84 protein-coding genes, 2 tRNA genes and 2 pseudogenes (1 of these 88 running past the window's edge) are annotated in these 115,343 nt (G+C 72.6%); 39 read left to right on the top strand and 49 right to left on the bottom strand.

Translation table 11 applies throughout. The features are described 5' to 3' along the window. A protein-coding gene (locus ACWC94_RS18995; RefSeq protein WP_450797788.1) for a bifunctional 3'-5' exonuclease/DNA polymerase crosses the window boundary here: on the top strand, positions 1–313 show its end. Its footprint begins 1,388 nt before the window's first position; 313 of the gene's 1,701 nt are visible here — the last part of the coding sequence; its start codon lies off the left edge, out of view; the stop codon is at positions 311–313. Between the two features lie 55 nt (positions 314–368). Here the strand turns inward: ACWC94_RS18995 and ACWC94_RS18990 are convergent, their stop codons facing one another. The 13 genes from ACWC94_RS18990 to bldG all read right to left on the bottom strand — a co-directional run bounded on the left by ACWC94_RS18990 (position 369) and on the right by bldG (position 22,509). Beyond that, positions 369–3,878, bottom strand: a complete 3,510-nt coding sequence (locus ACWC94_RS18990) for a BTAD domain-containing putative transcriptional regulator (RefSeq protein WP_450797787.1) — start codon at positions 3,876–3,878, stop codon at positions 369–371. A gap of 483 nt (positions 3,879–4,361) precedes the next feature. Continuing rightward, complete coding sequence (locus tag ACWC94_RS18985; protein ID WP_450797786.1) at positions 4,362–5,255, bottom strand: glycosyltransferase family 2 protein; 894 nt, start codon at positions 5,253–5,255, stop codon at positions 4,362–4,364. A 359-nt stretch (positions 5,256–5,614) separates the two neighbouring features. After that, a tRNA-Thr gene (locus ACWC94_RS18980) sits at positions 5,615–5,688 on the bottom strand. 108 nt (positions 5,689–5,796) lie between these two features. Next, positions 5,797–7,401, bottom strand: coding sequence for an alpha/beta hydrolase (locus ACWC94_RS18975; RefSeq protein WP_450797785.1), 1,605 nt, complete (start codon positions 7,399–7,401; stop codon positions 5,797–5,799). 237 nt (positions 7,402–7,638) lie between these two features. Next, a complete protein-coding gene (locus tag ACWC94_RS18970; protein ID WP_450797784.1) occupies positions 7,639–8,844 on the bottom strand; it encodes a DNA polymerase III subunit delta' in 1,206 nt (401 codons plus the stop codon). A 158-nt stretch (positions 8,845–9,002) separates the two neighbouring features. After that, complete coding sequence (tmk, locus tag ACWC94_RS18965; protein ID WP_450797783.1) at positions 9,003–12,329, bottom strand: dTMP kinase; 3,327 nt, start codon at positions 12,327–12,329, stop codon at positions 9,003–9,005. Positions 12,330–12,675: 346 nt separating this feature from the next. Next, entirely contained in the window at positions 12,676–15,507 is a 2,832-nt protein-coding gene (gene topA, locus ACWC94_RS18960) for a type I DNA topoisomerase (protein WP_450797782.1), read from the bottom strand. Positions 15,508–15,775: 268 nt separating this feature from the next. Next, a complete protein-coding gene (locus ACWC94_RS18955) occupies positions 15,776–15,973 on the bottom strand; it encodes a hypothetical protein (protein WP_450797781.1) in 198 nt (65 codons plus the stop codon). A gap of 488 nt (positions 15,974–16,461) precedes the next feature. Continuing rightward, a complete protein-coding gene (locus tag ACWC94_RS18950) occupies positions 16,462–17,982 on the bottom strand; it encodes a DUF7059 domain-containing protein (protein ID WP_450797780.1) in 1,521 nt (506 codons plus the stop codon). Between the two features lie 28 nt (positions 17,983–18,010). Beyond that, positions 18,011–18,631 (bottom strand): small secreted protein, encoded by a 621-nt coding sequence (locus tag ACWC94_RS18945; protein WP_450797779.1) that lies wholly within the window; start codon positions 18,629–18,631, stop codon positions 18,011–18,013. Between the two features lie 258 nt (positions 18,632–18,889). Further along, positions 18,890–21,292, bottom strand: coding sequence for a sodium-translocating pyrophosphatase (locus ACWC94_RS18940; RefSeq protein ID WP_450797778.1), 2,403 nt, complete (start codon positions 21,290–21,292; stop codon positions 18,890–18,892). Between the two features lie 283 nt (positions 21,293–21,575). Next, on the bottom strand, positions 21,576–22,007 hold the full coding sequence (locus ACWC94_RS18935) for an ATP-binding protein (protein ID WP_450797777.1): 432 nt from the start codon (positions 22,005–22,007) through the stop codon (positions 21,576–21,578). A 160-nt stretch (positions 22,008–22,167) separates the two neighbouring features. Further along, the gene (bldG, locus tag ACWC94_RS18930) at positions 22,168–22,509 is read right to left on the bottom strand and encodes an anti-sigma factor antagonist BldG (RefSeq protein WP_009189842.1); all 342 of its coding nucleotides are present in this window, start codon (positions 22,507–22,509) and stop codon (positions 22,168–22,170) included. A gap of 81 nt (positions 22,510–22,590) precedes the next feature. Here bldG and ACWC94_RS18925 point away from each other — a divergent pair, with 81 nt between their 5' ends. Beyond that, positions 22,591–25,140, top strand: coding sequence for a DEAD/DEAH box helicase (locus ACWC94_RS18925; protein ID WP_450797776.1), 2,550 nt, complete (start codon positions 22,591–22,593; stop codon positions 25,138–25,140). An 82-nt stretch (positions 25,141–25,222) separates the two neighbouring features. Here ACWC94_RS18925 and ACWC94_RS18920 read toward each other — a convergent pair. From ACWC94_RS18920 to ssd, 7 genes and pseudogenes are all read right to left on the bottom strand, one after another. After that, positions 25,223–25,456 (bottom strand): annotated as a pseudogene (locus ACWC94_RS18920) (Rv3654c family TadE-like protein); the annotation flags it as partial. Between the two features lie 95 nt (positions 25,457–25,551). Beyond that, positions 25,552–25,890: a TadE family type IV pilus minor pilin gene (locus tag ACWC94_RS18915; protein WP_450797775.1), complete on the bottom strand. Its 339-nt coding sequence runs from the start codon at positions 25,888–25,890 to the stop codon at positions 25,552–25,554. 22 nt (positions 25,891–25,912) lie between these two features. Next, on the bottom strand, positions 25,913–26,113 hold the full coding sequence (locus ACWC94_RS18910) for a DUF4244 domain-containing protein (RefSeq protein ID WP_450797774.1): 201 nt from the start codon (positions 26,111–26,113) through the stop codon (positions 25,913–25,915). Positions 26,114–26,183: 70 nt separating this feature from the next. After that, positions 26,184–26,963: a type II secretion system F family protein gene (locus tag ACWC94_RS18905; protein ID WP_450797773.1), complete on the bottom strand. Its 780-nt coding sequence runs from the start codon at positions 26,961–26,963 to the stop codon at positions 26,184–26,186. A gap of 180 nt (positions 26,964–27,143) precedes the next feature. After that, positions 27,144–27,989 carry a type II secretion system F family protein gene (locus tag ACWC94_RS18900; protein ID WP_450797892.1) on the bottom strand — a complete coding sequence of 282 codons (846 nt, stop codon included), beginning with the start codon at positions 27,987–27,989 and terminating at the stop codon, positions 27,144–27,146. A 23-nt stretch (positions 27,990–28,012) separates the two neighbouring features. Then, on the bottom strand, positions 28,013–29,212 hold the full coding sequence (locus tag ACWC94_RS18895; RefSeq protein WP_450797772.1) for a TadA family conjugal transfer-associated ATPase: 1,200 nt from the start codon (positions 29,210–29,212) through the stop codon (positions 28,013–28,015). After that, positions 29,209–30,315: a septum site-determining protein Ssd gene (gene ssd, locus ACWC94_RS18890; RefSeq protein WP_450797771.1), complete on the bottom strand. Its 1,107-nt coding sequence runs from the start codon at positions 30,313–30,315 to the stop codon at positions 29,209–29,211. The genes ACWC94_RS18895 and ssd overlap by 4 nt, the downstream gene beginning before the upstream one ends. A 593-nt stretch (positions 30,316–30,908) precedes the next feature. Between ssd and ACWC94_RS18885 the strand changes: the two genes are divergently transcribed. Further along, positions 30,909–31,739, top strand: coding sequence for an HAD family hydrolase (locus ACWC94_RS18885; RefSeq protein ID WP_450797770.1), 831 nt, complete (start codon positions 30,909–30,911; stop codon positions 31,737–31,739). A 463-nt stretch (positions 31,740–32,202) separates the two neighbouring features. Here ACWC94_RS18885 and ACWC94_RS18880 read toward each other — a convergent pair whose 3' ends face one another. Continuing rightward, positions 32,203–33,027: an oxidoreductase gene (locus ACWC94_RS18880; RefSeq protein WP_450797769.1), complete on the bottom strand. Its 825-nt coding sequence runs from the start codon at positions 33,025–33,027 to the stop codon at positions 32,203–32,205. Positions 33,028–33,128: 101 nt separating this feature from the next. Here ACWC94_RS18880 and ACWC94_RS18875 point away from each other — a divergent pair, with 101 nt between their 5' ends. Continuing rightward, positions 33,129–34,109: an ATP-binding protein gene (locus tag ACWC94_RS18875; RefSeq protein WP_450797768.1), complete on the top strand. Its 981-nt coding sequence runs from the start codon at positions 33,129–33,131 to the stop codon at positions 34,107–34,109. 3 nt (positions 34,110–34,112) lie between these two features. On the opposite strand, the gene ACWC94_RS18870 is transcribed toward ACWC94_RS18875, so the two are convergent. Beyond that, positions 34,113–35,378, bottom strand: coding sequence for a hypothetical protein (locus ACWC94_RS18870; RefSeq protein ID WP_450797767.1), 1,266 nt, complete (start codon positions 35,376–35,378; stop codon positions 34,113–34,115). Between the two features lie 280 nt (positions 35,379–35,658). Between ACWC94_RS18870 and ACWC94_RS18865 the strand changes: the two genes are divergently transcribed. The 6 genes from ACWC94_RS18865 to ACWC94_RS18840 all read left to right on the top strand — a co-directional run bounded on the left by ACWC94_RS18865 (position 35,659) and on the right by ACWC94_RS18840 (position 43,623). Further along, positions 35,659–38,001, top strand: coding sequence for a SulP family inorganic anion transporter (locus ACWC94_RS18865; protein WP_450797766.1), 2,343 nt, complete (start codon positions 35,659–35,661; stop codon positions 37,999–38,001). A gap of 128 nt (positions 38,002–38,129) precedes the next feature. After that, the gene (gene acs / locus ACWC94_RS18860; protein ID WP_450797765.1) at positions 38,130–40,085 is read left to right on the top strand and encodes an acetate--CoA ligase; all 1,956 of its coding nucleotides are present in this window, start codon (positions 38,130–38,132) and stop codon (positions 40,083–40,085) included. Positions 40,086–40,263: 178 nt separating this feature from the next. Then, a complete protein-coding gene (gene nhaA / locus ACWC94_RS18855; protein WP_450797764.1) occupies positions 40,264–41,706 on the top strand; it encodes a Na+/H+ antiporter NhaA in 1,443 nt (480 codons plus the stop codon). Between the two features lie 126 nt (positions 41,707–41,832). Continuing rightward, positions 41,833–42,321, top strand: a complete 489-nt coding sequence (locus ACWC94_RS18850) for a phage holin family protein (RefSeq protein ID WP_450797763.1) — start codon at positions 41,833–41,835, stop codon at positions 42,319–42,321. Next, on the top strand, positions 42,318–43,250 hold the full coding sequence (locus tag ACWC94_RS18845; RefSeq protein WP_450797762.1) for an alpha/beta fold hydrolase: 933 nt from the start codon (positions 42,318–42,320) through the stop codon (positions 43,248–43,250). Before ACWC94_RS18850 ends, ACWC94_RS18845 begins: the two co-directional genes overlap by 4 nt. 193 nt (positions 43,251–43,443) lie before the next feature. After that, positions 43,444–43,623, top strand: coding sequence for a hypothetical protein (locus tag ACWC94_RS18840; RefSeq protein WP_351243917.1), 180 nt, complete (start codon positions 43,444–43,446; stop codon positions 43,621–43,623). A gap of 28 nt (positions 43,624–43,651) precedes the next feature. On the opposite strand, the gene ACWC94_RS18835 is transcribed toward ACWC94_RS18840, so the two are convergent. The 3 genes from ACWC94_RS18835 to nth all read right to left on the bottom strand — a co-directional run bounded on the left by ACWC94_RS18835 (position 43,652) and on the right by nth (position 46,683). Beyond that, a complete protein-coding gene (locus ACWC94_RS18835) occupies positions 43,652–44,851 on the bottom strand; it encodes a MarP family serine protease (RefSeq protein WP_450797761.1) in 1,200 nt (399 codons plus the stop codon). A gap of 95 nt (positions 44,852–44,946) precedes the next feature. Beyond that, on the bottom strand, positions 44,947–45,672 hold the full coding sequence (locus ACWC94_RS18830; protein WP_450797760.1) for an NUDIX hydrolase: 726 nt from the start codon (positions 45,670–45,672) through the stop codon (positions 44,947–44,949). Positions 45,673–45,726: 54 nt separating this feature from the next. Further along, positions 45,727–46,683, bottom strand: a complete 957-nt coding sequence (nth, locus tag ACWC94_RS18825) for an endonuclease III (protein WP_450797759.1) — start codon at positions 46,681–46,683, stop codon at positions 45,727–45,729. A gap of 276 nt (positions 46,684–46,959) precedes the next feature. Between nth and ACWC94_RS18820 the strand changes: the two genes are divergently transcribed. From ACWC94_RS18820 to ACWC94_RS18810, 3 genes are all read left to right on the top strand, one after another. After that, positions 46,960–47,634 (top strand): Crp/Fnr family transcriptional regulator, encoded by a 675-nt coding sequence (locus ACWC94_RS18820; RefSeq protein WP_023547771.1) that lies wholly within the window; start codon positions 46,960–46,962, stop codon positions 47,632–47,634. Positions 47,635–47,882: 248 nt separating this feature from the next. Continuing rightward, positions 47,883–48,782 (top strand): RNA polymerase sigma-70 factor, encoded by a 900-nt coding sequence (locus ACWC94_RS18815; protein WP_450797758.1) that lies wholly within the window; start codon positions 47,883–47,885, stop codon positions 48,780–48,782. 14 nt (positions 48,783–48,796) lie between these two features. Next, on the top strand, positions 48,797–49,240 hold the full coding sequence (locus tag ACWC94_RS18810) for an SRPBCC family protein (RefSeq protein ID WP_450797757.1): 444 nt from the start codon (positions 48,797–48,799) through the stop codon (positions 49,238–49,240). Here ACWC94_RS18810 and ACWC94_RS18805 read toward each other — a convergent pair. The 4 genes from ACWC94_RS18805 to ACWC94_RS18790 form a co-directional block, all read right to left on the bottom strand. Further along, positions 49,237–50,067 carry an MBL fold metallo-hydrolase gene (locus ACWC94_RS18805; protein ID WP_450797756.1) on the bottom strand — a complete coding sequence of 277 codons (831 nt, stop codon included), beginning with the start codon at positions 50,065–50,067 and terminating at the stop codon, positions 49,237–49,239. The two genes, ACWC94_RS18810 and ACWC94_RS18805, sit on opposite strands and share 4 nt — an antisense overlap. Beyond that, positions 50,064–51,017 carry an NUDIX hydrolase gene (locus ACWC94_RS18800; RefSeq protein ID WP_450797754.1) on the bottom strand — a complete coding sequence of 318 codons (954 nt, stop codon included), beginning with the start codon at positions 51,015–51,017 and terminating at the stop codon, positions 50,064–50,066. The genes ACWC94_RS18805 and ACWC94_RS18800 overlap by 4 nt, the downstream gene beginning before the upstream one ends. A gap of 67 nt (positions 51,018–51,084) precedes the next feature. Then, a complete protein-coding gene (locus ACWC94_RS18795) occupies positions 51,085–51,549 on the bottom strand; it encodes a RidA family protein (RefSeq protein ID WP_450797752.1) in 465 nt (154 codons plus the stop codon). Continuing rightward, the gene (locus tag ACWC94_RS18790) at positions 51,546–51,707 is read right to left on the bottom strand and encodes a DUF4177 domain-containing protein (RefSeq protein ID WP_003975360.1); all 162 of its coding nucleotides are present in this window, start codon (positions 51,705–51,707) and stop codon (positions 51,546–51,548) included. The genes ACWC94_RS18795 and ACWC94_RS18790 overlap by 4 nt, the downstream gene beginning before the upstream one ends. Before the next feature lie 152 nt (positions 51,708–51,859). Here ACWC94_RS18790 and ACWC94_RS18785 point away from each other — a divergent pair, with 152 nt between their 5' ends. Both ACWC94_RS18785 and ACWC94_RS18780 read left to right on the top strand, forming a co-directional pair. Next, a complete protein-coding gene (locus tag ACWC94_RS18785; RefSeq protein ID WP_450797750.1) occupies positions 51,860–52,837 on the top strand; it encodes an ArsA family ATPase in 978 nt (325 codons plus the stop codon). Then, positions 52,834–54,192, top strand: a complete 1,359-nt coding sequence (locus ACWC94_RS18780) for an ArsA family ATPase (RefSeq protein ID WP_450797748.1) — start codon at positions 52,834–52,836, stop codon at positions 54,190–54,192. The genes ACWC94_RS18785 and ACWC94_RS18780 overlap by 4 nt, the downstream gene beginning before the upstream one ends. Before the next feature lie 436 nt (positions 54,193–54,628). On the opposite strand, the gene wblA is transcribed toward ACWC94_RS18780, so the two are convergent. Further along, positions 54,629–54,967, bottom strand: coding sequence for a transcriptional regulator WblA (gene wblA / locus ACWC94_RS18775; protein ID WP_362111877.1), 339 nt, complete (start codon positions 54,965–54,967; stop codon positions 54,629–54,631). Between the two features lie 495 nt (positions 54,968–55,462). On the opposite strand from wblA, the gene ACWC94_RS18770 reads away from it, so the two are divergent. Next, on the top strand, positions 55,463–57,769 hold the full coding sequence (locus ACWC94_RS18770; RefSeq protein ID WP_450797745.1) for a transglycosylase domain-containing protein: 2,307 nt from the start codon (positions 55,463–55,465) through the stop codon (positions 57,767–57,769). A 77-nt stretch (positions 57,770–57,846) separates the two neighbouring features. On the opposite strand, the gene ACWC94_RS18765 is transcribed toward ACWC94_RS18770, so the two are convergent. Next, the gene (locus tag ACWC94_RS18765; RefSeq protein WP_450797743.1) at positions 57,847–58,314 is read right to left on the bottom strand and encodes a GatB/YqeY domain-containing protein; all 468 of its coding nucleotides are present in this window, start codon (positions 58,312–58,314) and stop codon (positions 57,847–57,849) included. A gap of 142 nt (positions 58,315–58,456) precedes the next feature. Here ACWC94_RS18765 and ACWC94_RS18760 point away from each other — a divergent pair, with 142 nt between their 5' ends. The 3 genes from ACWC94_RS18760 to ACWC94_RS18750 all read left to right on the top strand — a co-directional run bounded on the left by ACWC94_RS18760 (position 58,457) and on the right by ACWC94_RS18750 (position 60,511). Continuing rightward, positions 58,457–59,383 carry a metallophosphoesterase gene (locus tag ACWC94_RS18760; protein WP_450797741.1) on the top strand — a complete coding sequence of 309 codons (927 nt, stop codon included), beginning with the start codon at positions 58,457–58,459 and terminating at the stop codon, positions 59,381–59,383. Between the two features lie 230 nt (positions 59,384–59,613). Next, positions 59,614–60,372 carry a Pr6Pr family membrane protein gene (locus tag ACWC94_RS18755; RefSeq protein WP_450797739.1) on the top strand — a complete coding sequence of 253 codons (759 nt, stop codon included), beginning with the start codon at positions 59,614–59,616 and terminating at the stop codon, positions 60,370–60,372. A gap of 65 nt (positions 60,373–60,437) precedes the next feature. Then, positions 60,438–60,511: transfer RNA gene (locus ACWC94_RS18750), tRNA-Pro, on the top strand. A 251-nt stretch (positions 60,512–60,762) separates the two neighbouring features. Here the strand turns inward: ACWC94_RS18750 and ACWC94_RS18745 are convergent. Beyond that, positions 60,763–61,191 carry a hypothetical protein gene (locus tag ACWC94_RS18745; protein ID WP_450797737.1) on the bottom strand — a complete coding sequence of 143 codons (429 nt, stop codon included), beginning with the start codon at positions 61,189–61,191 and terminating at the stop codon, positions 60,763–60,765. A gap of 283 nt (positions 61,192–61,474) precedes the next feature. Here ACWC94_RS18745 and ACWC94_RS18740 point away from each other — a divergent pair, with 283 nt between their 5' ends. Next, the gene (locus tag ACWC94_RS18740; protein ID WP_450797735.1) at positions 61,475–61,813 is read left to right on the top strand and encodes a hypothetical protein; all 339 of its coding nucleotides are present in this window, start codon (positions 61,475–61,477) and stop codon (positions 61,811–61,813) included. Between the two features lie 53 nt (positions 61,814–61,866). Here the strand turns inward: ACWC94_RS18740 and ACWC94_RS18735 are convergent, their stop codons facing one another. The 4 genes from ACWC94_RS18735 to ACWC94_RS18720 all read right to left on the bottom strand — a co-directional run bounded on the left by ACWC94_RS18735 (position 61,867) and on the right by ACWC94_RS18720 (position 64,452). After that, on the bottom strand, positions 61,867–62,262 hold the full coding sequence (locus ACWC94_RS18735; RefSeq protein WP_450797733.1) for a hypothetical protein: 396 nt from the start codon (positions 62,260–62,262) through the stop codon (positions 61,867–61,869). An 89-nt stretch (positions 62,263–62,351) separates the two neighbouring features. After that, complete coding sequence (locus tag ACWC94_RS18730; RefSeq protein WP_450797732.1) at positions 62,352–62,873, bottom strand: hypothetical protein; 522 nt, start codon at positions 62,871–62,873, stop codon at positions 62,352–62,354. A 343-nt stretch (positions 62,874–63,216) separates the two neighbouring features. After that, positions 63,217–64,017 carry a DUF817 domain-containing protein gene (locus tag ACWC94_RS18725; RefSeq protein WP_450797730.1) on the bottom strand — a complete coding sequence of 267 codons (801 nt, stop codon included), beginning with the start codon at positions 64,015–64,017 and terminating at the stop codon, positions 63,217–63,219. Between the two features lie 132 nt (positions 64,018–64,149). Then, a complete protein-coding gene (locus ACWC94_RS18720; RefSeq protein ID WP_450797728.1) occupies positions 64,150–64,452 on the bottom strand; it encodes a type II toxin-antitoxin system Phd/YefM family antitoxin in 303 nt (100 codons plus the stop codon). Between the two features lie 74 nt (positions 64,453–64,526). On the opposite strand from ACWC94_RS18720, the gene ACWC94_RS18715 reads away from it, so the two are divergent. The 11 genes from ACWC94_RS18715 (at position 64,527) to ACWC94_RS18665 (ending at position 86,101) form a co-directional block, all read left to right on the top strand. After that, positions 64,527–65,351 carry a thioesterase domain-containing protein gene (locus tag ACWC94_RS18715; protein WP_450797726.1) on the top strand — a complete coding sequence of 275 codons (825 nt, stop codon included), beginning with the start codon at positions 64,527–64,529 and terminating at the stop codon, positions 65,349–65,351. Positions 65,352–65,509: 158 nt separating this feature from the next. Then, a complete protein-coding gene (locus tag ACWC94_RS18710; RefSeq protein WP_450797724.1) occupies positions 65,510–66,157 on the top strand; it encodes an ATP-dependent Clp protease proteolytic subunit in 648 nt (215 codons plus the stop codon). A gap of 113 nt (positions 66,158–66,270) precedes the next feature. After that, positions 66,271–66,588, top strand: coding sequence for a hypothetical protein (locus tag ACWC94_RS18705; RefSeq protein WP_450797890.1), 318 nt, complete (start codon positions 66,271–66,273; stop codon positions 66,586–66,588). A gap of 240 nt (positions 66,589–66,828) precedes the next feature. Continuing rightward, positions 66,829–73,173, top strand: a complete 6,345-nt coding sequence (locus tag ACWC94_RS18700; RefSeq protein ID WP_450797722.1) for an SDR family NAD(P)-dependent oxidoreductase — start codon at positions 66,829–66,831, stop codon at positions 73,171–73,173. Then, positions 73,166–78,811 (top strand): SDR family NAD(P)-dependent oxidoreductase, encoded by a 5,646-nt coding sequence (locus ACWC94_RS18695; protein ID WP_450797720.1) that lies wholly within the window; start codon positions 73,166–73,168, stop codon positions 78,809–78,811. Before ACWC94_RS18700 ends, ACWC94_RS18695 begins: the two co-directional genes overlap by 8 nt. Continuing rightward, positions 78,808–82,044 (top strand): non-ribosomal peptide synthetase, encoded by a 3,237-nt coding sequence (locus ACWC94_RS18690; protein ID WP_450797718.1) that lies wholly within the window; start codon positions 78,808–78,810, stop codon positions 82,042–82,044. The genes ACWC94_RS18695 and ACWC94_RS18690 overlap by 4 nt, the downstream gene beginning before the upstream one ends. Beyond that, a complete protein-coding gene (locus tag ACWC94_RS18685) occupies positions 82,041–82,820 on the top strand; it encodes a thioesterase II family protein (protein WP_450797716.1) in 780 nt (259 codons plus the stop codon). The genes ACWC94_RS18690 and ACWC94_RS18685 overlap by 4 nt, the downstream gene beginning before the upstream one ends. A gap of 10 nt (positions 82,821–82,830) precedes the next feature. Continuing rightward, positions 82,831–83,067, top strand: coding sequence for an MbtH family protein (locus tag ACWC94_RS18680; RefSeq protein ID WP_450797714.1), 237 nt, complete (start codon positions 82,831–82,833; stop codon positions 83,065–83,067). Further along, positions 83,064–84,065: a class I SAM-dependent methyltransferase gene (locus ACWC94_RS18675; RefSeq protein ID WP_450797712.1), complete on the top strand. Its 1,002-nt coding sequence runs from the start codon at positions 83,064–83,066 to the stop codon at positions 84,063–84,065. The genes ACWC94_RS18680 and ACWC94_RS18675 overlap by 4 nt, the downstream gene beginning before the upstream one ends. Before the next feature lie 225 nt (positions 84,066–84,290). Beyond that, positions 84,291–85,274, top strand: coding sequence for an ATP-binding cassette domain-containing protein (locus ACWC94_RS18670; RefSeq protein ID WP_450797710.1), 984 nt, complete (start codon positions 84,291–84,293; stop codon positions 85,272–85,274). Beyond that, positions 85,271–86,101, top strand: coding sequence for an ABC transporter permease (locus tag ACWC94_RS18665; protein ID WP_450797708.1), 831 nt, complete (start codon positions 85,271–85,273; stop codon positions 86,099–86,101). The genes ACWC94_RS18670 and ACWC94_RS18665 overlap by 4 nt, the downstream gene beginning before the upstream one ends. A 35-nt stretch (positions 86,102–86,136) precedes the next feature. Here ACWC94_RS18665 and ACWC94_RS18660 read toward each other — a convergent pair whose 3' ends face one another. The 3 genes from ACWC94_RS18660 to ACWC94_RS18650 form a co-directional block, all read right to left on the bottom strand. Beyond that, entirely contained in the window at positions 86,137–89,283 is a 3,147-nt protein-coding gene (locus tag ACWC94_RS18660) for a BTAD domain-containing putative transcriptional regulator (RefSeq protein WP_450797706.1), read from the bottom strand. A gap of 119 nt (positions 89,284–89,402) precedes the next feature. Continuing rightward, a complete protein-coding gene (gene lysA, locus ACWC94_RS18655; protein ID WP_450797704.1) occupies positions 89,403–90,728 on the bottom strand; it encodes a diaminopimelate decarboxylase in 1,326 nt (441 codons plus the stop codon). Positions 90,729–90,741: 13 nt separating this feature from the next. Further along, on the bottom strand, positions 90,742–91,071 hold the full coding sequence (locus ACWC94_RS18650) for an SAV_915 family protein (protein ID WP_450797702.1): 330 nt from the start codon (positions 91,069–91,071) through the stop codon (positions 90,742–90,744). Positions 91,072–91,354: 283 nt separating this feature from the next. On the opposite strand from ACWC94_RS18650, the gene ACWC94_RS18645 reads away from it, so the two are divergent. Next, entirely contained in the window at positions 91,355–94,516 is a 3,162-nt protein-coding gene (locus tag ACWC94_RS18645; protein ID WP_450797700.1) for an ATP-binding protein, read from the top strand. Between the two features lie 11 nt (positions 94,517–94,527). Here the strand turns inward: ACWC94_RS18645 and ACWC94_RS18640 are convergent, their stop codons facing one another. After that, entirely contained in the window at positions 94,528–95,322 is a 795-nt protein-coding gene (locus ACWC94_RS18640) for an ABC transporter permease (RefSeq protein WP_450797698.1), read from the bottom strand. Beyond that, entirely contained in the window at positions 95,319–96,290 is a 972-nt protein-coding gene (locus ACWC94_RS18635) for an ATP-binding cassette domain-containing protein (protein ID WP_450797697.1), read from the bottom strand. The genes ACWC94_RS18640 and ACWC94_RS18635 overlap by 4 nt, the downstream gene beginning before the upstream one ends. A gap of 160 nt (positions 96,291–96,450) precedes the next feature. On the opposite strand from ACWC94_RS18635, the gene ACWC94_RS18630 reads away from it, so the two are divergent. Continuing rightward, positions 96,451–98,496, top strand: a complete 2,046-nt coding sequence (locus ACWC94_RS18630; protein ID WP_450797696.1) for an NAD(+) synthase — start codon at positions 96,451–96,453, stop codon at positions 98,494–98,496. Positions 98,497–98,503: 7 nt separating this feature from the next. Here ACWC94_RS18630 and ACWC94_RS18625 read toward each other — a convergent pair whose 3' ends face one another. The 3 genes from ACWC94_RS18625 to ACWC94_RS18615 all read right to left on the bottom strand — a co-directional run bounded on the left by ACWC94_RS18625 (position 98,504) and on the right by ACWC94_RS18615 (position 101,313). Further along, positions 98,504–99,520, bottom strand: a complete 1,017-nt coding sequence (locus ACWC94_RS18625) for a PH domain-containing protein (RefSeq protein ID WP_450797695.1) — start codon at positions 99,518–99,520, stop codon at positions 98,504–98,506. Positions 99,521–99,583: 63 nt separating this feature from the next. Beyond that, positions 99,584–100,297: a TIGR03943 family putative permease subunit gene (locus ACWC94_RS18620; protein WP_450797694.1), complete on the bottom strand. Its 714-nt coding sequence runs from the start codon at positions 100,295–100,297 to the stop codon at positions 99,584–99,586. After that, positions 100,294–101,313 carry a permease gene (locus ACWC94_RS18615; RefSeq protein ID WP_450797693.1) on the bottom strand — a complete coding sequence of 340 codons (1,020 nt, stop codon included), beginning with the start codon at positions 101,311–101,313 and terminating at the stop codon, positions 100,294–100,296. Before ACWC94_RS18615 ends, ACWC94_RS18620 begins: the two co-directional genes overlap by 4 nt. Before the next feature lie 160 nt (positions 101,314–101,473). Here ACWC94_RS18615 and ACWC94_RS18610 point away from each other — a divergent pair, with 160 nt between their 5' ends. Beyond that, positions 101,474–103,303, top strand: a complete 1,830-nt coding sequence (locus ACWC94_RS18610) for an NAD-binding protein (RefSeq protein ID WP_450797888.1) — start codon at positions 101,474–101,476, stop codon at positions 103,301–103,303. A gap of 37 nt (positions 103,304–103,340) precedes the next feature. Here the strand turns inward: ACWC94_RS18610 and ACWC94_RS18605 are convergent, their stop codons facing one another. Next, positions 103,341–105,158 (bottom strand): prolyl oligopeptidase family serine peptidase, encoded by a 1,818-nt coding sequence (locus ACWC94_RS18605; RefSeq protein ID WP_450797692.1) that lies wholly within the window; start codon positions 105,156–105,158, stop codon positions 103,341–103,343. A 173-nt stretch (positions 105,159–105,331) separates the two neighbouring features. On the opposite strand from ACWC94_RS18605, the gene ACWC94_RS18600 reads away from it, so the two are divergent. Continuing rightward, on the top strand, positions 105,332–106,111 hold the full coding sequence (locus tag ACWC94_RS18600) for a class I SAM-dependent methyltransferase (protein ID WP_450797886.1): 780 nt from the start codon (positions 105,332–105,334) through the stop codon (positions 106,109–106,111). A 43-nt stretch (positions 106,112–106,154) separates the two neighbouring features. After that, the gene (locus ACWC94_RS18595; RefSeq protein ID WP_450797691.1) at positions 106,155–106,943 is read left to right on the top strand and encodes an SURF1 family protein; all 789 of its coding nucleotides are present in this window, start codon (positions 106,155–106,157) and stop codon (positions 106,941–106,943) included. A 60-nt stretch (positions 106,944–107,003) separates the two neighbouring features. Here ACWC94_RS18595 and ACWC94_RS18590 read toward each other — a convergent pair whose 3' ends face one another. From ACWC94_RS18590 to ACWC94_RS18575, 4 genes are all read right to left on the bottom strand, one after another. After that, positions 107,004–108,125: a hypothetical protein gene (locus tag ACWC94_RS18590; protein ID WP_450797690.1), complete on the bottom strand. Its 1,122-nt coding sequence runs from the start codon at positions 108,123–108,125 to the stop codon at positions 107,004–107,006. A gap of 128 nt (positions 108,126–108,253) precedes the next feature. Further along, entirely contained in the window at positions 108,254–108,937 is a 684-nt protein-coding gene (locus ACWC94_RS18585; RefSeq protein ID WP_450797689.1) for a SigE family RNA polymerase sigma factor, read from the bottom strand. Between the two features lie 313 nt (positions 108,938–109,250). Then, positions 109,251–110,312, bottom strand: coding sequence for an aspartate-semialdehyde dehydrogenase (locus ACWC94_RS18580; RefSeq protein ID WP_450797688.1), 1,062 nt, complete (start codon positions 110,310–110,312; stop codon positions 109,251–109,253). 16 nt (positions 110,313–110,328) lie between these two features. Continuing rightward, positions 110,329–111,600: an aspartate kinase gene (locus tag ACWC94_RS18575; protein WP_450797687.1), complete on the bottom strand. Its 1,272-nt coding sequence runs from the start codon at positions 111,598–111,600 to the stop codon at positions 110,329–110,331. Between the two features lie 195 nt (positions 111,601–111,795). Here ACWC94_RS18575 and ACWC94_RS18570 point away from each other — a divergent pair, with 195 nt between their 5' ends. The 3 genes and pseudogenes from ACWC94_RS18570 to ACWC94_RS18560 form a co-directional block, all read left to right on the top strand. After that, positions 111,796–112,521 (top strand): sulfite exporter TauE/SafE family protein, encoded by a 726-nt coding sequence (locus ACWC94_RS18570; protein ID WP_450797686.1) that lies wholly within the window; start codon positions 111,796–111,798, stop codon positions 112,519–112,521. Between the two features lie 624 nt (positions 112,522–113,145). Further along, complete coding sequence (locus ACWC94_RS18565) at positions 113,146–115,077, top strand: HAMP domain-containing protein (RefSeq protein ID WP_450797685.1); 1,932 nt, start codon at positions 113,146–113,148, stop codon at positions 115,075–115,077. A 66-nt stretch (positions 115,078–115,143) separates the two neighbouring features. Then, a pseudogene (locus tag ACWC94_RS18560) lies at positions 115,144–115,343 on the top strand (poly-gamma-glutamate synthase PgsB); the annotation flags it as partial.

Here is a 115,343-nt window from a genome sequence, read left to right as displayed (position 1 = left end):
CCCGGGGTACGCCTCCACCAACGCCCGCGCGCGGGGCCGCTTCGCGCGGAACTTCGTCGTCCAGGGCAGCGCCGCCGACTGGGCCCTGCTGATGCTCGCCGCGCTCCGCAGGTCCTGCGCGGACCTCAAGGCCGAACTGGTCTTCTTCCAGCACGACGAGGTGATCGTGCACTGCCCCGCCGACGAGGCCGGCACGGTCGTGCGGGCCATCCGTGACGCCGCCGACCTCGCCGGCCGGCTGACCTTCGGCGAGACCCCGGTGCGGTTCCCGTTCACGACGGCGGTGGTGGAGTGCTATGCCGACGCCAAGTGAGCGCCGCCGCGGCGCGCTTCGGTCGCTCCGCGAGAGTTGTGCACCAGCTCTCCGGTCACTCGGCGAGAAGTTCTCGCAGCTCCGTCACGACCTCCTGCTCGTCCGTGCCGTCCAGGGCCGCGAGTGCCGCGTGCCAGGCGTCGTGCGCCTCCGGGCGACGCCCCCGCGCGCGCAGCAGCAGTCCCTGCTGGTGCCGGGCCAGGCCGCCCATGTAGCGGTCGGCGCGGGCGTCGGCCCGGCTGAGCAGTTCGGCGCACTCGTGGCCCGCCCGCTCGGTCTCCCCCAGCTGCCGCAGGGCGCGGACCAGGCCCAGCCGGGTCTGGGACTCGCCGTGCCAGTCGCCGTGGCCGCCGAGGATGCGCAGGCTCTCCTCGAAGTGCCCTGCGGCGGCCCCCGGTTCGCCCAGGGTGAGGTGGGCGTATCCGATGTTGCAGTGCGCCGAGTGCTGCACGATGACCGCGCCGATCGCGTCCCCGATCGCCAGCGAGCGCCGGTGCTGCTCGATGGCGCCGCGCGGGTCGGTGTGCTCGTAGAGGTTGCCGAGGTGGCTGTGGGTGACGGCCTCCCCGTAGGGGTCGTTCAGCTGCCGGGAGTACGCGAGGCTCTGCCGCAGCGCCTCCCCGGACTCCGTGAACCGCCCGAGCCCCTCCAGCAGCAGCCCTCGGTTGTTCAGGCAGCGCCGGATCCGGGAGGCCACACCGAGCCGCCGCCAGATCTCCAGGGACTGGTCGGTGAGGGCGAGGGCGTCCTTCTGCCGACCGGCCAGGAAGTGCAGGCCCGCCAGGTCGCCCAGCGCGTACGCCTCGGCCGCCGCGTCCCCGAGCCGCCGCGCCGCCCCGAGCGCGGCCCGCCCCAGCACCTCCATCTCGGCGACCCGTCCGCCACGCTGGACATACGGGAAGAGCAGCCGTGCCAGCACCGAGAGAGAGGCGGCACGGTCCGTGTCGGGCGTGTCCGCGTTCCGTGACACCAGGGCGACGACGTTCTCCAGCTCCACCTCACCCCAGGCGAAGGCCTGTTCGGCGGACTCGAAGGGCGCCAGCCCGGCCAGGTCCGTCGCGTGTTCCGGGGGCTGCGCGGAGGTCGGCCGACGCCGGTCGTCCTGGTCGAGCCCGGGCTCCGCGATCGCCTGCAGCAGCCGCTCGGCCACGGCGGCGTACCAGCGCAGGGCGGTCAGGTCCGGGGCGGGGACCGGGAGGGGGCCGGACGCGGCGGCTGCATCGGCCGGGCCGGCGGTGTCCCGGTGCGGGCCGAGGCCGTCGTGCCCCGACTCGGTGCCGGACGGGCCCCCGGGCACCCTCGTGCCGGTGTCTTTCCCCGGCCCCCTCCCCGTGTCCTTCCCCATGTCCTTCCCCGTCTCGGCCAGTTCGCGGGCGAAGTCGCGGACCAGGTCGTGCGGGGCGTAGCGGCCGTACGCCGTCTCCTCCAGCAGGGCGACGTCGACCAGGCGGTCGAGGGCGGCCTCGGCGCGGCGCTCGTCGGTGCCGGTGAGGCGGGCGATCAGCGGGGCGCCGTAGGTCGGCAGGTCGAGCGCGCCGATGTGGCGCAGGGTGAGGGCCGCGTCCCGGTCGGCCTCGCGCTCGGCGGCGGCGAGCGCGTCGTGGGCGACGGCCAGGGAGCGCCGGACGCTGAGGTCGTCGTACTCCAGGTGCCGCAACCGGCCGCCGGTCTCGGCGAGTTGCCCCGCCAGCGCGTCCGGGGTGAGGGCGCGACGCGCGGCGAGCCGGGCGGCGACGACGCGCAGCGCCAGGGGGAGCCGGCCGGTCAGCTCGACCAGTGCGTGACCGGCGTGCAGCCCCTCACGTCCGCTCACGGCACGGAGCAGCGCCGCGCTGTCCTCGCCGGTCAGCGGGGCGAGCGGGAAGCGCCGGGCGCCGTCGAGGGCGGTCAGCGGCGAGCGGCTGGTGACGATCACCGCACAGCCCGGCCCGGCCGGCAGCAGGGGCCGCACCTGGGCCGCGCTCGCCGCGTCGTCCAGTACCAGCAGGATGCGGGCCGGGGCGAGCAGCGAGCGGAGCAGGGCGGCTGCCGCGTCCGGGTGTTCGGGGATACCGCGGGGCTCGACGCCCAGGTCCCGGAGCAGCGCGGCGAGCGCCTGCGCGGAGGGGAGCGGGGTCATCCCTGGGGTGGCGCCGTGCAGGTTGACGTACAGCTGGCCGTCGGGGAACCGTTCCCGCAACCCATGCGCGACATCCAGGGCGAGCGCGCTCTTGCCGACGCCCGCCATGCCGCTGATCACGGCGATGGCGGGAGCCGGAGCGGGCGGCTCGGTGAGCGCGTGCCACAGCTCGCGCCGGATCTCGCAACGACCGGTGAAATGGGCCGGCGGGGGCGGCAGTTGTGCCGGTCGTGGGGTCTGCCGGACTTCCGGCGCAGCACCGGGGCGCGGAGTCGGCACCGCACCCTCCTGCTCGGCGTCGGCGCCCCTGTCACGGCCGTGCTGGGGTGGTTGACGGACATCGCTCGCCACGCCCGGCCGGCGGGCGTCAGAGTCCTCGTCCGCACGCCGCTGTCCCTCGTCGCTCCCCCGCAACACCTCGACATGCGCCTCGCGGACCGCCGGGCCGGGTTCGATGCCGAGTTCCTCGACCAGACGGGCGCGCAGGTCACGGTGGACGGCGAGCGCCTCGGCCTGGCGGCCGGTGCGGTGCAGGGCGAGCATGAGCTGACGGTGGTACGCCTCGCGCAGCGGATGCTCGGCGACCAGCGCCGCCAGCTCCGGGACGATGCCAGCCAACCGTGCTCCGCCGAAAGCGAGTTCGGCGTCGTAGCGCCACTCCAGCAGGAGCAGCCGGGCCTCCTCCAGGCGCTGCACCAGGGCGTAACCGCCGAGGTCGGCGGGGAGCCCGCTGAGCGGGGTGCCGCGCCAGAGCGCGAGTCCGGCCGTGCAGGCCCGTACGACGCCCGGCCAGTCCCGCCGGGTGTGCGCGGCCCGCGCCTCGACGACCCGGGCGTCGAAGACGTGCACGTCCAACTCGCCGTGGTCGACGCGCAGTAGGTATCCCGGCGGTACGGCCCTGAGCCGGTCGGGGTCGTCCAGGAGCCGGCGCAGCCGGGTCACGTGGTTGTGCAGGGACGCCTGCGCGGAGACCGGCGGCGCGCCGCCCCACAGGGCGTCCTTCAGCGACTCCACCGACACGACCCGGCCGGGCTCCAGCAGCAACGCGGCGAGCAGCACGCGCACTTTGGGGCTGCCGATGGCACGGACGAGGCTGTCGGGGGTGCCGGGGTCCGGCTGGTGGGGGGAGGGGATCCGGGTGCCGTCGGGGCCGGGCTCGGGGGAAGCGGTTTCACCGGGGGCGGTGTCTCCCGGGGTGCCGGGGGCACTGTCTCCCGGGGTGCCGGGGGCGCTGTCTCCCGGGGTGCCGGGGACGCCGCGGCCGGCAGACCCGTCGGGGCCGCGAGAGGCGTCGGGGCCGTCGGTGGGGGGCTTGCCGTGCGGGGTGCCGTCGGCGGCAGGACCCTCGGGACGGGCGCCGGGAGGTTCGGTCGAGATTCCGAATGGCGGTCGGTCGTACAGGACCGGCGGTCCCAGCAGTCCGAACCGCAGCCCGTACCGCCGCATCACGCCGCTCCACTGCCTTCCCGCGCGGTCGGGACCGACCGTGCTTCGCGGCGAGCGTACGCCCGCCGATCCTTGGCGGAAATCCACCCTGTCCACAACGGTTTCCCGCCACCTTCTGTCTGCCGGTCCGGCCCCGGATCGGCCTGTCCGACGGCCTGTTTCCGGAAACCGTCGGCAAGTTCCAGCCAACGGGTCCTTGACCTGCCGACGAACCGTTGGCCACATGTTAGCGATCCGTTGGCGAATCCTGATGTGATCATCACCATCGGATCTGGCCCGACGGCGCGCGCGTATGTCGCGTAACTCGGGGGAGTGTCGCCGCAGGCTGGATCCGGGGACGCAAGGGGCCCCGGTCGGCGGAGGTGAACGCCCGGGGCCCCGTCCCGTTCCCTTGCCCACGGCCCTTTCCCTTGCCCACGGCCCGTTCGCGCCGTTCGGTCCACCGGCGGTGCCCCACAGCCCGGTTCCCTGACGGGCCGCTCCTCACACCACCGGCGGGCGCCCCAGCCGGGTCAGTCGCCACACCGTCCGCCAGCGCATGGGGCGGCGCTCGCCGGCCGGCTCCCGCAGCCCTTCCGTGAAACCGGCGAACCACGCCTTCAGCCCGGCCGGAGAGCGGGTGCGGGCCAGGGTGAGCAGTGTCCACACGCCGAGGTGCACGGGAACCAGCGGCAACGGCAGCCGGCGCCGGACGAGCCAGACGCGGTTGCGGGCGTTGACGCGGTAGTAGATGGCGTGCCGGGCCGGTGAGGTCTTGGGGTGCTGGAGCAGCAGCTCGGGAGCGTAGAGGATCTTCCAGCCGGCGTCGGCGGCGCGCCAGGCGAGGTCGGTCTCCTCGTGCGCGAAGAAGAACTCGGCGGGCCAGTCCCCCGTCTCGGCCAGCATCTCCATGCGCAGGGCGTGCCCGCCGCCGAGGAAGCCGGTGACGTAACCGCCGCGCATCGGATCCGACTTGCCCACACGGGGCACGTGCCGCTGCTGGGTCTCGCCGTGCTCGTCGGCGATGCGGAAGCCGACGATGCCGAGGCGCGGGTCGGCGGCGTACAGGTCCCGTACGCGGCGCAGCACGTCGGCGTCGACGAGCAGCCCGTCGTCGTCCAGTTCCACGACGACATCGACGTCGCCGTACTCCCGCAGCCGCGCAAGGGCGACGTTCCGGCCGCCCGGACAGCCGAGGTTCTCCTCCACGTCGATGGTGGTGACCTCGCCGGGCAGGGACAGCCGGCGGGCGAACTCGGGCAGCCGGCAGCCGTTGCCGACGACGACGACGCGGGCGGGGGCGAGGTCCTGCTTGGCCACGGACTCCAGCAGGGCGTCGACCTCGGCGGGCCGGTTGCCCATGGTCACCACGGCGACGGCGATCCTCGGCTCCACCACGTCACTCACCCCATCCGGCCGACGGCGGCACCGCCCCCTGAGCGCGCGGTGCCCGCCGTTCACCAAGATGTTGCCTCAGCTCCGCGGGTTCACCTGACCCCGATTCACTTTGCGGCCCTTTTGCTCCACATTCCTTCGCACGTCCGCTCCACGGCCCAGGCTGACGAGCCCGGCGGCAGATTCCACTCCCCCGCTTCACTCGCTTCGGCGCTGTCCGGCTGGGCGAAGGCGAAGACGAGGACGAGCAGGCTGCACTCCGGCCTCGGAGCAGCGTCCATCCCGGCCACCCTGGCCGTCCCGGCACTCACCCAAGAACGCAAAAGGCCAGGTCACGGGTTATGTGACCTGGCCTTTACCGGAGCCGCTTTCGGGATTCGAACCCGAGACCTACGCATTACGAGTGCGTTGCTCTGGCCATCTGAGCTAAAGCGGCGTGCCAGCCGCACCTATGGTGCGATCAGCGACGTCGGTAAGTCTACACAGTTTCCAGGGGTGCTTCGTACCAGCCCCGGAGCGGGTGGCTCCGGGGCCGGCGGGAGGGTTACGAGCAGCGCTTTCCCACGGTCGGCGGGGTGCCGTGGAGCAGATAGGTGTTGATCGCCGTGTCGATGCAGGTGCTGCCGCGGCCGTAGGCGGTGTGGCCGTCGCCGACGTAGGTCAGGAGGCGGGCCGAGGACAGCTGGCGGGACAGGGACCGCGCCCAGCGGTACGGGGTCGCCGGGTCGCGGGTGGTGCCGACGACCACGATCGGCGCCGCGCCCCCGGCCCGGATGCGGTGCGGCTCACCCGTGGCCTTCACCGGCCAGTACGTGCAGTTCAGCGACGCCCAGGCCAGGCCGGCGCCGAAGACCGGGGACGCCTTCTCGAAGGCGGGCAGCGCCTTCTCCACCTGGTCGGGACCGGTGAAGGCGGGCGGCAGGTCCAGGCAGTTCACGGCGGCATTGGCCATCATCAGGTTGCTGTAGTGGCCGTCGGCGTCACGTTCGTAGTAGCTGTCGGAGAGCGCGAGCAGGCCCGCCCCGTCGTTCTCCTTCATCGCGGAGGTCAGCGCCTCGCGCAACTGCTCCCACGTGCCCTGGTCGTACATCGCCGCGATCACCCCGGTGGTGGCCAGCGCCTCGCCGAGCTTGCGGCCGTCCGCGTCGCCCGCCGGGACGGGATGCGCGTCGAGCTTGCGGAAGAACGCCCTGAGGTGGTCCCCCACCTGCGCGGGTGTCGCGCCCTTGCCGCCGAGCGGGCAGTCGGAGTGCCGTACGCAGTCCTTCGCGAACGCCTGGAACGCCGTCTCGAAGCCGGCCGTCTGCTCCAGGTTCAGCGTCCGGGCATCCAGGGAGGGGTCCATCGCGCCGTCCAGGACGACCCGGCCCACCCGGCCGGGAAACAGCCCGGCGTACGTCGCCCCGAGGAACGTGCCGTACGACGCCCCCACGTAGTTCAGCTTCGGATCGCCCAGGGCCGCGCGCAGGAGGTCCATGTCCCGCGCCGCCTCGACGGTGGAGACGTGCCGCAGCAGCCGGGCCGAACGGGCCCCGCAGCTCTCCGCGAACTTCCTGTCCGCCGTGACCAGCGCGTTCCGCTCCTGCTGGTCGTCGGGTGTCATGTCCGTCTGCGTGTACGCATCCATCTGGTGGCCGCCGAGGCACTCGACGGGCTCGCTGCGGGCGACGCCCCGCGGGTCCACCGCGACCATGTCGTAACGCGCGCGGACGTCGGCCGGATAGCCGATGCCCGCATAGCTCTGCAGGTAGCCGACCGCCGAGCCGCCCGGACCGCCCGGGTTGACCAGCAGCGAACCGATCGGCCTGCCCTTGCCGGTGGCCTTCTTCCGGGCGACGGCGAGTCGGACGTCACCCGAGCCGGGCCTGGCGTAGTCCAGCGGGGCCTTCATGGTCGCGCACTGGAAGCCGGAGACACCGCAGCCGCGCCAGTGCAGCTTCTGGCCGTAGTACGGAGACAGTGCCGACGGTGTCGCGTGCGGCAGCGCGGCCAGCACCGCCTCCGTCGTACCGCCGGCCGAGGTGGTCGAGCTCCCGGAGGAGCAGGCGGACACGAGCAGGGCGACGGCCGCCAGGAGGGTGGCCGTGAGACGCGCCGTCGTCCGGGTGCGGAGGCCCCGGGTCCGGCGGGGAGATGACCTGAGGTGCATCAAGCGAGCGTAACGCTGAGCGACGGATCGGGAGCGGCACGTGGGGATTATGGCTCGTACGGGGGACATACCCGCACCTCCGAGGTGTCAGAGCGGTGCCAGAGCGCGTCAGAGGTGGTCAGAGCGGTGTCAGGGGTCCGGCCTCGTCCGGTCGGGCGGGGTCGCCCGAAGCGCCACGGGCCCCGGTGCTGCGGTCGGCCCTCAGCTCTGGGGCGACCCGTCCGCCATGTGCGGGGGTCAGCCCGCGCGCAGTGCCATCGTCATCGCCTCCACCGCCAGCAGCGGAGCCACATTGCGGTCGAGGGCCTCGCGGCACGCGGCGATCGCCTCGATGCGGCGGAGCGTGGACTCCGGGGTGCTGCCGCGCGCCAGCCGCTCCAGGGCGTCCCCGGCGTCGGCGTTGGCGATCGCCACCCGGGAGCCGAGCTGGAGGGCGAGGACGTCGCGGTAGAAGGCGGTGAGATCCCCGAGGGCGACATCGAGGCTGTCGCGCTGCGTGCGGGTTCTGCGTCGCTTCTGCATGTCCTCCAGATCCTTCATCACCCCCGCCGTGCCACGCGGCAGCCGGCCCCCCTGGACCGCGCCGAGCGCCGCCTTCAGCTCCTCGGCCTCCTTGCCGTCCATCTCCTCGGCGAGTTGCTTGGCGTCCTCGGCGGCCGCGTCGACCAGTTCCTGGGCGGCCTTGAGGCAGGCGCCGACCTCGTCCAGACGCAGCGGCAGCTTGAGGACGGCCGCGCGGCGCTCACGGGCCGCCGCGTCGGTGGCGAGGCGCCGGGCCCGGTCGACATGCCCCTGGGTGGCGCGGGCGGCGGCCGCCGCGACCCCGGGATCGATGCCGTCACGCCGTACGAGCATGTCGGCGACCGCGTCCACGGACGGTGTGCGCAGGTTCAGGTGGCGGCAGCGGGACCGGATCGTCGGCAGGACGTCCTCGATGGAGGGGGCGCACAGCAGCCAGACCGTGCGCGGGGCGGGCTCCTCCACCGCCTTCAGGACGGCGTTGGCCGACTTCTCGTTCAGCCGCTCGGCGTCGTCGACCAGGATGATCTGCCAGCGGCCGTTGGCCGGGGAGGTGAACGACTTGCGGACCGTGTCACGCATGTCCTTCACGAGGATCTCGGAGCCCACGGCGGCCACCGTGGTGACGTCCGCGTGCGTGCCGAGCAGCGCGGTGTGGCAGCCGTCGCAGAATCCGCAGCCGGGGGAGCCGCCGAGGGCGCGGTCGGGGCTCACGCACTGCAGGGCCGCGGCGAAGGCCCTCGCCGTCTGGTTCCGGCCGGCTCCGGGCGGGCCCGTGAACAGCCAGGCGTGCGTCATCTTCGACGCCTCGGGCAGCGGCTCGTCGGCCGCGGCGGCCGTGACGAGGGCGTCGGCGTCCCGCGCGGCCGCGTCGAGCACCGCGCTCACCTTCTCCTGCCCGACGAGGTCGTCCCATACGGTCATGGGTCACGCCGCCCTTCCGTCACACTCCGCTTTCCTGCCCTCCATTGTGCGGGTGGGCACTGACAACGCGGACGGTGATCGGCGCGGTGTGGAAGGGCGGCGCCGACCGCTGTTCCGATCGGCACCGCCCCGAGCCCGTGGCCGCCGGGGGCCGCTCGTCAGCCGCGTCGGCCCCGGCCCCTGCGCCCCTGCTCCTCGTCACGTTCGCCGGGGTTCCGCTCGTCGTACGAGCCCAGCAGTTCGTCCGCCAGCGACGGCAGGTCGTCCAGCGGGGTCTCCTCGGCCCAGTCGGGCCGCGGCCGGCGGCGAGGGGAGCCGTCGGCGTCGATCTGGGGCATCTCGCGCGTACGGTCCTCGGAGCCGTCGGGACCCGCGGCGGGCCGCTCGTCGCGGAAGAAGCCGGACGGCACCCGGTCCACCGGTGCGTCCCCCCGCACGGGCGGCAGCACGGCCGTCTCGTCCGCCGCACCCGGGACCCGCGGCAGGACGGTCGTCTCGTCCGCCGCACCCTGCGCCACCGGCGGCAGCACCGTCGTCTCGTCCGCCGCGCCCGGGACCGCCGGCGGCTGCGGCAGCTCGGCCGTGACCTCCGCTTCGGAGCGGGGCTCGGCCGGACCGGCCGCGTCCCGCCGCCCGTCGGCCCGGCCCCGGCCGTCCCGTTCGTCCCGCACGGGACGCAGCACCGTCGTCTCCTCCGTGCCCGCCTCGCGCGTGACCGGCTCACCCGCTCCTCCCGCGGGGACCGCCGGCGTCGGGACCGTCTCCTCGGTGCCGCGCGTCCCCGGCGACACCGCCGGGGTGGGAACCGTCACCGCGTCGGAAGCCACGCCCGGCACGGTCGGCAGGGGTGTGCTGGACCGGCGGGCCGCCGTGTCGGCAGCCGCCGCTGCCTCGGCCGCCTGCCGACGGGCCTCCTCGGCACGCAGCAGCGCCTCCTCGGCCTTGCGCTGCTTCTCCAGGCGCCGCGCCTCCTCCTCGGCACGCAGCCGGGCCTCCTCCTCGGCCTGCTTGCGGCGCCGCTCCTCCTCGGCCCTGCGGCGAGCCTCCTCCTCGGCGCGGGCCTTCTCCTCGGCGAGCAGCCGCTGCCGCTCCTCCTCCGCGCGCCGGGCCGCTTCCGCCGCCCGCTGCCGGGCCTCCTCCGCCTGCCGTTCGGCCTCGCGGCGCTGCGCCTCCTCCAGCTCGCGGCGCTTGCGCTCCTCCTCCTCGGCGCGCAGCCGGGCCAGCTCCTCCTGGCGCTCGCGCTCCAGGCGCTCTTCCTCGGCCTTGCGCGCGGCCTCTTCCTCGGCCTTGCGGCGAGCCTCCTCCTCGGCCTTCTTCCGCGCCTCCTCCTGGGCCTTGATCTCGGCCTCGGACAGCGGCAGCACGGTGTCGAGCCGGTGCCGGATGACGGTGGTGACGGCCTCCGGCTCCTGGCCGGCGTCCACGACCAGGTAGCGGCCGGGGTCGGAGGCGGCCAGGGTGAGGAAACCGGACCTCACGCGCGCGTGGAACTCCGCCGGCTCCGACTCCAGCCGGTCCGGCGCCTCGGTGAACCGCTCGCGGGCGGCCTCCGGCGAGACGTCCAGCAGGACGGTCAGGTGCGGGACGAGCCCGTTGGTCGCCCAGCGGTTGATGCGGGCGATCTCGGTCGGGGACAGGTCACGCCCGGCGCCCTGGTAGGCGACGGAGGAGTCGATGTAGCGGTCGGAGATCACGACCGCGCCGCGCTCCAGGGCGGGGCGTACGACCGTGTCGACGTGCTCGGCGCGGTCGGCGGCGTACAGCAGCGCCTCCGCGCGGTGCGACAGACCCGCCGAGGACACGTCCAGCAGGATCGAGCGCAGCCGCTTGCCGACGGGCGTGGCCCCCGGCTCGCGGGTCAGCACGACCTCGTGGCCCTTGGCGCGGATCCACTCGGCCAGTGCCTCGGCCTGGGTGGACTTGCCGGCGCCGTCACCGCCCTCCAGGGCGATGAAGAACCCGTTCGCCGCCGGTGTCTCGACCGGGTCGTCGCCACCGAGCAGCGCGTCCTTGAGGTCCTGGCGCAGCGGGATGCCGGAGCGGTCGTCGACCTTGGCGAGCACCAGCGCCGCCACCGGCAGCAGCAGGGCGCCGACCAGCATCAGTGTGAAGGAGGCACCGCCGTGCGCGAAGACGAACCTGCCGTCCTCCATCCGGTGGCGGCCGATGAGCCCGGCGACCACCGGTGCGATCAGCGCGCCCAGCGCTATGAAGACCCGGACGACCGCGTGCAGGTGCTCGGTGACACGCGCCCGGCGGTAGTCCTCGGTCTCCTGGTCGAGCAGGGCGTGCCCGGTGTTCGCGGCCACGCCCGCGGTGACGCCGGCCAGCGTGACGATCAGCAGCACCGTGGTGACGTCGGGGACCAGCCCGGCGGCCAGCAGGGCGATACCGGTGAAGGCGATCGCGAGGGCGAGCAGCCGACGGCGCGAGAGCGAGGGCAGCAGCGCGGGGGCCGTACGGATGCCGACGGCGACACCGCCGGTCAGGCCCAGTACCAGCAGGCCGTACAGGACCGGGCCGCCGCCCAGGTCGGTGGCGTGCAGCACGCACACCGACACGGCCGCCGCGATGGCTCCGGCGACCGCGGCGCAGGCCGGGACGAGCAGCGGGATCACGCCCGTACGGCCCTTGTCGACACCGGTGCCGGTGCGCGGGCGGCGCAGGCCCTCCAGCGGGGACCGCGCGCGGGGGGTGCGCGTGTCGGGCAGCTCCAGGAAGGTCAGCACGGACAGGGAGGCGGCGAACAGGCCGGCCGCCACGTACGAGGCGAGGGCCGCGTGGTGCTGGTCGAACCAGGCCACGCCCGTGCCCAGCAGGTTGTTGAACAGGCCGGCGACGACCAGCGCGGCGGCGGCCAGCGGGACGGACAGGAAGCCGGTGCGCAGCGAGAGGCGGCGCAGGGCGTCCATGTGGTCCGGCAGCGGCCGTACGGTGGCGCCCTCCGGGGGCGGGCCGGGCAGCAGGGCCGGGGCCGCGCTCTCCCGGCACACCGTCCACAGGCGCTCGGCGACGCCGGTGACGAAGGCGGTGACCAGGACGACGGCCAGGGCGTTGTCCGGCGTCCAGTCGATCCACAGGGGGGCGACGATCAGCAGGGCGGCGCGCACACCGTCGGCGCCGACCATGGTCCAGCGACGGTCGAGCGGCCCCTCCTGGGCGGTGAGCGTGGTCAGCGGGCCGAGGAGGACCGCGCCGAACAGCAGCGCGGCGAGGACACGCGCGGCGAAGACCGTCGCCACTGCGAACGCCACGCCGCGGTATCCACCGCCGAACGCGCCCTGGGTGATCGCCGCCTGGAGCGTGAGGACGACCAGGACGAAGAGTGCCAGGCTGTCGCCGACACCGCTCACCAGCTGCGCGCTCCACAGGCGCCGCAGCTGCGGTCGGCGCAGCAGGGAACGGACGGCGCGCTCGCGGGAGTCCGCGACCAGGGCGTCGTCCGGGGCTGTGGTGGGGGCCGTTGGCTGCTCGGCTCGCGTCATGCGTTCAGCCTATCCGCAGCCACCGACACCACACCTCGCCTGTCCTGGCATGCGCACGCCCCGACACCAAAGTGATGCCGGAGCGTTCGCTGCGCGAAGCCGGGAGCCACCGACCACGGTCACTCCTGCGCGCCGGAGGCCGTGGCCGCCCACGCGGCAAGCCACGGGTCACCCGCGCCGAAGCCGCCGACCCCCGGAGCCGCCGCCCCCTGCGCCGGATGCCGACACTGCCGACAGGGAAGCCCCCCATACGGAAGCCACGGGCCCTCCGCGCCCGAAGCCACCAGCCCCCTATGCGGAAACCGCCGGCCCCTTCCGGAGCCGGCGGTTGCCCGTACCGGTGCTGTCAGTCCTCCGTGCCGGAAGCCGTCGCCTTCGAAGCCGTCGCCTTCTTGGCGGTCGTCTTCTTCGCGGTGGTCTTCTTCGCGGCCGCGGTCGTCTTCTTCGCCGCCGTCTTCTTGGCGGCGGTCTTCTTCGCCGGGGCCGTCTTCTTGGCTGCGGCCTTCTTCGCGGTCTTCTTGGCGGGCCCCTTCGCGCGCTTCTCGGCAAGCAGTTCGAAGCCGCGCTCAGGAGTGATCGTTTCGACGCTGTCACCCGAGCGAAGGGTCGCGTTGGTCTCCCCGTCGGTGACGTACGGGCCGAAGCGGCCGTCCTTGACCACGACCGGCTTGCCGGAGACCGGGTCCTCGCCCAGCTCCTTCAGCGGCGGCTTGGCGGCCGCGCGACCCCGCTGCTTGGGCTGGGCGTAGATCGCCAGCGCCTCTTCCAGCGTGATCGTGAAGAGCTGCTCCTCGGACTGCAGCGAACGCGAGTCCGTGCCCTTCTTCAGGTACGGGCCGTAGCGGCCGTTCTGCGCGGTGATCTCCTGACCCTCGGCGTCCGTGCCGACGACGCGCGGCAGCGACATCAGCTTCAGCGCGTCCTCCAGCGTCACCGTGTCGAGCGACATCGACTTGAAGAGCGAGGCCGTACGCGGCTTGACCGCGTTCTTGCCAGTCTTCGGGGTGCCCTCGGGGAGGATCTCCGTGACGTACGGGCCGTAGCGGCCGGCCTTGGCGACGATCTGGTGACCCGTCTGCGGGTCCGTCCCCAGCTCGAAGTCGCCGCTCGGCTTGGCCAGCAGTTCCTCGGCCAGCTCGACGCTCAGCTCGTCCGGCGCCAGGTCGTCGGGGATGTCGGCGCGCTGGTGCTGCTCGGTGTCCTTCTCGCCCCGCTCGATGTACGGGCCGTAGCGGCCGACGCGGAGGACGATGTCGTTGCCCACCGGGAACGACGACACCTCGCGCGCGTCGATCGCGCCCAGGTCGGTCACCAGCTCCTTGAGGCCGCCGAGGTGGTCCCCGTCGCCGTTGCCGGCGTCGGCCGCGCCACCCGTGACCGTGCCTTCGCCGAAGTAGAAGCGCTTCAGCCACGGCACGGCCTTCGCCTCGCCGGCCGCGATGCGGTCGAGGTCGTCCTCCATCTTGGCGGTGAAGTCGTAGTCGACGAGCCGCCCGAAGTGCTTCTCCAGGAGGTTGACGACGGCGAAGGACAGGAAGGACGGGACGAGGGCCGTGCCCTTCTTGAAGACGTAGCCGCGGTCGAGGATCGTCCCGATGATCGACGCGTACGTCGACGGGCGGCCGATCTCGCGCTCTTCCAGCTCCTTGACGAGCGAGGCCTCGGTGTAACGGGCCGGGGGCTTGGTGGCGTGCCCGTCGACCGTGATCTCCTCGGCGCTGAGGGCGTCACCCTCGTTGACCTGCGGCAGCCGGCGCTCGCGGTCGTCCAGCTCGGCGTTCGGGTCGTCGGCGCCCTCCACGTAGGCCTTCAGGAAGCCGTGGAAGGTGATCGTCTTGCCGGAGGCACTGAACTCGACGTCCCGGCCGTCGGCGGCGGCGCCGCCGATCTTCACGGTGACGGAGTTACCCGTGGCGTCCTTCATCTGGGAGGCGACGGTCCGCTTCCAGATCAGCTCGTAGAGCTTGAACTGGTCACCGGTCAGGCCGGTCTCGGCGGGCGTGCGGAAACGATCACCCGAGGGGCGGATCGCCTCGTGCGCCTCCTGCGCGTTCTTGACCTTCGCCGCGTACGTGCGCGGCTGCGGGGGCAGGTAGTCGGCGCCGTACAGCTGCGTGACCTGGGCGCGGGCCGCCGCGATCGCCGTGTCGCTCAGCGTCGTGGAGTCCGTACGCATGTACGTGATGTAGCCGTTCTCGTACAGCTTCTGCGCGACCTGCATGGTGGCCTTCGCGCCGAAGCCGAGCTTGCGGCTGGCCTCCTGCTGCAGCGTCGTCGTACGGAACGGGGCGTACGGCGAGCGGCGGTACGGCTTGGACTCGACGGAGCGCACGGAGAAGCGGGTGTTCTCCAGGGCGGCGGCGAGGGCGCGGGCCGTCGCCTCGTCGAGGTGGAGGGTGTTCGCGCTCTTGAGCTGCCCCAGGGAGTCGAAGTCGCGGCCCTGCGCGACCCGCCTGCCGTCGACGGTCTGCAGGCGGGCGACCAGCGACGACGGGTCCGACGGATCTCCCGCGCGGCCGGTCGCGAAGGTGCCCGTCAGGTCCCAGTACTCAGCGGAACGGAAAGCGATGCGCTCGCGTTCCCGCTCGACCACGAGACGGGTCGCGACGGACTGCACGCGGCCGGCCGACAGCCGGGGCATGACCTTCTTCCACAGGACCGGCGAGACCTCGTAGCCGTAGAGGCGGTCGAGGATGCGGCGGGTCTCCTGGGCGTCGACCAGCTTCTGGTTGAGCTGGCGCGGGTTGGCGACGGCCTCGCGGATCGCGTCCTTGGTGATCTCGTGGAAGACCATCCGCTTGACGGGGATCTTCGGCTTGAGGACCTCCTGGAGGTGCCAGGCGATCGCCTCGCCCTCCCGGTCCTCATCGGTGGCGAGGAAGAGCTCGTCGGAATCCTTCAGAAGGTCCTTGAGCTTCTTGACCTGCGCCTTCTTGTCGGCGTTGATCACATAGATCGGCTGGAAGTCATGGTCGACGTCCACACCGAGGCGGCGCACCTCGCCGGTGTACTTCTCGGGCACCTCGGCGGCGCCGTTGGGGAGGTCGCGGATGTGCCCGACGCTCGCTTCGACGACGTAGCCGGGGCCGAGGTAGCCCTTGATCGTCTTCGCCTTGGCAGGCGACTCGACGATGACGAGTCGGCGGCCGCCCTGTGCGGTCTCGCTGGTCGGGGACAACTTCGCTCTTCTCTCCGGTCGACGCTGTGGCCTCCCCAGGCCTTGGTCCCGGGGTCGCGGCGTGCTTCTGGCTCATGTGATGCTGCGGAGTGTGACGGTACATCCCGCCCCCGTGTCAAACGGGAAAAGCCCACAACGGCCACTCGAACGGTAACCCGACTACCGCCATTCCTGCCGCCCGGAGTACCGGGTACCCCGCTGAGGCATGTCCGGAGCGTGACGCTCCCCTTACTCCTGCGGCGCTCTCGGTACCGGGTACCCACCGACGTCAGAGGCGGATCAGGCAGTACACACCGAGGGCCAGCGCGACCGTCCCGGCCACGCTCGCGAGGGCGGCCGATGCGATCTGGTTCACACCGTGGGCCACCGGCTCGCGGCGCCTGAGGCGCGTGCCGGTCCAGGCCAGCAGGGCACCGCCGAACAGGGCGAACACCATGCCCGTGAAGATCGCCGGCCCGTTCTCCATCCCCCGCCCACCTCTTCCGTGCCGTCCGACTCCGCCCAGCGCCGGAGACTGGCACGCACGGGAGAAGAACGGGCGACACCGGGGTGAACGGAGGATCAACGCGATGCCGAACGCATGCTCGAACGCCACCGCCCCGGGCGGGCCCTCCGTATTTTTCCGGCCGTTTTCCCGGTACCGGCACGTCCCGGCCCTCTGCACCCGGTCCGCTCCGGCCCGTGCCACCGGCATACGACGATGATCCGGACGCCGCCCCCAAGGCGTCCCGGAACACCTACGACCACCCGGGCACCCGCCCTACCTCAGCCGCACCAGCCACCGTGGCCCCAGCGCACCAAGCCGGTCACCCGGCCCGCCGTCCGCCGAACCGGCCCGCCTCGCCCACCGCGCGCCCAGCCGCCCACCGAGCCGGTCGCCGCGGCCCGCCGGTGCGGCCCGGCCGCGCCCGCCCGGCTCGGTCAGTTCGCCGACTCGGCCAGTTCGCCGCTTTGTCAGTTCGCCGGTTCGAGGAAGCCCTGTTCCACCAGGAGCCGGATCTGCGCGGGCGTCCGGTCGCGGAGTACCACCGGGTCCTCGTCCATGAGCTGGGCGATGGCGTCCAGGATGCGGCCCGCGCTCAGCGTGCCGTCGCACACGCCCGCGAACCCCGCGCCGATCGTGTCCACCTTCGTGGCCCGGCGCATGCCGCGGTGCTGGCGCAGCACCACGTGCTCCGGGTCCTCGGCGCCGGGCATCCCGACCTGCTCCTGGACCACTTCGGCAGCGAGCTTGAAGTGGCCGGCGAGCAGCGCCGCGTCGTCGTGCTCCCGGAGGTAGTCGAGTCGCTCGAAGTGCGCCCGGATCGTGTCCCCGAGGGGCTGCTCGACCGGGTGCGGCCACTCCTCCACGGTGATCGAGGGCTCCGCCGCCCCCGTCCTGCGCAGGGTGATCCACCCGAAGCCGACCGCCTTGACCTTGCGTGCCTCGAACTCGTCGAGCCAGGCGTCGTAGCGTGCCTGGTACTCCGCCGGGTCCCCGCGGTGGTCCCCGGAGTCCCTCAGCCACAGCTCGGCGTACTGCGTGACGTCCTGTGCCTCGCGCTGCACGATCCAGGCATCGCACCCGCGCGGCACCCACGACCTGAGTCTGTCCTGCCAGTCCTCCCCCGCGACGTGCTGCCAGTTGGCCAGGAACTGCGCGAACCCGCCCTCGTTCAGCCGTTCCCCCGCCTGCTGAACGAGCGAGCGGCACAGATCGTCCCCGCCCATGCCGCCGTCCCGGTACGTGAGGCGGGCACCGGGCGAGATCACGAAGGGCGGGTTGGAGACGATCAGGTCGAACGTCTCGTCGTCCCGGACCGGCTCGAAGAGCGAGCCCTCGCGCAGGTCGGCGGCGGGCGCGCCGGAGAGCGCGAGCGTGAGCGCGGTGATGTGCAGCGCGCGCGGGTTGAGGTCGGTCGCCGTCACGCGCGTGGCGTGCCGGGCGGCGTGCAGCGCCTGGATCCCGGAGCCGGTGCCCAGGTCCAGGGCGGAGGCGACGGGCGTGCGGACCGTGATGCCGGCGAGCGTCGTGGAGGCACCGCCGACGCCCAGCACGACGCCTTCCTCCCGCTGCCCGATGCCACCCGCCCCGCCCACCGCACAGCCGAGGTCGGAGACGATGAACCAGTCCTCGCCGCCGGGGCCGCCGTACGGCCGTACGTCCACGGTGGCGGCCACCTCGTCGGCGCCCACGCGCCTGAGCCACCCGGCCTCCAGGGCCTCCTCGGCCGGCAGAACGGCCGCCACGCGCGCGTGGGGCACCGGTTGCTGGAGCAGGAAGAGCCGTACGAGCGTCTCCAGCGGCGTGTCGCCGCGGGTCGCCCTCAGGGCGGGCACGGTCTCACTGCGCGCCAGCGCCGCGTACGCGGGAGCGCCGAGCAGGTCGAGCAGCCCGTCGGCGGTGAAGGAGGCGCCGAGCAGGGCGTCCCGCAGCCGGGCGGCGACATCGAGTCGGTCGGTGGAGGGCAGGGGGGAGGAGGTGGCGTTGGTCACGCCACCATTGTGGCCCGTGGCGGGCGGCTCAGCCGTTGGCCGGCGACGGTGAGGCGGAGGTCTTCGTGCAGCCGGACTGCTTGGTCACCGCCTGGTTGACGTCGCCCTTCTCCAGGTTCTGCAGGGCGGTGATGGCGCCGTCGTACTGCGCCGCCACGGCCTTCATCCGCTCCGAGAGGTCGCCCAGACCGGAGGCGAACTTCGTCTGGTCCTTGGTGTCGAGCCCGTCCACCCGCTTCTTCAGATCGGCATACGCCGCGGACAGGGCCGTGAGCTTCTTGACGGCGTCCTGCTGCTTCGCCGCGCCGCCGTCGACGCCGGGAGGCGCCCCCGCGCCGGAAAGGCTGGCCGCGCGCGCCTTGAAGCCGTCGGCCAGGTCCTGGAAGGCCTGGGAGTCGGTCTTCTGGACGTCCTTGGGCGGACCGTCCTTGGCGACCTTCGCCAGCGCGTCGAAGGCCCCCGAGATCTTCGCCTGCTGCGCCGGCAGCGGGTCGCACACCGTCTTGGCCCAGGCCACGAGCTTGGGGTCGGGCCCCTTGTCACCGCCGCCACCACCGCTGCTGCTGCATCCCGACAGCGCCGCTACCAGTACCGAACCGCCGGACAGTGCGGCCACGAGCTTCTTGTTCACCGGATTGGCCCCTTCCATGGCTCTCGGCCCACGGACCCTACACGGCGGACGCACACCCTCCGCACCCCGAACGCCCTCCGAGGCGCCCTTTGTGACTCTTTGCACCATGCGAGAGAAGGCTCACCACGTGGGCGAGCCCACAGCCGCCCGCCCCAGCCCCGCCCATATCTCCGCCGGCGGACGTGTCCGCCGGAATGCGAACGGCGGGCGGCACGTCAGCACGCGCCGCCCGCCCGCCCGTTGAACAGGGCTTCTCGATCAGAACCAGGAGTACCGCTACGAAACCACCGCCGTGTTCGGTGAGTTGGCGACCCGTTCGACGCTGTCCTCGTCACCGACGGCGATTCCGCGCCGCTTGGAGACGTACACGGCGACGACGATCACCAGGAGCGCGAGGATCGCGACCCCGATCCGTACGCCCAGGTTCTTGTCGTTGCCGTAGGAGAACTTGATCACCGCCGGCGCGATGAGCAGCGAGACCAGGTTCATGACCTTCAGCAGCGGGTTGATCGCCGGTCCCGCGGTGTCCTTGAAGGGGTCGCCGACCGTGTCACCGATCACCGTGGCCGCGTGGGCCTCGCTGCCCTTGCCGCCGTGATGACCGTCCTCCACCAGCTTCTTGGCGTTGTCCCAGGCGCCCCCGGAGTTGGCGAGGAACACCGCCATCAGCGTGCCCGAGCCGATCGCGCCGGCGAGGTAGGAGCCCAGCGAGCCGACGCCCAGAGTGAATCCGATGAAGATCGGCGCCATCACGGCGAGCAGACCGGGCGTGGCCAGTTCCCTGAGGGCGTCCTTGGTGCAGATGTCGACGACCTTGCCGTACTCGGGCTTCTCGGTGAAGTCCATGATCCCGGGCTTCTCACGGAACTGCCGCCGCACCTCGAACACCACCGAACCCGCCGACCGCGAGACGGCGTTGATGGCGAGTCCGGAGAAGAGGAAGACGACCGCGGCGCCCGCGATGAGGCCGACGAGGTTGCTGGGCTGCGAGATGTCCAGGGACAGGCTCAACGGCGAGCCCGGTCCGGTGAGTTTCACCCCGACGTCCTGCACATTGGTGGTGATCGCGTCGCGGTACGACCCGAACAGCGCCGACGCGGCGAGGACCGCGGTGGCGATGGCGATGCCCTTGGTGATGGCCTTGGTCGTGTTGCCGACCGCGTCCAGGTTGGTGAGCACCTGCGCGCCCGCGCCCTCGACGTCGCCGGACATCTCGGCGATGCCCTGGGCGTTGTCGGAGACCGGCCCGAAGGTGTCCATGGCGACGATCACGCCGACCGTGGTGAGCAGGCCGGTGCCGGCCAGCGCGACCGCGAACAGCGCGAGCATGATCGACGTACCGCCGAGCAGGAACGCCCCGTACACACCGAGCCCGATGAGCAGCGCGGTGTAGACGGCCGATTCCAGGCCGACCGAGATGCCGGACAGGACGACGGTGGCCGGGCCGGTGAGGGAGGTCTTGCCGATGTCCCGCACCGGGCGGCGGGTGGTCTCGGTGAAGTAGCCGGTCAGCTGCTGGATGACGGCGGCGAGCAGGATGCCGATCGCCACCGCGACGAGGGCGAGGATCCGCGGGTCGCCGTCCTTGGCCTTGATCGTCGCCTCCGTGACCCCGTCGAGGCCGGAGTACTTCGACGGCAGGTAGACGAACACCGCGACCGCGACCAGCACGAGGGAGATCACGGCGGAGATGAAGAAGCCGCGGTTGATCGCGGTCATGCCGCTGCGGTCGGTCCGGCGGGGCGCGACCGCGAAGATTCCGATCATCGCCGTGATGACGCCGATGGCGGGCACGAGCAGCGGGAACGCCAGCCCGGAGTCGCCGAAGGCGGCCTTGCCGAGGATCAGCGCGGCCACCAGGGTCACGGCGTACGACTCGAAGAGGTCGGCCGCCATGCCCGCGCAGTCGCCGACGTTGTCGCCCACGTTGTCGGCGATGGTCGCGGCATTGCGCGGGTCGTCCTCCGGAATGCCCTGCTCCACCTTGCCGACCAGGTCGGCGCCGACGTCGGCGGCCTTGGTGAAGATGCCGCCGCCCACCCGCATGAACATGGCGATCAGGGCGGCGCCGAGGCCGAAGCCCTCCAGCACCTTCGGCGCGTTGGCCGCGTACACCAGCACCACGCAGGAGGCGCCCAGCAGGCCAAGCCCCACCGTGAACATGCCGACGACGCCGCCCGTGCGAAATGCGATCTTCATCGCGGTGTGCGAGACAGTAGTGAGATCCTTTTCCGGTTCTCCGGGTGCCGGTGTGGCCTCCCGGGCCGCCGCGGCGACCCGCACATTGCTGCGCACGGCCAGCCACATGCCGATATAGCCGGTGGCCGCCGAGAACGCCGCACCGATCAGGAAGAACACCGACCGTCCGGCACGCTGATTCCAGTCGTCCGCGGGCAGCAGCATGAGCAGGAAGAAGACGACGACAGCGAATGCGCCGAGCGTGCGCAGCTGCCGGGCGAGATACGCCTTCGCTCCTTCCTGGACCGCCTCGGCGATCCGCTTCATGCTGTCGGTGCCCTCGCCCGCGGCCAGTACCTGGCGCACCAGGATCCCGGCGACGACCAGCGCGGCCAGGGCGACCGCCGCGATGACGGCCACGATGATCCGGTTGTCGTGGGTCAGAACCGCTGCTGCGAGGGAAGTGGGGTGATCCGACTGAGGGATGGAAAGCCCCGCCATTCGTCCTCCTTGACGCTTGGGCTGAGCTCAAGATGTGGACGGATTCTAGGTACCCCGGAGTGATCTCAACAGAGCGCGGTAAACGGAATTAGCCTCCACCGGCTCATCAGTAAATGATCGCGATCCCGCCACACCACCCGAATGGAGTAACGCCCCCAAGGCATTCATGACCCGATCGCGAATGATCGTGAATTCCTTCACTAAATCGGGGGGCGCCTCATCATTGCTGGAAAACGCCGAGGGCCCTGCTCGGCAGGGCCCTCGGGAAGTGGTGCGGCGGCGCTCAGAGGAGTGCCGCGGCCGGCGGTGTGGTCGGCCAGGTCATACGGATCAGGCCGCCGTCCTGCCCGGTGGTGACCTCCACGTCGTCGACGAGGCCGCTGATGACCGCGAGGCCCATCTCGTCCTCCTCGATCTCCGCCTCGGAGTCCTGTGCGGCGCCGGGCGTGTCGCCCGGCGTGGCGTGCGGCGCCTCGTCGCCGACCTCGATGGAGAACTGTTTCTCCTCTTCGATCAGCGCCACCTTCACGGGTGCGCTGATGCCAACGCTCTGGTGGAGGCCGACGGCACGGGAGCAGGCCTCGCCGACGGCGAGCCGGACCTCGTCGAGGACTGCCTCGTCCACTCCGGCCCTGCGTGCCACCGCGGCCGCCACCAGCCGGGCGGTCCGGACGTGCTCGGGCAGCGCGCTGAAGCGGAGTTCGACGATGGCCATGCATCCCCCTCGCGACTACGGGCGTGCGGTCGGGGGCGGGGCTGCCGAGAGCCCGCACCCCCTGGTGTGTTTCTGTGCCCGGGCCGCTTCATCGGCCCGGACGGGACCGCCCGACGTCCGGACCCCCGTCGGGAGCCCGGCGCCGGTGACGGACCCAGGGTCAGTCGGTGGCCGCCACCGCTTCATCGACCGAGGTGTGGATCGGGAACACCTTGGTGAGGCCGGTGATGCGGAAGATCTTGAGAATGCGCTCCTGGTTGCAGACCAGGCGCAGCGAGCCCTCGTGGGCGCGCACCCGCTTCAGGCCGCCGACCAGCACGCCGAGCCCGGTGGAGTCGAGGAAGTCCACGCCCTCCATGTCCACGACGAGGTGGAAATTCCCGTCGTTCACCAGCTCGACCAACTGCTCGCGCAGCTTGGGCGCGGTGTATACATCGATTTCGCCACCGACCTCGACGACCGTACGATCGCCGACGGTACGGGTCGACAGGGACAGGTCCACGGATCCTCCAGCACCTTGCTATCGAGCGGTCGCCCCTCGGGCACCTCGGCTTGCGGCCCCCGGGACGCATCGCCAGCCGCGATGGCATTCAATCACTTACCGGCAGGCGTGCACGACGCCTTGGCTCCATTGTCCGTCACGCCAGTGACACACTCGGTGCCGATGGCCAAGAATCACCGATCCGATCGATCCCCGGCGGACCCGGCGTCCCGCCCGTCTCCGGGCGTGGTCCTGGACCGGCTCGCCTCGGGGCCGAGCCGGTCTGCGCGCATCACTCATACGGAGCACTTGCCCCCGCGCGCGGGTCGCCATGCCGTCTGGCCTGACCGGATTCGGTCCGAGGTGATCGCGGCCGTCCAGGCGTGCGGCATCGAGCACCCGTGGGCGCACCAGGCGCTGGCCGCCGAGCACGCCCTGGACGGCGATTCGGTGGTGGTCGCCACCGGTACCGCCTCCGGCAAGTCCCTCGCGTACCTGGTGCCCGTCCTGTCCGCCCTCCTGGACGGCTCCGAGGCTCCGAACGGCCGCGGGACCACCGCCCTGTACCTGGCTCCCACCAAGGCGCTCGCGGCGGATCAGTGCCGGTCGGTGAAGGAACTTTCACAACCTCTGGGCACCGCCGTGCGCCCGGCCGTGTACGACGGCGACACCCCGTTCGAGGAACGGGAGTGGATCCGCCAGTACGCCAACTACGTCCTGACCAACCCCGACATGCTGCACCGCGGGATACTTCCCTCCCACCCGCGCTGGTCCTCCTTCCTGAAATCGCTCAGGTACGTCGTCATCGACGAGTGCCACACCTACCGGGGCGTCTTCGGCTCGCACGTGGCCCAGGTGCTGCGCCGGCTGCGCCGCCTGTGCGCCCGCTACGGCGCCGCACCCGTGTTCCTGCTGGCCTCGGCGACCGCCGCCGAGCCCGCCGTCGCGGCCCGCCGGCTGACCGGGCTGCCGGTGGTCGAGGTCGCCGACGACGCCTCCCCGCGCGGCGAGCTCGTCTTCGCCCTCTGGGAGCCCCCGCTCACCGAACTGCACGGCGAGAAGGGCGCACCCGTACGGCGTACCGCCACCGCCGAGACCGCCGATCTGCTGACCGACCTGACCGTGCAGGGAGTGCGCTCGGTCGCCTTCGTACGGTCCCGGCGCGGCGCCGAACTGATCTCGGTGATCGCCCAGGAGAAACTCGCCGAGGTCGACCGCTCCCTGGTCCGGCGTGTCGCGGCCTACCGCGGCGGATACCTCCCCGAGGAGCGCCGCGCCCTGGAACGCGCCCTGCACTCCGGCGAACTCCTCGGGCTGGCCGCCACCACGGCCCTGGAGCTGGGCGTGGACGTCTCCGGCCTGGACGCGGTGGTGATCGCCGGCTACCCCGGCACGCGCGCGTCCCTGTGGCAGCAGGCGGGCCGCGCGGGCCGCTCCGGACAGGGCGCGCTCGCCGTGCTGGTGGCGCGCGACGACCCGCTGGACACCTTCCTGGTCCACCACCCCGAGGCCCTGTTCGACCAGCCGGTGGAATCGACCGTCCTCGACCCGGACAACCCCTACGTCCTCGCCCCGCACCTGTGCGCCGCCGCCGCGGAACTCCCGCTGACGGAGGAGGACCTGGACCTCTTCGGCCCCGCCTGCGCGGACGTGCTGCCGCAGCTGGAGGCCGCGAAGCTGCTCCGCCGGCGGACGAAGGCCTGGCACTGGACGCGCCGGGAGCGGGCCGCCGACCTGACCGACATCCGCGGCGCGGGCGGGCGCCCGGTGCAGGTCGTCGAGTCCGGCACGGGCCGGCTGCTCGGCACGGTCGACGCGGGCGCCGCGCACTCCACGGTCCACGAGGGAGCGGTCCACCTGCACCAGGGCCGCACCTATCTGGTGCGTCAGCTGGACCTGGAGGACTCGGTGGCCCTGGTCGAGCAGGCCGATCCGCCGTACTCCACGGTCGCCCGCGACACGACGTCGATCTCCATCCTGGAGACGGACACCGAGATCCCGTGGGGCGCCGGCCGCCTGTGCTACGGCTCGGTCGAGGTCACCAACCAGGTGGTCTCCTACCTGCGCCGGCGCCTGATCACCGGTGAAGTGCTGGGCGAGACGAAACTCGACCTCCCTCCCCGTACGCTGCGCACCCGCGCGGTGTGGTGGACCGTCACCGACGACCAGCTGGACGAGGCCCGGATCATCCCGGAGATCCTCGGCGGCTCCCTGCACGCCGCCGAGCACGCCTCGATCGGCATGCTGCCCCTGTTCGCGACCTGCGACCGCTGGGACATCGGCGGTGTCTCGATCCCGCTCCACCCCGACACGCTCCTGCCGACGGTCTTCGTCTACGACGGTCACCCCGGCGGAGCGGGCTTCGCCGAGCGCGCCTTCCACACCGCCCGTGCCTGGCTCACCGCCACCCGGGAGGCGATCGCCTCCTGCGAGTGCGAGGCCGGCTGCCCCTCCTGCATCCAGTCCCCCAAGTGCGGCAACGGCAACGACCCGTTGCACAAAAGGGGGGCGGTTCGGCTTCTCACGGTGCTGCTGCGGGGAGCGCCTGAGGAGAAGACGGAGGAGGAGGGCCGGGTGTCTCCCGAGGGCTCTGAGAGCCCTGAGAGCCCGGGGAGCCTGGACGGGACTCCGGGACGGGTGCCTCGCCGTTGAGGGTGTCCGGCGCCGGTCCCGCGGGCCCGGCTCTGGCCCTGACCTCCGCCGCGAACGGCCCTCTTCCCGCGGCCGCCGTCACGTCCGAGGTCTCGCCGACGATCGCGCACCGCACCAGCCGCACCCCTTGGGCCGCGGCCGCCTTCTCGGCCCGCGCGCAGGCCGCCGCCCCGCCCTCGGTCCAGTGGGCCGCCGCCGCGAGGGCCGCCAGATCCGCGCCGCCGGCCGCCCGGTGCCGGACCACGACGGCCTGTTCGAGTGCGAGCACGGCGCCGAACACCGCGCACAGCACGGCGATCGCCCCCAGGCTCCACACGGTGGCGGACCCCCGGTCGCAGCTCCGCCGGTCCCGCGCCGCACCTCTCCCCACCGCGTCTCTCCTCGTCACACCTCCCTTCACCGCACCGCGCCTCACGGTCCCTCCTCCCCGGCCCCCGCGACGTCCTCGGCCGGCGCGACGGCCACCTCCCGCACCTCGAACGGCAGCCCGCTCAGCACCGGCGGCCTGGCCACCACCGTCACCCGGACCTGGTCCCCCTCGCGCCCGACCGACACCCGCGCCCCGCGCGGCGCCGCCTGCCGGGTCACGGTCTCCACCGCGTCCGCCGGATCCTGACGTGCGGCGGCCCGGGCACCCACGCGGGCGGCGTCCACGCACTGGATCTGTGCGGCCACCACGAGCAGCCCCCAGACCAACGCCATCGTGAACGCCACCAGTACGCAGAGCACCACGGCCGCCTCCGCGGTCACGAACCCCCGGTCCGCGCCTCGCTCACATCCGCGCACTGAGGGCCTTCTTCACGATGTCCTGGAGCTCCGTCCGGACCTGGCCGCTGGTGACGACCTCGTAGAGCAGCAACGCGAACCCGACGGCCGCGATGATCCCCATCGCGTACTCGGACGTCACCATTCCGGCGTCCGCGCGGCACTTCCCCCGCAGCCGTACCGCCGCTTCCTTGATCTTCCTGTCCATTCCAACCCCCTTGAGTTCAGGTCCTGTGCGGTTCTGTGCGCCCGCTCGGGCGCGTTCGTCCTCGCCGGCCTCACCTGCCTCCCATCACCCCGCCCGCCAGGCCGATCACGACGGGCAGCACGCCGATCGCGATGAAGGCGGGCAGGAAGCACAGGCCCACCGGCGCGGAGATCAGTACGGCCGCGCGCCGGGCCCGGACCGTCGCGGTGCGGGCCCACTGTGCGCGGGCGTCGGAGGCGAGGCGGGCGGCCGGGCCGGCCGCCGGGAGCCCGGACTCGTCGGCTCGCCGCAGCAACCCGGCCAGGGCCCCGGCGCCGGGCAGCTCGGCCAGCCGCCGCCAGGCGTCCGCCGGTTCACCGCCGAGCCGTACCTCCGCCGCGCCTCTGGCCAGCGCCTCCCCGACGGGCCCGCCGAGCGCCTCCCCCACCGCCTGGGCGGCCACCACCGGGCCTGCGCCGGCCGCGATACAGGCGGCCAGCAGGTCGGCGGCGAGCGGGAGTTGGCGCGCGGCTGCGGCGGTGTCGACCGGCTCCGCCCGACCGGCCGCCGACCGGCGGCTACGCCATCTCCACAACGCGACGCCGGCCCCCAGCCCCAGCGCGGCCCCGGTCACACCACCGACCAGAACCCACGCCCCGCATGCCGCTCCGGCCGGCGGCAGCCACCGTCGCACCGCGCCCGCCGACGTGAACCGCCGCCCGGCGACCGGGATGTCCCGGCCCAGCAGCTCGGCCACCCGACGCCGCGCCCGACGCCGCCGCCGGACCAGATCCAACCGCCGAACCACCCAGCCGAGGGCCAGCGTCACGACCCCGGCCATCCCCAGCCTGTGGACAACTTCCCCGCTCATACCGCCCGCTCCCTCCTCGCATGCCGTACCGCACTCCCCACCGCACGCCGCACCCCCACACCCACACCCGTCGCCCGCTCATCGCCGGCCACTTCCGCAAACCGCCCCGCATGTGGTGTCCGCACGCCGCTCCCCGCTCGCCTCCGGCCACTTCCCACGCGCCCCGGCCCGCGCGCCCGCTCACACCGCCCCCGCTCCTCGTACGATCCACACGGACCACCACAGCCCGGCTGCCTCGAACGCCGATCCGGTCGCCAGGCAGCCGAGGCCGGCGCCGGTGTGCAGGAGCACGCGGAGCGGGTCCGCGCCCATGGCCGTGCCCAGGAGCAGGCCGAGGGCGGGCAGTACGGCGAGCAGCACGGCGGTCGCCCGGGCGCCCGCCACCTGTGCGCGCAGGTCGCCGCGTTGGTCCCGCTCGGCGCGCAGGGCCGCGTCCAGCCGGTCCAGGCCGGACGCGAGTCCCGCGCCCTGGTCCACGGCCACCCGCCAGCACGCGGCGAGCCCGAGCAGGCCCTCCGCGCCCGGCTGCCGGGCTGCGGCGGCGAGCGCGCCGGGCACGTCCCCGCCGAACCGCGCCGCCGCGACCACGGCCGCCTGCGCCTCGCCGAGCCCGCCGGAATCCCGCGCGGCCCGCAGCAGCGCCTCACCCGGCTGCCGTCCGGCACGCACTTCCCCGGCGAGGGCCCCGCACAGGGCGATCACCGTGTCCGCCCTCTGCTCCCGGACGCGCCGGGCCTGGCGGGCCAGCCGCACCCGGCGCAGCACCGGGACCCCGGCCGCCCCCGCGACGACCGGAATCAGCGAGGATCCCAGCAGCCCGAGCAGCAGACCCGCCGCGAGCGCCCACCACTCGGCGCCCAACCGGCCGCACATCCGCCGCAGTTCCGCGAGGGTCCGGTCCCAGGCGGGCGGGCCTGTCGCCACCACCCCGCCGCCCGCGAACAGCAGCCGCGCCCGCCGCATCCCGTAGTGCCGTCCGCCGAGCAGCCAGGCCAGCGCGCCGAGACAGACCAGCGCGGCCCCCATCGACGTCTCACCGATCACTTCCGTCACCTCTCTCCGTCGTCCCCGGGCTCGCCCGCCGCATCCAGCAGGTGCCGCAACCGCTCCCAGCCCCGCTCCCGCAAGAAGGCCCGCTCGCCCCACCGCAGCGCCGGCACCGTACGGACCAGCCCCGTGGCATCCCGCTCCAGCACGTGCACCTCGGCGATCCGGCGCCGCCCGGACCGGTCCCGTACGAGGTGCAGGACCACGGAGAGCGCGGCCGCCAACTGGCTGTGCAGCGCGGCCCGGTCCAGCCCCGCGGCCGTGGCCAGCGCCTCCAGGCGGGCCGGCACATCCGCTGCGGTGTTGGCGTGGATCGTGCAACAGCCGCCCTCGTGGCCCGTGTTGAGAGCCGCGAGCAGATGCACGACCTCCGGGCCGCGGACCTCTCCCACGACGAGCCGGTCGGGCCGCATCCGCAGCGCCTGCCGGACGAGGTCCTCCAGGGTGACCAGGCCCGCGCCCTCCTGGTTGGCGGGCCGGGTCTCCAGCCGGACGACATGCGGGTGGTCCGGCCGCAGCTCGGCCGAGTCCTCGGCGAGCACGATCCGCTCGCCCGCGCCGACCAGGCCCAGCAGGGCGCTGAGCAGGGTCGTCTTGCCGCTTCCGGTGCCGCCGCTGACCAGGAAGGACAGCCGGGCCGCCAGCAGCGCCCGCAGGATCCTCTCGCCGCCGGGTGGCACGGTGCGGGCCCCGACCAGTTCCTCCAGCGTGAAGGCCCGGGGCCGTACGACCCTGAGGGCCAGGCAGGTGCAGCCGACGGCGACCGGAGGCAGCACCGCGTGCAGCCGGGTCCCGTCGGGCAGCCGGGCGTCCGCCCACGGCCGGGCGTCGTCCAGCCTGCGTCCGGCCACGGCGGCCAGCCGCTGCGCGAGGCGTCGCACGGCCGCCGCGTCGGGGAAGGTCACCTCCGTCAGCTCCAGTCCGCCGCCGCGGTCGACCCACACCCGGTCCGGGGCGGACACGAGGACGTCGGTGACGTCCGGGTCGGCGAGCAGCGGCTCCAGGGGGCCGCTGCCGACGAGTTCGGACCTGAGCTGCCGGGCCGCGCCGAGGACCTCGGCGTCGCCGAGCACCCGGCCCTGTTCGCGCAGGGCCTGTGCCACGCGCGCGGGGGTGGGTTCGGCGCCGCTCTCGGCCAGCCGGCGGCGTACGCCGTCGAGCAGGGCGGTGCCGTCCGCCCGGTCGAGTCCGGGGAGGGTCATCGCGGGCCTCCCGCCTCGACCAGCGCCCGCTCCCAGAAGTTCACGCAGAAGCGGGCGAGCGGGCCGCGCGCGGTCGTGCCCGGCGGTTTCGTCCCGCCCCGCGGGTGCAGCAGTGGCGGTTCGACCGGGACCTCGCCGGCCAGCGGCAGGCCGAGCAGGCGGGCCACCTCCTGGTCGTCCAGGCCCGGTGCGTACGGCCCGCGCACCGCCACGCGCAGGTCGCGCACGACCATGCCGACGGCGGAGGCGACCCGCCCGGCGGCCGCGACCGCGCGCAGTTCGGCGGGGACGACGAGCAGGGCCATGTCGAGCTGGGCGAGGGCTTCGGCGACCCCGTCGTCGAGGCGGCGGGGCAGGTCCACCACGACCGTGCCGCCGCGCCGCCGGGCGGCGGCGAGCACCGCGCGCACCGCCTGCGGCGGGATGGCGACGCAGTCGCCGCGGTCCCAGCTCAGTACCCGAAGCGAGTGCAGTTCGGGCAGCGACTCCTCCAGGGCGCCGCCGCCGACCCGCCCGCGGGAGGCGGCGAAGGCGGGCCAGCGCAGTCCGTCGGTACTCTCGCCGCCGAGGAGTACGTCGAGTCCGCCGCCGAGCGGATCGGCGTCCACGAGGAGGGTGCGCAGGCCCTCGCGCGCGGAGGTGACGGCGAGCGCGCACGCGAGCGTGGAGGCGCCGGCCCCGCCCCGGCCGCCGATCACTCCGACGGTGAGGGCCGGGCGGCCGACTCCCTCGGCGACATCGGCGATCCGGTCGACCAGCCACTGCTCGCCGTCGGGCAGCATCAGGACGTGGTCGGCGCCGATCTCGACGGCGCGTTTCCATACGCCCGGGTCGTCCTGGTCACGGCCGACCAGGACGACTCCGCGCCGGCGTGCGGCCCCGCCGAGCCGGCGTGCGGCGTCGTCGCCGACGAGCACCAGCGGGGCCGTTTCCCAGCCGGCGCCGTGTTCGGGTACGCCGTGGTGGACCTCGGGTGTGGCGCCTGCGGCCGCGCACAGGCGCAGCAGGTCGTCCAGGATTTCGGCGTCCTCGGTGACGATGAGCGGCCGGCCCGGCCGGTCCCCGGTGCCGGGCGGCGGGTCGTGGGTGACGGCTGCGGTCACGCGTGTTCCCCCTTCGCTGCGTGGGCCGCGCAGCCCCTGCGGCCACGCGATTCCCAAAGGTGTGAAGAACCGGCAAGCGGCCCCCCATATGAGCGGCCGACAGAAACCGGCCATACGCGCTCCGGCAATCGGAACCGGCCATGAACTCGCCGTGGGCCGAGCGCGTGGGAATCACCGTGCAGCGATGCGGGAAAACAAGTGGATCTTGGTTGAAAACTGTGGACAACTCGGAGGCTGTGAATATCGCCATCACCCATACCGGTGACGTCCGTACTGATGCCCGTGCGACTTCCGCAGCGCAGCGCGATGATTACGGTGAGTGACGGATCACGGGCATGCTGAAGCGGCGGTCACGGCGGCTCGGCGCCGGGCCGCGGTTGCGCGGAAGGAGGGGGGAAGCGGGGAAAAAGCCGTCCGGACATGCGACGACCCCCGCCGGGGGGGAGAGCGGGGGTCGTCTCCACGGCCGACTCGGGGGGGGAGGAGCCGGACCGGGTTAGCACGGTCGCGAACGATCCGTGACTTCCATGGTGTACCCGAGAGCCCTCTCAGGCAAACCCACACGCCCACCTTACGCCGAATGGGCTGCACCTATGCTCTGGGACGTGGAAAACCACTCCTTGCCCCGCGCGGCAGCCTTCTTTGACCTGGACAAGACGGTCATTGCGAAGTCGAGCACGCTCACCTTCAGCAAGTCCTTCTACCAAGGCGGGCTGATCAACCGCAGGGCCGCGCTACGCACCGCATATGCCCAGTTCGTCTTCCTGGCCGGCGGCCTGGACCACGACCAGATGGAGCGCATGCGCGAGTATCTGTCCGCCATGTGCCGCGGCTGGAACGTGCAGCAGGTCCGGGAGATCGTCGCAGAGACCCTGCACGACCTCATCGACCCGATCATCTACGACGAGGCCGCCTCCCTCATCGAAGAACACCACACGGCCGGGCGAGACGTGGTGATCGTGTCGACCTCGGGCGCCGAGGTGGTGGAGCCCGTCGGCGAACTGCTCGGCGCGGACCGCGTGGTGGCGACGCGCATGGTCGTCGGCGACGACGGCTGCTTCACCGGGGAGGTGGAGTACTACGCCTACGGCCCGACCAAGGCCGAGGCGATCCGGGAACTGGCCGTGTCCGAGGGCTACGACCTCGACCGCTGCTACGCCTACAGCGACTCCGCGACCGATCTGCCGATGCTGCAGGCGGTCGGGCATCCGCACGCGGTGAACCCGGACCGCGCGCTGCGCCGCGAGGCACTCGCCCGGGGGTGGCCGGTCCTGGAGTTCCGCCGGCCGGTCCCGCTCAAGAAGCGGCTGCCCACGTTCTCCGTGCCGCCCCGCCCCGCACTGGTCGCGGTGGCGGCCGTGGGAGCGGCGGCCGCGACCGCGGGTCTCGTCTGGTACGCCAGCCGGCGCCGGAGCACGGCCTGAACCGGACCACCGCCGGATCCGGGGCACCGCCGGATCCGGGGCACCGCCGGATCCGGGGCACCGCCGGATCCGGGGCACCGCCGGATCCGGGGCACCGCCGGATCCGGACCATCACCCGAGCGGTGACCGTTTCACCCTCGTTTGAACCTGAAAGTAAAGAACAGCAGGCAGGGGTTCCGCTTCCTACCGGCTCGCGGTACAAAGGCCTTAGGCCCGCGAGACCAAAGGACATCCGAGAGGATCCCCTACCACTACGCACTTGGCCCCACGGACCCCGCACGGACACCGGGCACCCACGCGACGTCGACCCGTCGATTACGGGCCAGCCGCACCAGGTGTCGGGCAAAGTCCCCGACCTGATGGGCACATATCGAGGACGCTTGGTAACCCGGTGAGCGTGCCAGCGGCGGTACGAGCACTCGTACCGCCGCAACCCATGTCCGGGGCGGTTTCGGTAACCCTCTCAGGCCGCGCCGCGCTGCAGCGCCTCGCACACCGCCGTCGACTCGCGCGCCCCCAGCTCGACCGCCCTGCCGCAGTGCGCGATCCAGGCCGCCATGCCCTCCGGGGTACCGGAGACATAGCCGTCCAGCGCCGCCAGATAGGCGGCGCGGCCCAGTTCGGCGTGTCCGACCTCGGCCGGGCAGATCGCCTTCGGGTCCAGACCGCTGCCGACCAGGACGATCCGTTCGGCCGCGCGCGCGACCAGACCGTTGTGGGACGCGAAGGGCCGCAGCGCGAGCAGCTCGCCGTGCACCACGGCGGCGGTCACCAGCGCGGGCGCGGACGTCCCCGCGATGATCAGGTCCGCGAGCCCCTCCAACCGGCCGGAGACCTCCCGGGCGTCCGGCAGCGGCAGCTCGACGAGCGGCTCGTCCACCGTCTCACCGGCCTGGCGCGGCCTGCCGACCTCGTCGCCCTGGCTCGCCGCGGCCACCAGGTGCAGCCGGGCCAGCACCCGCAGGGGCGACTGCCGCCAGATGGACAGCAGCTGTCCGGCCTCCGCCGACAGCCTGAGGGCCGCTCCCATGACCAGCGCCTCGGCGTCGGTGCCGAAGTCGGTGCGCCGCCGCACCTCCTCCAGGGCCCAGTCGGCACCGGAGAGCGCCGCGGAGCCGCGGGCGGCGCGCAGGGCCGCCTCGGAGGTGATCTCGGTGCTGCGGCGCCGCATGATCCGGTGCCCGTAGACCCGGTCCACGGCCTTGCGCACGGACTCCACGGAGTCGGCCACACCGGGCAGCGAGCCCAGGGCCGCGAGCGGGTCGGCGTTCGCGCCTGTCGTACTCATGAGTACGACCCTACGCACCCCATCGGCCCACCCCTCGAAGGAGTGGTCTTCTTCACTTCCATCTGACACATACAGCTATCACCTGACTACTGTTGGTGAACATGAAAATTGCTTTCGTCGGGAAGGGCGGCAGTGGCAAGACCACGCTTTCCTCCCTCTTCATCCGCCACCTCGTGGCCGCCGGCGCCCCGGTGGTCGCCATCGACGCCGACATCAACCAGCACCTCGGGCCCGCGCTCGGCCTCGACGAGAGGGAGGCCGCCGCGCTGCCCGCGATGGGCGAACGGCTGCCGCTGATCAAGGACCACCTGCGCGGCACCAACCCGCGAATCCCCTCCGCCGCCACGATGATCAAGACGACTCCGCCCGGCGAGGGCTCGCGGCTGGTCCGGGTGCGGGAGCCGAACCCGGTCTACGACGCCTGCGCGCGCCCGGTGGAACTCGACGGCGGCGCCGTCCGTTTGATGGTCACCGGCCCCTTCACGGACGCCGACCTGGGGGTCGCCTGCTACCACTCCAAGACGGGAGCGGTGGAGCTGTTCCTGAACCACCTCGTCGACGGCCCCGACGAGTACGTCGTGGTCGACATGACGGCGGGTTCGGACTCCTTCGCCTCCGGCATGTTCACCCGCTTCGACATGACGTTCCTCGTCGCCGAGCCGACCCGGAAGGGGGTCTCCGTCTACCGCCAGTACAAGGAGTACGCCCGCGACTTCGGTGTCGCCCTGAAGGTCGTCGGCAACAAGATCCAGGAACCGGACGACATCGACTTCCTGCGCGCGGAGGTCGGGGACGACCTGCTCGTGACGGTCGGGCGCTCGGACTGGGTGCGCGCCATGGAGAAGGGCCGCCCACCGCGGTTCGACCTCCTGGAGGAGGCCAACGCCCAGGCCCTGCACACTCTGCGGGCCACCGCGGACGCCACGTACGAGCGGCGGGACTGGGAGCGCTACACCCGCCAGATGGTGCACTTCCACCTGAAGAACGCCGAGGCATGGGGCAACGAACGCACCGGGGTCGACCTGGCGGCGCAGGTCGACCCCGCCTTCGTACTGGGCGAGAGCGTGGCAACTCCCGCTTAGTGCCTACTGCTTGACCGCCGGCGCCCCGGGCACGCCCTTCGGCGCCGGGGCCGGGCGGCCGGAGAGGAAGGACGCCCAGCCCTGCCTGGGAGCCTCGCCCACCTTCAGGGTGCGCAGCTTCTCCAGGGTCTTCGGGTCCTGGGCGTCCAGCCAGTCGACCAGTTGACGGAAGGACACGCAGCGCACGTCGGGCTTGTTGCACACCTCCTTGACCGTGTCCTCGACGGCGCGCATGTAGGTGCCGCCGTTCCAGGACTCGAAGTGGTTGCCGATGATCAGCGGTGCGCGGTTGCCGTCGTAGGCCCGGTAGAAGCCCTTGATGAGACCGTCGCGCATCTGGTCGCCCCAGTAGTCGAACTTGTCCGGGTCGCCCTGGGTCTCGGTGCCGGACTGGTTGACCATGAAGTTGTAGTCCATGGTCAGCTGCTCATAGGTGTGCCCGGGGAAGGGCACCAGCTGCATGGACACGTCCCACAGCCCCTCCTTCTTCTTGGGCCAGACCTGGTCGTTGACCCCGCTGGAGTCGTAGCGGAAGCCCAACTGCCGGGCCGCCTCCATGAAGTTCTTCTGGCCCTCGAGGCAGGGGGTGCGGGCGCCGATCAGCTCCTTGTCGTAGTCGAAGGGCAGCGGCGCCGAGCTCCTCATGCCGCTGTTGGACTTCCAGGACTTCACGAACTGCTTGGCCTGGGCGATCTCGCTCTTCCACTCGTCCACCGACCAGGTGCCGACGCCGCCGTCGGGCCCGCAGAAGTGGCCGTTGAAGTGCGTGCCGATCTCGTTCCCTTCCAGCCAGGCCAGCCGCGCCTGCTTGGCGGTCTCCGCGATCCCCTTCTCGTCGTTGAAACCGATGTCGGAGCTGCCCGGCGAGTGCTGGGGCGGCTTGTACAGGTCACGCTTCTCCTCCGGCAGCATGTACACGCCGCTGAGGAAGAACGTCATGGTCGCGTGGTTCTCCTTGGCGACCTTACGGAAGTGCGAGAACAGCTTCTGGCTGTCCTCGCCCGCGCCGTCCCAGGAGAACACGACGAACTGCGGAGGCTTCTGACCGGACTTCAGGCGCTCGGGTCTCGGCAGATGCGGCTGTGCGCCGGTGTACGCGGTGGATCCGTCCCCGATCAGCCGGAGCACACTCCCGGGGGCCGCCGCCCCCTTCTGCGGGCCGGACGCCCCTTCCTTCGAACCGTTGGAGCCGGTCGTGCAACCGGCGAGCGACGAGGCACAGGCCGCGGCGACCACGGCGCCGACGGCGATCCTCTGGGTGGCGGCCATGTTCCGCCCACCTTCTTCCTTCTCTCAGACAAACGCTGACGAGGGCCGTTTTCTGGTGATGTGCCGGGCTTGTGCACGGCAGCGCCGCCAAGGTCGCACGAAAGCGAGAAGGAATTAGTACGACAAGCCGATCAAATGATTAGTTCACCCAGGCGTGTGATCCATCACCCCATTTGCCCCGAAAAGCTATGCCTTGTCTTTACTCTTCATTACGGTTCATTTACCGACGTGATCCATCCCGCCCAGTCCGCGACCCTGCCGCCCCGGAGGAGACGGGACCATGCCAGCCTGCGCACCCCCGCACACCCAGCCCCCGCACGCGTCGCACAGCCCGCCGCCCGGCCGCCGGCGCCGCCTGCCCCTGGCGGGCGCCGATCTGTCCGCGTCCCTCGCGGTCTTCCTGATCGCCCTGCCCCTGTCCCTCGGTATCGCCCTGGCCACCGGCGCTCCGCTCCAGGCCGGTCTCGTCGCCGCCGCCGTGGGCGGACTCGTCGCCGGCCGGCTCGGTGGCTGCCCGCTCCAGGTCAGCGGTCCCGCGGCCGGACTGACCGTGGTCACCGCCGACTTGATCCACCGCTACGGCTGGCGGACGACCTGCGGCATCACCGTCCTCGCCGGGCTCGCCCAGCTCGGTCTCGGCTGTCTGCGGGTGGCGCGCGGCGCGCTCGCGGTCAGTCCGGCCGTGGTGCACGGCATGCTCGCCGGCATCGGCATCACCATCGCCGTCGCCCAGCTGCACATCGTCCTCGGCGGCAGCCCGGACAGCTCCGTCCTCGCCAACCTGCTCGCCCTGCCCAACCAGTTGGCCCGTCTGCACCCGGCCGCCGTCTCGATGAGCGCGCTGACGCTCGCCCTGCTGCTGGCCTGGCCCCGCCTGCCCGGCCGCGCGGGCCGGTTGCTCCGGGGCGTGCCGGCCGCCCTCGTCGCCGTCGCCGGTGCCACCGTCACGGCGGCCCTGACCGGACTGGCCGTGCCCCGGGTCGACCTGCCGTCCTGGCGCAGCCACGCCCTGGCCGGACTGCCCGAGGGCCCGGCACCGGGTCTCACCGCGGCCGTGCTCACCACCACCCTGGTGTGCAGCGTGCAGTCGCTGCTCGGCGCGGTGGCCGTCGACAAGCTGGTCGCGGGCCGCCCCGGCCTCCTTCCTCCGGTCGGGCGCTCCGATCTGGACCGGGAGCTGCTGGGTCAGGGCGCCGCCAACATCGTCTCCGGGGCGCTCGGCGGACTGCCGGTCGCCGGCGTGGCCGTGCGCAGCACCGCCAACGTGAATGCGGGTGCCGTGAGCCGGAACTCCACGATGCTGCACGGCGTTCTCGTAGTAGTCGCCGCGCTGCTGATGGTCCCGGTCCTGGAGGAGATCCCGCTCGCCTCCCTCGCCGCCCTGGTCATGGCCGTCGGTATCCAGATGGTGTCCCTGCACCACATCCGCACGGTGACGCGCCACCGGGAAGTTCCGGTCTACGCCGCGACCACACTCGGTGTGGTCCTCCTCGGCGTCCTCCAGGGCGTGCTCCTCGGGATCGCCGTGGCGCTCGCCGTCGCCCTCAACCGCCTCACCCGCACCCGCATCACCCACGAAGAGAAGGAAGGAGTCCATCACGTACGTGTCCGAGGCCAGCTGACGTTCCTCGCGGTGCCCCGGCTGAGCCGAGCCCTGCATCTCGTGCCCCAGGGCGCCCACGCCGTCGTGGAGTTGGACGGGTCGTTCATGGACCACGCGGCGTACGAGTCACTGCAGGACTGGCGCAGCGCCCACACCGCGCGGGGCGGTACGGCCGAGCTGTCGGGCCGGCGCGGCGGAATCCGGACCGCCGGGCCCACCCCCGCAGCCGGGTGCCGGTGCCGGCCCTGGACGCCCTGGCGCAACCACCAGTCCTGCTTCCCGGAAGCCGTCGCCGCCCCGATGGTCAGGGAGGCGGGGCGGGAACTGGCCCGTGGGATCAGCTCGTTCCAGCGCAACACCGCGCCGCTGGTACGGGAAGAGCTGGCGCGGCTCGCCCGGGAGGGTCAGCAACCCGCGCAGCTCTTCCTCACCTGCGCCGATTCCCGGCTCGTCACGTCGATGATCACCGCCAGTGGTCCCGGCGATCTGTTCGTCGTCCGCAACGTCGGCAACCTGGTGCCGCCGCCGGGCGCGGAGCACGGCGACGACTCGGTGGCGGCCGCCGTCGAGTACGCGGTGGACGTGCTCGGCGTGCGCTCCATCACCGTGTGCGGGCACTCGGGCTGCGGAGCGATGCAGGCACTGACGACCGCGACCGCAGCAGAAGGGGACCTCCCCGACACCTCGCTGCGGCGCTGGCTCCGGCACGGACGGCCGAGTCTGGCGCGGACGGCCGGGGACCGCCGCGCCCTCCCCCGGCTCGCCGGGCGGGCGCCGGTGGACGCGGTGGAACAGCTGTGCCTGATCAACGTGGTCCAGCAACTGGATCACCTGCGGGCGCACGGCCCGGTGAGCCGGGCTCTGGCCAGGGGTGAGCTGGAGTTGCACGGGATGTACTTCCACGTGGGAGAGGCCCAGGCGTATCTGCTCGTGCGGACCGAAGAAGGCGAGGTGTTCGAGGGCGTCACGGGGAGTGCCACGGAAGGGGTACCCGCAAAGGAGGCACAGAGTCCCGCGTGAGAGAACGGCACTCCGGCACGACTTCGATAGGTCTACACCAATTTTACCGTCGACCCTTGTCATCGGACCCCCGCGTCTGATGAGCTGTGGCCTGGGACACAACGGACACCCTTCGAAAGGGAGATGTCGTGAGCAACGAAAGCCTGGCCAACCTGCTCAAGGAAGAACGCAGGTTCGCGCCGCCCGCCGACCTGGCCGCGCATGCCAATGTCACCGCGGAGGCGTACGCACAGGCCAAGGCTGACAGGCTCGGCTTCTGGGCCGAGCAGGCCCGTCGGCTGACCTGGGCCAAAGAACCTACCGAGACGCTGGACTGGTCGAACCCGCCGTTCGCGAAGTGGTTCAAGGACGGCGAGCTGAACGTCGCGTACAACTGCGTGGACCGCCATGTGGAGGCAGGGCACGGGGACCGGGTCGCCATCCACTTCGAGGGTGAGCCCGGCGACAGCCGGTCGATCACCTACGCCGAGCTGAAGGACGAGGTGTCCAAGGCGGCCAACGCCCTTCTGGAGTTGGGTGTCCGCAAGGGCGACCGGGTCGCCATCTACATGCCGATGATCCCGGAGACGGCGATCGCGATGCTGGCCTCGGCCCGGATCGGCGCCGCGCACTCGGTGGTCTTCGGCGGCTTCTCGGCGGACGCGCTCGCGACCCGGATCCAGGACGCGGACGCCAAGGTCGTCATCACCTCCGACGGCGGCTACCGGCGCGGCAAGCCGTCCGCGCTCAAGCCCGCCGTGGACGAGGCGATCGGGAAGGTCGACAACGTCGAGCACGTACTCGTGGTGCGCCGCACCGGGCAGGACGTGGCGTGGAACGGCGAGCGGGACGTGTGGTGGCACGAGTTGGTGGACCGGCAGTCCGCCGAGCACACCCCGGAGGCGTTCGAGGCCGAGCACCCGCTGTTCATCCTCTACACCTCGGGCACGACCGGTAAGCCGAAGGGCATCCTGCACACCTCCGGCGGTTACCTCACCCAGACGGCGTACACCCACTGGGCGGTCTTCGACCTCAAGCCGGAGACGGACGTCTTCTGGTGCACGGCCGACGTCGGCTGGGTCACCGGGCACTCGTACATCGTCTACGGCCCGCTGGCCAACGGCGCCACGCAGGTCATGTACGAGGGCACCCCGGACACCCCGCACCAGGGCCGGTTCTGGGAGATCGTGCAGAAGTACAAGGTCACGATCCTCTACACCGCGCCGACGGCGATCCGGACGTTCATGAAGTGGGGCGACGACATCCCCGCCAAGTTCGACCTGTCCTCCCTGCGCGTCCTCGGCTCGGTGGGCGAGCCCATCAACCCCGAGGCCTGGATCTGGTACCGCAAGAACATCGGCGCCGACCGGACGCCTGTCGTGGACACCTGGTGGCAGACCGAGACCGGCGCGATGATGATCTCGCCGCTGCCCGGTGTCACCGACACCAAGCCCGGCTCCGCGCAGACCCCGCTGCCCGGCATCAGCGCGACCGTCGTCGACGACGAGGCGAACGAGGTGCCCAACGGCGGCGGTGGCTACCTGGTGCTGACCGAGCCGTGGCCGTCGATGCTGCGCACCATCTGGGGCGACGACCAGCGGTTCCTCGACACCTACTGGTCCCGGTTCGAGGGCAAGTACTTCGCCGGTGACGGCGCGAAGAAGGACGACGACGGCGACATCTGGCTGCTGGGCCGGGTGGACGACGTGATGCTCGTGTCCGGGCACAACATCTCCACCACGGAGGTGGAGTCGGCGCTCGTCTCGCACCCGTCGGTCGCCGAGGCGGCCGTCGTCGGTGCCGCCGACGAGACCACCGGCCAGGCGATCGTCGCGTTCGTGATCCTGCGCGGTACCGCCGCGGAGACCGAGGCGCTCGTCGGCGACCTGCGCGACCACGTGGGCGCCACGCTCGGCCCGATCGCCAAGCCGAAGCGGATCCTGCCGGTACAGGAGCTGCCGAAGACCCGTTCCGGGAAGATCATGCGGCGGCTGCTGCGCGACGTGGCCGAGAACCGTCAGCTGGGGGATGTGACCACCCTGACCGACAGCACGGTCATGGACCTCATCCAGGCCAAGTTGCCCGCGGCGCCCAGCGAGGACTAGGCGGAAGGGGGCCCGGTGTCGGCACCGGGCCCCCCTTTTCGTTCACCTCACTAACCTCTGGCGTCAAAATCGAGTAAAATGACGAGCTCAGGGTGTGCCGGGAAGTCTGGTCGGCGGCGCTGTCGGCGATTCCGCGTGACGGCGTTTTCATCGCCGTACCGACCCGGAGGTCCCCGCCGTGGCCGCGCCCCGCACCCCGAAAACCCCCCGCAAGGCCCTGGGACGCCTGTCCCTGCCCGAGCGTGCCTTCGTCGCGGACGCGCTGCGCACCGAGACGGTCGGCGGCGTCCTGCTGCTCCTCGCCTCCGTGGCGGCGCTGATATGGGCGAACGTCCCCGCCCTCCGCCACAGCTACGAGTCGGTCGGCCACTTCCACCTCGGCCCCGGCGCGCTCGGCCTCGACCTGTCCGTGGCCCACTGGGCCGCCGACGGCCTCCTCGCGGTGTTCTTCTTCGTCGCCGGCATCGAGCTGAAGCGCGAGCTGGTCGCCGGGGACCTGCGCGACCCCAGGGCGGCCGTGCTGCCCGTGGTGGCCGCGCTGTGCGGCATGGCCGTACCGGCGCTCGTCTACGCCCTCACCAACCTCACCGGTCACGGCTCCACGCAGGGCTGGGCGGTGCCCACCGCCACCGACATCGCCTTCGCGCTCGCCGTCCTCGCGGTCATCGGCACGTCCCTGCCCAGCTCGCTGCGCGCCTTCCTGCTCACCCTCGCGGTCGTCGACGACCTCTTCGCGATCCTGATCATCGCCGTCTTCTTCACCGACCGGCTGAACTTCGCCGCGCTCGGCGGTGCCGCCGCCGGGCTGGTGGTCTTCTGGCTGCTGCTGCGCAAGGGCGTGCGCGGCTGGTACGTGTACGTGCCGCTGGCCCTGGTGATCTGGGCGCTGATGTACAACAGCGGTGTGCACGCCACCATCGCCGGCGTGGCGATGGGCCTGATGCTGCGCTGCACCCCCCGCCAGGGGGAGCAGCACTCGCCGGGTGAGCACGTCGAGCATCTGGCGCGGCCCCTGTCCGCGGGGCTCGCCGTACCGCTGTTCGCGCTGTTCAGCGCCGGGGTCACCGTCTCCGGCGGGGCACTCGGGGACGTGTTCACCAGGCCGGAGACCCTCGGCGTGGTGCTCGGGCTCGTCCTCGGCAAGACACTCGGCATCTTCGGCGGCACCTGGCTCACCGTCCGTTTCACCCGGGCCTCCCTCAGCGAGGACCTCGCCTGGGCCGACGTCTTCGCGGTGGCCTCCCTCGCCGGCATCGGCTTCACCGTCTCCCTGCTCATCGGCGAACTCGCCTTCGCCGGCGACGCCGTCCTCACCGACGAGGTCAAGGCGGCCGTCCTCACCGGATCGCTGATCGCGGCGCTGTGTGCGACGGTGCTGCTGAAGATACGCAACGCCAAGTACCGCAGGCTGTGCGAGGAAGAGGAGCGCGACGAGGACCTCGACGGCATCCCGGACGTGTACGAGCAGGACGACCCGGCCTACCACCTGCGCATGGCCGAGATCCACGAGCGCAAGGCCGCCGAACACCGGCGGATCGCCGCCGAGCGGGCGGCTGCCGCGCGCCACGGGCTTGCGGAAGTACCGGGCGGGGCAGGCGAGGAGCACGACCGTCCGGCATGATCTGACGAGACGGTACAAAACAAGACGGCCACAGATGCGGGACGGCCGGACAGTACGGCCGCGCCGGCGAGGCGGCCGTACCCGACGGAACGCCTGCGGCACAAGAGAACTCTGAGGGAGAACGCGATGAGCGCACCCGACGGCAGCCCGGTCGGCGCCGAACGCAGCATCGGCCAGCTGTTCGCCTCGGCGACGACCGAAATGTCGGCGCTGGTGCACGACGAGATCGCCCTGGCCAAGGCCCAGCTGAAGCGGGACGTGAAGAAGGGCGCGATGAGCGGCGGCGCCTTCTCGATGGCGGGCGCCGTGCTGGTGTTCTCCCTGCCGATGCTCAACTTCGCGCTCGCCTACGGCATCCGGACCTGGAGCGGCTGGAACCTGGCGGTCTGCTTCCTGCTGTCCTTCGCGGCCAACGTGCTGGTCGCCGGCCTCCTCGCGCTGATCGGCGTGGCGTTCGCGAAGAAGGCCAAGAAGGACCGGGGCCCGCAGAAGGTGGCCGCCTCGATGCGGGAGACGGCGGGCGTCCTGCAGAACGCCAAGCCGCATCCGCGCCCGGAGCTGGCCGAGGACCGGGCCCCCGCGGCCATCGAGGCTGTGGCACGCTCGTCGTCATGACGGACCCCGCCCCCTCGGCCGTACGGATCGAACTTCCCCACGGGGACAAGGTGACGCACCGGGACGTCGCCGCCAACGGCGCGCGCTTCCACATCGCCGAACTCGGCGACGGCCCCCTGGTGCTGCTGCTGCACGGCTTCCCGCAGTTCTGGTGGACCTGGCGGCACCAGCTGGTGGCACTCGCGGACGCGGGCTACCGGGCGGTGGCGATGGACCTGCGGGGCGTCGGCGGCAGCGACCGCACCCCCCGCGGGTACGACCCCGCCAACCTTGCGCTCGACGTCACCGGCGTGATCCGCTCGCTCGGCGAACCGGACGCGGCACTGGTCGGCCACGACCTGGGCGGCTATCTGGCGTGGACGGCGGCGGCGATGCGGCCCAAGCTCGTACGACGGCTCGCGGTCGTCTCGATGCCCCATCCGCGGCGCTGGCGCGCGGCGATGCTGCGGGACGCCCGGCAGACGGCCGCCAACTCCTACATCTGGGGCTTCCAGCGGCCGTGGATCCCGGAGCGTCAACTCACCGCGGACGGCGGGGCACTGGTGGGCCGTCTGATCCGGGACTGGTCGGGGCCGCGGTCGCCGGAGGACGAGGCGGTGGAGACCTACCAGCGGGCCATGTGCATCCCGTCGACCGCGCACTGCGCGATCGAGCCGTACCGCTGGCTGGTGCGCTCCCTGGCCCGCCCGGACGGCATCCAGTTCAACCGCCGGATGAAGCGGCCGGTGCGGGTGCCCACACTGCATCTGCACGGCTCCCTGGACCCGGTGACGCGCACGCGCAGCGCGGCCGGTTCGGGGGAGTACGTCGAAGCCCCGTACCGCTGGCGCCTGTTCGACGGCCTCGGACACTTCCCGCACGAGGAGGACCCCGTGGCGTTCTCCACCGAACTGGTCAACTGGCTGAAGGATCCCGAGCCGGACCGGTGACATCCGGCGGTGGCGGGCCGGTGGGAGGGCCGTACGGTCGACGTTCGTTTGTGACCGTACGGTGACGGGCTCGATGCGCGGAGTATCCGGATCGTGAACACTTGTCCGCTGAACGGCCACATGCCTGCCGCATAGGCCAATTGGGCGGCGCTCAGGCGGTTATCGACCTTCGGGCAGGGGCACACGTCGGGGTATGGGCTGGACGCACGACTACAGTGACGCACCCCGCAACCGCCGCTCGGCCGCCGGTCTGAGCACGCCTCAGCGAGGCAACCCGCAACTCGCCGAAGGAGACCTCCGCGTGGGGATCCCGCACATCCTGCGACGCCGCGCCCGCTGGGTGTCCGTGCGCCTGCGTCACCCGCGCGGGTGACCCGCGCGGCTGACCCTCCTCGGGAGCGTCACAGGGCGCAGCTGTCCGTGCCCACCTGCTCGTTCGCCGTACGTCCCCGCGCGATGTCGGGCTGGATCTCGTCCGCCGTGAGGGCGTAGCCCGTCTCGGCGTCGTCGAGGGACTTGGCGAACACCACGCCGTACACCCGGCCGTCGGGGGTGAGCAGCGGGCCGCCCGAGTTTCCCTGACGGACGGTCGTGTACAGCGAGTAGACGTCCCGGCGGACGGTGCCGCGGTGGTAGATGTCCGGACCGTTGGCCGTGATGCGCCCGCGCACGCGCGCGGCGCGCACGTCGTACGAGCCGTTCTCCGGGAAGCCCGCGACGATCGCGCCGTCACCGCCGGACGCGTCCCGCACGGAGAACCGCAGGGCGTGCGCCCTCAGGTCGGGTACGTCGAGCACGGCGATGTCGCGCTTCCAGTCGTACAGGACGACCTTGGCGTCGTACTTGCGGCCCTCACCGCCTATCTGCACGGTGGGCGCGTCGACGCCGCCGACGACGTGCGCGTTGGTCATGACCCGGCGGTCGGCGAAGACGAAACCGGTGCCCTCCAGGACTTTGCCGCAGCTCTGGGCGGTGCCGGTCACCTTCACGATGGAGTGCTGGGCGCTCAGGGTCACCCGGCTGTTCGCGAGGGCCGGGTCGGGTGGCTCCACGTCCTTGATCGGCTCGTTCGCGAAGGGGCTGAAGACCTGCGGGAAGCCGTTCTGCGCCAGGACGGAGGAGAAGTCCGCGAACCAGGTGTCGGCCTGCGCGGGCAGCGCCCGGGAGACTCCGAGGAGCACCTTGGAGCCGCGCACCTCCTTGCCGAGCGTCGGCAGCGTGGTGCCGGCCAGGGCGGACCCGATCAGCCAGGCCACCAGCAGCATGGCGACGACGTTGACCAGGGCGCCGCCGGTGGCGTCCAGGGCGCGGGCCGGGGACCAGGTGATGTACCGGCGCAGCTTGTTGCCCAGGTGGGTGGTCAGGGCCTGGCCGACGGAGGCGCAGACGATGACGACGACCACGGCGACCACGGCGGCGGTGGTGCCGACGTCCGCGTTGTCGGTCACGGCGTCCCAGAGCACGGGCAGGGCGTAGACGGCGACGAGGCCGCCGCCCAGGAAGCCGATCACCGACAGGATGCCGACGACGAAGCCCTGGCGGTAGCCGACGACCGCGAACCACACAGCCGCGACCAGCAACAGGATGTCCAGCACGTTCACCGCTTCAGGCCTCGCCTACTCCACTCCGCTCCCCGCGGCCCGGCCGGGGGTCCGGGGGTCGGCCCCCGGAAAGACACAGCACGGACGACACCCTGTCATGAGTGCCAGTCGAGCGGGACCTGTCTCTCGCGGTGCCAGGGGCGCTCCCAGCCCGCGAAGTGAAGCAGACGGTCGATCACTCCGGCCGTGAAACCCCACACCAGGGCCGATTCGACCAGGAATGCCGGACCACGGTGGCCGCTGGGGTGGACGGCGGTGGCGCGGTTGGCGGGGTCCGTGAGATCCGCCACGGGGACCGTGAAGACCCGGGCGGTCTCGTTCGGATCGACGACGCCGACCGGGCTGGGCTTGCGCCACCAGCCGAGCACGGGCGTGACGACGAAGCCGCTGACCGGGATGTACAGCGCGGGCAGCACACCGAAGAGCTGGACGCCGGACGGGTCCAGGCCGGTCTCCTCCTCGGCCTCGCGCAGCGCGGCCCGGAGCGGGCCGTCGGTGTGCGGGTCGCCGTCCTCGGGGTCGAGCGCGCCGCCCGGGAAGGACGGCTGGCCGGGGTGCGAGCGCAGCGAGCCGGCGCGCTCCATCAGCAGCAGCTCCGGGCCGCGCTCACCCTCGCCGAACAGGATCAGCACGGCCGACTTGCGGCCCGAGCCGTTCTCCGGCGGCAGGAAGCGGCTCAGCTGGAGCGGCTCGACCGTCTCGGCCGCCCGCACCACCGGGGTCAGCCACTTGGGCAGCCCCTCCTTGCTGAGCGTAACCGGGCCGCGCGCGGACGCACCGCGCGTCACCGGACCGCCCCGCGTCTCACTGGCCCTCGCCATCGCCGCCCCCCTCGCTCCGTCTGTCCAACGCCCGCGGGCCCCGAGATCGTTCCGTCACGCGGCCCCCAGCGGCGGGGCCGGCTTGCCGCCCGCGTCGAGGTAGGCCTGCGGGGGGTTGAGCCGCTGGCCGGGGAAGCCGCCCTTTTCGTACTTCAGGAGCTTCTTCGCCTTCTCCGGGTCGGTCTCGCCCTCGCCGTAGGCCGGGCAGAGCGGGGCGATCGGGCAGGCACCGCAGGCGGGCTTGCGGGCGTGGCAGATCCGGCGGCCGTGCCAGATCACGTGGTGGGACAGGTCGGTCCAGTCGCTCTTGGGGAACAGCGCGCCGACGGCGGCCTCGATCTTGTCCGGGTCGGTCTCCGCGGTCCACTGCCAGCGCCGCACCAGCCGCTGGAAGTGGGTGTCCACGGTGATCCCGGGCCGCCCGAAGGCGTTGCCGAGCACGACGAAGGCGGTCTTGCGGCCGACGCCGGGCAGCTTGACCAGGTCCTCCAGCCTGCCCGGGACCTCGCCGCCGAAGTCCTCGGCGAGCGCCTTGGAGAGCCCCATCACCGACTTGGTCTTGGCCCGGAAGAACCCGCACGGGCGCAGGATCTCCTCGACCTCCTCCGGGTTGGCGGCGGCCAGGTCCTCGGGGGACGGGTATTTCGCGAAGAGCGCCGGGGTCGTCTGGTTGACGCGCAGGTCGGTGGTCTGGGCCGACAGCACGGTGGCGACCAGCAGCTGGAAGGGGTTCTCGAAGTCCAGCTCGGGATGGGCGTAGGGGTACACCTCGGCCAGCTCGCGGTTGATGCGGCGGGCGCGGCGGACCAGCGCGGTGCGGGACTCGTCCCCCGGCGGCTTCGCCGCGACCTTCTTGGCGGGCGCCGCCTTCTTGACCGCCACGGCCTTGCCGGTCGCCACGGCCTTCTTCGCAGCGGTGACCTTCTTGGCAGAGGCGGCCTTCTTCGCGGAGGTGGCCTTTTCAGCTGTTTTTCTGGTTTTCCCACCACCGTTCGAGCCTTGTTCGCCCACAGCGGAATCGCGACGTGCAACCACCCGCTCAACCCCCTTGTCCTGTGCTCTCACCGGCGATTTGGACACCCGGCCAGCCTAGAGCCCGGCACCGACATCCGCCCCGGACCCGGTTGATCGGACCCCGATTGGACCCCTGGCGCTTACCTCAGGACACCTGTGCGGCATCCTTGTGACAGATCACACTGTTTGGACCGTCCGGCAAAATGGGGAACACGGTCCCCTGGCACTCGGGGGAGCAAGATCCCCTGAGCAGGTCGACAAGGAGAGAACTCAGTGGACGACGTTCTGCGGCGCAACCCGCTCTTCGCGGCTCTCGACGACGAGCAGGCCGCGGAGCTTCGCGCCTCCATGAGTGAGGTGACCCTCGCACGCGGCGACTCCCTGTTCCACGAGGGCGACCCCGGCGACCGGCTGTACGTCGTCACCGAGGGCAAGGTCAAGCTGCACCGCACCTCCCCCGACGGCCGCGAGAACATGCTCGCCGTCGTCGGCCCCAGCGAGCTGATCGGTGAGCTGTCGCTCTTCGACCCGGGCCCGCGCACGGCGACCGCGACCGCGCTGACCGAGGTCAAGCTGCTCGGTCTCGGCCACGGCGACCTCCAGCCCTGGCTGAACGCCCGCCCCGAGGTGGCCGGCGCCCTGCTGCGCGCCGTCGCCCGCCGCCTGCGCAAGACCAACGACGCCATGTCCGACCTGGTCTTCTCCGACGTCCCCGGTCGCGTGGCGCGCGCCCTGCTGGACCTCTCGCGCCGCTTCGGTGTGCAGTCCGAGGAGGGCATCCACGTCGTCCACGACCTCACACAGGAGGAGCTGGCCCAGCTGGTCGGCGCCTCGCGCGAGACCGTGAACAAGGCACTGGCGGACTTCGCCCAGCGCGGGTGGCTCCGCCTGGAGGCGCGGGCGGTGATCCTCCTGGACGTGGAGAGGCTGGCCAAGAGGTCCCGCTGACGCCGGTCCCGGTCGTACGGCCTGTGGGGCCCCGCTCCTCGCGAGCGGGGCCCCACTGTCGTTCCCGCCGCCCCGAGAGGGCTGCCCCGGAGCCCGCGAAGGACCCCCGGAGCCCCTGCTCCGGCCCGTGCACGCGCGCGGGCTCGTCGGCGAGCCATGAACGTGGCGCACATCACAGCCGCGGGCTGTCACGGTTCGCCGTCCGGGAGTGTCCCAGTGCCGTCCGAAGAGAGGAGCCGGTGCGGATCATGACCGAGGACGCCTTCACCGCACACCGTCCGCTGCTGTTCACCATCGCCTACGAGATGCTGGGCAGCGCGGCCGACGCCGAGGACGTACTCCAGGAGAGCTATCTGCGCTGGCGGGAGATCGATCCGGCCACGGTCGAGCACGCGCGCGCGTACCTGGTGCGCACGGTGACCCGGCAGGCGCTCAACCACCTGCGCGCGATCAGGGCCCGGCGCGAGGAGTACGTCGGCGCGTGGCTGCCCGAGCCGATCCGCACCCAGCCCGAGGTCGGCGAGGACGTGGTCCTGGCCGAGTCGGTGTCGATGGCCATGCTGCTGGTCCTGGAGACGCTGAACCCGACCGAGCGCGCGGTGTTCGTCCTGCACGACGTGTTCGGCTACCCGCACGGCGAGATCGCCGCCGCGATCGGCAAGGCCGAGGGCACCGTCCGGCAGATCGCACACCGCGCGCGGGGGCACGTCCACGCGCGGCGCCGCCGCTTCGAGCCCGACTCCGCCGCCACCGGGGAGATCGTCGAACGGTTTCTGCGGTCGGCGGCGAACGGCGACGTACAGGCCCTGATGGACCTGCTCGCGCCCGATGTCGTGGTGATCTCCGACGGCGGCGGCAAGGCCGTCGCCGCCCGCCGCCCGGTCACCGGACGCGACGACGTCACCCGGTTCGTCCTCGGCGTGTACCGCACCAGCGTGACGACGGCCCGCGTCGAACCCGCCCGCTACAACGGCATGCCGGCCGCGCGGTTCCTCGCCGGCGACGCGCTGGACTGGCTGGTGGCGTTCGAGATCCGGGACGGACGGATCACCGGCCTCTACGGCATGCGCAACCCGGACAAACTGGACCGCGCCGACGTGGTGCGGCCACTCGACAGAGGCGCACTCGACAGAGGATCACTCGGCTGAGGAGGCCGGCAGGCATGGAGACCATGACCGTGGAACGCGTCGTTCACGCCCCGATCGAGGACGTGTTCGCCTGGCTCACGACGACCACCCACTACACGGCCTCGCCCCTGGTGGTGCGCTGCCGGCTGGCCCGGCACGGCGAGGCCGCGCCCTACGGCGTCGGCGCGATCCGCAGCCACCTGTGGCTGATCGGCTGGTTCCGGGAGCGCATCACCCGCTACGAGCCGCCGTACGCCACGGAGTACGTCGTGGAGCGCAGCGTGCCGCCGGCCCGGCACGAGCTCGGCCGGATGACGTTCACCGAGACGGACGGCGGCACCCTGGTCCGGTGGACCACCCGGGCGGGGATTCCCCTGCCCCTGCTGGGTCCCCCGCTCACCCGGATGCTGGCCCGCCCGGTGATCACGCGCACCTTCGGCAACATCCTCGACGCCGCCGAGAAGGCGCTCGCCGGCTAGATCAGCCCGTGCTCGCTCAGGTAGTCCATCTGGGCCCGTACCGACAGTTCCGCCGCCGGCCACAGGGAGCGGTCCACGTCGGCGTACACGTGGGCGACGACCTGGGCCGCGGTGCGGTAGCCGTCCTCGACCGCCGTCTCCACCTGGGCGAGCCGGTGGGCGCGGTGGGCGAGGTAGAACTCCACGGCGCCCTGGGCGTCCTCCAGGACCGGCCCGTGGCCCGGTAGGACGGTGTGCACGCCGTCGTCCACCGTCAGGGACCGCAGACGCCGCAGGGAGTCCAGGTAGTCGCCCAGACGGCCGTCGGGGTGCGCCACGACCGTCGTACCGCGCCCGAGGATGGTGTCACCGGTCAGCACGGCCCGGTCGGCCGGGAGATGGAAGCACAGCGAGTCCGCGGTGTGCCCGGGGGTCGGTACGACCTTCAGCTCCAGGCCGCCGACGGTGATCACGTCGCCGGCCGCCAGGCCCTCGTCGCCCAGGCGGAGCGCGGGATCGAGGGCACGCACGCGCGTACCCGTCAGTTCCGCGAAGCGCGCGGCGCCCTCCGCGTGGTCGGGGTGGCCGTGGGTGAGCAGGGTCAGGGCTATGCGCCTGCCGGCCTTCTCGGCGGTGTCGACGACGGCGCTCAGGTGGCCGTCGTCGAGCGGGCCCGGGTCGATCACCACGGCGAGATCGGAGTCGGGCTCGGCGACGATCCAGGTGTTGGTGCCGTCCAGGGTCATGGCGGAGGCGTTGGGCGCGAGGACGTTGACGGCCCGTTCGGTGGCGGGGCCGGAGAGCACCTGGCCGCGGGGCTGGCCCGGCAGGGCGCTTGCGTCGGTCATACGGGGCCTCCACCCGTCGTCTCGGCGGTCGTCGCGGCGCTGGTCCCGGTGGGCGTCCCGGTGCTCGTCGCGGCGCTGGTCCCGGTGGTCGTCGGATCCGCCGGGACGTGCTTGGTGAACTCCTCGTGCCCCGGCCAGGACAGGACGATTTCGCCGTCCCTCAGGCGGGCGCGCGCCATCACCGGCGTCAGATCGCGCAGGGGGGCCGCCGCCACTGCCTCGGCGGCGGTCGCGTACGGCAGCAGCTGGCGCAGGGTGGCGATGGTGGGCGGCATCATCAGCAGCTCGCCCTGGTCGTAGCCGGCGGCGGCCTGGGCGGGGCGGATCCACACCGTGCGGTCGGCCTCCGTGGAGGCGTTCCGGGTGCGCTGGCCCGCGGGCAGGGCGGCCACGAAGAACCAGGTGTCGTAGCGGCGGGCCTCGAACTCCGGGGTGATCCAGCGGGTCCAGGCGCCCAGCAGGTCCGAGCGCAGCACCAGGCCGCGCCGGTCCAGGAACTCGGCGAAGGACAGCTCACGCGCGACCAGGGCGGCCCGGTCGGCCTCCCAGTCCTCGCCGGTGGTGTCGCCGACGACCGACTCCGCGTCGGGCCCGGCGAGCAGGACGCCCGCCTCCTCGTACGTCTCCCGTACGGCCGCGCAGACGATCGCCTGGGCGCCCGGCTCGTCGACGCCGAGCCGGTCCGCCCACCACGCGCGCGTGGGGCCCGCCCAGCGCACCAGACGGTCGTCGTCGCGCGGGTCGACCCCGCCTCCGGGATACGCGTACGCGCCTCCGGCGAAGGCCATGGAGGCGCGTCTGCGCAGCATGTGGACGACCGGACCGGACTCGGTGTCCTTCAGGAGCAGCACTGTCGCCGCGCGTCTGGGGGACACCGGGGTGAGCGCGCCGTCCGCGAGCGCGCGGATACGGTCCGGCCACTCCGGGGGGTACCACTGACCGTTCGCCATGGCCGGAGGCTATCCCGTGTAGGGCGAATGTTCGAGAGGTGCCCGAGGTCAGCGGTGCACCGTGGGGCTACGGGGCGAGTTCCACCTGGATCTCGACCTCGACCGGCGCGTCCAGCGGCAGCACCGCGACGCCGACCGCGCTGCGGGCGTGCACGCCCTTGTCGCCGAGGACCTCGCCGAGCAGTTCGCTGGCACCGTTGACGACCCCGGGCTGCCCGGTGAAGTCGGCGGCGGAGGCGACGAAGCCGACGACCTTCACCACGCGCGCGATGCGGTCCAGGTCACCGGTGACGGACTTCACCGCGGCCAGCGCGTTCAACGCGCACGTGCGGGCCAGGTCCTTGGCCTCCTCCGGCGTGACCTCGGCGCCCACCTTGCCGGTGACCGGCAGCTTGCCCTCGACCATCGGCAGCTGGCCGGCGGTGTACACGTACACGCCGGACTGCACGGCCGGCTGGTACGCGGCCAGCGGCGGTACGACCTCCGGCAGGGTCAGCCCCAGTTCGGCCAGCTTGGCCTCGACCGCGCTCATGCCTGCTTCTCCCGCTTCAGGTAGGCCACGAGCTGCTCGGGGTTGTTGGGCCCGGGCACGACCTGGACGAGCTCCCAGCCGTCCTCGCCCCAGGTGTCCAGAATCTGCTTCGTGGCATGGACGAGCAGCGGCACGGTTGCGTATTCCCACTTGGTCATGGGGCCGACTGTAGCCGCTGCGACCGGCGGGAACGGCGGCCGGCCGCGGCCGGCTGTGTCCGTCGTCGTCCACAGGCCGGCCGGCAGGCTGTGACCAGCGTTATCCACAGCCTCCCGCGTGAGTCTCGGCCGGACTGGTTAGGCTCGAAGACGTGAGCAGGCTCCAGGTCGTCAGCGGCAAGGGCGGGACCGGAAAGACGACGGTCGCCGCCGCACTGGCGCTGGCCCTCGCGACCGAGGGGAAGCGGACGCTTCTCGTGGAGGTCGAGGGCCGGCAGGGCATCGCCCAGCTCTTCGAGACGGAGGCGTTGCCGTATGAGGAGCGGAAGATCGCGGTCGCTCCGGGGGGCGGCGAGGTGTACGCCCTCGCCATAGACCCCGAACTGGCCCTTCTGGACTACCTCCAGATGTTCTACAAGCTCGGGGGCGCGGGCCGGGCTCTGAAGAAGCTCGGCGCGATCGACTTCGCCACCACCGTCGCACCGGGCATCAGAGACGTCCTGCTGACCGGCAAGGCGTGCGAGGCGGTGCGCCGCAAGGACAGGAGCGGCCGGTTCGCGTACGACTACGTCGTCATGGACGCCCCGCCGACCGGCCGCATCACCCGCTTCCTGAACGTCAACGACGAGGTGGCGGGCCTGGCGAAGATCGGCCCCATACACAATCAGGCGCAGGCGGTGATGCGGGTGCTGAAGTCGCCGGAGACGGCGGTGCACCTGGTGACGCTGCTGGAGGAGATGCCGGTCCAGGAGACCGCCGACGGCATCGCCGAACTGCGCGCCGCGCGGCTGCCGGTGGGCCGGGTCATCGTGAACATGGTCCGGCCGGAGGTGTTGGACGCGGCCGATCTGGAACTCGTACGGACCGTGGAGCGTTCCTCTGTCGCACAGGCGTTGTCGACGGCCGGACTGGGTGGGGCCCGGCGCGGCGGGAACGCGGAGAAGCTGGTGGACCCGCTGCTGGAGCAGGCAGCGGAGTACGCCGAGCGGTACGCGCTGGAGCAGGAGCAGCGCGCGGCCCTGGGCGAGCTGGGCCTGCCGCTGGACGAACTGCCGCTGCTCGCCGAGGGCATGGACCTGGCGGGCCTGTACGAACTCGCCACCGAGCTGCGGAAGCAGGGGTTGTCATGAGTCCTGACCCGGCCGAGGCACCGAGGACAGCGGTCACGGCCGAGGGGCGGGAGAAGGCCCACGGTCTCTCCCCCGCGCGCACCCTCGACATCGACCCGCTGCTGGACGACCCGAAGACCCGGATCGTGGTGTGCTGCGGCTCGGGCGGGGTCGGCAAGACGACGACGGCGGCGGCCCTCGGCCTCCGTGCGGCCGAGCGGGGCCGCAAGGTGGTCGTGCTGACCATCGATCCGGCCAGGCGGCTGGCCCAGTCGATGGGCATCGACTCCCTCGACAACGTCCCGCGCCGGGTGAAGGGCACCGAGGGCGACGGGGAACTGCACGCCATGATGCTCGACATGAAGCGCACCTTCGACGAGGTCGTGGAGGCGCACGCGGACCCCGAGCGGGCGGCCGCGATCCTGGCGAACCCCTTCTACCAGTCGCTCTCGGCGGGCTTCGCGGGCACGCAGGAGTACATGGCGATGGAGAAGCTGGGCCAGCTGCGCGCGAAGGACGAGTGGGACCTGATCGTGGTCGACACCCCGCCGTCCCGCTCCGCGCTGGACTTCCTGGACGCGCCCAAGCGGCTGGGCTCCTTCCTGGACGGCCGGCTGATCCGTCTGCTGACGGCGCCCGCCAAGCTCGGCGGACGCGCGGGGATGGCCTTTCTCAACGTCGGCATGTCGATGATGACCGGCACCCTCGGCAAGCTGCTGGGCGGCCAGCTACTGAAGGACGTCCAGACGTTCGTGGCCGCGATGGACACCACCTTCGGCGGGTTCCGCACGCGCGCGGACGCCACGTACAAGCTGCTCCAGGCGCCCGGCACGGCGTTCTTGGTGGTCGCGGCCCCGGAGCGGGACGCGCTCCGCGAGGCGGCGTACTTCGTGGAGCGGCTGGCCGAGGAGAAGATGCCACTGGTGGGTCTGGTGCTGAACCGGGTCCATGGCAGCGGCGCCGGCCGGCTGTCGGCCGAGCGGGCGCTCGCCGCCGCCGAAAATCTTGAGGACCCCCGCATTGTGGATCAGGGGTCCGGGAAAGCTGGACTTCGTAACTCTCCCGACTCATACGGCAGTTCGCGATCTCCCGCATCCGAGGCCGCTACCGACGCCCCCGCTTCCGAAGAAGGCTCCCCCGCCGACGAGGAGCACCCCGTCGACCGGCTCACCGCGGGACTGCTGCGACTGCACGCCGATCGTATGCAGCTGCTCTCGCGCGAGCAGCGCACGCGTGACCGATTCACCGCCCGTCACCCCGAGGTGGCGGTGGTCGAAGTACCCGCACTGCCCGGCGACGTCCACGACCTCGCGGGCCTGCGCGACATCGGCGCCCGGCTGGCAGCGGGCACGCCGGTGCGCACGGAGCTGCCGTAGCGGCCACTGGGCGGCTGACCAGCAGGCGCGCGTGCGCGGCACCTCGGGTGGCGAACGATCGCAGGGGCACAGGCGACCGTCGTATGCGCGCGGGTGAGCGGTGGCACGTGCGCACGCGAGCGGTCGCATGCGCGTGGGTGACCGTCATGTGCGTGCAGACAAGTGGTCGTACGCGCGCAGTGGCCGTCGGACGCGCGTCGGTGGCACACGCGCGCTCGGTAGGGCGACGCGCGGACACCGCAGGGGTCGTCCGCGGGCACCTGGCCCCGCGCTCGTCCCGGTCCGTCTGCGCGGGCGGGGCCGCAAGGCCGATCGCGGCTTCCCCGGACGCAGGCCGGATCGGCGTTTCCCGGGCCCGTCGCTTCCCGAGCCCCGGACGTGTACCCACTCGGCGCCCCTGGACCTGTGCCGCGGGGAGGTGCCGGAGGGAACGCCCTCAGCTCACCGCCGCGTAGTGCTCGTACACCTCGTCGCTGTCGAGGGGCACGATGCCCGCGCCGCGCTCGTACTCCGAGCGGGCGGTCTCCAGCAGCCTGCGCCAGGAGGTCACGGTGGGGCGGCGGCGCAGCAGTGCACGGCGCTCCCGCTCCGTCATACCTCCCCACACGCCGAACTCGACGCGGTTGTCCAGCGCGTCGGCCAGGCATTCGGTGCGTACCGGGCATCCGGTGCACACCGCCTTGGCCCTGTTCTGCGCTGCTCCCTGAACGAACAGTTCATCCGGATCGGTAGTGCGGCAGGCAGCCTGCGCACTCCAGTCGGTTACCCAGCCCATACCGGCGCCGTCCTCTCCCGAATCGAGGCTCCCCCACGGCGGCAGCGGCATATTCACCGCCGCCAGTTGAGGACGTTACGGAAGGTGGGCACAGCGCAACACCCCCTTCGGGCCCAATCTTGAATGGCCCGAACGGACTATGGGTAAGCGGCAGATCACCCGCGGGAGTGAGCTGGTGACATGCGTGATCATCCCGGCAAACCGGGACTTCTGTGGTGCGTCACATCGGGCGCCAGGTGACACACGAGGCGGATTCGGACACGGCCCCATCGAAAATCGAGGCACCTCCGGAACGATTCGGGGTCGCCGGACGTATTGATACGTGGCCGCACTGCTGTGACAGTTGAGAGCAGCTTAGGCCAAGGCCTGCGCGCATGTCCGGGAAATGGAAACGTAGGCAGGTCAGGTTGCGCTGCCGTCACGATCCGGCACCCGAACATCCCGAGGGAGAGCCGCTCCCTCGGAACGCTCATGAGTACGGATTAGGCTGCCCCCATGCCAAAGAAGCGCTCGGGTGGTGGTCTGTCGCCAACGCAGCAGGCCGCCAAGTTCCTCGGTGTCAGTGTGCTCGCCGGAGCCGTGATGGCGGGCATCGCGCTGCCCGCGGCCGGCGCGCTGGGCCTCGCCGCCAAGGGCTCGGTCAAGAGCTTCGACGAGATCCCGGCCAACCTGAAGAGCCCCCAGCTCAGTCAGCGCACGACCATCCTGGACAACCAGGGCAAGCCGATCGCGAGCGTCTACTCCCGTGACCGCACGGTGGTGGAACTCAAGGACATCTCGCCGTACATGCAGAAGGCGATCGTCGCGATCGAGGACTCCCGCTTCTACAAGCACGGCGCGATCGACCTGAAGGGCGTGCTGCGCGCCCTGAACAAGAACGCGCAGAGCGGCGGTGTCTCGCAGGGCGCCTCCACGCTCACCCAGCAGCTGGTGAAGAACTACTTCATCGAGGAGGCCGGCGACGACCCGACGAAGGTCGCCGAGGCCACCCAGCAGACGCTCGGCCGCAAGATCCGCGAGCTGAAGTACGCGATCCAGACCGAGGAGAAGCTCGGCAAGAAGAAGATCCTCGAGAACTACCTGAACATCACCTTCTTCGGCGAGCAGGCCTACGGCGTCGAGGCCGCCGCCCAGCGTTACTTCTCCAAGCACGCCAAGGACCTGAACCTCCAGGAATCGGCGCTGCTGGCCGGCGTCGTGCAGTCCCCGAGCCGCTACGACCCGGTCAACGACGACGCCGAGGCCACCAAGCGGCGCAACGTCGTGCTCCAGCGGATGGCGGAGCTCGGCGACATCTCCCAGAAGGAGGCCGACCAGGCCAAGGAGCAGCCGCTCGGGCTGCACCCCAGCCGGCCCAAGAACGGCTGCATCACCGCGGTCCGCGGCGCCGGTTTCTTCTGCGACTACGTACGCGACGTCGTCCTGCACGACCCGGTCTTCGGCAAGTCCAAGGAGGCCCGGGCGAAGCTCTGGAACCAGGGCGGCCTGACGATCCGTACGACGCTCGACCCGCAGGCGCAGGACTCCGCCCAGGCGTCCGTCAAGGACCACGTCTACAAGTCCGACGAGGTGGCGACGGCCGCGACGATCGTCGAACCGGGCACCGGGAAGATCCTCGCCATGGGCCAGTCCCGCCCGTACGGCTTCGGCAAGAACGAGACGCAGATCAACCTCTCCGTCAACTCGGACATGGGCGGCGGCGCCGGTTACCAGCCCGGTTCGACGTTCAAGCCGATCGTCGCGGCGGCCGCGATCGAGGGCGGCAAGCCCCCGACGCAGGAGTACTCGTCGCCGTACGAGATGCCCTACCCGAGCACCGTCCAGGCGTGCAACGGCAGGATCTGGCACAACGACCCGCGCAAGCCCGCCAAGCTGCAGAACGAGAACGAGTCGGAGCACGGCCCGTACGGCATGAAGGAAGCGACCGCCAAGTCGGTCAACACCTACTACGTGCAGCTGATCAGCGACATCGGCATCTGCCCGGTCATCGACATGGCCAAGAAGATGGGCGTGGAGCGCGCGGACGGCCGCAAGATCGACCAGGCGCCGTCCATCGCGCTCGGCACGCAGGAGATGTCGCCGCTGACGATGGCCAGCGCGTACGCCACCTTCGCCTCCCGCGGTACGTACTGCACCCCGGTCGCCATCGAGTCGATCACCCAGAAGATCGGCAGCCAGGTGAAGTCCCTCCCGGTGCCGAGGTCGACCTGCTCGCGCGCGATGTCGGAGAAGACCGCGGACACCGTCAGCACGCTCCTCAAGGGCGTGGTCGAGGACGGTACGGGCCAGGAGGCCGGCCTCGGTGACCGCCCGAGCGCGGGCAAGACCGGTACGACGGACGAGCGCTTCGCGGCCTGGTTCGTCGGTTACACCCCGAACATGGCCGGCGCGGTCTGGGTGGGCGACCCGCAGCACAAGCGCAAGATGATCAACATCACCATCGGCGGCGTACCGCACGACAAGGTGTTCGGTGGTGAGGTGCCCGGCCCGATCTGGCGCGACATGATGACCGGCGCGCTGGAGGGCAAGCCGGCCGAGGACTTCCACCTGATCGACATCCCCGACGACAACAACGGGGACGACCAGGGGAAGGGCCACGGGAAGAAGCACGGCGGCAAGAACGGGAACAGCACGGGCGGGATCGGCGGTCTGATCGGCGGACTGACGGACGGGGGAACGACGGACGGCGGAACGGGTGACACGATCGGCGGCACCGTCCCGGCGCCGACCTTCTCCCTCCCGGGCAACTTCATCCAGGGTCAGGGCAACGGCGGCAACGGGAACGGCGGCCGACGGGGCTGAGGCCACACGTACGGGGCCGCGCTCTTCGCAAGAAGGGCGCGGCCCCGCCGCCGTATCTACGCAGCTCTCGCGGTGGCTCAGCCCTGAAGCAGCTTCTTCACCGCGGCGGCGACCCGGCCGCCCTCGGCCTGACCGGCCACCTTCGGGTTCACGATCTTCATGACGGCGCCCATGGCCCGCGGCCCCTCGGCACCGGCCGCCTTCGCCTCTTCCACGGCCTGGGCGACGATCGCGTTCAGTTCCTCGTCGGACAACTGCTTGGGCAGGTAGTCGGCGAGCACCTCGCCCTCCGCCTTCTCCCGCTCGGCCGACTCCGGGCGACCGCCCTGCGCGAAGGCGTCGGCCGCCTCACGGCGCTTCTTCGCCTCACGGGTGATCACCTTGAGGACCTCGTCGTCGGAGAGCTCCCGCTTCTCCTTGCCCGCGACCTCCTCCTTGGTGATCGCGGCGAGCGTCAGCCGCAGCGTCGAGGAGCGGAGCTCGTCGCGCTCCTTGATCGCGGCGTTGAGGTCGTCCTGCAGCTTCGACTTGAGCGTGGTGGTCATGCGGCCGATTGTCGCAGGTGTGCCCGCCCGAACGCCCGCTGATTTAAGGGGGGCCGGCCCCCTGTGACCCGGGGGGACGCCGGGCGGCCCATCGAGAGCCGGCCGGTCTCGGCGTGCCGCCGGGGTCTGACACGATGGGCTCATGCGCGCGCGATACGGAGTACCCCTGGGAATCATGGCGGCAGGCGCCGCCGGAGTGGCGTACGCGGCGGGCTTCGAGGCCCGCTCCTTCCGCCTGCGACGAGTGACGGTCCCGGTCCTCCCGCCGGGCATGCGGCCGCTGCGCGTGCTCCAGGTCTCCGACATCCACATGGTGAGCGGCCAGCGCAAGAAGCAGCGGTGGCTGCAGTCACTGGCAGGCCTGCGCCCGGACTTCGTGATCAACACCGGCGACAACCTCTCGGACCCCGAGGGCATCCCGGAGGTCCTGGACGCGCTCGGCCCCCTGATGGAGTTCCCGGGCGCCTACGTCTTCGGCTCCAACGACTACTACGGCCCCAAACTCCGCAATCCGGCCCGTTACCTGCTGGAGAAGGTGAGCGGCCGGCACGGCCTGAACGGCAACGCGCCGGCGGTCGGCGTCATCCACAACCCGTGGGAGGACCTGCGCGACGGCTTCGACGAGGCGGGCTGGCTGAACCTGACGAACACGCGGGGTGTCCTGAAGGCCGACGGCGTCTCGATCGAGCTGACGGGCCTCGACGACCCGCACATCAAGCGCGACCGCTACGCCCGGGTGGCGGGCGGTCCGTCCGGGACGTACGACTTCTCGCTCGGCGTGGTCCACGCCCCCTACCTGCGCACACTGGACGCGTTCACGGCGGACGGCTACCCCCTGATCCTGGCCGGCCACACCCACGGCGGCCAGCTGTGCATCCCCTTCTACGGCGCGCTGGTCACCAACTGCGACCTGGACACGGACCGGGTGAAGGGCCTCTCCACCCACACGGCGGACGGCCACACCTCCTACCTCCACGTCTCGGCAGGCTGCGGCACCAACCGCTACACCCCGGTCCGCTTCGCGTGCCCGCCGGAGGCGACGTTGCTGACGTTGGTGGGGCGGAAGTAAGGCCAGAGGGGGCGGCGGGGCGCAAGTAAGCCTGAGGCGGCGATGGGACGGAAGTAAGCCCTGGGGGGCGGTGGGGCGCAAGCAGGCCCGAGGCAATGAGGGGGCGGAACCAAGCCCGGCGATGGTGGGGGCGGAAGTAAAGGGGTGGCGCCCCCTCCCCGGCCCGACGCCGTAACCCATCCGGCCCACACCGGATCGCTGCACCCCTCCCCCGCTCCTAGCGTGAGGGCATGACCGCCCCGATACCCAGGGACATCCCGGACCTGCCCGCGGTCCCGGCCCCGCCCCCGCTGCTGCCCTCCCCGGTGCCGGCCACGGCGGTGGTAGCGCCGGTCCGCCGCCCCGTAGTCGCCCTCCTCCGCCTCCTCATCGCCCTCGCGGCGGCGGGCGGCGTAGCCCTGGAGCTCCTGCTGGGCACCCCGGCCCGCACCCTGAGCTACTTCAGCGTCCAGACGAACATCCTGCTGGCCGTCGTCATGCTCCTGTCGGCGTCCCGGTCCAGCCGGGCCCGCAGGCCGCTTCCCTCCGCCGTGACAGGCGCCGCGCTCCTCTACGCCCTGGTCGCGGCGCTCGTCTACCACCTGCTCCTGGCCCATACGACGCCCCCGTTCTCCATGACCGGCGCGACGACGGCCCCGGAGCGCTGGCACGCCCAGTGGGCGACCCTCCAGATCCTGCACACGGTGACGCCGGCGGCGGCCCTGCTGGACTGGCTGCTGCTCACTCCCGCACCCCGGCTGCACCTCCGCCAGACGGCCCCCTGGCTCCTCTACCCCCTGGCCTACCTGGCCTTCTCCCTGACCCGAGCGGCATTCCTCGCCCCCTCGGACCCCTCCCGCTACCTGTATCCCTTCCTGGACGTGGCCGCCCACGGCTACCGCAGCACCCTGGCCAACGCGCTCCTGCTGGGCCTTGGGACGTACGCCCTCGCCGTCCTCCTCGTGGCCCTGGACCACACCCGCCCCACCCCGGTCCGCCGCCGGGTCTAAACCGGATTTCGTCTACAGCCACCAGTGGGCTAAAGTAAACGTCGTCGCCGCGAGAGCAGCGACATCGGGGTGTAGCGCAGCTTGGCAGCGCGCTTCGTTCGGGACGAAGAGGTCGTGGGTTCAAATCCCGCCACCCCGACAGTGAAGTACCAGGTCAGGGGCCTGATCCGCTAAGGCGGGTCAGGCCCCTCCTGCTTTGAGTGAGGTCAGCTCCGACGTGGCTGACGACCAGAGATCACTCGACTCCACGGTACCGAGCCGGTCGGCACGCTGGACAGATGGTCTTTCCCGTCCGCCGAGCCGAGCGTGAGGCACCCAACGGCAGAGGACCCGGACGAAGTGTCCGGGCTCTGTTCGTGAAGTCGAGATCCGACACTGAGCGTCCCGCGCTCACTCCCACCACCAAAGCGGCGTACGCCGCCTCTGCTCCCACACCTGAGCCTGCGTCTCGGCCGCCGACAGCAGCTCCTCAGCAGGTATATAAGAGCTGCGCGCGCGAAGGAGTTCGCCGATTCGCAATTCGTGCTCATACACCGATGTGTATTTCTGCGCATTCTCGACAGCAGCGTCGACTCTCCCGGAGAGGCGACGGTGGATCGATTGCTTTGAAACCCCATAGAAGCTAGCGATTGCATCCCAGGACATGCCGCCCTGTCGAAACACTGCAACCTGGGACGCTTCCAGGGAATTAATCCTGTATCGCATCTGAGGCCAGAATCGAGCATCATTGGCCGGCTCAGCCCTGGGATCGGCAATGCTTGCGAATGACGTTGCAAGCGACATCGCAGCTGCCGAGCGACTGACGAGCAAGTTGCGCATTCGCTGTTCGTATGATGACGAGGCCATAGCAGCAGCTTGCCGCACCGGCGTCAGCTTTGTGCTGACATCGCGGGAACCGGCCTGGCCTCAGTCTGATGGCAACAGGAAACCTCCCGGGGACCGTCACATCCACGGCCGGGTACCGCCTCCCGCTGGCGTACTCGCCACTGGATCGCGCCGATCCCTAGGCGGCCGGTTGCACGAAGGGCTTCGAGCGCAGTCTCCGGCAAGATCCCGTCGCCCGAAGCCCTCTCGTGCGGTGACGCTCAGGAGAGAACCGCACATGTCTGACCCTACGCTGCCCGCCGGGTCCTTGCCGCCTCCCCAGCAGCAGGAGCTGGACCATTACCGGGCTAAGCGACGAGTCGAATCACTACTTAAAGCAACATCGATCCTGCTCTATCTTCTGGCGGCCAGCCTGCCTGCACTAGCGGCGTGGATCGCCCTGTGCAGCACGACCATGGTGGCGATCGCCGCCGCTCTCATCGGTGCGTCTGTCGCCATCGGTCTTGCGGCGCACAAGCCGTACGTGAGGGCCGTAGCCCGAGCCCGCGAACGCGAGGAAGCCATGGAACGTCGATGGAGGGACTGGAATACCGCGTGGCAGATCGTGCCCCGGTAAGGCCAGGCGCCCGCGGATCCCCGGCCGATGGCGTACGCCGGGGGAACCGCCCTCTAGGAGTGGTCGCCGCCTCCTGAGGAGCGGTGACGGCGGCCGGCCTCGCCGATGGTTTCGTGGGTGCCTCCGCTGTGCGAGGAGGCGCGGTGGGTCAGCACCTTCATCACCTCCGAGGCCAGCACATCGGCCAGAGCGGGCGCGAGGGACTCTGCCAGTGCGGTCGCCAGGGTCTGCGCGAACAGCACTCTTTCCAGTTCGGAGGAACGGGAGGGCGGCTGGGAAAGGGACGCTACGGCCGCTTCCATCAGGACTCCGGCCAGTGGGTCCTTTCCTTGCCTGGAACCGGTGCCGGTATGCGAGATTCCGGCATCGCGCACCATCTCCTCGAAGATCTCGTCGACGAAGGCCTCGAAGGGGTCCCGATCCGCTTGTCCACCTGAATCAGCTGCCATGGGGTTTCCTCAAGTCTTGGATTTCCGTACGGACCTGCCCTCCGATGCCGAGGACTACCACCATCGGAGGGCAGGGGTGTTGCCTTTTCCTATGCGCGGCGCATGAGCGCGGCGAGAAGAAGCGGGTGCTCGATCAGCGACTCGCCGCGCTCCTCACGACGGCGACGCATCATCGCAGCCAGCAGAAGGGGGTGCTCGATGATCGACTCCTCACCGCTCTCCTCACGGCGGCGGCGCATGAGCGCGGCCAGGAGAAGCGGGTGCTCGATCAGCGACTCGCCGCGCTCCTCACGACGGCGACGCATCATCGCGGCCAGGAGGAGCGGGTGTTCGATGATGGACTCCTCACCGCCGCCCTCACGGCGACGACGTGCGAGCGCGGCGAGGAGAAGCGGGTGCTCGATGATCGACTCCTCACCACCTCCCTCACGGCGACGACGTGCGAGCGCGGCGAGGAGAAGCGGGTGCTCGATGATCGACTCCTCACCGCGCTCCTCGCGCCGGGACAGCAGCGCTGCCAGCAGGAGCGGGCCGAAGGCGGATTCCTCCCCGGCCTCTTCCTGGCCTACCCCGGCCTTTTCCCGAGTGGGAGTCTCCGTCGTTGTCGTCATGGTTCCCTCTTTCTTTGACGCATGACTCGGCGGAGTGCTCGACCGTCACGGCCTCGCACTCCGCCCCTTCACCGTCATCGTCGAGGCGGGCGACGCCGACTGCACTTCGATCATGCGCCACATGGCTGCACATTCCCGGAAACCCGCGCAAGCAAAAAAGCAGGAGTTACAGCGGGCATTGGATGGGGAAACGATTGCGGCTCCGGCCTGTCCGCACCAGGCCGGAGTCCAGTACCGCCGTCACGCCGGAGTCCAGCACCGCCGTCACACACGTGGCCTTTGGCGGCCTCCGCTCATCACCCGACCGGCCCCACGGCCTCCATGTCCCGCATCGGTGCGTCGGCTACCCCCGTCGAGGGGCCGCGCTCGGCCGGCTGGCGGCCACCAGGACGACCGTGATGCTGATCAGCAGGGACCAGGCGCCGAACTTCTCCACGCCGACGGGCTGCCAGCCGTGGAGCTGGTAGGGGTAGCGCCAGGCGCCCACGTAGGTGGCGAGGTTCTCCGCCATCCACAGGAACAAGCCGATCAGGGCGAACGACACCGCAAGCGGCATGCGTCGGCGTACCCCGCGCACCGTGAACCGCGCGGAGGTGCCCGCGGTGACGGCCACCAGCATTCCGGCCAGCGGCCAGCGCGCATCGGGCAGCCAGTGGTGGGTGAAGAAGTTGAGGTAGATGGCCGCGGCCACCGCTGCTGTCGCCCTCGGCCGGTAGCGGGTCAGTTCGAGGTCGAAGAGATGCCAGGCCCGGCAGATGTAACTGCCGACGGCCGCATAGAGGAACCCTCCGTACAGCGGTACGCCGGCGAACTTCAGCACGGCCGGCTCCGGGTAGCTCCACGAGCCGAGGGACACCTTCACCAGCTCGAACGCCAGGCCGATGACATGGCAGACGGCGATGACAGCGACATCCCGCCCCGTCTCCCAGCCGCGCAGCCAGAACAGCAGGGTGAGGAGCACGCCGTAGACGACGAGCAGGTCGTATCGGGCCACCGGGAGGCCGTGCAGCAGGGTGGACACCGCCACCCCGGACAGCAGCGCGATGGCGAAGGCGCAGGCCCGGGTCTGCGTCCAGGCGAAATCGAGCAGCTGGCGAACCCATGAGGCGCCGGGGGCGGTGAAGTACGCGCTGAAGGTGAACATGTCGCACGGGAGGACGCGCGTGCGTACGGGGAGGGTTCCCGTGGTCCCACGCCGGCGCCGGGCCCCGGGGCCCCGCTGAACGGCCGCGGCCGGCGGCGGGAACGCCGGGCGCGGCCGTCCTCGGCCCTCGGCTCAGGGCCGGTCGGAGCCGTAGGGGTACGGGCTGCCGTATTCGGCCACGAGGCCGTAGCGGCCCTGGTTCCTGTCGGAGGACGCGCTCTCGGACACGATGGACACGGTTCCGATCACCCGCTCCTCCGGTTCCTGCGACTGCTGCGCGGACTCGTCCAGCCGCTCCAACTCGTCTGCTGCCACGAGGGCGACGAGCGGTTTGCCATGGCGCGTGATGAAGACGCGCTCGCGGCCGTACACCACACGGTTGATCAGTTCAGCGAGCTCGGCTCGCGCTTGCGTCACCGGAACCTCGTAAGCCATGCTTGCGATCATAGTTCTGTACGTCCTGTACATTTATTCCGGGTGCAGGTGTGATCGACAAGGAGCTCTGTGCAGTGGGCGGGAACCTGATCTGCTTGAAGTCGTCGGGCGGGACACACGCTCTGGTCTTCATCCACCCCGCGAGCGGATCGGCCGCGTCCTTCCGTGCGCTGCAGCCCCACCTGAGGTCGGACTGCTCCGTCTACGCCTTCCACACCACGGGGATCGACCCCACGCGCCCGCGCTCCATCGACGGCATCGCGGACGCGTATCTGACGCAGTTCCTGGAGAGCGGGAACGGCGCGACGCCCGTGTTCGTGGGGTGGTCCTTCAGCGGCCCGGTGGCCGTGGAGATGGCGCGCCTCGCCGAGGAGAGGGGCCGCGGCGCGGCGGGCGTCATCCTCCTGGACAGCGCCACCCACGAGGTGCTGGAGGCCCGGACGACCGATCTCGCCCGTGAAGTGGGCGGGCTCTTCGGGGTCGACGTGTCCGGCGCGGGCTCCTCCTCGCTGGACGGCCTCCTCGACCACGCGGCCGAGCTGATCGCGGTGGCGAGCGCCACTCCGGGCCTGACCGGTGAGGACCTGCGTCCCTTCTGGGAGGTGTACCGCTGGCACCAGGGGATCTTCGAGGCGGGCCGGCAGGCGGCGCCGTGTGCCGCGCCGTTGCTGGTGATCAGGGCACGGGACGAGACCGGCTGGAACGCGGCCCCTGACTGTCTCGGCTGGTCCGAGGTGGTGGGCCGGCCCGTGTCCGTCGCCTGGGCGGCGGGGACCCACTACACGATGATGGACGCCGGCCGGCTGGCGGACGTGGCGCGTGTCATCGACTCCGCCGTCGAACGGTGGGCGGATGCCCCGGTCCCGCACGACACTTCGTCCCTTCCCACCCGGACGTGATCCCCGTCCCCCCATCGGCCCGCCCGCCCGCCGCCGGCCGGACACCCGAGAGACTCGCGGCGCCCCGAAAGCCCTTCGTACCGGCGCACGTGACCGCAGGACACCTTCTTTCCGACGCACCTTCTTTCTGACGCCAACTCATTGGATAGGACCGCATCGTGACTTCCAGGAACGTCTTCGACCCGTCCGCCCGACTGCCCCGCCCCGAGGCGCGTTACGTCGTTCCGCGCTTCGTCGAGCGCAGTGCGCACGGCGTCCGCGAGTACGACCCGTACGCCAAGCTGTTCGAGGAGCGCATCATCTTCCTGGGCGCGGACATCGACGACACCTCGGCGAACGACCTCATGTCCCAGCTGATCTGCCTGGAGTCGATGGACCCGGACCGGGACATCTCCCTCTACATCAACAGCCCCGGTGGTTCCCTCACGGCGCTGACCGCGATCTACGACACCATGCAGTACGTCAAGCCGGACATCCAGACGGTCTGCATGGGCCAGGCGGCCTCCGCCGCCGCCGTCCTGCTGGCCGCCGGCACGCCCGGCAAGCGCATGGCGCTGCCCAACGCCCGCGTGCTGATCCACCAGCCCCACAGCGAGACCGGCCGCGGCCAGATCTCCGACCTGGAGATCGCCGCCAACGAGGTCCTCCGGATGCGTGAGCAGATGGAGGAGATGCTGGCCAAGCACTCCAGCCAGCCGATCGAGAAGATCCGCGAGGACATCGAGCGCGACAAGATCCTCACGGCCGACCAGGCCATGGAGTACGGGATCGTGGACCACGTGATCACTCCGCGCAACGCGCACTGAACCCCCTGGCACGGTACGGGCCGGCCGGTCCCGGGTGCGGCGCTGCCCCAGCGCCCGGGACCGGTGGGGCCGCATGACCAGAAGACGAGTACAGACAGGCGGTCGCGTCCTTGATGTTCCCCGAGTCTCCCAAGATCCCGGCCCTCACCGAGGCCGAAAGCCGGGTTGTCGATGCCTATCTGGCGATTCTGAAGCGGCTGAGCGAGCTCAACCCGACGCAGACGACGGGGACGTACACGGCGCTGCGTGCCGCTCAGGCACTCGTGGGTGAGACACGCGCCCTGCGGGACGCCCTGTCGCTGATGTTCGAGCGTCAGGAAAAAGAGATTCACGTGCGCACGATGGCGAAGGCCCTGGAGTCCCTCGACGCGCACCGCTTCCTGCCCAGGCTCGAACCGCCCGGGAACGGATCGCCGTCCGGCGGCGCCTGACTGCCCGGCACGACCCGGCGGCTCCTCCTCGCGTTTCCGTCGCGTTTACTTCGCCGCGACTTCGGTTCGACGTGACCGTAAAAAGCGGCAATTCCCTCCAGATTCATAGATGTATATTACATGCAGTTCGGGGTTGACGGGCATGTTTTCGGTCGGCTAAAAATGAGTTGATCTTGGCTGGCGGCCTTGAAAAGCTCGTCGGCGCGGATGTCTTTTCGTGACAAAACAGGGGATGCGGAAATGAAGACTGCCGACGACATTGCCGACTGGCTCAGGCTGAGAATCGCGGACGCGTCGGGGGTACCGGCCCATGCTGTCGACCTGGATGTCCAGTTCCGGGACCTGGGCATCGACTCCGCCGGAATGACCGCCCTGACCGCACAGTTGGGCCTTCGGCTCGGCAGACCGCTCTCCCCCACGATCGCCTGGCATTTCCCGACCATTTCCCGCCTGGCCGGCGCCCTCGCCGGCACCGCGGAGCCGGTGGAGCCCCCCGCGGCGGCGTCCGGAACGGCCAGCGAGGCGCCTTCCGACGAGCCCATCGCCGTCGTCGGAATGGCCTGCCGGCTCCCCGGCGCCCCCGGTCTCGACGCGTATTGGAACCTGCTGCGGTCCGGCACCGACGCCGTCGGTGACGTTCCCGCAGAGCGCTGGGACGCCGCCGCGCTCTATGATCCGGACCCGGCCGCGCCCGGGAAAATGAGCACCCGCCGGGGCGGTTTCCTTTTCGATGTGGACAAATTCGATCCACAGTTCTTCGGGATATCCCCGCGAGAAGCCGCCCAAATGGACCCGCAGCAGCGGCTCGCCCTCGAACTCGCCTGGACGTCCCTGCAGGACGCCGGAATACCGCCCTCCTCGCTGCACGCCAGCCGCACCGGTGTCTTTCTCGGCACCTTGTGGAGCGACTACACCCGGCTCGCCGGACGCGACCTGCAGGGCATCCAGCAGCACACGGCCACCGGGCAGGAGCCGAGCATCGTGCCGGCCCGCGTCTCCTACGCCCTGGGCCTGCAGGGTCCGAGCATCGGCGTCAACACGGCCTGCTCCTCCTCCCTCGTCGCCGTCCACCTGGCCTGCCAGAGCCTGCGCTCCGGGGAGAGCACGCTGGCCCTCGCCGGAGGCGTGAACCTGATCCTCGCGCCGGAGAGCAGCGCGGCGATGTCGAAGCTGGGGGCGATGAGTCCGCGCGGGCGGTCCGCGGCGTTCGCCGCCACCGCCGACGGGTACGTCCGCGGCGAGGGCGGCGGCATCGTGGTGCTGAAGCCGCTCTCGGCCGCGCTGGCCGACGGGGACCGCATCCACTGCCTGATCCGGGGCAGCGCCGTCAACAACGACGGCGCCAGCAACGGCCTCACCGCGCCCAGCCCGACGGCCCAGGAGGCCATGCTGCGCGCGGCCTACCAGCAGGCCGGACTCGACGCCCACGACGTCCAGTACGTCGAGGCGCACGGCACCGGAACCGCCCTCGGCGACCCGATCGAGGCTCACGCGCTCGGTACCGTCCTCGGCGTGGGGCGGCCGGCCGGGTCACCCCTGCTGATCGGATCCGTGAAGACCAACATCGGTCACCTGGAGGCGGCGGCCGGCATCGCCGGACTGGTGAAGGTGGCCCTGGCGATGCGCCACCGCGCCGTACCGCCGACCCTCCACCACGACGAGCCGAACCCCGACATCGCCTTCGACGAACTGCGTCTGGCCGTGCCGACCGCGCTGACCGCGTGGCCCACCGACGGCGACCGCCTCCTCGCGGGGGTCAGTTCCTTCGGTTTCGGAGGCACCAACTGCCATGTGGTCCTGGAGGGACCACCCGCCCCCCCGGCCCAGCTCCTGCCGCTGTCCGCACCGACCCCCGAAGCACTGCGGGAGACCGCGGCGGCACTGCGCGACGCGGTGGCGCGGACTCCGGAGCACCCGGTCGCCCACTGGTGCGCCACCGCCGCACTGCGGCTCAGCGGCCACCCCTGGCGGGCGGCGGTGACGGTCCGCGACAGGGAGGGACTGCGCGACGCGCTGGACGCCATCGCCACCGGCGGCGGCCACCGCGCCGCCGCCCCGCCCCGCCTGGCCTTCGTGTTCTCCGGGCAGGGCTCCCAGTGGTCCGGCATGGGCCGCGAACTGCTGCACAGCGAGCCCGTCTTCCGCTCGGCACTGCTGGAGTGCGACCGGCTGATCCACGCCCACAGCGGCATCTCCGTCGTCGAGGAACTGGGCCGGGCCGCCGAGGTGTCCCGGCTGGACGAGACGACGGTGATGCAGCCCGCCGTCTTCGCCGTCCAGGTGGCCCTCGCCGCCCTGTGGCGGTCCTGGGGCATCGAACCGGACGGCGTCGTCGGCCACAGCCTGGGCGAGGTGGCGGCGGCCCACGTCGCGGGCGCGCTCGGCCTTGCCGACGCGGTGCGGATCGTCTGCGAACGCAGCCGCCTCATGGCCCGGATCGAGGGCAGCGGCGCCGTGGCCGTGGTCGACCTTCCGTTCGCCGAGGTGGAGGACCTGCTCGCCGGCCACCCGGGTGTGTGCGCCGCGGGCGCCAACAGCACGCGCAGCTCCGTCCTGTCCGGGGACGCCATGGCCCTCGACGCCTGTCTGGCCGAGCTGAGCGGGCGCGGAGTGCGGTGCCGCCGGGTGAACATGGCCGTCGCCTCGCACAGCGCGCAGTGCGACCCGCTGCTGCCCGAACTGCGTGCGGCCCTGTCCGGCGTCCGCGCCACGCGGGCCGCGGTCCCCGTCGTCTCCTCGGTCACCGGGGACTTCGTCGACGGCACCGAACTCGACGCCTCCTACTGGGTGCAGAACCTGCGCCGGCCCGTCCTGTTCGCGCCGGCGGTCCAACGGCTCCTCGACACCGGGTACGACCACTTCCTGGAGGTCAGCCCGCACCCCGTGCTGACCGGTTCGGTGGAGGCCGTCGCCCAGGACCACGGCACACCCGCCCGTGCCCTGCCCTCCCAGCGCCGCGGCGCACACGCCCGCGAGGTCATGCTCGACACCCTCGGCGAGCTGTACCGCTCGGGTCGCGACGTCGTCTGGCGCCCCGTCCAGCCGGCGGACCTGCACCTGGTCGAACTGCCCGCGGCGGCGGAGGAGATCACCGAACCCGCCGCCGACGAGCACCGCGCACGCGTCCTCCCGCTCAGTGCCCACTCCCTGCCCGCCCTGCGCCGGCTCGCGGGCGACACCGCCGCGTCGCTGACCGGCCCGGCGCACATCGATCTCGACGACCTGTGCCACACCGCGGCGTTCGGCCGCGACCACCACGAGCACCGCGCGGCGGCGGTGTTCACCTCGCGCGAGGAACTCGCCGAGCAGCTGCGGGAGCTGGCCGCGGGCCGCGCGACCGAGGGCTGTACGGCCGGCAGGGCCGCGCGCAGGGCCCAGGACCCGGTGTTCCTCTTCTCCGGCCAGGGCGCCCAGACCGCCCGTATGGGGTGTGAACTGTTCGATCGCGAACCGGTCTTCCGGGACGTCGTCGAGCGGTGCGACCGATGGCTCGCCGAGCGGGCGGGCTGGTCGCTGGTCGAGGAACTCCGGGCGGCCGAGGACTCGTCGCGGATCGACGAGACGGAGATCACCCAGCCCGCTCTGTTCGCCGTGCAGGCCGCTCTCGCGGCACTGCTGCGGTCCTGGGGCATCCGGCCCTCCGCGGTCGTCGGGCACAGCGCCGGTGAGATCGCGGCCGCCCACTGCGCGGGGGTCCTCACCCTGGAGGACGCCCTCCTCGTCGCGCTCCACCGCGGCCGCACCCTGCAGCAGGCCACCGGCCGGGGCCGCATGGCCGCGGTGGGCCTCGGTGCCGAGGAGGCGGCCCGCCTGGTGGCGGACCGGTCCGGCGAGGTGTGCGTCGCCGCCGTCAACGGCCCCCGCACGACGCTCGTCAGCGGTGAGACCACGGCCCTGGAGGAACTGCTCGACGCGCTCGACCCGGTGGTCTTCCGACGCATGCTGCGCGTCGGCTATCCCTCCCACAGCCCCCTGATGCGCGAGTACGAGGAGGAACTGGGCCGGCTGCTGGCGGACGTCCGGCCGCGGGCGGGGGACATCCCGGTGTTCTCCACCATCGACGCCGGGTTCCGCCCCGGGGAGCACTTCGACTCCGCGTACTGGGTGCGCACCCTCACCGAACCCGTCCGGTTCTCCGCGGCCGTCGAGGCGCTCGCCGCCGCGGGACACCGCTCGTTCGTGGAACTCGGCCCGCACCCCGTGCTGCTGGCCCCGGCCACCCAGTGCCTGGAGGAGGCCGGCCACGAGGCCCTCGTCGTCGGGACCCTGCACCGCAAGGCGGGTGAGCAGCGGGCGCTGCGGGAGACGGCCTGCGCCCTGTGGGCCCGCGGGCACCGCCTCGACTGGACGGCCCTGCGGTCCCGCCCGGGCCGGCTGGTGACCATGCCGGACTACCCGTGGCAGCGGCAGCGGTACTGGCTCGACCCGGCACCGCTGAACACCCGGGAACCCGGTGCCTCCACCCTGCTGGACCTGCTGGCGCGCGGTGAGGTGACCCGGGTCGCCGACGAGATCACCCGCCTGGGCGGACTGTCGTCCGAGGAGACCAAGCTGCTTCCGAGGATCCTCGGGCGGCTCGCCCCCGGGACCGCCGGGGACGGACCGGCGTGGCTGCACGACGTCGTCTGGCACGACAAGCCCCTCGCCTCCGCCGCTCCCGCGCGGGCGGAACGACCCGGCACCTGGATCGTGCTCACCGACGACCCGGAGGACCGGCTCGCCCTCGCCGTGGCCCGGGCCCTGCGCTCGGCCGGGCAGGACTGCACCCCCGTACGTCTTCCGGCCGGGTCCGGCGAGGAGCCGACGGCGCTGCGGCGTGCGCTGGAGACGTCGGCCGCGCCTTGCCGGGGAGTCCTGCTGCTGGCCGGCGACGGGGCCGGGCGGGGAATGGCGGAGGCGCTGGAACGCTGCCTGCGTCCGGCCCTGGACACGGTGCGCGTCCTCGCCTCGGGGACCACACGGTCGGCCGCACGGCTGTGGCTCGTCACGTCCGGCGCGCAGCCCGCGGGCGAGCGGGCCGCCGCGACGCGTGTCGCGCAGGGGGCGCTGTGGGGGCTCGGCCGGGTCGTCGCGCTCGAACACCCCGAGGTGTGGGGCGGGCTCGTGGACCTCGACCCGGCGCCGGACGCCGACACCGGGCAGGCGGCCGACGCGCTGGTGCGCGAACTCCTCGCCGGGGACGGAGAGGACCAGGTGGCGTTCCGCGGCGGACACCGCAGGGTGCTGCGGGTCGCGCCGTACGAGACGGCGGCCGGGGCGGAGCGGCCCACCGGGGTGCGGCCGGACGGCGGTTACCTGATCACCGGCGGCCTCGGCGGACTCGGGCTCGTCGTCGCCCGCTGGCTGGTCGCCGCCGGAGCCCGGCACCTGGTGCTGATGGGCCGCGGCGCTCCCGACGCGGACGCGCTCGCCGCGCTCGCCGGCCTCAGGTCGTCCGGCGCCACCGTGGACGTCCGGCAGGGCGACGTCACCCGCCCCGACGACGTACGGCGCGTGCTGGGCGCCTTCGGGGGGCAGCGCCCCGCACTGCGCGGTGTCGTCCACGCCGCGGGTGTCCTGGACGACGGCACACTGCTCCAGCAGGACTGGGAACGATGCCGGACCGTGCTCGCGGCCAAGGTGCTCGGCGCCCACCACCTGGACGTGAGCACCCGGGAGCTGCCCCTCGACTTCTTCCTGCTGTTCTCCTCGTTCGTCGGGCTCCTCGGATCGCCCGGCCAGGGCACCTACGCGGCGGCCAACGCGGCCCTGGACAGCCTGGCGCACCACCGCAGGTCCCTGGGCCTGCCGGCCACCAGCGTCGACTGGGGGCCGTGGGAGGGCGTCGGCATGACCGACTCGGCGACCGCGGCGGGGTACCGGTGGAGCGAGCGCGGAGCGCGGACCATCCGCCGGGAGCAGGGCGCCGGACTGCTCGACCGGATCCTGGAACGCCCCGCGGCCCAGGTGGGCGTGTACGCGGTCGACTGGGCGGCGTACCACGACTGGCTGCCCGCCACGGCCAACCGCGGGCTGCTCGCCCTGGTGCAGGCCCCGGCGGAGGCGGGAAGCACCGGGCGCACGGCGACTGCCCCGGACGCCCCCGCACCCGCGCGGGATGCCACGGCCGCCCCCGGCACCCCCGTCCGGCTGGCCGACCGGCTGGCCGCACTCGACCCCGGGGACCGCGCGGAGCACCTGGTCGCCCACCTGGCCGCCCGGGTCGCCGACATCGCGGGCTTCCCCGCGGGCCACGCGGTGGACCCCGACACCGGCTTCTTCCAGCTGGGCATGGACTCGCTGATGAACCTGAAACTCGTCTCCCGCCTCCGCGAGGACCTCGGCGACCGGCTCACCCTGCCCGGGACGCTGCCCTTCGACCATCCGACCTGCGCCACGCTCGCCGCGCACCTGCTCGACGAACTGGCACTCGCCACGGGCGGCCCGGCAGCGGCCGACGGGACCGGCGGAGCCGAGGAGACCGACACCACCGCCGTCGAGGACCTCATGGCGGAGGTCGAGCGGCTCTCCGCCGACGAGGCGGCGCGCTGGCTGGACCAGCTCACCATCGGAAACGAGCCCGAAGGGGACGGGACGAATGAGTAACATCGCCGACCGTATCGCGGCGCTCCCCGCGCCACAGCGGGCCCTGCTGGAAGAGCGCCTGCGCCGGCAGCGCGGCGCCGCCTCCGCGGCCCCCGAACCCATCGCCGTGGTGGGCATGGGCTGCCGCTTCCCCGGCGGTGCCGACGACCCCGAGACCTTCTGGGAGCTCCTCCGGTCCGGTACGGACGCCACCTCCACCGTGCCCGCGGACCGGTGGGACGCCGGCCGGCTGCACGACCCGGAGGGGCGGCGGCCCGGCTCCGTGCGCACCACGCGCGGTGGTTTCCTCGACCGCGTCGACACCTTCGACGCCGAGTTCTTCGGCATACCGCCGCGCGAGGCCGAGACCCTCGACCCGCAGCACCGGCTGCTGCTGGAGGTCGCCTGGGAAGCCCTCGAACACACGGGGCAGGCGCCGACGGCCCTGCAGGGCACGCAGACCGGCGTGTTCATCGGCATCGGCATCGACGACTACAAGCTGCTGCAGACCGCCGACCCGGCCCGGATCGACGGGCACCTGGCCACCGGCAACCTCTTCTGCGCGGCCGCCGGACGCCTGTCGTACCTCCTGGGCCTGCGGGGCCCGTCCCTCGCCGTCGACACCGGGTGCTCCTCCTCCCTGGTGACGGTCCACCTCGCGATGCAGAGCCTGCGCTCCGGGGAGTGCGACCTCGCGCTCGCCGGGGGTGTGCACGTCATGGCCGCGCCGGAGATGACCGTCGCCCTCTCCCAGTCCGGGGTGCTCTCGCCCCAGGGCCGCAGCCGCGCGTTCGACGCCGCCGCGGACGGCTACGCCCGCGCCGAGGGCGCCGGGATCGTCGTCCTCAAGCGCCTCTCGGACGCCCGGGCGGCGGGCGACACGGTACTGGCGGTCCTGCGCGGTTCCGCGGTCAACCACGGCGGCCGCGGCAGCGGCCTCACCGTCCCCAACGGCAGCGCCCAGAAAGACCTGATCGGCAGCGCGCTGAAGGCCGCGGGGGCGGTGCCCGCGGACATCGACTACGTCGAGACCCACGGCACCGGAACCCCGCTCGGCGACCCCATCGAGGCCAACGCGCTCGGCGCCGTCTACCAGCAGGGCCGTACCCCCGGCCGGCCGCTGCTCATGGGCACGGTGAAGACGAACCTGGGACACCTGGAAGCGGCGGCCGGCATCGCCGGGCTGATGAAGGTGGTGCTGTCGCTGCGCCACGAGCAGCTCCCGGCCCACCTCCATCTGCGCGAGCGCAATCCGCACATCGCCTGGGACGAGCTGCTGCTCGACGTCCCCACCGAAGCCAGACCGTGGCGCCGCGGCGACCGGCCCCGCATGGCCGGGGTCAGCTCCTTCGGGATCGGCGGCACCAACGCCCACGTCATCGTGGCCGAGGCACCGTCCGCCGAGGCAACGGCCCGTCCCGTCCCGCCGGCGGCGGCCGGCGCCCCGGAGCGCCCGTACCACCCCCTCGCCCTGTCGGCCCCGGACGAGCCCGCCCTGCGCCGCGTGGTCGACCGCTACCTGCGCCATCTCGACCAGCACCCGGACGCGCCCTGCGCGGACGTGGCGTACTCCGCCAACACCGGCCGCGCCCACTTCGCGCACCGCGCCTGCTTCGTCGCGAAGGACACCGAGGACCTGCGCAAGCAGCTGGCGTCCTGGGAGGCGCCCGCGGTGCCGGCCGCGCGCCGCGGCCCGGGCCGCGACTTCCGCACCGCGTTCCTGTTCACCGGCCAGGCGTCGCAGTACAGGGGCATGGGCGCGGGGCTCTACACCGGTCAACCCGTGTTCCGGCAGGCCATGGACACCTGCGCCGCGCTGCTGCGCGAACACCACGGATGGTCCCTGGCCGACGTGCTGTACGCGGCGGACGCCGACCCGGCGCTGATCGACCGCACCGAATACGCGCAGCCGGCCCTGTTCTCCCTGGCCTACGCCCTGGTGTCCCTGTGGAAGGCATGGGGCGTCACGCCGTCCGTCGTCCTGGGGCACAGCGTCGGCGAACTCGCCGCCGCCTGCGCCGCCGGGATCCTGCCGCTCGAGGACGCGTTGCTGCTCGTCGCCGAGCGCGGCCGCCTCATGGGGCGGCTGCCGGGCCAGGGCGCCATGGCCGTCGTCTCCGCGGACGAGCCGACGGTGTGCGCGCTGCTGGAACCGTACGCGGGCCGGCTGAGCGTCGCCGCGGTCAACGGCCCGTTCCAGACGGTGGTGTCGGGACCCGCCGACGCGCTGGACGACCTCCTCGCGGTGCTGCGACGCGACGGCGTCGGCATCCGTCGGCTCAACGCCTCGCACGCCTTCCACTCCGCCCTCATGGACCCGATGCTGGAGCCGTTCCAGGCCCTGGCCACCCGTGCGCCGCACCGGCCGGGCGGCGTCCCGTTCGTCTCCACGGTCACCGGCCACCGGCTGAGCGGCGAGGACCTGGCGCGGGACGACTACTGGAGCCGCAACGCCCGTGACACGGTCCGCTTCCTCCCGGCCCTCGGCACGCTGCTGGAGCAGCGGTTCGACGCGGCCCTGGAGATCGGCCCGGACCGCGTCCTGACCCGCCTGGTCGCCAAGCAGGGCCTCGACCCGCGGACGGACCGGCTCTGGCTGCCCTCGCTGACCCGCGGCACCGACGACTGGCAGCAGATCCTGCAGACCCTGGGGAGCCTGTACCGGGCCGGTGCCGACATCGACTGGCAGGCCGTGGACGCCGGTTTCACCCGCGGGCGGGTGCCGCTGCCCACCTATCCCTTCAACCGCACCCGCTACTGGCGCGACACGCGTACCGGCGGGCACCCGGCACCCCGCGGGTCCGCCCCCGGCGACCGCGCGGCCGGCACCCCCGTCTTCCCGGGCACGCTGCTCACCTCGCCCGCGCTGCACGACACCGTCTACCGCAGCCGGTTCACCGCCGAGTCCCCGGCCTTCCTCGCCGACCACGTCCTCTTCGGCGCCGTGGTGGTACCCGCCGCGTCCCACCTGGCCATGACCGTCTCGGCCGCCGTCCAGGGGCGCGGGGACGCCGGCGCGGTCCTGGAGGGCGTCACCTTCCCCCAGGCCCTGACCGTCGACGGCGCCGAGTACGAGGTCCAGCTGATCGTCGAGGGCGACGAGGCCCTTGCGGCACGGCCGTTCCGCGTGGTCGGCGCACCCGCCGGCACCACCGACCGGCGGGACTGGACCACCCACGCCACCGGCACCGTGCGCCCGTCCCCGGCGTCACCTCCGGCCGACCGGGCGCCGGACGACACCGCGCGGCAGGCGGGCCGCCGTTTCGACGGCGCCGACTTCTACGCGGCGATGGCCGCGAGCGGCGCCGACCTCGGGCCGGGCTTCCGGTACATCGACGAGGTGACACACCGGCCCGGCGAGCTGCTGATCCGGATGCTCCCGCCCGAGCGGGACGACCGGGACGGCCCCTTCCTGCTGGCGCCCGGCCTCGTCGACGCGTGCGTCCAGGCCGTCGTCGCCCTGGTCTGGGCCGACCGGCCCGACGCCGAGCTCGGCGTACGGGTCCCCATCCGGCTGGACGCCCTGCGGTTCCACCGGACACCCCCGGCCGCGCCGCTGTGGTGCCGCGTCCAGGAGCGCCCGGAGCAACGTCCGGACGACGACACCGTCGTCGCCGACGTGACGCTGCTCGACGAGGACGGCGGCGCCGTCCTGGAGCTGGCCGGACTGTGGCTGCGCCGCGTCTCGGCGGACGCGCTGCTGCGCCGGGACACCGCCGTCGTCCGACAGCCGGTCTGGGAGGCCGCCGACGCACCGGTGGCGCCCGCGGACCGCACCGATTCCGAGGGGGAGTGGCTCGTCCTGGCCGACCGCGGCGGCGTCGGTGCCGCGCTGGCCCGGCGGCTGAGCGCACAGGACCGGCAGGTCACCCTCGTCACGACGGACACCTGCGACGACACGGCCCTGAAAGAGCTCGTGGCGGAACGCACCGCCGCCGGGCGGACGGTGCACGCCGCGTTCCTGTGGGGCCTCGACGAGCCCGCGGGTGAGCCCACCGCGGTCACCCTCGACCGGGCCCAGGAGACGGGCAGCGCCGCTCTGCTGACACTCCTTCAGGCCCTGGGCGGGGCCGGACGGCAGGCCCGGATCGTCGTGGCGACCCGCGGTACCCAGCAGCCGGCCGCGGCGCACCCGGCCCGGCTCGCGCACGCCCCGCTGTGGGGCCTGGCCGCCGTCGCGAACGCCGAGAACCCCGACGTACGCTGCGTCCTGGTCGACCTCGACCCGGACGGGCCGGGCGCCCGGGCCGACGCCGAGGCGCTGTGCGCCGAGGCCCTGCGGCCCGCCGGCGACGCCGTGCAGATCGCCCTGCGGGGCGGTCGGCGCCTGGTCGCCGGTACGACCACGGTCGCCCCCGGGCACGGCACCGCCGGGCACACCCCGCCGGTGCGTCCCGACGGCACCTACCTGCTGACCGGCGGGCTCGGCGCGCTGGGTCTGCACACGGCCGACTGGCTGGTGCGCCGCGGTGCCCGGCACCTCGTCCTGGTGGGCCGCAGCGCCCCCTCCGAGGCCGCGACGCGCCGCATCCGCCAGTGGGAGCGGGCGGGGGTCCGGGTCGCCGTGCGCCAGGCCGACGTCGCCGACCCCGCCGCCGTCGAGCGGCTGGTGGCCGAGCCGGGCGACCTCCTGCCGGCGCTGCGCGGCGTGGTCCACGCGGCCGGGGTGCTCGACGACGGCGGCATCCAGCGGCAGACCGCCGGCCGGCTGCGCTCGGTGATGGCCCCGAAGATGCGCGGCGCGTGGAACCTGCACCTGCTGACCCGGGACAAGGAGCTGGACTTCTTCGTCCTGTACTCCTCCGTGGCCGCGCTCATGGGCTCGCGCGGGCAGAGCGGGTACGCCGCCGGCAACGCCTTCCTCGACGCGCTCGCCCACCACCGGCAGTCCCTGGGACTGCCCGGTACGAGCGTGGCGTGGGGACCGTGGAGCGGCGCCGGAATGGTCGCGACCCTCGACTCGCACGCCGGCCGCCGGGTGCGGGAGAGCGGCTTCGGCATGCTGGAGCCCGAGCCCGCGCTGCGCGCCCTGGAGGAGGTGCTGCACTCGGGTGTCCCGCACGCGTACGTCCACGCCGCTGCCGCGCCGGAGCGCCGGCCGGCCGGCCCGGGCGTGAGCGGCGGCCGGCCCGGCACCGCGTCGCCGGGCGACGGGCAGACGGTGTACGACCGCCCCGCCGGCCTGGGTCCGGCGGTCCCGCCGAGGAACGCGGTCGAGGCGGAGCTGGCCGGCATCTGGGAGTCGCTGCTCGGCATCCACCCGGTCGGTGTCGACGACGACTACTTCCAGCTGGGCGGCGACTCCATCACCAGCCTGCGCATCATCAGCCGGGCCAAGCAGTCCGGCATCCGGTTCACCGAGGCCGACTTCTTCGCCCATCCGACCGTGGCCGGGCTGGCCGCCCTGGCCCGCACGACCGCCGCGTCCGCCGGCGGGCCCGGCGACGAGCCGGACGGCCGAGCCGGGGCGGCGGGCGGATCCCAGCCGCACCCGGTCGCGGCGGACGCACCCCTCGGTGTGCGCAGCACCCATCTGGCCGAGGACGACCTGCGGCGGCTGCTGTCCCGGATCGGCACCGCCACGGCCGGGGCTCCCGGTACCGCGGACCGGTACGGCGACGCGGCCGACGACAGCGACACAGAAAGGCGCAGCCGATGACGACGGCTACGGACATCGAGGGCGTCCACCCGCTCTCCCCCCTCCAACAGGGCCTCCTCTACCACACCATCCTCGACCCGGAGACGTCCTTCTACGTCGACCAGGTGATCCAGACGCTGGACGGCGACCTGGACCCCGACGCGCTGGAGCGGGCGTGGCAGCGGGCGGTCGACCGGCACACCGTGCTGCGCTCCTCGTACCACTGGGAGGAGATCAGCGAGCCCGCGCAGGTCGTGTACGCCCGCGGTACGGCCCTCATCGAGCGGCACGACTGGCGGGACGCCGCCGGTGCGGACCGTGGTGCGGGTGCTGGTGTCGAGGACCGGTTGGAAACGTTTCTTCGCACGGACAGGCACCAGGGCTTCCGGCTGGACCGCGCCCCGCTGTTCCGGCTGCACCTCATCCGGGTGGCCGAGCGCAGACACGTCTTCGTCTTCCGCTACCACCACATCCTGCTCGACGCCTGGTCGGCCCTGATGCTGCTGGAGGAGGTGCTGACCGGCTACGACGACCTGGCGCGGGGCCGGAACCTCACCTCCCGGACCGTGCGGCCGTACCACGACTACGTCGACTGGATACGCCGTCAGGGCCTCGGTGGCGCCGAGGAGTTCTGGCGCACGGAACTCGCGGGCCTGCAGCCCACCTCACCCGCCGCCGCCCTGGCCGGCCCGGAGGCCGCGCGGGACACCGCGGCGGAGCCCGGCCCGGACCGCGACCGGGACAACCCGGAGGTGTCGCTGGTCCTCGGCCGCGAGACCGGGGACGCACTGCGCCGGCTGGCCCGCGAGCACCGCATCACGCTCAGCACCGTGCTGCAGACCGCCTGGGGCCTGCTGCTGAGCACGTACACCGACCAGCAGGACGTCGCGTTCGGGATGACCATGACGCACCGGCCGGCCGAACTGGACGGGATCGAGGACACCCTCGGGCTGTTCATCAACACGCTGCCGTTGCGGATGCGGCTGGCACCGCACCTCCCCTTCGCCGAGGCGTGCGCCCGGGTCCTCGCGACGCAGACCAGGGTGAAGCAGTTCCTCGCCAGCCCCCTGGCGGACGTCCAGCAGTGGAGCGGCGCGGCACCGGGCGAGCCCCTGTTCGACAGCATCATGACCATCCTCAACGTCCCCCGGATCGGCCACCTGGGCCGCCGTACCGGCGAACTCCGGGTCAGCCGCGGGGAGTACCGGTACCACACCAACTATCCGCTGGCCGTCCTCGTCATCCCGGACGAGGACATCACCCTGCGCATCGGCTACGACAGGAACCGCTTCGAGGCAGCCGCCGTCGAGCGGATGCTGGGGCACTTCGCCACGATCCTCAAGACGGTGGCCACCGACTTCACGCTCCCCGTCGGCGGGATCGGCATGCTGACCGACGACGAGCGGCGGACGGCCGACGCGTGGGGCACCGGCGAGAGGGTGGCCTCCCCCGGCCTGTGCGCGCAGCAGCTGGTCGAGGAGCAGGCGCGGCGGTCACCGGACGCGCCGGCCGTCACCTTCGGCGGGTCCGTGCTGACGTACCGCCGGCTCGACGAGCGGGCCAACCAGCTGGCCCACCTGCTGCGGCGGCACGGCATCGGCCCCGAGACGCGGGTCGGGCTCTGCCTGGACCGCTCGGCCGACCTCGTGGTCGCGATGCTGGCCGTGCTCAAGGCCGGTGGCGCGTTCGTACCGCTCGACCCCGCGTACCCCGCGGACCGCCTCGACTTCATGAGCCGGGACGCCGGGCTGTCCCTGCTCCTGACGACCGCCGCCGCGCAGGTGCGCCTCCCCGGCCTCGGTGTCCCCGGCCTCCTGCTCGACGAACAGGCCGAGGACATCGACCGGCAGAGCACGCGCCCCGTCACCGTGGACGTCCGGCCCGACCACCTCGCCTACGTCATCTACACCTCGGGCTCGACCGGCCGGCCCAAGGGAGCCCTGCTCACCCACGAGGGGCTGGTGAACAGCTGCCTCGCCCAGCACGACGCGTTCGGTATCGGCCCGGACGACCGGGTGCTGCAGTGGGCGTCCCCCAGCTTCGACGCTTCGGTGTTCGAGATCTTCCTGGCCCTGGGAACGGGCGCGGTGCTGTGCCTGGCCCCGCAGGAGGACGTCATTCCCGGGCCGGGCCTCGTCGACCTGCTGGCACGCGAGCGCATCACCTGCCTGGTCATGCCGCCCTCCGCGCTCGCCGCGCTCCCCCTGGAGGCCCCGGCGCGGCTCCCCGGGCTGCGCAGCATCGTCCTCGGGGGCGAGTCGGTCGCCCCGGCCCTGCTGGAGCGGTGGTGCCCCGGCCGGCGGATCTTCAACGTCTACGGGCACACGGAGACGAGCATCTGGGCCACCGTGGAGGAGTGCGTGGCAAACGGGCGTCCCCCGTCCGTCGGCCGGCCGATCCGCGGCGTACGGCTCCACCTCCTCGACGGCAACGGCCGGCCCGTTCCGGTCGGCGTCCCGGGCGAGCTGTGCCTCGGCGGTGTCGCCGTCGGCCGCGGCTATCTGAACCGGCCCGGCCTCACCGCCGAGCGCTTCCAGCCCGACCCCTTCTCCGAGGTGCCCGGCGCCCGCCTGTACCGCAGCGGGGACCTGCTGCGCAGGAGCCCCGACGGCCGGCTCGACTTCATCGGCCGAGTGGACGGACAGACCAAGCTGCGGGGGCTGCGCATCGAGACGGGCGAGGTGGAGAGCGCCCTGCTCGAACACCCGGACGTGAAGGACGCCGCCGTTCAGGTACGCGGGGGAACCGACGGGAACGGGGCCGACCAGAGGCTGGTCGCCTACCTGGTGGTGCGGCCCGGCGACGAGCACCCGGCCGACGTATGGCGGTCCTTCCTGCGCAGGAAGCTGCCGGCCGCCATGGTGCCCGACTCCTTCGTCACGCTGGACGGCCTGCCGCTGACCGCCAACGGCAAGCTGGACCACGCGGCCCTGCCGGAGCCCGAACGGGGCGTCCCGGCCGACGGGCCCGCGATCCCGCTCACCCCGCTGGAGGCCAGGGTGGCCGAACTGTGGGCGCGGACCCTGGGGCTGGACAGCGCCATCGGCGCCCACGAGGACTTCTTCGCCCTGGGCGGCAACTCCATCAAGGCCACCCGGATCGTCTCCCGCATCCGCCAGGAGTGGCAGGTGGAGTTCTCCGTGCGCGCCGTGCTGGAAGGCGCCACCGTCGCCGCCTGCGCGGCCGAGCTCGCCCGGGCACTGGCGGCACGCGTGGACACCCCCTCCCCCGACCTTCTCGAAAGGACCCCATGAGCGCCATCGACGATCCGGGTGCCCTGTTCCCCTTCGGCATCCCCGGCACGGACGGCCCCGTACGGGTGTTCTGCCTGCCGTACGCGGGCGGCGGGGCCGGTCTCTACCGCACGTGGAGCCGCAGCGCCGTCGCGGGGGCGGCGTTCGTCCCGGTGCAGCTCCCCGGGCGCGAGAACAGGCTCCACGAACCGCCAGAGCGTGACTTCGACACCCTCGCCGAGCGCCTGGCGCAGGCGCTCGCCCCGTGGACGGGCGAGCGGTACGCCCTCTTCGGACACAGCATGGGCGGCCTGCTCGCCTACGAACTCGCCCACCGGCTCCACGCCCTGACGGGGCGTCCCGCCGACCTGCTCGCCGTGTCCGCCTGTGCGGCGCCCGACCTGGAACGCCCCGCGTTCCGGATCCACGACCTGCCGCGGGACGAGTTCGTCGAGGCGCTGCGGCGGCTGGGCGGCACCCCGCAGGAGGTGTTCGAGCACGAGGAACTCCTCGACCTGTGCCTGCCGCGCATCCGCGCGGACTTCTCGGTGCTGGCGAGCTACCGGTACGTTCCGCGGCCCGCGTTGGCCGTCCCCGTCACGGCGCTGTGCGGCACCCGGGACGCGCGGGTGCCCGTCCGGTCGGTGGAGAGCTGGCGCGCGCACACGGACCGCGCGTTCCGGCTGCACCTCGTGGACGACGACCACTTCTTCCTCCACGGCCACGCACAGGCCGTCCTCGACCACGTCCTCGGCGGACTTCGCGGCGCGCGGGACCCGTCCTGCGCCGACACATGAGAGCCGGCACATGAGAACACCATCACAGACGAGCACATCCACGGATGAACCAGACGGTTCGTTCGTGGTGCTGACGAACGACGAGGCGCAGTACGCGCTGTGGCCCGCGTACGCGGACATCCCCCACGGGTGGACGGTCGCGCTCGCGCGGAGCGACCGGCGGACCTGCCTGGACCACATCGAACGGCAATGGACGGACATGCGTCCGAAGAGCTTGGTGACCACGAAGGTGAGGCGTGCAGCATGAACGAGAGCATGAACGAGACCGGTGCGACGATGACCGAGGTGTACAACCACGCGCTGGCGGCGTGGGCGATCAGCGCGGCCTGGGAGATCGGCGCCTTCGACGCGCTGCGGGAGTCGGGTCCGCTGGACCTCGTGGCGTTCGCGGACGAGAAGGGGCTGGACGCCGGCTCGGTGCGCGAACTGTTCCGCGCGCTGGCCGCGGCCGACGTGGTCACCCGGGAGGAGGACAAGGTCAGGCCCGGCCCGAACTTCGACGAGGCGGACCGCTCCAAGTCGCTGTTCCACTGGATGACGCGGGGCTGCGGCGAACTGTTCAGCACGCTTCCCGACCTGATCCGCACGGAGAACCGGGTGGGTTCCTTCTACCGGCGGGACGCGGCGGCGATCAGCATCGCCTGCCGCGAGATCAACGCCGAGTGGTGGGACCCGGTGTTCCTTCCGGTGGTGAAGGAACTCGACTTCACGCACGTGGCCGACCTGGGCTGCGGCAGCGGCGAGCGGCTGATCCGGCTGGCCCGGACCCGCCCGGACATACGCGGCCTCGGCATCGACCTGGCGGACGGCGCGATCGACGTCGCCACCAAGGCGGTCGCCGAAGCGGGCCTGTCGGACCGCATCGGCATCACCCAGGGCGACGCCACGGCCCTCGAACCCCGCCCCGAGTACGCGGGCGTCGACCTGCTGACCTCGTTCATGATGGGGCACGACTTCTGGCCCCGCGCCGAGGCGGTCGCGTCGCTGCGGCGCATCCGGGAGGTCTTCCCCGACCTGAAGCACTTCCTGCTGGCCGACGCGACCCGCACGACGACGTACGCCGACCGGGACATGCCCGTCTTCAGCATGGCCTTCGAGTTCGCCCACGCGGTCATGGGGGACTACCTGCCCACCCTGGAGGAGTGGGGGCCCGTCTTCGAGGAGGCCGGCTGGCGCGTCGCGGCCCTCCACCCCATCTCCGTGCCCGCGGACAGCGTGATGTTCCACCTGACCCCGGCCGCCTGATCCGCCCACGGCCCCCGGGAGCATCCGACCCGCGCCGGTACGGACGCTCCCGGGGGTCACCGCCGGGCGCCCGCCCCGTCCCACCCGGCTGGCAGGCCGCCGGCAGCCTCGCCGGCCGCTGTCAGCGGTCTGTCAGTGGCCTGCCAGCGGGGTCCGGCACCGTCTTCCTCATCGAGAGCGGCGAGGGCCGCACGAGCGGACGAGGGAAGAGACGGGAGGGCACAGATGTCCTACGCCATCCGGGCCGAGGGTCTGGTCAAACGCTACGGGGACATGGTCGCGCTGGACGGCGTCGACCTGGAGGTGCCGGCCGGCAAGGTGATCGGCGTGCTGGGGCCGAACGGGGCGGGCAAGACCACCACCGTACGGATCCTGTCGACGCTGCTGCGGCCGGACGGCGGCCGGGCCACCGTCGGCGGCCACGACGTGGTGCGGGACCCGGTGCGGGTGCGGCAGCTCATCGGGCTCACCGGGCAGTACGCGTCGGTCGACGAGAGCCTGTCCGGCACCGAGAACCTGGTGCTGCTCGGGCGGCTGCTCGACCTGTCGAAGCGGGCGGCGAAGACACGGGCCGCCGAACTCCTGGAGCAGTTCTCGCTCACCGAGGCGGCGAACCGGCCGATCAGCACCTTCTCCGGAGGGATGCGCCGCCGGCTGGATCTGGCGGCGAGCCTGGTCGGGCGGCCGCAGGTGCTGTACCTGGACGAGCCGACCACCGGGCTCGACCCGCACGCCCGCGGCGAGGTGTGGGACGTGGTCCGGCGCCTGGTCGACGACGGCTCCACGGTGCTGCTCACCACGCAGTACCTCGAGGAGGCGGACCAACTCGCCGACAGCATCACGGTGTTCGACCGCGGCCGGGTGGTCGCCGAGGGCCGCCCCGGCGAGCTGAAACGCCAGGTCGGCGGCCAGATCCTCCAGGTCCGCCCGTCGCTGCCGCAGGACGTGCCCCGGGTGGCCGCGATGCTGACCGAGCTCACCGGCACCGCCCCCGTCCAGGACGGAACGAACGGGCTGCTGACCGTGCCCGCCGACGACCCCCTGCTGGTGTCCGCCCTGGCCCGCCGGCTGGCGGCCGACGGCATCGGCGCCGACGAGATGGGGCTGCGCCTGCCCAGCCTCGACGAGGTCTTCCTGGCCCTGACCGGCCGCCCCAGCACCGACGACCAGCAGAGCGACCACACCTTCGCCGAGAGGACCGCGGCATGAGCGCCCAGACCATCACCCCCGCCCGCACCGCCCGCCAGGCCGCCGCCCCCCTGCGCGTCGGCGCGGCCCGGTCCCTGCGGCACAGCTTCGCCCTCGCCGGGCGCGGCGCCACCAAGTTCATCAAGTCCCCGCTGCAGCTCACCGACGTGGTGCTGACGCCGGTCATCTCCCTGCTGATGTTCGTCTACCTCTTCGGCGGCGCCATCTCCGGCGGGCATGACCACGCGTATCTGCAGATGGTCACACCAGGGGTCATGGTGATGACCGTCTTCCAGGCGAGCATCGGCATCGGCGTCTCACTCAACGCCGATGCGAGCACCGGAATGTTCGACCGGTTCCGGTCCATGCCGATCGCCCGCTCGGGACCGCTCGTCGGCGCCGTCCTCGCCGACTTCGTGCGCTACGCGGTCTGCCTCGGCACCCTGCTGGTCCTCGCTCTGATCATGGGCTACCGGATCGGGACGGACCCGCTGTCCACGCTCGCCGCGCTGGTCCTGCTCATCGGTTTCGCGCTCAGCTTCTCCTGGCTGTCGGTGTACATCGGCATGCTGGCCAAGACCCCCGGTTCCGTGCAGGGCCTGATGACGGTCGTGGTGCTGCCGCTGACCTTCGCCAGCAGCGTGTTCGTGCCGGACCGGACCATGCCGGGCTGGCTGAAGGCCTGGTCGGACGTCAACCCGGTCAGCCTGATGGCCGACACCGTGCGCGGTCTGCTCAACGGCGGCGCCGTCGCGAACCCGCTGCTCGGCAGCCTCGGCTGGATGGCCGGCATGGTCGCGGTCTTCTTCCCGCTGGCGATGCGCGCCTACCGCAAGAACGTCGGCTAGCACGCAACTCGCCGATACGGCGGACCCCTTCGGCGCTACGAGAGCACCGGCCGGCCGACTTCCCCGGCCAGCCGGTGCAGCGCGTCCGCCCGCGACAGCGCGGCGCCCTCCTCGAACGCCGCGCGGTACTCCTGCTCGCCGAGCCGCGCCGTCAGCCGCTCGACGAGTTCACGCAGCTCGGGCTCCCCCTCGTCGAACGCGCCCCGCATCACCTGGCTCATGCCCAGCGAGCGCGCCGCACCGACCGGGTCGCCCTCCAGCGCGAGCAACCCGCCGAGGAGCTCCGCGACCCAGGCGAGGCCCGCCCCCGCCCCCTGGGCCAGCAGCCCGCCGGCCGCCTCGGGCAGCAGGGCCCGCGCCCCGGCCGCGTCGCCTGCGGCCAGCCGGTTCTCCATCCGGGTGCTGACGATCAGGTCCCGGGCCAGTTCCTCGGGGAGGGACCGGCTGCGGACGAACCACTCCAGCGCGTCGAGGACCCGGTCGGCGCCCGCCAGGTCCCCTTCCCTGCGGTGCAGATTGGCCATGCCCGCCACGATGTTGGCCTCCAGGCGGCGATGACCCCGCTCCCTGGCCTGGGCCTGGGCCCACTCCAGGTCGCGCCGGGCGCCGGCCAGGTCCCCGCTGCGGCGCCGTTCGCGCGCCAGACGGACCCGGCCCAGGTCCAGGTAGTCGTCGGTGCCGAGCTCCGAGCTGAGCGCGACCACCCGCTCGAACGTGGCGATGGCCTGCGGGTACGCGCCGCGCAGCGAGTGGTCGCGGCCGATCGGGAGCAGGCTCATCACCAGGCCCCAGCGGTCCCCCACCTCCTCGAAGCCGCGCAGCGCGGACTGCCGGGAGGCCTCGCCGGTGCGCAGGTCGCCCTGCTCGGTCAGGACGAAGTCGTACGCGAGGTGGGCGCTGGCCCGCACCCATGGGTCGGGCGACCGGAGCGAGCGTGCGAGGCGGGCCTCGGGGGTCTCCGACTCGTCGTCGGACCCGGCGAGTTGGGAGATCCGCAGGAACAGCCCGGCCGGGTGGAACTCGCGGGCGCCCGCCGAGTCCACGTCCGCGATCGGCGGGCGCGCATGGGGCGGCGTGGCGCCGAGGGCACGCAACTCGGCCAGCGCCGAGTCCAGTTGGGAACTCATGCCGCGCACACCCCAGTACCAGGACAGCGCTCCGACGAACCGGGCGGCCAGGTCCCCGTCCCCGGCGTCCACGGCCGATCGCAGCGCGTGCACCAGATTGGGGTGCTCGGTGTCGAACACCGCGATCGCGTCGAGCTGCCGGCCGGTGCGCAGCCGGGGTTCGTGTTCCTGGGCGAGGGCGAGGAAATACCGCGCGAACCGGCCGGTGAGGTCGTCCCCGGAGGTTTCGAGCCGGGTGGCGGCATAGGCGCGTACGGTCTCCAGCATCCGGTAGCGCGGCTCGCCGTCACCCGTGTCCGAGGGGTCGACCAGTGACTTCTCGATGAGCGCGTCGAGGAGGTAGAGGACGTCGTCGGCGGGGAGTTCCGCGTCCGCGCAGACCGCTTCGAGGGCGGCGAGCGTGGCTCCGCCGGGGAACGCGGACAGGCGGCGGGCGAGGATCCGCTCGGGTTCGTCGAGCAGGTCCCAGCTCCACTCGACGACCGCGAGCAGGGTGCGCTGGCGCGGCAGGGCCGTACGGCTGCCCGAGGTCAGCAGCCGGAACCGGTCGTCGAGGCGGCGGGCGATCTGGTCGACACCCATCGAGCGCAGCTTGGCGGCGGCCAGCTCCAGGGCGAGCGGCAGCCCGTCGAGCCGCCGGCAGATCTCGACCACGGCACCGACCGTGGCGTGGTCGAGCGTGAAGCCCGGCCGGACGCTCGCGGCCCGGTCGACGAACAGCCGCACCGCGGCCGACCGTGCCGCCTCGGCGGGCTCCGGCGCGCCGGCGGGGACGTCGAGCGGGCCGAGGTGGCACAGCGCCTCACCGTCGATGGCGAGGGGTTCCCTGCTGCTGGCGAGGATCCTCAACCGCGGCAGCCGCTGAAGGAGCTGACCGGCGAGTTCGGCGACGGCGTCGACGATGTGCTCACAGTTGTCGAGGACGAGGACGGCGTCGCCGATGTCGAGGAGCTCCGCCATCCGGTCGGCCGGTGCGGCGCCCGGGGCGCGCCCGGCGTCGTAGAGGCCACCGTCGGTGGAGCCGACCGCGCCGAGGACGGCGTCGGCCAGTTGGCCGGGCGCCCCGACCCCGGCGAGCGGCACGAACCAGACGCGACCGCGTTCCTGGGCCCGGTCCCGGCCGACGGCTTCGAGGGACAGCCGGGTCTTGCCCGCGCCGCCCGGGCCGACGATGGTGACCAGGCGGGACGCGGCCATCAGCGCGGCCAGCTGGGACAGTTCACGTTCGCGGCCGACGAAGCTGGTCAGCCGGGCCGGCAGCCGGTTCGCCACCGCGTGCGGCCGGGCCGCCGCCGGACGCTCCAACTCGCCGCGCAGCAAGGCGAGATGGGTCTCCCGGAGACCGGCCGACGGATCGACGCCCAGTTCGTCGGCGAGCCGCTCGCGGATCTCCTCGTACGCCGCGAGCGCGTCCGACTGGCGGCCCGCCGCCCACAGGGCCCGCATCCGCAGCTCGGCCAGGCGCTCGCTCAGCGGGTTGGCGGCCACCGCCGTGCCCAGGTCGGCGAGGATCTCCGCGTGCCGGCCGAGCCGCAGCTCGGCCTCGAAGAGGTCCTGGGACGCCGCGATCCGCAGATCGTCGAGGCGGGTGACGACAGCGGCGGCGAAGGGCGCCTCCCGTACGTCGGCGAGGGCCTCGCCCTGCCACAGTCCCAGCGCCTCGCGCAGCACGGCCGCCGCCTCGTCGTGGTGGCCCTCCGCGCACCGCTTGCGCCCTTCGGCGGCCAGGTCCTCGAACCGGGCGGCATCGACCTCCATCCCCTCGTCCGCGGTGAGCCGGTAGCCCCCGGCGGCGGACTCCACCCGGGCCGCGCCGCCCAGCGCCCTGCGCAGCCGGGACACCAGGGACTGCAGCGCGTTGCCCGCCTCGGCCGGCGGGTCCTCGCCCCACAGTCCGCCGACCAACGCGTCCACGGACACCGGCCGCCCCGCCTCCAGGGCGAGCCGGGCGAACAGCATGCGCAGCCGGGCCCCCGAGACGGCGGCCGGCGGCGCACCGTCTGCGCCCTCCCCGTGTCTGTGCACCTGGACAGGGCCCAGCAGAACTATGCGCACGGCGCTTTCCCCCGAGATCGACCGACGACCGCCCCAGCATCCAGCACAGCCCCTGCCCGGTAAAGCCCCGGGAGACGGCAGCCGCGCGGAGCCCCGGGCGCCGCGCTGTGCTCGACGGCCTACAGACCCACGTCGCGGCGGCGGATGTCCTCCAGGGACTCGCGGCGGACCAGGAGGCGGGCCCGGCCGTCGCGTACGGCCACCACGGGCGGGCGGCCGACCAGGTTGTAGCCGGAGGCCATGGACAGCTGGTAGGCGCCTGCCACGGGGACGGCGAGCAGGTCACCGGGGCGGAGTCCGGCGGGCAGTTCCACGTCGGCGGCCAGGACGTCGCCCGCCTCGCAGTGCCGGCCCACGACGGTGACCCGGGCGCGGTCCGCCGTGCCGGTCCGGCCGATCAGGCGTGGTGCGTACCGGACGCCGTACAGGGCCGGGCGCGGGTTGTCGCTCATGCCGCCGTCGACGGCGACGAAGACGTGGTCGCCCGTGCGCTTCACCGACAGGACGCGGTACAGGGCGATCCCGGCGGGGCCCGCGATCGCCCGGCCCGGCTCGATGATCAGACGGGGCACCGGCAGTCCGGCCGTGGCGCACGCGCCGGCGAGTTCCGCGCGGACCCGGCGGGCCAGCGCCGTCAGGTCCAGGGCCTGGTCGCCGGGGCGGTAGGCGATGCCGTGACCGCCCCCGAGGTCGAGTTCGGGCAGGACCAGGCCGTGCTGCTCGTACAGGCGGGCCATCAGGCCGACCAGTCGGCGTACGGCGACGAGGTACGGCTTGACGCTGGTGATCTGGGAGCCCAGGTGGCAGTGCAGGCCGGTGAGTTCGAGCTGCGGCTGGTCGAGGATGCGGGTGATGGCGTGCTGGGCGTAGCCGTCGGCGATGGACAGGCCGAACTTCTGGTCGTCCGTGCCGGTGCGGATCTTCTCGTGGCCGCCCGCACTGATACCGGGGACGACCCGGACCATGACCTTCTGGTGGCCGTCCGGGCCGACGGCGGCGGCCAGCCGAGCGATCTCGGCGGGGCTGTCGATGACGATCCGGCCGACGCCGAGACGCAGCGCGGTGTCCAGGTCGCGTGGGGACTTGGCGTTGCCGTGCAGCACGATCCGCTCGGGCGGGAAGCCGGTGGTGACGGCGAGTTCGAGCTCGCCCGCGGAGCAGACGTCGAGACCGAGGCCCTCCTCGGCCGTCCAGTGGGCCATGGCCCGGCACAGGAACGCCTTGGCGGCGTAGAGGACTTCGGCGTCGGGGAAGGCGTTCACATAGGTGCGGCAGCGGTCGCGGACCTCGGCCTCGTCCAGGACGTAGACGGGGGTGCCGAAGCGGTCGGCGATCTCGGCGAGCGGTACGCCGCCGACGGCGAGGTCGCCGTGCGGCGCCCCGGTGGTGGAGGCGGGCCACAGCAACAGGTCGGTGGCGGTGGCGGGTTCGTGAACCGTGGTCATCGTGTCCTCCCCCTCAGGCGACCCGCAGCGCGGGCAACTCGGATGTGACCGGTGTGGCGGCCGGGGCGGTGAACTGCGGGTCCACCGTGAGGGCGGTGACACCGAGCGGCGCGGTCAGCGCGCGCAGGGCGGGTTCGGCGAGGCGGATCCACGGCTGGCCGGGGCCGAGGGTGACGGTCAGCCGGCGCTCGGTGGTGAAGCCGACGGCCGTACGGTCGCCGAGCGGGGTGCGGAAGAGCCGGGCCGCACACCCGGAGGGACCCGGCCGGACCGGGACGTACAGGGGTCCGGCCGGGAACGGATCGGAGGGCTCGGGGTCTTCGCCGTAACGGAGTTCTGCCATGGGGGGCCTCCCGGGTCGGCAGGGAGCGAGGGATCTGGGGCCCCGGGCGCGGGGAGGCGGTGCCGGGGCGCGGTGTCGACGGTATGCCCGCAGGCCGGGGGTGCCGGGGCGTGCCGGAGGTGTCCTGACGGGACGTTTACGGCGTTCCGGACGCCCTTGACGACATGCTGACGGCACCGGAGCGGGGCAGGGGGACGCGGGAACCGCGCGATCAGCCGCGACGAACCCCGGCCGCACGACGCGACGGACGCCCTCGGCCAGGCGCCTGGTTACCCTTCGGGACGTGACGACCGAGCTGATCCTGCTGTCCCGAGTCGCCTGCCGTGGGCGGGAGATCACCGCACCCCGGCTGCGCGGGCTGCTCGCGCTGCTCGCGGAGGATCTGTGCACCGGCTGCAGCACGGGCCGGCTCGTGGAGGGGCTGTGGGCGGACGAGCTGCCCGAGCGGCCGGGCAAGGCGGTGCAGATCCTGGTGTCGCGGCTCAGGGGCCTGCTGGGTGCCGACCTGGTCGTGAGCACCCCGGCCGGGTACCGGCTGGCTCTGGACGAGACGCAGGTCGACGCGTCCGCGCTGCTGCTGCGCGAGGCGGCGAGCGCCGAGCGCGCGCGGGCCGGGGACCACGGCGGCGCGCTGGCCGAGGCCGAGGCCGGACTGGCGCTGTGGGACGGAAGCGTGGGTGCCGCGGCGGGAGAGGACCTGCACGACCCGGTGGTGGCGTTGCGTGCCGGCCGGGTCCGGGCGCACCGCTCGCTGGTCCGCTCCCGGGCCCTCGCCCTCGCCCGGCTGGGCCGGCCCGAGGAGGCCGCGGCACCCCTGGCCGAACTCGCCCAGGAACTGCCGCGGGACGAGGAGGTGCTGGCGGAGCTGCTGCGCTGCGAGGCCGCCACCGCGGGGCGGGCCGCGGCACTGACCCGCTACGACGCCTACCGCCGCCGGCTCCGGGACGATCTGGGCACCGACCCCGGCCCCCGGCTCAAGCGGGTCCACCAGGAGTTGCTGAGCGCGGACGCACCGCCGGTCCGCCACGGCGTGCCGCACGAGCCGAACCCGCTGCTGGGCCGGGACGCCGACATCGCCGCCGTGGCCGGGCTGCTGCGCGCGGCCCGGGTGGTCACCGTGGTCGGCCCCGGCGGGCTGGGCAAGACCCGGCTCTCGCACGCGGTGAGCCGGGCGGCCGAGCAGCCCGTGGTGCACTTCGTCGCCCTGGCCGGTGTCACCGCCGACGCCGACGTGGTCGGCGAGGTGGCCTCGGCGGTCGGCGCCGCGGAGAGCCGCCAGTACCCGGGCGGCGGGGACGCGGTGAGCGGCATCATCGGCGCGCTCGGCACCGGGCCCGTGCTGCTGGTGCTGGACAACTGCGAGCAGGTGATCGCGGGTGCGGCGGCTCTCGTCCAGGCGCTGGTGTCACGCTCGAGGGAACTGCGGATCCTGGCCACCAGCCGGGCCCCGCTGGGGCTGACCTCGGAGTCCGTGTACGCCCTGCCGGAGCTGTCCCAGGCGACCTCGGCGGAGCTCTTCACCCAGCGGGCGCGCGCCGCCCGCCCCGGTGTGGAGCTGCCCGCGCAGGCGGTCGCCGAGATCTGCCGGCACCTGGACGGGCTGCCGCTCGCCGTGGAGCTGGCCGCGGCCCGGGTACGGGTGCTGTCCGTGGCCGACATCTCGCGCCGGCTGCGGGACCGGTTCACGCTGCTGCGCGGCGGCGCCCGCGACGCACCCGAACGGCACCGCACCCTGCGGGCGGTGGTCGACTGGAGCTGGAACCTGCTGGAACCCGACGGCCGGGCCGCCCTGTGCGCCCTGTCCGTGTTCCCCGGCGGCTTCACCGAGGACGCGGCGCAGTACGTGCTCGGCGACACCGGGGACACGTTGGAGCTGCTGGAGCAGCTGGCCGGCCAGTCACTGATCAAGGTGGGCGACAGCCCGTCCGGGGTGCGCTTCCACATGCTGGAGACACTGCGGGAGTTCGGCTCGGCCAAGCGCGCCGAGGCCGACGAGGAGCAGGCGGTGACCGACCGGTTCCTCGCCTGGGCGCGGGACTTCGGACGGGACCACCACGACGTGCTGTTCAGTCGCGCCCCCGTGCCCGCCTGGCTCCGCATCCGGGACGAGCAGGACAACCTGGTCCTGGCCCTGCGGCACGCCCTGGCCCGCGCCGACGGCCCCACCACGGCCGCCGTCACGGCCGTACTGGCCTCCCTGTGGGCGACCGACTCCAACTACCCCCGGCTCGCCGCGCTCGTCGCCGAGACCGGCGGGCCGCTGTCCCGGTTCCGCCCCGGACCGCGGCACCCCGAGGACGTCGAGACGACCCGCAGCGCGGCGGCCGTGTGCACGGCCAGCCTCTTCATGGGCCGCGGCCCGCACGCCGTACGGCAGTTGGCCACCCTGCGCCGGCTGCCGCCCGCGCCGCCGGACACCCTGATACGGGCGCTGGCCGTCGTCCTGTGCGCGGTCCCCGACATCCACCCGCCGCACTACGCGCGGCTGCAGGAACTGTGCGACTCCGACGAGCCCCTGCTGGCGGGTGTCGCGGCGTGCGTCGCGAGCTATGTGTGGGAGGCGCAGCACGACACGGAACGCGCGCTGGTCCACGCCCGGCGGATGCGGGACGCGCTGGAACCGTTCGGCAACCCGACCATGACGGTGCTCAGTCACGGGCGGCTCAGCGAACTGTGCCTGCAGTCCGAGCGGGGCGCGGAGGCGTACGACCATCTGCGCGCCGCGCTGGGCGCGCTCGCCGAGTTCAGCCGGACCGGCGACTGGTCGGACTCGGTCGGGGTGCACGGGGGGCTGGTGCTGGCCTGCCTGCAGCTCGGGGAGATCGATGAGGCGGAGTACTGGCTGGGGCTCGCGGCGCTCGACCGGCCGTCGGAGTCCGCCCAGGTCTTCAGCTCCGATCTGCCGGCGCGGGCGGAGATCGCACTGGCCCGGGGCCTGACCGAGGTCGGGCTCGGGCTGTGGCGCCGGGCGGTGGAGCGCATACGGGAGGGCAGCCTGCTGTATCCCGGTGACCCGTTCTTGGATCCGTGGTCGCTGGAGGTGCGGTCGGCCGCGCTGGCGGCGCACGCGCAGGCCGGCCGGCTGGAGCCGGTGGCCCGCCTCGCCGGGGAACTGCTCGAACGGCTGCTCGGCATGCTGTCCGCCGCCCCGGCGGACGGCGCCGCGGCCGACGGCGCTCCGGTGGAACTTCCAGTGTACGGCACGGTGTTGCTGGCGCTCGGCTTCGCCGGGCTGGCCCGGGGCGAGCGGGGAGCCGTACGGCTGCTGGCGCTCGCGGAGCGGATGCCGGCGGTGCGGGAGTTCCCCACCCTGTCCCTGACCCGCTCCCGGGAAGCGGCCGAGCGCGCCGACAGGGCGGCGTACGCCGACGCGAGGTCGAGGTACGCCGCCCTGGGACGGGAGGAGTTGCGGGCGGAGGCGCTGCGGGAGCTGACCGGCGGGTGAGCCGCCCGGCCTCACCGACGCGGCTCGCGGTTGAACTGCGCCTTGGACCACAGGTGGCCCAGCACGGTCAGGCCCAGGCACCAGGCGACGGCCAGGACCGCGTTCTTCGTGCCGATCCCGCTGCCCAGCAGCAGCCCGCGCAGGGTCTCGATGGCGGGGGTGAAGGGCTGGTACTCGGCGAACCAGCGGAACCAGCTCGGCATGAGGTGCACCGGCACGAAGGCGCTGCCCAGGAAGGGCAGCATGATCAGCGGCATTCCCAGGTTGCTGGCGCCCTCGGCGTTGGGGCTCGCCAGGCCCATGCCGACCGCGATCCAGGTCATCGCGATGCTGACCAGCGCCAGCAGTCCGACGGCCAGGATCCACTCCAGCGGTGTCGCGTTCGGCCGGAAGCCGATGGCGAGGCCGATGCCCAGCACGAGCGCCAGGGACATCAGGATCTGGATCACGCTGCCGGCCACATGCCCGATCAGGACGGAGGCGCGGGAGATCGCCATGGTGCGGAAGCGGGCCATGATGCCCTCGGTCATGTCGGTGGCCACGGACACCGCGGTGCCGATCGCGGTGCCGCCGATGGTCATCATCAGGATGCCGGGGACCAGGTAGGCGATGTACCGGGAGCGGTCGGCGTGGCCGCCGATGCCGGCGCTCATCACGTCACCGAAGACGTACACGAACAGCAGCAGCAGGATGACCGGGGTGAGCAGGAGGTTCAGGGTGAGGGAGGGGTAGCGGCGGGCGTGCAGGAGGTTGCGCCGCAGCATGGTGAGGTTGTCGCGGACGGCGTGGGGGGCGGCGGCACTCATCGGACGGTCTCCTTGGCGGTGGGCTGGGAAGGTGCGGAATTGCCGGTCAGGGCGAAGAACACGTCGTCCAGGTCCGGGGTGTGCACGGACAGTTCGTCGGCCTCGACACCGGCGGCGTCGAGCCAGTCGAGGATGGCGCGCAGCTCGCGCTGGGTGCCGTCGCTGGGGATCTGCAGGGTGAGCGCCTGGTCGTCCCGGGTGACCTCGCGCAGTGCGGTGACCGCGCCCTCGTACGCCACCGGGTCGGCGAAGCGCAGCCGTACATGGCCGCCGGGCACCAGCCGCTTCAGCTCCCCGGCACTGCCCTCGGCGACCAGCTTGCCGCCGTTGAGCACCGCGATGCGGTCGGCCAGCTGGTCGGCCTCGTCCAGGTACTGGGTGGTGAGGAAGACGGTCGTACCGCCGGAGACCAGCTCACGGATGATCTGCCACATGGTGTGGCGGGAGCGCGGGTCGAGGCCGGTGGTCGGCTCGTCGAGGAAGATGATCCGCGGGCTGCCCACCAGGGTCATGGCGATGTCCAGGCGGCGCTTCATGCCGCCGGAGTAGGTGGAGGCGGGCTTCTTCGCGGCCTCGACCAGGTCGAAGCGCTCCAGCAGTTCGGCGGTGACCTGCCGGCCCTTCCGCCGGGAGAGGTGGTGCAGGTCGGCCATCAGCAGCATGTTCTCCTCGCCGGTGATCAGGCCGTCCACCGCCGAGAACTGGCCGGTGACCCCGATGGCCGCCCGGACCGCCTGGGCCTCGTCGGTCAGATGGTGCCCGGCGATCCGTGCCCGGCCGCCGTCGGCGGAGATCAGGGTGGACAGGATGCCGACCGCCGTGGTCTTGCCGGCGCCGTTCGGCCCGAGGAGGGAGAAGACCGTCCCGGTGGGCACGTGGATGTCGATGCCGTCGAGGACGGTCTTGTCCCCGTAGGACTTGCGCAGCCCGGTGGCCGCGATCGCGAGTTCCTGGTCCGTCGTCGTCATGCCGCAGAGACTGCCGCCCGGGCGGTTCAGAACGGCCTCAGCCGGGTTTCAGTCCGCCAGGCGGGGCCGCGGCACCCTGAAACCCGCAGGTGAGGGGGTGCGTGCCGGCCCGGCCTTTAGGCTTCCTCTCATAGGAAAGTCGCTTCGGAAAGAGGTCCCGTTGAGCTTCTGGTCGATCTACCAGCACGGCTTCGCGCGCGTCGCCGCGTGCACGGGCCACACCGTCATCGCCGACCCGTCCGCCAACGCGGAGGCGGTCCTGCGCCATGCGCGGCGGTGCGCCGAGGAGGGCGTCGCCGTCGCCGTGTTCCCGGAGCTCGGCCTGTCCGGGTACGCCATCGACGACCTGCTGCTGCAGGACGCCCTGCTCGACGACGTCGTGACGGCGCTCGCCACGATCGTGGCCGAGTCGGCGGACCTGCTGCCGGTCCTGGTCGTCGGGGCCCCGCTGCGCCACCGCGACCGGATCTTCAACTGCGCGGTGATCGTGCACCGCGGCCGGATCCTCGGCGTCGTACCGAAGTCGTACCCGCCGAACTACCGGGAGTTCTACGAGCGCCGGCAGATCGCCGGGGGCGACGACGAGCGTGGCGGAACGATCCGGCTCGGCGGCGCCGACGTGCCCTTCGGCGTGGATCTGCTGTTCGCGGCGGCGGACGTGCCCGGTCTGGTCCTGCACGCGGAGATCTGCGAGGACATGTGGGTGCCGGTGCCGCCGAGCGCGGAGGCGGCGCTGGCCGGCGCGACCGTCCTGGTCAACCTCTCCGGCAGCCCCATCACGGTCGGCCGGGCCGAGGACCGCAAGCTGCTGTGCCGCTCGGCGTCCTCGCGCTGCCTGGCCGCGTACGTCTACGCGGCGGCCGGCCTCGGCGAGTCGACCACCGACCTGTCCTGGGACGGCCAGACCCTGATCTACGAGAACGGGGTCCTGCTGGCCGAGACCGAGAGGTTCCCGCTCGGCGAGCAGTACGCGGTGGCCGACGTCGACCTCGACCTGCTGCGGCAGGAGCGGCAGCGGATGGGGACGTTCGGCGAGAACCGCCGTACCCACGGCGCACGGACCGCCGACTTCCGGACGGTGTCCTTCGCCCTCGCCCCGCCGGCCACCACCGATCTCGGGCTGCGCCGGCGCCTGGAACGCTTCCCCTTCGTGCCCGCCGACGCCGAGCGCCTCGCCCTGGACTGCTACGAGGCGTACAACATCCAGGTCGCGGGGTTGCAGCAGCGTCTCGCGTCCATCGGCGGCCCCAAGGTCGTCATCGGCGTCTCCGGCGGCCTGGACTCCACGCACGCGCTGATCGTCGCCGCCCGCGCCATGGACCGCGCCGGCCGCCCGCGCGGCGACATCCTCGCCTTCACCCTGCCCGGCTTCGCCACCAGCGACCACACCAAGGACAACGCCCACCGGCTGATGCGGGCCCTCGGTGTCACCGCGGCCGAGCTGGACATCACGCCGACCGCCCGTCTGATGCTCAAGGAGATCGGCCACCCCTTCGCCTCCGGCGAGCCGGCGTACGACGTCACCTTCGAGAACGTCCAGGCGGGCCTGCGCACCGACTACCTGTTCCGGCTGGCCAACCAGCGCGGCGGCATCGTGCTCGGCACCGGTGACCTCTCCGAGCTGGCGCTCGGCTGGTCCACGTACGGCGTCGGCGACCAGATGAGCCACTACAACGTCAACTCCGGCGTGCCGAAGACGCTGATCCAGCACCTGATCCGCTGGGTCATCAGCAGCGAGCAGTTCGACGAGGAGACCGGCAAGATCCTGGCCGCGATCCTGGACACGGAGATCAGCCCCGAACTCGTCCCCGGTGAGGAGATGCAGTCCACCGAGTCGAAGATCGGCCCGTACGCGCTGCACGACTTCACCCTCTTCCACGTCCTGCGCTACGGCTTCCGCCCGTCGAAGATCGCCTTCCTCGCCTGGCACGCCTGGCACGACCGGGAGGCCGGCGCCTGGCCCCCCGGCTTCCCGGAGGCCGACCGGGGCTCCTACGACCTCACCCAGATCCGCCACTGGCTGGAGGTCTTCATCCGCCGCTTCTTCGCGTTCTCCCAGTTCAAGCGCTCCGCCATGCCGAACGGCCCGAAGGTCTCGGCAGGCGGTTCGCTGTCACCGCGCGGTGACTGGCGGGCTCCTTCGGACGGCACCGCCCAGGCGTGGCTGCGGGATCTGGAGCGGTTCGACCTGAAGGAAACCCCCTAGGCGCCCCTCAACCGCGCACCGCGGACAGCGAACGCAGCACCAACGCGAGGTCGGCCGGATCGGCAGCCAGCCGCACCGGCCGCCCCCCGTCGTCGAGTTCGGCGATGTGCCAGCTGTGCGGAACGAGCTCCCCCTCCTCTCCCCGGGCCCGCCGTACCGACTTCACGGTCAGCCGCTCGGCGGGGATCGTCCTCGCCCCGAAGCGGCCCGGCCCGGAGTGGGGCGTCACGGCGGGCCCGTCGGCTCCGAGGACGATGTGGGTGCCGAAGAGGTGCGGGTTGTACGCGGTGGGCTCCAGGAACCGCGCCCGCACGAACACGTCCTCCGCACCGGCGGGTTCACGTACGGCGGCCTCGCCGGGCACACGGACGCGGGTCGCCCGCCAGGCCCAGCCGGACAGCCCGAGGCTGACGACCGCGCCGACGGCCCACCAGGTGACCGCCGCCGTGGACCCGAACAGCGACGTGGGATACCGGTGGCACAGCGGCAGCAGCCATACGGCGGTGCCGGTGACGGGGACGAGGAACGGCAGCGACGACGGCGGCACCTCGTCCCGCGGCCGTCGGCGCCCGCGCAGCCGCACCAGCAGCCGCGCCCCCGGGTACCCGGCGCCCAGCGCGAGCCCGGCGGCGAGGACGGCCAGGCTGCCCCCGGTGACCACGTGCTCGTGCCAGACGTAGTGCCTCCCGGAGACCGTCATCACCCGCCCCCGCCAGTAGGTCAGCTCGACCCGGTCACCGGCCTCGAACGACTCGGCGGCCTCGAACGACACCTCCAGCCCGGCCGTCGGCCGTCCGCCGGTGAAGTACAGGTAGCTGCTCTTCTTCGGCTGGTGCGGTTCCGTCCGCTCGATCACGGCCGGGACGGTCCTCAGACAGTCGTCCCCGCCCGCCCCGGCCGCACAGGGCCGCGCCGCGTGCCACGCCCGCTCGTCCTCGGTGACCGCCGGCACGAACCAGGCGGCCACTCCCGCGCACACCAACAGCAGCGCACACACCGCCGCACCACCGAACCTGCTGTTCATGCCCGGGATTCTTCCCGCGCCGGCCCGGCCGGTCCTGTACGGAACCCGGCAACGTTCCGCGGGTCAGTTGTTCCAGGTCTCGTCATACGGGTCGTGCGGCACCGGCACCGGCTTCGCCGAGGTGACCTTCAGATAGGGGATGGGACCGTCGTTGACGGGGTCGCGGCTCAGGCGGGGACTGTAGGTGCCGGTGACCTCCAGCCAGGCGTCCGGCCGCAGCACCGGCGGCAGGGTGCCGGTCAGGGCGATCTTCACCGGCTGGGCGTCCGCCGCACAGCAGTTGAGGGCCATGCGGACCAGGTACGGCGCGCCCGAGCGGTCCAGGGCGAGGAAGCCGGTGACGCGGACCGGGCGGCCGTGCAGGGAGCGGCCGTGGCCGTAGGCCGCGCGGGAGGCGTAGTCGACCACGGAGAGCGGCACCGGGTCGCCACCGGGCAGCGGGCCGAGGGCGTACGGCTTCTGCAGGGCCGTACCGGAGCGCACGGCGCTGTAGGAGCCCAGGGCGGGCGGGGCGATGAGGATGAGGGCCAGGAGAGGGAGCAACAGGAGCCAGGAGATCCGGGGTTCGGGGTGACCGTGCTCCTCGGTGGCGGACTTGGCGCGCCGGCGCTCGTACCAGACCGTCGCCACCGCGGCCAGCACGAGGACCACGCCCGAGGCCAGCAGCAGCGGGCGCAGGCCTTCCTTGACGTAACGGAGGTAGAGGCCGGTACTGCCCGCGTGCAGCAGGGCGGCGCCGAGCAGGAACAGGACGGCGGCCTGGGCCTGGCGGTTCACAGCAGCACCGCCGAGGTCAGTGCGGCGCCCGCGACGGCCAGCGCGAAGGTGGCGGGGGCGAAGCGGAGGGCGAAGGTACGGCCGAAGGTGCCGGCCTGCATCGCGAACAGCTTGAGGTCGATCATCGGCCCCACCACCAGGAACACCAGCTTGGCCGTCGGAGAGAACTGGGTGAGGGAGGCCGCGACGAACGCGTCCGCCTCCGAGCAGATGGACAGCAGTACGGCCAGGACGGCGAGGGCGAGCACGGAGAAGACGGGGTTTCCGGCCGCCGTGCGCAGCCAGTCCGCCGGGACCGCCGCCTTCAGCGTGGCCGCCGCCATCGCGCCCAGCACCAGGAACCCGCCGGCGTGCATGGTGTCGTGCCGCACCGAGTTCCAGAACGCCTCCCCCTTCGTCGCGCCCTCGTGCGCGCCGTGGGCCGGCGGGCGCAGCCAGTCGGTGCGGCCCAGCCGCTGCCACAGCCAGCCCATCACGCACGCCACCAGCAGGCTCGCCAGGAACCGGCCGAGCACCATCTCCGGGTTCCGTGGGAAGGCGACGGCGGTGGCGGTCAGCACGATCGGGTTGATGGCGGGGGCGGAGAGGAGGAAGGCGAGGGCGGCGGCCGGGGTCACGCCCCTGCGCACCAGCGCCCCGGCGACCGGTACCGACGCGCACTCGCAGCCCGGCAGGACCGCTCCGGCGATCCCGGCGACGGGCACGGCGAGGGCGGGGCGGCGCGGGAGGGCGCGGGCGAAGAACGACGGCGGCACGAACACCGCGAGCGCCGCCGACAGCAGCACGCCGAGCACCAGGAAGGGCAGCGCCTGCACGGTCACCGCGACGAACACCGTCATCCAGCTCTGCATCGCCGGGGTGCCGAGGAGCCCGCGGATCGGGGACTGGGCGAGCACCGCCAGCAGCAGTGCCAGCGTCAGTACGAGGGGGGAGCTGAGGCGGTGGCCGTCCCGGCCGGGGGCGACGTCGGCGGGGGCGACGTCCGCGCCGGGCGGCGCGTCTTCGGTGATGGCCACGGGTGGATACCTCCGGCTGTGCTGGCTCCCTCCCCCTCAGTACGCGGGGCGGAACGCGGGCGTTCAGGGGGCGGCTGGAACCACCCGTGTCCTTGGGGCACTCTTTCCCCTTGTGGCGAGCGTTCCGTATCAAGGGGGGCCCGGTGCCCCGCCGGCGCACATGGTGGTGTGCGGTGACGACGGGCTCGCGCACCGGCTGGCCGCCGAGTTGCGCGGGGTCTACGGCGAGCAGGTCACCCTCGTGGTGCCGCCGAACGAGCGCACCGCCAGACCTCCGGTGGTCGGACGGTCCCGCTCCGCGTCGGCCGCGCTGTTCGACCGCGTGGTGAGCGCCGCCGTCGGCCGCGGCGGCGCCGGATCCGCACACACCGCGACGCCCACGGGCACCGGCGGCGCGGGCAGCGGCGGCAACGGGGGTGAGGGCGCACGGGTGTTGGAGGCCGTCGAGGTCACCGAGGCCGTGCTCGCCGAGGCCGGAGTCGAACGGGCCGCCGCACTCGCCCTCGTCTTCGACGACGACGAGACCAACATCCGGGCCGCGCTGACCGCCCGTCGGCTCAACCCCCGGCTGCGGCTCGTCCTGCGGCTCTACAACCGCCGGCTCGGTCAGCACATCGAGGAACTCCTCGACCAGGCTGCCGCGCTGGCCGCCGGCAACGGTGAGGGCGGCTCGGACGCGTCCACCACCGTGCTGTCCGACGCCGACACCGCCGCACCCGCACTGGCCGCCACCGCCGTCGCCGGCACCAGCAAGGTCGTGCAGACCGAGGGGCTGCTGCTGCGCGCCGTCGAACGGCCGTCGGCCGGATCCGGGCTGTGCACGCTCGCCCTGCTCTCCCCGGCGGGCACGGACGCCGCCGGCGGGGACGGGCCCGAGGGCGGCGGGGAGCAGGAGCCGCGGCTGCTGCCGGACGACGACGAGGTACGGCAGGCCGGCGGGCGGCCGGCCGTGGTGCTGGAACAGGTGTCGTCGGCGGGCGGCGGGGAGCCGTCCGCGCCCGGTCGCGGCGGCGTACCGCCGCTCGCCTCGCTGTTCTCCCGGCGGCTGCGGTGGTCGCTGGCGGGCGCGACGGCGTGCGTGGTCGCGCTCGCCGTCGCCCTGTGGGTGGTCACGCCGGGGATCCATCCGCTGCGTGCCTTCTACTACACCCTGCTCGACCTGTTCGCGATCGACAACCCCGCCATCGGGGCCCCGTTGGGCCGGCAGATCCTCCAACTCCTCTCCGGGCTCGTCGGGTTGCTGCTGCTTCCGGTGCTGCTGGCCGCCGTGCTGGAGGCGCTGGGCACCTTCCGCACCGCTTCCGCCCTGCGCAAACCGCCGCGTGGACTCGGCGGGCATGTGGTGCTGCTCGGGCTCGGCAAGATCGGCACCCGGGTGCTGACCCGGCTGCGGGAACTGAACATCCCCGTCGTGTGCGTCGAGTCCGACCCGGAGGCGCGGGGCCTTGCGACCGCGCGGCGGCTGCGGGTGCCGGTGGTGTTCGGGGACGTCACCCAGGAAGGGGTGCTGGAGTCCGCCAAGATCCACCGGGCGTACGCGCTGCTCGCCGTGACCAGCGCGGACACCACGAACCTGGAGGCCGTGCTGTACGCGCGGTCCGTACGGCCCGATCTGCGGGTGGTGCTGCGGCTGTACGACGACGACTTCGCCACCGCCGTGTACCGCACCCTGCGGGCCGCCTACCCGCATGCGCTGACCCGGAGCCGGAGCGTCACGCATCTGGCCGCGCCCGCGTTCGCCGGGGCGATGCTCGGGCGGCAGGTGCTCGGCGCTGTCGCGGTGGAGCGCAGGGTGCTGCTGTTCGCCGCGGTCGACGTCGCCGGGCATCCCCAGCTGGAGGGCCGGACGGTAGGGGACGCCTTCCGGGCCGGGTCCTGGCGGGTCCTGGCGCTGGAGGGCCGGGCGGACACGGCGCCCGGCCATGTGCTGGAGAAGGGGGACCGGGTGGTGGTGGCCGCGACCCGGAGAGGCCTGGCGGAGTTGCGGTGACCGCACGGCCTCCCACCCGCCCACCCGGCTGGTTCACTCAGGAAGCACCCAGCCACCGCTTCGCGAAGTCCATCTCCAGTCCCACCTGCCTGATCCGCTCGTCCACCACCAGGGAGCCGTGCCCGGCGTCGTAGCGGTACACCTCGTGGGTCGCGCCTCTCGCCTCCAGGCGCTTGACGTAGTTGTCGATCTGACGGATCGGGCAGCGCGGGTCGTTGACGCCCGCCGAGATGTAGACCGGGGCCTTGACCTCGTCGACGTAGGTCAGCGGGGACGACGCCTCGAAACGCTCGGGGACCTCCTCCGGGGTGCCGCCCAGCAGGGTGCGGTCCATGGCCTTCAGGGCCTCCATCTCGTCGTGGTACGCGGTGACGTAGTCCGCGACGGGCACGACCGCGATCCCCAGTGTCCACGCCTCGGGCTGGGTGCCGAGGCCGAGCAGGGTGAGATAGCCGCCCCAGGAGGCGCCGGTGAGGATCAGGCGGGCCGGATCGGCGAGACCCGAGGACACCGCCCAGTCCCGGACCGCGGCGACGTCCTCCAGCTCGATCAGGCCGACCCGGTGCTTGAGGGCGTCGGTCCAGGCGCGGCCGTAGCCGGTGGAGCCGCGGTAGTTGATGCGGATCACGGCGTAGCCCTGGTCGACCCAGGCGGCCGGGCCCGCGGCGAAGGAGTCGCTGTCGTGCCAGGTCGGGCCGCCGTGCAGGTCGAAGACCGTCGGCAGGGGGCCGCTCGCACCCGCCGGCTTCTGGATCAGTGCGTGGATGCGCCCGCCGGGGCCCTCCACCCACGCGTCCTCCACCGGCACCGACGGCGGGCAGGCCATGCCGGGGGGATCCAGCACCACACCACCGGAGGTGGACCGCACCGCCGGGGGTTCGGCCGCCGACGACCACAGGTACTCCACGCTGCCGTCCGGGCGGGCCGTCGCGCCGGAGACCGTGCCGGGCGGGGTGGGGATGCGGGTCAGCTCACGGCTCGCCAGGTCGTAGCGGAACAGTTCGCTGCGGGCCTCGAAGCCGTGGGCGATGAGCAGGGCCGAGCCGTCCGGGTACCACTCCGCGCCGACGTCGCCGGGGAGGTCCAGGGCGAGGTCGGTCTCCTCGCCCGTCGCCACGTCCCACACCATCGGCTCCCAGCGGCCCCGGCGCTGATGGCCGATGAGCAGGCGGGTGTCGCCGTCGACCGGTGCGAAGCCCAGCACCTCCAGGCCCAGTTCCTCGGTGCCGCCCCTGGTGTCGTCCAGCTCGGCCACCGGCGTGCCGTCCGGGCGGAGCACACGCAGCGCCGCGTGCATGGCGTCACCGTGCTCGGTGTGCTCGACGGCGATCATGGAGCCGTCGTGCGAGAGGTCGCCGACGCCCGCCGACTCGCGGTGCCGGTAGATCTCCACCGGGTCCGCCCCCTCGCGGGCGAGGTGGAGCGTCGTGCCGTCCTCGTCCGTGGAGCGGCCGACGACCGCGGTGCGGCCGTCGCGGGCCAGGGCGAGACCGGCCGGGTAGGAGGGTGCGAGGCCCGGGACGGCGGGCTCGTCGGCCCCTCCGCCGAAGGGCTGGCGGCGCCAGATGCCGAACTCGTCGCCGTCCTTGTCGTCGAACCACCAGATCCAGGCGCCGTCCGGGGAGAGCACACCGTCCGTCGTGCCGTTCGGCCGGAACGTCGCCTGACGCTGCTCGCCCGTCGCACGGTCCCAGGCGTACAGCTCGTACGTGCCCGTCGCGTTCGACACGAACAGGGAGCGGTCCGGCGCGTCCTCCGCCCAGTCGGGCAGTGACACCCGCGGCGCCCGGAAGCGCTTCTCCCAGTCCGGCATGCCGGCCGCGTCCCGCGCACCCGGCTCCTTGCTCTCACTCATGGCCCCAGTCATGCGCCCATAGTGCCTGGCCGCGCCGACAATTGGGTGGCGGGTGCGCCCAGCCTGTGGATAACTTTCCGATCATGAGCGTTCCCACCACCACCTCGCCCGTCCCCGAGGGCTCCGTCCCCGAAGGTTCCGTCCCCGAGGGCTGGCGCGAGACCAACCAGGCCATGTGGGACGAACGGGTTCCGGTCCACGTCGCCGGCGGGTTCTACGACCTCGACGGCTTCCGGGCCCACCCGGACGTCCTGCGGGACTTCGAGACGGAGGAGGTCGGGGACGTCACGGGGAAGACGCTGCTGCACCTGCAGTGCCACATCGGCACCGACACCCTCTCCTGGGCGCGGCGCGGCGCCGCCCGCGTCGTGGGCCTGGACTTCTCCGCCCCGGCCGTGGAGGCCGCCCGCTCCCTCGCCGCCGACCTCGGCCACGGCCCGGAGCGCGCCGCCTTCGTCACCAGCGACGTGTACGACGCGGCCCGGGCGGTGCCCGAGGCGTCGTACGACATCGTCTACACCGGGCTCGGCGCACTGTGCTGGCTGCCCGACATCCGCCGCTGGGCCGAGACGGCCGCCTCGCTCGTCGCGACCGGCGGCTTCCTGTACCTGGCCGAGTTCCACCCGATCACCGACGCCCTGGACGACGCGACCGGCACGCGGATCGTGCGCGACTACTTCGCCCGCGACGGGCAGGTGTGGGACGAGCCCGGCACCTACGCCGACCCGGACGCCGCGACCGTCCACAACCGCAGTGTGCAGTGGCAGCACACCCTCGGCGACGTCGTCTCCGCACTCGCCGCGACCGGGCTGCGCATCGAATTCCTGCACGAACACGACGTGTCGGTCTTCCCGCGCTTCGGGAACTTCGAAGTCCGGGACGGCTACCACCGCTTCCCGGCGGACCACCCGCGCGTCCCGCTGATCTACTCGCTCCGGGCCACCAAGGGCTGACCCGCGGACGGGGACGCGGCCCGGGCGCCGTACCGTGGGGGGCGTGTACCGGTTTCTGCTGACACCCCGCTGGTGGGGCATCAACGTCTTCGTGCTGCTCGCCATCCCGTTCTGCGTCTTCATGGGGTCCTGGCAGCTGAGCCGGTTCGAGGGGCGCGTCCAGGACCACCGGGCCGCGACCGAACAGGCCTCGACCGGCCGGCGGGAGGCCGCGCGCCCGCTGGAGGCGATGCTGCCCGTCGACAAGGCCACCTCGGGCCGCCGGGTCACCGCGAGCGGGCACTACGGCAAGCAGCTGCTGGTGCCCGGCCGGCAGCTGGACGGCAAGAACGGTTTCTACGTCCTCACCCTGCTGCGCACCGGCTCCGGCAAGTCCCTGCCGGTGGTGCGGGGCTGGCTGCCGGGCAGGGCGGACGCGGGGAAGGCGCCCGCGCCGCCGCGCGGTGAGGTCACCGTCACCGGCGCGCTGCAGGCGTCCGAGACGCCCGGGGACAACGGCGTCAGCGCACAGGGCGGGCTGCCGGCGGGACAGACGGCGGCGATCAGCTCGGCGTCGCTGGTGAACCTGGTGCCGGACCGGCTGTACGACGCCTGGGTCACCCTCGACCGGGCCGGTCCCGGGATGACGGCCGTGCCGGCGACGGCGCCGGACGGTACCGGGCTGGATCTCAAGGCGTTCCAGAACCTGGGCTACACCGGGGAGTGGTTCGTCTTCGCCGGCTTCGTGGTCTTCATGTGGTTCCGGCTGCTGCGGCGGGAGGCCGAGGCCGCGCGGGACGCCGCGCTGGGCCTGGCGGTGGAGGAGACCCCGGCGCCCGTGGTGAGCGGCTGACCGGCACCGGTGGGGGCCGGGTGCGGGTTCGCACGGACGCCGGCCCGCACGACGAGGGCGCTACGCACCCGCCAGTACCCCGGTGTAGATCACGGTCCCCGCGCACTGCCCGGTCACCGTCGCCGTGGCCGTGGGTGAGCCGCCCTGCGCGGTGTGGGTGATCTGCACGCTCCCGTCCGCCGTACCGTCCTCGGTCGTCAGCTGGGTCGTGGTACCCCCCGCGCCCCCGCTGTCGGCCGAGCCGCCGGAGGCGTTCGCGTCCTGGGTGGGGGTCGGGTCCGGCGACGGCTGGCCCGAGTCCGAGCCGCCGGTGGTGGTGGTGTTGTCGCCGCCGGTGGTGGGGCAGGTCTCCGAGGGCACGAAGGCGAACTTCTCCTCGTAGGCCGCGCCCGGCTGCAGGAGCAGCCCGGTGACCTCGAGCGAGGGGTCGGGCAGTTCGGTCGCCGCGTCCCCGGCCGTGTGCCGGGCGGTGCCGATCTTGGCCTGGTCGGCCGCGCCCACCGCGGTGGGGGTGATGGTGCCCGCACCGGCGACGGTACAGGGGGCGGAGGAGGTGTTGACGACGCGGAACGTGCCGTAGACCACGCCCGCGGAGTTGGGGACGTCGGCGGTGCCGGTGGCGGAGCCCAGCTGGGCCGCCGAGCACGGGGGCAGGCCGCCCGCGGTGAGGGTGGCGGACGGGTTGGCTCCGCCGGTCGAACCGGTGGTGCCGCCGCCGGGCTTGCCCTTCTCACCGGGCTTGCCGGACTCCCTGCCGGGCTGGGCGCTCGCGCTGCCGGTGCCCGTCTGGGAGCCCTTGTCGCCGCCGCCCTCGTCCTTGCTGTGCCCGCTGCCGCCCTGGGCCTGGGTGGACTGGCCGGCCATGGCGGTGTCGTAGTCGGTGTCGCTGGAGTGGGAGACGTGGACGAGCGCGGGGATCGCGGTGCCGATGAACAGGGCCGCGGCGGCCATGCCGACGGCGGCGTGCCGCTTGCGGGCCCGCCGCGCGGGGACGGCCCGGCGCAGATGGTCCAGCGTGCCGACGCGCGGCTCGATGTCGTCGACGGCGGAGTGCAGCATCCGGCGCAACGCCAGCTCGTCCGCACCGAGCCCGTCCGATTCCGCTTCGGGCCGGTCCGCTTCGGACCCGGCGGGACCCTGGCGGCGGCCCTCGGGGCCCTTCTCGTCGGGGCCGTGGTTCACAGTTCTGTTCCCAGCGTGCGATTGCGTGTGCTCTTGCTCGTCCCGCTTCGTCGGTTCGTGCCAGGCGAAGGGCTCGTGACGTTCGTGGGAGTGGCGTTCATCGGAATCGCCCCCTTCGGCTCGCTCGCTCATGCCGGTGCCTCCATGGCCACCCGCAGCGCGGCGATGCCCCGCGACCCGTACGCCTTCACCGAACCCAGGGAGATCCCGAGGGACTCGGCGACCTGGGCCTCGGTCATGTCCGCGAAGTAGCGCAGGACCAGGACCTCGCGCTGGCGGCGCTGCAGGCCCTTCATCGCCTTGATGAGGTCGCGGCGCTCCAGCTGGTCGTAGGCGCCCTCCTCCGCGCTCGCCATGTCCGGCATCGGCTTGGAGAGCAGCTTCAGGCCGAGGATGCGGCGGCGCAGGGTCGAGCGGGAGAGGTTGACGACCGTCTGGCGGAGGTACGCGAGGGTCTTCTCGGGGTCGCGGACGCGCTTGCGGGCCGAGTGCACGCGGATGAAGGCCTCCTGGACGACGTCCTCGCAGGAGGCGGTGTCGTCGAGGAGCAGCGCGGCGAGGCCGAGCAGCGAGCGGTAGTGCGCCCGGTAGGTCTCGGTGAGGTGGTCGACGGTGGTACCGGCGGCCTCGGTCGCGGTGGTGGCCGCGGTCTCCTCGGCGCCGTCACGCTGACTGGGTATGCGGGCGGGCCGCGCTGCGGGCATGGGCGCGATCACCGGCATGCCGCCGGGCGTGCGGGGCCGGAGCGCCGCACGGGGCGGCCGGAGAGCCGCCGTGCCGCGGGCCGCACTGAGTTCGAGTACCTCTGCCACGCCAGTTGGACACGTCCGCCCCCGCCAGGGTTGTACGTGCCGGGCGTCACATGTGCGACAACCGGCCGTGCCTCAAGTGCCGTCATGCGTCCCGCTCTTCCCTTATATCCGATATAGACGGGTCCCCACACCCGACCCGGTCACGGCGTCCCCACACCCGAAGAGTGACCGCAAAGACGCTCCCCGTCCGCCGCGAGGTTGCGGGGACGGGGAGGGAAATCCTCTGTTGCCCTGAGCAATGGTTTCAAGTGGTTCGGACCATGCTTCTGACCACACTTCTTACACAGATCCTACAAACCGGCCCTTGACGGTCCTAGGGCCGGTCGTCCCACTCCGCGGCGACCAGCTCCGCGATCTGCGCGGTGTTCAGCGCGGCTCCCTTGCGGAGGTTGTCGCCGCACACGAAGAGCTCGAGCGCGGTCGGATCGTCCAGGGCCCGCCGCAGCCGGCCCACCCAGGTCGGGTCGGTGCCCACGACGTCGGCGGGGGTGGGGAACTCGCCGGCGGCCGGGTCGTCGCACAGCACCACACCGGGCGCCGTCGCGAGGATCTCCCGGGCCCGGTCGACCGTCACCTCACCCTGGAAGCGGGCGTGCACGGTCAGCGAGTGGGTGGTGATCACCGGGACGCGCACACAGGTCACGGCGACCGGCAGCTGCGGCAGCCCGAGGATCTTGCGGGCCTCGTCGCGGACCTTCATCTCCTCCGACGACCAGCCGTCCTCCCGCAGCGACCCGGCCCAGGGGACGACGTTCAGCGCGACCGGGTCCGGGAACGGCCCGGTGTCCTCGCCGACGGCCCGCCGTACGTCGCCGGGCTTGGTCCCCAGCTCGGTCCCGGCCACCAGGGACAGCTGCGCCCTGAGGGTCTCCACACCGGCCCGTCCGGCCCCGCTCACCGCCTGGTACGACGACACCACCAGCTCGCGCAGCCCGAACTCGGCGTGCAGCGCGCCCAGGGCGACGATCATCGTCAGGGTCGTGCAGTTGGGGTTGGCGACGATCCCGCGCGGCCGGGTCCGTACGGCGTGCGGATTGACCTCGGGTACGACGAGCGGCACCTCGGGGTCCAGCCGGAAGGCGGCGGAGTTGTCGACGACGACCGCACCGCGCGCGGCGGCGATCGGCGCCCACTCGGCGGCGACCTCGTCGGGGACGTCGAACATCGCGACGTCGACCCCGTCGAAGGCCTCTTCGCTCAGGGCCGCCACCTCGACCTCCTCGCCGCGCACGGCCAGCTTGCGGCCGGCCGAGCGCGGGGAGGCGATCAGGCGGATCTCGCCCCAGATGTCCGCACGCTGCGACAGGATCTGGAGCATGACCGCGCCGACGGCCCCGGTCGCTCCCACGACCGCGAGCGTCGGCTTGCCGGTCATCGGCCGGTACCCGCGCTCACCGGCCGGTGCCGCCGTAGACGACGGCCTCGTCGGTGTCGGAGTCGAGCCCGAAAGCGGTGTGCACGGCACGGACGGCCTCCGGCACGTCGTCCTTGCGGGTGACGACCGAGATACGGATCTCGGAGGTCGAGATCAGCTCGATGTTCACGCCCGCGTCGCTCAGCGCCTCGAAGAAGGAGGCGGTGACGCCCGGGTTGGTCTTCATACCGGCGCCGACCAGCGAGATCTTGCCGATCTGGTCGTCGTAGCGCAGCGACTCGAAGCCGATGCCGGAGCGGCTCTTCTCCAGCGCGTCGATGGCCTTGCGACCCTCGGTCTTCGGCAGCGTGAAGGAGATGTCCGTCAGGCCGGTGGAGGCGGCGGACACGTTCTGCACGACCATGTCGATGTTGATCTCGGCGTCGGCGATGGCCCGGAAGATCGCGGCGGCCTCACCCGGCTTGTCCGGCACGCCGACGACCGTGATCTTGGCCTCGGAGGTGTCGTGCGCGACACCGGAGATGATGGCCTGCTCCACCTGCTTGTCCCCAATCGGCTCACTGCTGACCCAGGTGCCCTGCAGTCCGCTGAAGGACGACCGCACGTGGATCGGGATGTTGTAGCGGCGGGCGTACTCCACACAGCGGTGGAGCAGCACCTTGGAGCCGGAGGCCGCGAGCTCCAGCATGTCCTCGAAGGAGATCCAGTCGATCTTCTTCGCCTTCTTCACGACGCGCGGGTCGGCGGTGAACACGCCGTCGACGTCGGTGTAGATCTCGCAGACCTCGGCGTCGAGCGCGGCGGCGAGCGCCACGGCCGTGGTGTCGGACCCACCGCGCCCCAGGGTGGTGATGTCCTTCTTGTCCTGGCTGACGCCCTGGAAACCGGCGACGATCGCGATGTTGCCCTTGTCCAGGGACTCGCGGATCCGGCCCGGCGTGACGTCGATGATCCGTGCTTTGTTGTGGACCGAGTCGGTGATGACGCCGGCCTGGCTGCCGGTGAAGGACTGGGCCTCGTGACCCAGGTTTTTGATCGCCATCGCCAGCAGGGCCATGGAGATCCGCTCTCCGGCGGTCAGCAGCATGTCGAATTCCCGCCCGGCAGGCATCGGAGAAACCCGCTCGGCGAGATCGATCAGCTCGTCCGTCGTGTCGCCCATCGCGGAAACGACGACGACAACCTGGTTGCCGTTCTTCTTCGCTTCCACGATCCGCTTGGCGACGCGCTTGATGCCTTCGGCATCGGCTACGGAGGAGCCTCCGTACTTCTGCACGACAAGGCCCACGTGCGCTCCTCGCTCGGTTCGTTTGTGTCGGCTCAGTCTAACGAGCGCCCGAATTCCACCACCGTGCTCCCGCATGGTGAGACGTCGGCCGGTCGCTCCGGAAGGGCTCTTGCCCACCGCACCGGGGACCACGCGGAAAGTGCCCCGGGTCACAGCGAGCACCGCTAGCGTGCACGGCCATGAGGGGGGCATGACATGACGGAAGCGCTGCTCGCCGGGATCGTCCTGCTCGGCGGATGCGTGCAGTGGCTGACCGGCATGGGCTTCGCGCTGGTCGCCGTACCGGCGCTGGTACTGCTGCTCGGCCCCGCCGACGGGGTGGTGCTCGCCAACTGCGCCGCCGGGGCCATCAGCGTCGTGGGCCTCGCGGGCGGCTGGCGCCGCGTCCGGCCGGCGGCGATGGTGCCGCTGTGCCTGGCAGCGGCCTGCACGGTCCCGGCGGGCGCCTGGATGACCCGCCAGCTCCCGCGCCCGGTCCTGCTGCTGGTGATGGGCGGCCTGGTGACGGCGGCCGTCCTGCTGGTGATGCGCGGCACCCGGGTGGCGGCCCTGCGGGGCGGCAAGGGAGCGGTGACGGCCGGCGCCCTGGGCGGCTTCATGAACGCGGCGGCCGGCGTGGGCGGCCCGCCGGTGTCCCTCTACGCCCTCAACGCCAGCTGGACGGTACGGGAGTTCGTGCCCAACGCCCAGTTCTACGGCGTCGCCGTCAACGCGTTCTCGGTCGCCGCGAACGGCACGCCCAGCCTGACCGGCCTGCAGTGGGCGGCCGTCTGCGTCGCGCTGACGACCGGCGCGGTGATCGGCCACGCCGTCGCCGGCCGCCTCCCCGAACGCCGGGCCCGCCACCTGGTCCTCCTGCTGTCCCTGGCGGGCGGCGCGACGGCGATGACGAAGGGGCTGTGGGGAATGCGGGCGAGCTGACCCCGCTCCGGCCACGTCCGCACCGCCCGACGACGAACGCCCTTCTGGTGACCTACCCGGGCGCCCGGCACGGCTTCGCCCGCGCGGACCGCCCGGCCGACAACCTCTGGGTCGGCCGGAAGTTCGCCGGCGAGCGGGCGGGTAGCGGCTCTCGACGAGTGCGCGTGCGTAATCAGCGTGGTTTCGCCGCGCCGGGAATCGGGCTGGAGGGCTCGTTCGTGAATTCGCGGTTCACCTCTGTATGAGAAGCGGGCGCCGACACGGGTTGCGGTCAGATCATGTGGCACCCGTCACAGGCTCAACTGACGGGAAATTTGCGGTAGTCGAGGAACCCGCTCATGGCTTCCCCCGTCTTGGAGGTCGCCTGCAGCTGTGGTTGCGAACGTCGCCCCCGGGGCGGTCGCGGACACCGCCGGCATCTCCATGCAAGCTGCGTTCTGACTGTTCAGGAGTGTTCTCATGCAGGCAGAGAAGCCTGCCCCTCACCCCCACAAGGTGCGACGCCGGCGCGCCGACATGCCGCTGCTCGGTGGTGTCCGCCCGCCCATAGCCCTGTTACCGAGCCTCTTGGCGGCCGTTTGCGCCCTGACCATATTTACTGTCGGGAATTCTCAGGACCATGACGTGTCCCGCGCCGTCTCCGAGTCCCAGAGGGATATCGCGACCGATTCCGCGCTTTCCCTGGGAGCGTCCCTGGAACAGAGCGCACAGGATCTGCACGATGCCGTCGGGCTGCTCGGCGGTGGCAGCCGGAAAAGCCCTGACGCGATCCTGACGTCCCTGACGAACGTCTACTCCAAGTGGCGCGGGCTCGCCGTCGTGGACACCGGCTCGGGCCGGCTGCTCGCCGCGCGCGGAGAGGCCGTGCCGCTCGACGGACTCACCGCGGCCGGCCGTGGCAGCGGTGGACTGCGGCCCCGGCTCGTCGCCGGTCGTTCCGGCGCTCCCCGGTTGCTGTCCTTCGCCTCTCTCGACGGAGCCGCGGGCAAGAGCCGGCTGGTCGTCTCGTCCGCGACACTGCGCCTGCCGAGCGAGCAGGACGCCCGCTCCACCTTCGTCACCGACAGCGGCGGCCACATCATCGCCGCCGTCGGCAAGAACGCCACCCATGCCGCCCTGCGTACGGCAGTCGAGGACGGAAAGGTCGACCTGCGCCGCGCGGGCCGGGGCTATCTCGTCATCGGACGCGCGGCCGTGCCCGACGGCGACCGCGTCCACGGGCTCGGGCTCTCCGTGGCCACGGCGGTTCCGGTACCGGCCGGGACCGCCGCGCACGGCAACAGCCTCATCGGCCCCGTGGCGGCGGGTGTGCTGCTCGCGACAGGCCTCCTCGTCACCTGGCTGCTGGTCCGTCATGTGCAGCGCCCGCTGCTCCGGCTGCACCAGGAAGCACGCCGCCTCGCGGGCGGGGACGTCGAGCGTCCGGTGTCGGTGCGCGGGTGGGGGGAAGCCGCACGGATCGGACGGTCGCTGGAGTCGCTGCGCCGCCGGCTCTCCGGGGAGAGCGATGCCTCCGGCCCGGCCCCCGCGCCGTCCGGCCGCGCCGGTCTGCGCATCGTCGTCCTGTGCTGCGCCGCCCTCGTCACGGCCTGGGCCGTGGCGCTGCCCCTGCTCAGCTTCGCCGAAGGGCGGACGCAGGCGCCGGCGCAGGCCGCGCAGGACCAACGGCACCGCGCCCAGGCCGCCGCCGACCGCGTCCGGCGCACCCTCGACGAGAACGTCGCCGACCTCTCCGCGATCGCCCAGCTCGCCGGCGACAGCCGCGGCGGCATCTCCGCCGTACTCCCCGAGCAGCTGCGCCGCCACGGAGCCTGGCGCTCCCTCTACCTCGTGGATGCGGGCGGCCACGTCGTCACACGCTCCGGCGAGGCGCCGTACGGCATCGACCGCGCCGCCGCCGCCAGGTCCGTGAAGCCGGGTGCACCCGCCGTGCTCCAGCTCAACACCTCCGGCACGACGCCGGTCTCGGCGGCCGTGGTGGCCGTGGGCGACGGCAGGCGCAAGCTCTTCGCCGAACTGCGGCCGGACACCTTCAACGGCGTCCTGAACCGCCCGGGCCTCGGCCGGTCGTGGCTGGTCGACGCGCGGGGCAGGATCATCGCTGCCAACGAGGGCTTCATCGCCTTCAGCACACCGCCGGGTCATGGCCGCACCACCCTCGCCGCCGACGCCGACGTGAGCGGGACACCGGCCGTCGCGGGCCTGCACTGGCGGATCGTCACCCACAAGCCGCTGTCCTGGACGCGCCTCGCCGCGTACGAGACGGAGCGGCACGCCGAGCTGGCCGGGCTGCTCGCCTTCACGGCGATGCTGCTCTGTCTGGGCTGGCTGGAGCTGGCCGTCCTGCGTCCGCTGCGCGCCCTCGACCGCTCGGCGGCGGCACTCGCCTCGGGTGACCGGACCAGTGTGATCTACCCCGTCCACCACGACGAGGTGGGCTCCGTGGCCCGCAGCCTCGAACTCGTCCGGCAGCAGCTGGTCGCGGCGGGACGGCGGCGGCGCGACCACACCTCCACCCCCGAGCGGCGGCCCCAGCCCCAGTCCCAGAGCACCTGAGCCACTCCCGTCCCAGAGCGCCTGAGCCGCCGCTCCCCTCAAGAGCCCGCCCCGAGAAGCAAGGTCATGCTCTTCCTCTACAGCGTCCTTCTCATCAGTTCCCTGGGCCTCCTGGTCGCCGGCATGGTCGAACAGCGCAGGCACTACGACAACCTCGCCGCGATACCCCAGCGGGTGCTGGTCAACGGCATCCGCGGCAAGTCCTCCATCACCCGGCTGTGCGCGGGGGCCCTGCGCGGCGGTGACCTGGTCACCGTCGCCAAGAC

Source organism: Streptomyces sp. NPDC001135, assembly GCF_053598395.1.
This window is presented reverse-complemented; position numbering and strand designations above follow the sequence as displayed.

What these genes read in the sequence shown, in the direction of transcription:
- ACWC94_RS18875 (WP_450797768.1), top strand. Translation starts at nt 33,129, where the DNA reads ATGAAAATTGCTTTCGTCGGGAAGGGCGGCAGTGGCAAGACCACGCTT.
- ACWC94_RS18675 (WP_450797712.1), top strand. Translation starts at nt 83,064, where the DNA reads ATGAACGAGAGCATGAACGAGACCGGTGCGACGATGACCGAGGTGTAC.
- ACWC94_RS18805 (WP_450797756.1), bottom strand. Translation starts at nt 50,067, where the DNA reads ATGACCGACGCAAGCGCCCTGCCGGGCCAGCCCCGCGGCCAGGTGCTC.
- ACWC94_RS18795 (WP_450797752.1), bottom strand. Translation starts at nt 51,549, where the DNA reads ATGAGCGCGGTCGAGGCCAAGCTGGCCGAACTGGGGCTGACCCTGCCG.
- ACWC94_RS18990 (WP_450797787.1), bottom strand. Translation starts at nt 3,878, where the DNA reads ATGCGGCGGTACGGGCTGCGGTTCGGACTGCTGGGACCGCCGGTCCTG.
- ACWC94_RS18720 (WP_450797728.1), bottom strand. Translation starts at nt 64,452, where the DNA reads ATGGCTTACGAGGTTCCGGTGACGCAAGCGCGAGCCGAGCTCGCTGAA.
- ACWC94_RS18580 (WP_450797688.1), bottom strand. Translation starts at nt 110,312, where the DNA reads ATGACCGGCAAGCCGACGCTCGCGGTCGTGGGAGCGACCGGGGCCGTC.
- ACWC94_RS18850 (WP_450797763.1), top strand. Translation starts at nt 41,833, where the DNA reads ATGAGCGCACCCGACGGCAGCCCGGTCGGCGCCGAACGCAGCATCGGC.
- ACWC94_RS18765 (WP_450797743.1), bottom strand. Translation starts at nt 58,314, where the DNA reads ATGACCACCACGCTCAAGTCGAAGCTGCAGGACGACCTCAACGCCGCG.
- ACWC94_RS18885 (WP_450797770.1), top strand. Translation starts at nt 30,909, where the DNA reads ATGCTCTGGGACGTGGAAAACCACTCCTTGCCCCGCGCGGCAGCCTTC.
- ACWC94_RS18740 (WP_450797735.1), top strand. Translation starts at nt 61,475, where the DNA reads ATGTCTGACCCTACGCTGCCCGCCGGGTCCTTGCCGCCTCCCCAGCAG.
- ACWC94_RS18895 (WP_450797772.1), bottom strand. Translation starts at nt 29,212, where the DNA reads ATGACCCTCCCCGGACTCGACCGGGCGGACGGCACCGCCCTGCTCGAC.
- ACWC94_RS18735 (WP_450797733.1), bottom strand. Translation starts at nt 62,262, where the DNA reads ATGGCAGCTGATTCAGGTGGACAAGCGGATCGGGACCCCTTCGAGGCC.
- ACWC94_RS18640 (WP_450797698.1), bottom strand. Translation starts at nt 95,322, where the DNA reads ATGAGTGCCGCCGCCCCCCACGCCGTCCGCGACAACCTCACCATGCTG.
- ACWC94_RS18790 (WP_003975360.1), bottom strand. Translation starts at nt 51,707, where the DNA reads ATGACCAAGTGGGAATACGCAACCGTGCCGCTGCTCGTCCATGCCACG.
- ACWC94_RS18925 (WP_450797776.1), top strand. Translation starts at nt 22,591, where the DNA reads ATGGCATTCAATCACTTACCGGCAGGCGTGCACGACGCCTTGGCTCCA.
- ACWC94_RS18600 (WP_450797886.1), top strand. Translation starts at nt 105,332, where the DNA reads ATGTGGGACGAACGGGTTCCGGTCCACGTCGCCGGCGGGTTCTACGAC.
- ACWC94_RS18705 (WP_450797890.1), top strand. Translation starts at nt 66,271, where the DNA reads ATGTTCCCCGAGTCTCCCAAGATCCCGGCCCTCACCGAGGCCGAAAGC.
- ACWC94_RS18760 (WP_450797741.1), top strand. Translation starts at nt 58,457, where the DNA reads ATGCGCGCGCGATACGGAGTACCCCTGGGAATCATGGCGGCAGGCGCC.
- ACWC94_RS18745 (WP_450797737.1), bottom strand. Translation starts at nt 61,191, where the DNA reads ATGCGCAACTTGCTCGTCAGTCGCTCGGCAGCTGCGATGTCGCTTGCA.
- ACWC94_RS18780 (WP_450797748.1), top strand. Translation starts at nt 52,834, where the DNA reads ATGAGTCCTGACCCGGCCGAGGCACCGAGGACAGCGGTCACGGCCGAG.
- ACWC94_RS18870 (WP_450797767.1), bottom strand. Translation starts at nt 35,378, where the DNA reads ATGGCCGCCACCCAGAGGATCGCCGTCGGCGCCGTGGTCGCCGCGGCC.
- ACWC94_RS18975 (WP_450797785.1), bottom strand. Translation starts at nt 7,401, where the DNA reads ATGCACCTCAGGTCATCTCCCCGCCGGACCCGGGGCCTCCGCACCCGG.
- ACWC94_RS18685 (WP_450797716.1), top strand. Translation starts at nt 82,041, where the DNA reads ATGAGCGCCATCGACGATCCGGGTGCCCTGTTCCCCTTCGGCATCCCC.
- ACWC94_RS18770 (WP_450797745.1), top strand. Translation starts at nt 55,463, where the DNA reads ATGCCAAAGAAGCGCTCGGGTGGTGGTCTGTCGCCAACGCAGCAGGCC.
- ACWC94_RS18970 (WP_450797784.1), bottom strand. Translation starts at nt 8,844, where the DNA reads ATGACCGTATGGGACGACCTCGTCGGGCAGGAGAAGGTGAGCGCGGTG.
- ACWC94_RS18635 (WP_450797697.1), bottom strand. Translation starts at nt 96,290, where the DNA reads ATGACGACGACGGACCAGGAACTCGCGATCGCGGCCACCGGGCTGCGC.
- ACWC94_RS18830 (WP_450797760.1), bottom strand. Translation starts at nt 45,672, where the DNA reads ATGGCGAGGGCCAGTGAGACGCGGGGCGGTCCGGTGACGCGCGGTGCG.
- ACWC94_RS18940 (WP_450797778.1), bottom strand. Translation starts at nt 21,292, where the DNA reads ATGGCGGGGCTTTCCATCCCTCAGTCGGATCACCCCACTTCCCTCGCA.
- lysA (WP_450797704.1), bottom strand. Translation starts at nt 90,728, where the DNA reads ATGACCACGGTTCACGAACCCGCCACCGCCACCGACCTGTTGCTGTGG.
- ACWC94_RS18905 (WP_450797773.1), bottom strand. Translation starts at nt 26,963, where the DNA reads ATGAGCGGGGAAGTTGTCCACAGGCTGGGGATGGCCGGGGTCGTGACG.
- ACWC94_RS18800 (WP_450797754.1), bottom strand. Translation starts at nt 51,017, where the DNA reads ATGGCGAACGGTCAGTGGTACCCCCCGGAGTGGCCGGACCGTATCCGC.
- tmk (WP_450797783.1), bottom strand. Translation starts at nt 12,329, where the DNA reads ATGACGCGAGCCGAGCAGCCAACGGCCCCCACCACAGCCCCGGACGAC.
- ACWC94_RS18935 (WP_450797777.1), bottom strand. Translation starts at nt 22,007, where the DNA reads ATGGCCATCGTCGAACTCCGCTTCAGCGCGCTGCCCGAGCACGTCCGG.
- ACWC94_RS18840 (WP_351243917.1), top strand. Translation starts at nt 43,444, where the DNA reads ATGGGCTGGACGCACGACTACAGTGACGCACCCCGCAACCGCCGCTCG.
- ACWC94_RS18570 (WP_450797686.1), top strand. Translation starts at nt 111,796, where the DNA reads ATGACGGAAGCGCTGCTCGCCGGGATCGTCCTGCTCGGCGGATGCGTG.
- ACWC94_RS18690 (WP_450797718.1), top strand. Translation starts at nt 78,808, where the DNA reads ATGACGACGGCTACGGACATCGAGGGCGTCCACCCGCTCTCCCCCCTC.
- ACWC94_RS18605 (WP_450797692.1), bottom strand. Translation starts at nt 105,158, where the DNA reads ATGAGTGAGAGCAAGGAGCCGGGTGCGCGGGACGCGGCCGGCATGCCG.
- ACWC94_RS18865 (WP_450797766.1), top strand. Translation starts at nt 35,659, where the DNA reads ATGCCAGCCTGCGCACCCCCGCACACCCAGCCCCCGCACGCGTCGCAC.
- ACWC94_RS18700 (WP_450797722.1), top strand. Translation starts at nt 66,829, where the DNA reads ATGAAGACTGCCGACGACATTGCCGACTGGCTCAGGCTGAGAATCGCG.
- ACWC94_RS18680 (WP_450797714.1), top strand. Translation starts at nt 82,831, where the DNA reads ATGAGAACACCATCACAGACGAGCACATCCACGGATGAACCAGACGGT.
- ACWC94_RS18695 (WP_450797720.1), top strand. Translation starts at nt 73,166, where the DNA reads ATGAGTAACATCGCCGACCGTATCGCGGCGCTCCCCGCGCCACAGCGG.
- ACWC94_RS18755 (WP_450797739.1), top strand. Translation starts at nt 59,614, where the DNA reads ATGACCGCCCCGATACCCAGGGACATCCCGGACCTGCCCGCGGTCCCG.
- ACWC94_RS18665 (WP_450797708.1), top strand. Translation starts at nt 85,271, where the DNA reads ATGAGCGCCCAGACCATCACCCCCGCCCGCACCGCCCGCCAGGCCGCC.
- ACWC94_RS18910 (WP_450797774.1), bottom strand. Translation starts at nt 26,113, where the DNA reads ATGGACAGGAAGATCAAGGAAGCGGCGGTACGGCTGCGGGGGAAGTGC.
- ACWC94_RS18670 (WP_450797710.1), top strand. Translation starts at nt 84,291, where the DNA reads ATGTCCTACGCCATCCGGGCCGAGGGTCTGGTCAAACGCTACGGGGAC.
- wblA (WP_362111877.1), bottom strand. Translation starts at nt 54,967, where the DNA reads ATGGGCTGGGTAACCGACTGGAGTGCGCAGGCTGCCTGCCGCACTACC.
- ACWC94_RS18730 (WP_450797732.1), bottom strand. Translation starts at nt 62,873, where the DNA reads ATGACGACAACGACGGAGACTCCCACTCGGGAAAAGGCCGGGGTAGGC.
- ACWC94_RS18610 (WP_450797888.1), top strand. Translation starts at nt 101,474, where the DNA reads ATGGTGGTGTGCGGTGACGACGGGCTCGCGCACCGGCTGGCCGCCGAG.
- ACWC94_RS18725 (WP_450797730.1), bottom strand. Translation starts at nt 64,017, where the DNA reads ATGTTCACCTTCAGCGCGTACTTCACCGCCCCCGGCGCCTCATGGGTT.
- ACWC94_RS18625 (WP_450797695.1), bottom strand. Translation starts at nt 99,520, where the DNA reads ATGAACAGCAGGTTCGGTGGTGCGGCGGTGTGTGCGCTGCTGTTGGTG.
- ACWC94_RS18810 (WP_450797757.1), top strand. Translation starts at nt 48,797, where the DNA reads ATGGAGACCATGACCGTGGAACGCGTCGTTCACGCCCCGATCGAGGAC.
- ACWC94_RS18650 (WP_450797702.1), bottom strand. Translation starts at nt 91,071, where the DNA reads ATGGCAGAACTCCGTTACGGCGAAGACCCCGAGCCCTCCGATCCGTTC.
- ACWC94_RS18945 (WP_450797779.1), bottom strand. Translation starts at nt 18,631, where the DNA reads ATGGAAGGGGCCAATCCGGTGAACAAGAAGCTCGTGGCCGCACTGTCC.
- ACWC94_RS18880 (WP_450797769.1), bottom strand. Translation starts at nt 33,027, where the DNA reads ATGAGTACGACAGGCGCGAACGCCGACCCGCTCGCGGCCCTGGGCTCG.
- ACWC94_RS18955 (WP_450797781.1), bottom strand. Translation starts at nt 15,973, where the DNA reads ATGGAGAACGGGCCGGCGATCTTCACGGGCATGGTGTTCGCCCTGTTC.
- ACWC94_RS18815 (WP_450797758.1), top strand. Translation starts at nt 47,883, where the DNA reads ATGACCGAGGACGCCTTCACCGCACACCGTCCGCTGCTGTTCACCATC.
- ACWC94_RS18900 (WP_450797892.1), bottom strand. Translation starts at nt 27,989, where the DNA reads ATGGGGGCCGCGCTGGTCTGTCTCGGCGCGCTGGCCTGGCTGCTCGGC.
- ACWC94_RS18845 (WP_450797762.1), top strand. Translation starts at nt 42,318, where the DNA reads ATGACGGACCCCGCCCCCTCGGCCGTACGGATCGAACTTCCCCACGGG.